General features: G+C 66.2%; 109 protein-coding genes, 3 tRNA genes and 5 pseudogenes (2 of these 117 running past the window's edge). 71 read left to right on the top strand and 46 right to left on the bottom strand.

All coding sequences use genetic code 11. From position 1 onward, the window contains the following. Window positions 1-988: the end of a ribonuclease R gene (gene rnr / locus A0O31_RS01100; RefSeq protein WP_071676314.1), read on the top strand. The gene continues 1,253 nt to the left of window position 1, outside the view; only the last 988 of its 2,241 coding nucleotides appear in the window; its start codon lies off the left edge, out of view; it ends in the stop codon at window positions 986-988. On the opposite strand, the pseudogene amrB reads toward rnr, so the two are convergent. Together amrB and A0O31_RS01090 are read right to left on the bottom strand one after the other, a co-directional pair. Further along, window positions 985-2,098 (bottom strand): annotated as a pseudogene (amrB, locus tag A0O31_RS01095) (AmmeMemoRadiSam system protein B). The gene rnr and the pseudogene amrB overlap by 4 nt on opposite strands. Then, window positions 2,082-3,368: an HDIG domain-containing metalloprotein gene (locus A0O31_RS01090; protein ID WP_071676313.1), complete on the bottom strand. Its 1,287-nt coding sequence runs from the start codon at window positions 3,366-3,368 to the stop codon at window positions 2,082-2,084. Before A0O31_RS01090 ends, amrB begins: the two are co-directional and overlap by 17 nt. Between A0O31_RS01090 and coaE the strand changes: the two genes are divergently transcribed. From coaE to A0O31_RS01070, 4 genes are read left to right on the top strand one after another with little or no spacing between them, the layout of a single operon-like run. After that, the gene (gene coaE / locus A0O31_RS01085; RefSeq protein ID WP_071676312.1) at window positions 3,348-3,953 is read left to right on the top strand and encodes a dephospho-CoA kinase; all 606 of its coding nucleotides are present in this window, start codon (window positions 3,348-3,350) and stop codon (window positions 3,951-3,953) included. The two genes, A0O31_RS01090 and coaE, sit on opposite strands and share 21 nt — an antisense overlap. A 4-nt stretch (window positions 3,954-3,957) precedes the next feature. Then, entirely contained in the window at window positions 3,958-4,650 is a 693-nt protein-coding gene (locus A0O31_RS01080) for an SDR family oxidoreductase (RefSeq protein ID WP_071676311.1), read from the top strand. A 9-nt stretch (window positions 4,651-4,659) separates the two neighbouring features. Then, a complete protein-coding gene (locus A0O31_RS01075; protein ID WP_039456046.1) occupies window positions 4,660-5,064 on the top strand; it encodes a SufE family protein in 405 nt (134 codons plus the stop codon). Then, window positions 5,064-5,606 carry a glycerol-3-phosphate acyltransferase gene (locus tag A0O31_RS01070; RefSeq protein ID WP_071676310.1) on the top strand — a complete coding sequence of 181 codons (543 nt, stop codon included), beginning with the start codon at window positions 5,064-5,066 and terminating at the stop codon, window positions 5,604-5,606. The genes A0O31_RS01075 and A0O31_RS01070 overlap by 1 nt, the downstream gene beginning before the upstream one ends. Here the strand turns inward: A0O31_RS01070 and A0O31_RS01065 are convergent. From A0O31_RS01065 to A0O31_RS01040, 6 genes and pseudogenes are all read right to left on the bottom strand, one after another. Continuing rightward, window positions 5,603-6,670: a branched-chain amino acid ABC transporter permease gene (locus tag A0O31_RS01065; RefSeq protein WP_071676309.1), complete on the bottom strand. Its 1,068-nt coding sequence runs from the start codon at window positions 6,668-6,670 to the stop codon at window positions 5,603-5,605. The two genes, A0O31_RS01070 and A0O31_RS01065, sit on opposite strands and share 4 nt — an antisense overlap. Before the next feature lies 1 nt (window position 6,671). Beyond that, a pseudogene (locus A0O31_RS01060) lies at window positions 6,672-8,524 on the bottom strand (AMP-binding protein). 6 nt (window positions 8,525-8,530) lie between these two features. Next, a complete protein-coding gene (locus A0O31_RS01055; RefSeq protein ID WP_071676308.1) occupies window positions 8,531-9,280 on the bottom strand; it encodes an ABC transporter ATP-binding protein in 750 nt (249 codons plus the stop codon). Further along, entirely contained in the window at window positions 9,280-10,056 is a 777-nt protein-coding gene (locus A0O31_RS01050) for an ABC transporter ATP-binding protein (RefSeq protein WP_071676307.1), read from the bottom strand. The genes A0O31_RS01055 and A0O31_RS01050 overlap by 1 nt, the downstream gene beginning before the upstream one ends. After that, window positions 10,056-10,931, bottom strand: coding sequence for a branched-chain amino acid ABC transporter permease (locus tag A0O31_RS01045; RefSeq protein ID WP_071676306.1), 876 nt, complete (start codon window positions 10,929-10,931; stop codon window positions 10,056-10,058). Before A0O31_RS01045 ends, A0O31_RS01050 begins: the two co-directional genes overlap by 1 nt. Window positions 10,932-10,961: 30 nt before the next feature. Continuing rightward, window positions 10,962-12,146 (bottom strand): ABC transporter substrate-binding protein, encoded by a 1,185-nt coding sequence (locus tag A0O31_RS01040; protein ID WP_071676305.1) that lies wholly within the window; start codon window positions 12,144-12,146, stop codon window positions 10,962-10,964. Window positions 12,147-12,223: 77 nt separating this feature from the next. Between A0O31_RS01040 and A0O31_RS01035 the strand changes: the two genes are divergently transcribed. Continuing rightward, on the top strand, window positions 12,224-13,633 hold the full coding sequence (locus A0O31_RS01035) for a lyase family protein (protein ID WP_071676304.1): 1,410 nt from the start codon (window positions 12,224-12,226) through the stop codon (window positions 13,631-13,633). Between the two features lie 241 nt (window positions 13,634-13,874). On the opposite strand, the gene A0O31_RS01030 is transcribed toward A0O31_RS01035, so the two are convergent. Beyond that, the gene (locus tag A0O31_RS01030; protein ID WP_071676303.1) at window positions 13,875-14,807 is read right to left on the bottom strand and encodes an SDR family oxidoreductase; all 933 of its coding nucleotides are present in this window, start codon (window positions 14,805-14,807) and stop codon (window positions 13,875-13,877) included. A 45-nt stretch (window positions 14,808-14,852) separates the two neighbouring features. Next, on the bottom strand, window positions 14,853-15,419 hold the full coding sequence (locus A0O31_RS01025; protein ID WP_071676302.1) for a thioredoxin family protein: 567 nt from the start codon (window positions 15,417-15,419) through the stop codon (window positions 14,853-14,855). A 68-nt stretch (window positions 15,420-15,487) separates the two neighbouring features. Here A0O31_RS01025 and A0O31_RS01020 point away from each other — a divergent pair, with 68 nt between their 5' ends. From A0O31_RS01020 to A0O31_RS01010, 3 genes are read left to right on the top strand one after another with little or no spacing between them, the layout of a single operon-like run. Continuing rightward, window positions 15,488-17,926: a cation-translocating P-type ATPase gene (locus A0O31_RS01020; protein ID WP_071676301.1), complete on the top strand. Its 2,439-nt coding sequence runs from the start codon at window positions 15,488-15,490 to the stop codon at window positions 17,924-17,926. Further along, window positions 17,923-18,372: a CBS domain-containing protein gene (locus A0O31_RS01015; RefSeq protein WP_038030137.1), complete on the top strand. Its 450-nt coding sequence runs from the start codon at window positions 17,923-17,925 to the stop codon at window positions 18,370-18,372. Before A0O31_RS01020 ends, A0O31_RS01015 begins: the two co-directional genes overlap by 4 nt. Then, window positions 18,369-19,334, top strand: a complete 966-nt coding sequence (locus tag A0O31_RS01010) for a sodium:calcium antiporter (RefSeq protein ID WP_038030139.1) — start codon at window positions 18,369-18,371, stop codon at window positions 19,332-19,334. The genes A0O31_RS01015 and A0O31_RS01010 overlap by 4 nt, the downstream gene beginning before the upstream one ends. Here the strand turns inward: A0O31_RS01010 and A0O31_RS01005 are convergent. From A0O31_RS01005 to mglB, 11 genes and pseudogenes are all read right to left on the bottom strand, one after another. Then, a complete protein-coding gene (locus tag A0O31_RS01005; protein ID WP_071676300.1) occupies window positions 19,298-19,759 on the bottom strand; it encodes a universal stress protein in 462 nt (153 codons plus the stop codon). The two genes, A0O31_RS01010 and A0O31_RS01005, sit on opposite strands and share 37 nt — an antisense overlap. Before the next feature lie 3 nt (window positions 19,760-19,762). Next, window positions 19,763-21,493 carry a ribonuclease J gene (locus A0O31_RS01000; protein WP_071676299.1) on the bottom strand — a complete coding sequence of 577 codons (1,731 nt, stop codon included), beginning with the start codon at window positions 21,491-21,493 and terminating at the stop codon, window positions 19,763-19,765. A gap of 56 nt (window positions 21,494-21,549) precedes the next feature. Continuing rightward, window positions 21,550-23,693, bottom strand: a pseudogene (gene pnp, locus A0O31_RS00995) (polyribonucleotide nucleotidyltransferase). Window positions 23,694-23,751: 58 nt separating this feature from the next. Further along, on the bottom strand, window positions 23,752-24,021 hold the full coding sequence (gene rpsO / locus A0O31_RS00990; RefSeq protein ID WP_071677878.1) for a 30S ribosomal protein S15: 270 nt from the start codon (window positions 24,019-24,021) through the stop codon (window positions 23,752-23,754). A 62-nt stretch (window positions 24,022-24,083) separates the two neighbouring features. Next, a complete protein-coding gene (locus A0O31_RS00985) occupies window positions 24,084-25,238 on the bottom strand; it encodes an MFS transporter (RefSeq protein WP_071676298.1) in 1,155 nt (384 codons plus the stop codon). Next, window positions 25,235-25,720 carry a hypothetical protein gene (locus tag A0O31_RS00980; RefSeq protein ID WP_152024379.1) on the bottom strand — a complete coding sequence of 162 codons (486 nt, stop codon included), beginning with the start codon at window positions 25,718-25,720 and terminating at the stop codon, window positions 25,235-25,237. Before A0O31_RS00980 ends, A0O31_RS00985 begins: the two co-directional genes overlap by 4 nt. A 64-nt stretch (window positions 25,721-25,784) precedes the next feature. Next, window positions 25,785-27,473 (bottom strand): b(o/a)3-type cytochrome-c oxidase subunit 1, encoded by a 1,689-nt coding sequence (locus tag A0O31_RS00975; protein ID WP_071676297.1) that lies wholly within the window; start codon window positions 27,471-27,473, stop codon window positions 25,785-25,787. A 3-nt stretch (window positions 27,474-27,476) separates the two neighbouring features. After that, entirely contained in the window at window positions 27,477-27,983 is a 507-nt protein-coding gene (locus A0O31_RS00970; RefSeq protein WP_071676296.1) for a cupredoxin domain-containing protein, read from the bottom strand. A 3-nt stretch (window positions 27,984-27,986) separates the two neighbouring features. Beyond that, on the bottom strand, window positions 27,987-28,091 hold the full coding sequence (locus tag A0O31_RS00965; protein WP_071677876.1) for a cytochrome c oxidase subunit 2A: 105 nt from the start codon (window positions 28,089-28,091) through the stop codon (window positions 27,987-27,989). A 189-nt stretch (window positions 28,092-28,280) separates the two neighbouring features. Then, window positions 28,281-28,871: a GTPase MglA gene (gene mglA / locus A0O31_RS00960; protein WP_071676295.1), complete on the bottom strand. Its 591-nt coding sequence runs from the start codon at window positions 28,869-28,871 to the stop codon at window positions 28,281-28,283. Between the two features lies 1 nt (window position 28,872). After that, window positions 28,873-29,364 (bottom strand): GTPase-activating protein MglB, encoded by a 492-nt coding sequence (gene mglB, locus A0O31_RS00955; protein WP_071676294.1) that lies wholly within the window; start codon window positions 29,362-29,364, stop codon window positions 28,873-28,875. A 17-nt stretch (window positions 29,365-29,381) separates the two neighbouring features. On the opposite strand from mglB, the gene A0O31_RS00950 reads away from it, so the two are divergent. From A0O31_RS00950 to A0O31_RS00900, 12 genes are all read left to right on the top strand, one after another. Then, on the top strand, window positions 29,382-30,707 hold the full coding sequence (locus tag A0O31_RS00950) for a M20/M25/M40 family metallo-hydrolase (RefSeq protein ID WP_071676293.1): 1,326 nt from the start codon (window positions 29,382-29,384) through the stop codon (window positions 30,705-30,707). A 5-nt stretch (window positions 30,708-30,712) separates the two neighbouring features. Next, a complete protein-coding gene (speB, locus tag A0O31_RS00945; protein ID WP_071676292.1) occupies window positions 30,713-31,594 on the top strand; it encodes an agmatinase in 882 nt (293 codons plus the stop codon). Between the two features lie 28 nt (window positions 31,595-31,622). Beyond that, a complete protein-coding gene (locus A0O31_RS00940) occupies window positions 31,623-32,510 on the top strand; it encodes an alpha/beta hydrolase family protein (protein ID WP_071676291.1) in 888 nt (295 codons plus the stop codon). A gap of 11 nt (window positions 32,511-32,521) precedes the next feature. Further along, on the top strand, window positions 32,522-32,686 hold the full coding sequence (locus A0O31_RS12935) for a hypothetical protein (RefSeq protein ID WP_203226797.1): 165 nt from the start codon (window positions 32,522-32,524) through the stop codon (window positions 32,684-32,686). 6 nt (window positions 32,687-32,692) lie between these two features. Next, a complete protein-coding gene (locus A0O31_RS00935) occupies window positions 32,693-33,595 on the top strand; it encodes a quinate 5-dehydrogenase (protein WP_071676290.1) in 903 nt (300 codons plus the stop codon). Then, on the top strand, window positions 33,592-34,146 hold the full coding sequence (efp, locus tag A0O31_RS00930) for an elongation factor P (RefSeq protein WP_071676289.1): 555 nt from the start codon (window positions 33,592-33,594) through the stop codon (window positions 34,144-34,146). The genes A0O31_RS00935 and efp overlap by 4 nt, the downstream gene beginning before the upstream one ends. Before the next feature lie 109 nt (window positions 34,147-34,255). Beyond that, window positions 34,256-34,747, top strand: coding sequence for an acetyl-CoA carboxylase biotin carboxyl carrier protein (gene accB / locus A0O31_RS00925; RefSeq protein ID WP_071676288.1), 492 nt, complete (start codon window positions 34,256-34,258; stop codon window positions 34,745-34,747). Continuing rightward, window positions 34,744-36,081, top strand: a complete 1,338-nt coding sequence (accC, locus tag A0O31_RS00920) for an acetyl-CoA carboxylase biotin carboxylase subunit (protein ID WP_071676287.1) — start codon at window positions 34,744-34,746, stop codon at window positions 36,079-36,081. Before accB ends, accC begins: the two co-directional genes overlap by 4 nt. Window positions 36,082-36,093: 12 nt before the next feature. Then, window positions 36,094-36,423: an Asp23/Gls24 family envelope stress response protein gene (locus A0O31_RS00915; protein WP_071676286.1), complete on the top strand. Its 330-nt coding sequence runs from the start codon at window positions 36,094-36,096 to the stop codon at window positions 36,421-36,423. Further along, a complete protein-coding gene (gene nusB / locus A0O31_RS00910; RefSeq protein ID WP_071676285.1) occupies window positions 36,416-36,871 on the top strand; it encodes a transcription antitermination factor NusB in 456 nt (151 codons plus the stop codon). The genes A0O31_RS00915 and nusB overlap by 8 nt, the downstream gene beginning before the upstream one ends. Beyond that, complete coding sequence (locus A0O31_RS00905; protein ID WP_071676284.1) at window positions 36,872-37,723, top strand: tetrahydrofolate dehydrogenase/cyclohydrolase catalytic domain-containing protein; 852 nt, start codon at window positions 36,872-36,874, stop codon at window positions 37,721-37,723. After that, window positions 37,707-38,162, top strand: coding sequence for a divergent PAP2 family protein (locus A0O31_RS00900; RefSeq protein ID WP_071676283.1), 456 nt, complete (start codon window positions 37,707-37,709; stop codon window positions 38,160-38,162). The genes A0O31_RS00905 and A0O31_RS00900 overlap by 17 nt, the downstream gene beginning before the upstream one ends. Here A0O31_RS00900 and A0O31_RS00895 read toward each other — a convergent pair. After that, a complete protein-coding gene (locus A0O31_RS00895) occupies window positions 38,141-38,341 on the bottom strand; it encodes a hypothetical protein (protein WP_071676282.1) in 201 nt (66 codons plus the stop codon). The two genes, A0O31_RS00900 and A0O31_RS00895, sit on opposite strands and share 22 nt — an antisense overlap. Before the next feature lie 74 nt (window positions 38,342-38,415). On the opposite strand from A0O31_RS00895, the gene A0O31_RS00890 reads away from it, so the two are divergent. After that, the gene (locus A0O31_RS00890; protein ID WP_071676281.1) at window positions 38,416-40,401 is read left to right on the top strand and encodes a (Fe-S)-binding protein; all 1,986 of its coding nucleotides are present in this window, start codon (window positions 38,416-38,418) and stop codon (window positions 40,399-40,401) included. Here the strand turns inward: A0O31_RS00890 and A0O31_RS00885 are convergent. The 4 genes from A0O31_RS00885 to A0O31_RS00870 are packed head-to-tail and all read right to left on the bottom strand — an operon-like array spanning window position 40,391 to window position 43,370. Further along, window positions 40,391-40,918 carry a class I SAM-dependent methyltransferase gene (locus tag A0O31_RS00885; RefSeq protein WP_071676280.1) on the bottom strand — a complete coding sequence of 176 codons (528 nt, stop codon included), beginning with the start codon at window positions 40,916-40,918 and terminating at the stop codon, window positions 40,391-40,393. The two genes, A0O31_RS00890 and A0O31_RS00885, sit on opposite strands and share 11 nt — an antisense overlap. Next, the gene (locus A0O31_RS00880; RefSeq protein ID WP_071676279.1) at window positions 40,911-41,585 is read right to left on the bottom strand and encodes a TerC family protein; all 675 of its coding nucleotides are present in this window, start codon (window positions 41,583-41,585) and stop codon (window positions 40,911-40,913) included. Before A0O31_RS00880 ends, A0O31_RS00885 begins: the two co-directional genes overlap by 8 nt. Continuing rightward, window positions 41,582-42,520, bottom strand: coding sequence for an alpha/beta hydrolase-fold protein (locus A0O31_RS00875; protein ID WP_071676278.1), 939 nt, complete (start codon window positions 42,518-42,520; stop codon window positions 41,582-41,584). Before A0O31_RS00875 ends, A0O31_RS00880 begins: the two co-directional genes overlap by 4 nt. 25 nt (window positions 42,521-42,545) lie before the next feature. Continuing rightward, window positions 42,546-43,370: a DUF1517 domain-containing protein gene (locus tag A0O31_RS00870; protein ID WP_071676277.1), complete on the bottom strand. Its 825-nt coding sequence runs from the start codon at window positions 43,368-43,370 to the stop codon at window positions 42,546-42,548. Between the two features lie 114 nt (window positions 43,371-43,484). Between A0O31_RS00870 and lon the strand changes: the two genes are divergently transcribed. Further along, window positions 43,485-45,896: an endopeptidase La gene (gene lon, locus A0O31_RS00865; RefSeq protein WP_071677875.1), complete on the top strand. Its 2,412-nt coding sequence runs from the start codon at window positions 43,485-43,487 to the stop codon at window positions 45,894-45,896. A 9-nt stretch (window positions 45,897-45,905) separates the two neighbouring features. On the opposite strand, the gene bshA is transcribed toward lon, so the two are convergent. Genes bshA through A0O31_RS00850 form a run of 3 tightly spaced genes read right to left on the bottom strand, consistent with a single transcriptional unit; the run spans window position 45,906 to window position 48,783 of the window. Continuing rightward, entirely contained in the window at window positions 45,906-47,003 is a 1,098-nt protein-coding gene (gene bshA, locus A0O31_RS00860) for an N-acetyl-alpha-D-glucosaminyl L-malate synthase BshA (protein ID WP_071676276.1), read from the bottom strand. A 56-nt stretch (window positions 47,004-47,059) separates the two neighbouring features. After that, on the bottom strand, window positions 47,060-48,166 hold the full coding sequence (locus A0O31_RS00855) for an LptF/LptG family permease (RefSeq protein ID WP_071676275.1): 1,107 nt from the start codon (window positions 48,164-48,166) through the stop codon (window positions 47,060-47,062). Continuing rightward, a complete protein-coding gene (locus A0O31_RS00850; protein ID WP_071677874.1) occupies window positions 48,163-48,783 on the bottom strand; it encodes a hypothetical protein in 621 nt (206 codons plus the stop codon). Before A0O31_RS00850 ends, A0O31_RS00855 begins: the two co-directional genes overlap by 4 nt. A 64-nt stretch (window positions 48,784-48,847) precedes the next feature. On the opposite strand from A0O31_RS00850, the gene A0O31_RS00845 reads away from it, so the two are divergent. Then, complete coding sequence (locus tag A0O31_RS00845) at window positions 48,848-50,281, top strand: O-antigen ligase family protein (protein ID WP_071676274.1); 1,434 nt, start codon at window positions 48,848-48,850, stop codon at window positions 50,279-50,281. After that, window positions 50,278-50,688: a hypothetical protein gene (locus tag A0O31_RS00840; protein ID WP_071676273.1), complete on the top strand. Its 411-nt coding sequence runs from the start codon at window positions 50,278-50,280 to the stop codon at window positions 50,686-50,688. Before A0O31_RS00845 ends, A0O31_RS00840 begins: the two co-directional genes overlap by 4 nt. Window positions 50,689-50,846: 158 nt before the next feature. On the opposite strand, the gene A0O31_RS00830 is transcribed toward A0O31_RS00840, so the two are convergent. Next, a complete protein-coding gene (locus A0O31_RS00830; RefSeq protein ID WP_071676271.1) occupies window positions 50,847-52,469 on the bottom strand; it encodes a hypothetical protein in 1,623 nt (540 codons plus the stop codon). An 18-nt stretch (window positions 52,470-52,487) separates the two neighbouring features. Further along, window positions 52,488-52,973, bottom strand: a complete 486-nt coding sequence (locus tag A0O31_RS00825) for an FHA domain-containing protein (protein WP_071676270.1) — start codon at window positions 52,971-52,973, stop codon at window positions 52,488-52,490. A gap of 232 nt (window positions 52,974-53,205) precedes the next feature. On the opposite strand from A0O31_RS00825, the gene A0O31_RS00820 reads away from it, so the two are divergent. The 9 genes and pseudogenes from A0O31_RS00820 (at window position 53,206) to A0O31_RS00780 (ending at window position 63,492) form a co-directional block, all read left to right on the top strand. Next, window positions 53,206-53,673 carry an NAD-dependent epimerase/dehydratase family protein gene (locus A0O31_RS00820; protein ID WP_237259012.1) on the top strand — a complete coding sequence of 156 codons (468 nt, stop codon included), beginning with the start codon at window positions 53,206-53,208 and terminating at the stop codon, window positions 53,671-53,673. A 10-nt stretch (window positions 53,674-53,683) separates the two neighbouring features. Continuing rightward, on the top strand, window positions 53,684-54,946 hold the full coding sequence (locus A0O31_RS00815; RefSeq protein ID WP_152024377.1) for a flippase: 1,263 nt from the start codon (window positions 53,684-53,686) through the stop codon (window positions 54,944-54,946). Beyond that, a pseudogene (gene glf / locus A0O31_RS00810) lies at window positions 54,943-55,770 on the top strand (UDP-galactopyranose mutase); the annotation flags it as partial. The gene A0O31_RS00815 and the pseudogene glf, both read left to right, overlap by 4 nt. A gap of 605 nt (window positions 55,771-56,375) precedes the next feature. Continuing rightward, window positions 56,376-57,278 carry a glycosyltransferase family 2 protein gene (locus A0O31_RS00805; RefSeq protein WP_161489860.1) on the top strand — a complete coding sequence of 301 codons (903 nt, stop codon included), beginning with the start codon at window positions 56,376-56,378 and terminating at the stop codon, window positions 57,276-57,278. Next, window positions 57,275-58,111, top strand: a complete 837-nt coding sequence (locus A0O31_RS00800) for a glycosyltransferase family 2 protein (RefSeq protein ID WP_084720291.1) — start codon at window positions 57,275-57,277, stop codon at window positions 58,109-58,111. The genes A0O31_RS00805 and A0O31_RS00800 overlap by 4 nt, the downstream gene beginning before the upstream one ends. A gap of 1,089 nt (window positions 58,112-59,200) precedes the next feature. Further along, window positions 59,201-60,409 (top strand): O-antigen ligase family protein, encoded by a 1,209-nt coding sequence (locus tag A0O31_RS12680; protein WP_152024376.1) that lies wholly within the window; start codon window positions 59,201-59,203, stop codon window positions 60,407-60,409. Beyond that, complete coding sequence (locus A0O31_RS00790; protein ID WP_237259011.1) at window positions 60,366-61,442, top strand: glycosyltransferase family 4 protein; 1,077 nt, start codon at window positions 60,366-60,368, stop codon at window positions 61,440-61,442. The genes A0O31_RS12680 and A0O31_RS00790 overlap by 44 nt, the downstream gene beginning before the upstream one ends. Window positions 61,443-61,596: 154 nt before the next feature. Beyond that, window positions 61,597-62,685 carry a sugar transferase gene (locus tag A0O31_RS00785; RefSeq protein ID WP_237259010.1) on the top strand — a complete coding sequence of 363 codons (1,089 nt, stop codon included), beginning with the start codon at window positions 61,597-61,599 and terminating at the stop codon, window positions 62,683-62,685. A gap of 9 nt (window positions 62,686-62,694) precedes the next feature. Next, window positions 62,695-63,492 (top strand): Wzz/FepE/Etk N-terminal domain-containing protein, encoded by a 798-nt coding sequence (locus A0O31_RS00780; protein ID WP_071676265.1) that lies wholly within the window; start codon window positions 62,695-62,697, stop codon window positions 63,490-63,492. Window positions 63,493-63,609: 117 nt separating this feature from the next. On the opposite strand, the gene A0O31_RS00775 is transcribed toward A0O31_RS00780, so the two are convergent. The 4 genes from A0O31_RS00775 to A0O31_RS00760 all read right to left on the bottom strand — a co-directional run bounded on the left by A0O31_RS00775 (window position 63,610) and on the right by A0O31_RS00760 (window position 67,357). Then, a complete protein-coding gene (locus tag A0O31_RS00775) occupies window positions 63,610-64,095 on the bottom strand; it encodes an FHA domain-containing protein (RefSeq protein ID WP_071676264.1) in 486 nt (161 codons plus the stop codon). Between the two features lie 329 nt (window positions 64,096-64,424). Continuing rightward, the gene (locus tag A0O31_RS00770) at window positions 64,425-64,676 is read right to left on the bottom strand and encodes a hypothetical protein (RefSeq protein WP_162493676.1); all 252 of its coding nucleotides are present in this window, start codon (window positions 64,674-64,676) and stop codon (window positions 64,425-64,427) included. Window positions 64,677-64,699: 23 nt separating this feature from the next. Continuing rightward, on the bottom strand, window positions 64,700-65,923 hold the full coding sequence (locus A0O31_RS00765) for a vWA domain-containing protein (protein ID WP_071676262.1): 1,224 nt from the start codon (window positions 65,921-65,923) through the stop codon (window positions 64,700-64,702). Between the two features lie 39 nt (window positions 65,924-65,962). Continuing rightward, window positions 65,963-67,357 (bottom strand): sigma 54-interacting transcriptional regulator, encoded by a 1,395-nt coding sequence (locus A0O31_RS00760; RefSeq protein WP_071676261.1) that lies wholly within the window; start codon window positions 67,355-67,357, stop codon window positions 65,963-65,965. 66 nt (window positions 67,358-67,423) lie between these two features. On the opposite strand from A0O31_RS00760, the gene A0O31_RS00755 reads away from it, so the two are divergent. The 6 genes from A0O31_RS00755 (at window position 67,424) to A0O31_RS00730 (ending at window position 71,912) form a co-directional block, all read left to right on the top strand. Beyond that, entirely contained in the window at window positions 67,424-67,804 is a 381-nt protein-coding gene (locus A0O31_RS00755; protein ID WP_084720290.1) for a HEPN domain-containing protein, read from the top strand. Continuing rightward, entirely contained in the window at window positions 67,801-68,190 is a 390-nt protein-coding gene (locus A0O31_RS00750) for a nucleotidyltransferase domain-containing protein (RefSeq protein WP_071676259.1), read from the top strand. The genes A0O31_RS00755 and A0O31_RS00750 overlap by 4 nt, the downstream gene beginning before the upstream one ends. Window positions 68,191-68,200: 10 nt before the next feature. Further along, window positions 68,201-68,767 (top strand): ATP-dependent protease subunit HslV, encoded by a 567-nt coding sequence (gene hslV / locus A0O31_RS00745; protein WP_152024375.1) that lies wholly within the window; start codon window positions 68,201-68,203, stop codon window positions 68,765-68,767. Next, window positions 68,764-70,014: an HslU--HslV peptidase ATPase subunit gene (hslU, locus tag A0O31_RS00740; protein WP_071676257.1), complete on the top strand. Its 1,251-nt coding sequence runs from the start codon at window positions 68,764-68,766 to the stop codon at window positions 70,012-70,014. Before hslV ends, hslU begins: the two co-directional genes overlap by 4 nt. A 21-nt stretch (window positions 70,015-70,035) precedes the next feature. Next, window positions 70,036-71,103: a tetratricopeptide repeat protein gene (locus A0O31_RS00735; RefSeq protein ID WP_071676256.1), complete on the top strand. Its 1,068-nt coding sequence runs from the start codon at window positions 70,036-70,038 to the stop codon at window positions 71,101-71,103. A 77-nt stretch (window positions 71,104-71,180) separates the two neighbouring features. After that, on the top strand, window positions 71,181-71,912 hold the full coding sequence (locus A0O31_RS00730; protein ID WP_071676255.1) for a formate dehydrogenase accessory sulfurtransferase FdhD: 732 nt from the start codon (window positions 71,181-71,183) through the stop codon (window positions 71,910-71,912). On the opposite strand, the gene tatA is transcribed toward A0O31_RS00730, so the two are convergent. After that, window positions 71,909-72,073, bottom strand: coding sequence for a twin-arginine translocase TatA/TatE family subunit (gene tatA, locus A0O31_RS00725; protein WP_018112255.1), 165 nt, complete (start codon window positions 72,071-72,073; stop codon window positions 71,909-71,911). The genes A0O31_RS00730 and tatA overlap by 4 nt on opposite strands. A 69-nt stretch (window positions 72,074-72,142) precedes the next feature. On the opposite strand from tatA, the gene A0O31_RS00720 reads away from it, so the two are divergent. The 7 genes from A0O31_RS00720 (at window position 72,143) to A0O31_RS00690 (ending at window position 77,140) form a co-directional block, all read left to right on the top strand. Continuing rightward, a tRNA-Pro gene (locus A0O31_RS00720) sits at window positions 72,143-72,219 on the top strand. 1 nt (window position 72,220) lies between these two features. Then, window positions 72,221-72,296: transfer RNA gene (locus A0O31_RS00715), tRNA-Gly, on the top strand. A gap of 37 nt (window positions 72,297-72,333) precedes the next feature. Then, window positions 72,334-72,409: transfer RNA gene (locus A0O31_RS00710), tRNA-Arg, on the top strand. A 239-nt stretch (window positions 72,410-72,648) separates the two neighbouring features. Continuing rightward, entirely contained in the window at window positions 72,649-74,118 is a 1,470-nt protein-coding gene (locus A0O31_RS00705; RefSeq protein ID WP_071677871.1) for an ABC transporter ATP-binding protein, read from the top strand. After that, entirely contained in the window at window positions 74,115-75,164 is a 1,050-nt protein-coding gene (locus A0O31_RS00700) for an ABC transporter permease (RefSeq protein WP_071676254.1), read from the top strand. Before A0O31_RS00705 ends, A0O31_RS00700 begins: the two co-directional genes overlap by 4 nt. After that, window positions 75,164-75,997: an ABC transporter permease subunit gene (locus tag A0O31_RS00695; protein ID WP_071676253.1), complete on the top strand. Its 834-nt coding sequence runs from the start codon at window positions 75,164-75,166 to the stop codon at window positions 75,995-75,997. The genes A0O31_RS00700 and A0O31_RS00695 overlap by 1 nt, the downstream gene beginning before the upstream one ends. A gap of 3 nt (window positions 75,998-76,000) precedes the next feature. Next, window positions 76,001-77,140, top strand: a complete 1,140-nt coding sequence (locus A0O31_RS00690; RefSeq protein WP_071676252.1) for a BMP family ABC transporter substrate-binding protein — start codon at window positions 76,001-76,003, stop codon at window positions 77,138-77,140. 41 nt (window positions 77,141-77,181) lie between these two features. On the opposite strand, the gene A0O31_RS00685 is transcribed toward A0O31_RS00690, so the two are convergent. From A0O31_RS00685 to A0O31_RS00675, 3 genes are all read right to left on the bottom strand, one after another. Beyond that, entirely contained in the window at window positions 77,182-78,480 is a 1,299-nt protein-coding gene (locus tag A0O31_RS00685; RefSeq protein ID WP_071676251.1) for an acetyl ornithine aminotransferase family protein, read from the bottom strand. 71 nt (window positions 78,481-78,551) lie between these two features. Continuing rightward, a complete protein-coding gene (locus A0O31_RS00680; protein WP_071676250.1) occupies window positions 78,552-79,100 on the bottom strand; it encodes an NUDIX domain-containing protein in 549 nt (182 codons plus the stop codon). Then, entirely contained in the window at window positions 79,097-79,483 is a 387-nt protein-coding gene (locus A0O31_RS00675) for a GatB/YqeY domain-containing protein (protein WP_071676249.1), read from the bottom strand. The genes A0O31_RS00680 and A0O31_RS00675 overlap by 4 nt, the downstream gene beginning before the upstream one ends. 31 nt (window positions 79,484-79,514) lie before the next feature. Here A0O31_RS00675 and purH point away from each other — a divergent pair, with 31 nt between their 5' ends. Then, the gene (gene purH / locus A0O31_RS00670; protein ID WP_071676248.1) at window positions 79,515-81,005 is read left to right on the top strand and encodes a bifunctional phosphoribosylaminoimidazolecarboxamide formyltransferase/IMP cyclohydrolase; all 1,491 of its coding nucleotides are present in this window, start codon (window positions 79,515-79,517) and stop codon (window positions 81,003-81,005) included. Here the strand turns inward: purH and A0O31_RS00665 are convergent. The 4 genes from A0O31_RS00665 to A0O31_RS00650 are packed head-to-tail and all read right to left on the bottom strand — an operon-like array spanning window position 81,002 to window position 84,226. Next, the gene (locus A0O31_RS00665) at window positions 81,002-82,036 is read right to left on the bottom strand and encodes a fatty acid desaturase (RefSeq protein ID WP_071676247.1); all 1,035 of its coding nucleotides are present in this window, start codon (window positions 82,034-82,036) and stop codon (window positions 81,002-81,004) included. The genes purH and A0O31_RS00665 overlap by 4 nt on opposite strands. A 60-nt stretch (window positions 82,037-82,096) precedes the next feature. Beyond that, window positions 82,097-82,555, bottom strand: coding sequence for a D-aminoacyl-tRNA deacylase (gene dtd, locus A0O31_RS00660; protein ID WP_071676246.1), 459 nt, complete (start codon window positions 82,553-82,555; stop codon window positions 82,097-82,099). Window positions 82,556-82,557: 2 nt separating this feature from the next. Then, entirely contained in the window at window positions 82,558-83,409 is an 852-nt protein-coding gene (locus tag A0O31_RS00655; protein ID WP_071676245.1) for a DegV family protein, read from the bottom strand. Then, on the bottom strand, window positions 83,384-84,226 hold the full coding sequence (locus tag A0O31_RS00650) for a DegV family protein (protein WP_071676244.1): 843 nt from the start codon (window positions 84,224-84,226) through the stop codon (window positions 83,384-83,386). The genes A0O31_RS00655 and A0O31_RS00650 overlap by 26 nt, the downstream gene beginning before the upstream one ends. A gap of 98 nt (window positions 84,227-84,324) precedes the next feature. On the opposite strand from A0O31_RS00650, the gene serA reads away from it, so the two are divergent. The 7 genes from serA (at window position 84,325) to A0O31_RS00615 (ending at window position 90,974) form a co-directional block, all read left to right on the top strand. Further along, entirely contained in the window at window positions 84,325-85,893 is a 1,569-nt protein-coding gene (gene serA / locus A0O31_RS00645) for a phosphoglycerate dehydrogenase (protein WP_071676243.1), read from the top strand. 121 nt (window positions 85,894-86,014) lie between these two features. Further along, on the top strand, window positions 86,015-86,458 hold the full coding sequence (locus tag A0O31_RS00640; RefSeq protein ID WP_071676242.1) for a GbsR/MarR family transcriptional regulator: 444 nt from the start codon (window positions 86,015-86,017) through the stop codon (window positions 86,456-86,458). After that, window positions 86,455-87,633 carry an ABC transporter permease gene (locus A0O31_RS00635; RefSeq protein WP_071676241.1) on the top strand — a complete coding sequence of 393 codons (1,179 nt, stop codon included), beginning with the start codon at window positions 86,455-86,457 and terminating at the stop codon, window positions 87,631-87,633. The genes A0O31_RS00640 and A0O31_RS00635 overlap by 4 nt, the downstream gene beginning before the upstream one ends. A gap of 2 nt (window positions 87,634-87,635) precedes the next feature. Then, window positions 87,636-88,328, top strand: coding sequence for an outer membrane lipoprotein-sorting protein (locus A0O31_RS00630; RefSeq protein ID WP_071676240.1), 693 nt, complete (start codon window positions 87,636-87,638; stop codon window positions 88,326-88,328). Next, the gene (locus tag A0O31_RS00625; RefSeq protein ID WP_071676239.1) at window positions 88,329-89,525 is read left to right on the top strand and encodes an ABC transporter permease; all 1,197 of its coding nucleotides are present in this window, start codon (window positions 88,329-88,331) and stop codon (window positions 89,523-89,525) included. Between the two features lie 9 nt (window positions 89,526-89,534). Beyond that, on the top strand, window positions 89,535-90,218 hold the full coding sequence (locus A0O31_RS00620; protein ID WP_071676238.1) for an ABC transporter ATP-binding protein: 684 nt from the start codon (window positions 89,535-89,537) through the stop codon (window positions 90,216-90,218). Beyond that, window positions 90,219-90,974 carry a hypothetical protein gene (locus A0O31_RS00615; RefSeq protein ID WP_071676237.1) on the top strand — a complete coding sequence of 252 codons (756 nt, stop codon included), beginning with the start codon at window positions 90,219-90,221 and terminating at the stop codon, window positions 90,972-90,974. A 27-nt stretch (window positions 90,975-91,001) separates the two neighbouring features. Here the strand turns inward: A0O31_RS00615 and A0O31_RS00610 are convergent, their stop codons facing one another. Next, window positions 91,002-91,427, bottom strand: a complete 426-nt coding sequence (locus A0O31_RS00610; RefSeq protein WP_071676236.1) for a hypothetical protein — start codon at window positions 91,425-91,427, stop codon at window positions 91,002-91,004. A 9-nt stretch (window positions 91,428-91,436) separates the two neighbouring features. Beyond that, window positions 91,437-92,810, bottom strand: a complete 1,374-nt coding sequence (locus A0O31_RS00605; RefSeq protein WP_071676235.1) for a PucR family transcriptional regulator — start codon at window positions 92,808-92,810, stop codon at window positions 91,437-91,439. 148 nt (window positions 92,811-92,958) lie between these two features. Here A0O31_RS00605 and hpaI point away from each other — a divergent pair, with 148 nt between their 5' ends. From hpaI to A0O31_RS00535, 14 genes are all read left to right on the top strand, one after another. Next, window positions 92,959-93,852, top strand: a complete 894-nt coding sequence (gene hpaI, locus A0O31_RS00600) for a 2,4-dihydroxyhept-2-ene-1,7-dioic acid aldolase (RefSeq protein WP_071676234.1) — start codon at window positions 92,959-92,961, stop codon at window positions 93,850-93,852. Continuing rightward, the gene (locus A0O31_RS00595; protein ID WP_071676233.1) at window positions 93,849-94,589 is read left to right on the top strand and encodes a fumarylacetoacetate hydrolase family protein; all 741 of its coding nucleotides are present in this window, start codon (window positions 93,849-93,851) and stop codon (window positions 94,587-94,589) included. The genes hpaI and A0O31_RS00595 overlap by 4 nt, the downstream gene beginning before the upstream one ends. Next, on the top strand, window positions 94,586-96,133 hold the full coding sequence (gene hpaE, locus A0O31_RS00590; protein ID WP_071676232.1) for a 5-carboxymethyl-2-hydroxymuconate semialdehyde dehydrogenase: 1,548 nt from the start codon (window positions 94,586-94,588) through the stop codon (window positions 96,131-96,133). The genes A0O31_RS00595 and hpaE overlap by 4 nt, the downstream gene beginning before the upstream one ends. A gap of 12 nt (window positions 96,134-96,145) precedes the next feature. Further along, the gene (gene hpaB, locus A0O31_RS00585) at window positions 96,146-97,603 is read left to right on the top strand and encodes a 4-hydroxyphenylacetate 3-monooxygenase, oxygenase component (protein WP_071676231.1); all 1,458 of its coding nucleotides are present in this window, start codon (window positions 96,146-96,148) and stop codon (window positions 97,601-97,603) included. A 5-nt stretch (window positions 97,604-97,608) separates the two neighbouring features. Beyond that, complete coding sequence (gene hpaC / locus A0O31_RS00580; protein WP_071677870.1) at window positions 97,609-98,055, top strand: 4-hydroxyphenylacetate 3-monooxygenase reductase subunit; 447 nt, start codon at window positions 97,609-97,611, stop codon at window positions 98,053-98,055. Then, window positions 98,043-99,002, top strand: a complete 960-nt coding sequence (gene hpaD / locus A0O31_RS00575) for a 3,4-dihydroxyphenylacetate 2,3-dioxygenase (RefSeq protein ID WP_071676230.1) — start codon at window positions 98,043-98,045, stop codon at window positions 99,000-99,002. Before hpaC ends, hpaD begins: the two co-directional genes overlap by 13 nt. Window positions 99,003-99,096: 94 nt before the next feature. Continuing rightward, the gene (locus tag A0O31_RS00570; protein ID WP_071676229.1) at window positions 99,097-100,269 is read left to right on the top strand and encodes an ABC transporter substrate-binding protein; all 1,173 of its coding nucleotides are present in this window, start codon (window positions 99,097-99,099) and stop codon (window positions 100,267-100,269) included. A 3-nt stretch (window positions 100,270-100,272) separates the two neighbouring features. Next, complete coding sequence (locus A0O31_RS00565; protein WP_071676228.1) at window positions 100,273-101,250, top strand: branched-chain amino acid ABC transporter permease; 978 nt, start codon at window positions 100,273-100,275, stop codon at window positions 101,248-101,250. Next, on the top strand, window positions 101,250-103,001 hold the full coding sequence (locus A0O31_RS00560; protein ID WP_071676227.1) for a branched-chain amino acid ABC transporter ATP-binding protein/permease: 1,752 nt from the start codon (window positions 101,250-101,252) through the stop codon (window positions 102,999-103,001). Before A0O31_RS00565 ends, A0O31_RS00560 begins: the two co-directional genes overlap by 1 nt. Then, window positions 103,001-103,726 (top strand): ABC transporter ATP-binding protein, encoded by a 726-nt coding sequence (locus tag A0O31_RS00555; protein ID WP_071676226.1) that lies wholly within the window; start codon window positions 103,001-103,003, stop codon window positions 103,724-103,726. The genes A0O31_RS00560 and A0O31_RS00555 overlap by 1 nt, the downstream gene beginning before the upstream one ends. Continuing rightward, window positions 103,723-104,127 carry a hydroxyphenylacetyl-CoA thioesterase PaaI gene (gene paaI / locus A0O31_RS00550; protein WP_071676225.1) on the top strand — a complete coding sequence of 135 codons (405 nt, stop codon included), beginning with the start codon at window positions 103,723-103,725 and terminating at the stop codon, window positions 104,125-104,127. The genes A0O31_RS00555 and paaI overlap by 4 nt, the downstream gene beginning before the upstream one ends. Then, window positions 104,084-105,418: a phenylacetate--CoA ligase family protein gene (locus A0O31_RS00545; RefSeq protein WP_071676224.1), complete on the top strand. Its 1,335-nt coding sequence runs from the start codon at window positions 104,084-104,086 to the stop codon at window positions 105,416-105,418. The genes paaI and A0O31_RS00545 overlap by 44 nt, the downstream gene beginning before the upstream one ends. Before the next feature lie 2 nt (window positions 105,419-105,420). Then, window positions 105,421-105,840, top strand: a complete 420-nt coding sequence (locus A0O31_RS00540; protein ID WP_071676223.1) for a thioesterase family protein — start codon at window positions 105,421-105,423, stop codon at window positions 105,838-105,840. Window positions 105,841-105,875: 35 nt separating this feature from the next. Continuing rightward, window positions 105,876-106,676: an SDR family NAD(P)-dependent oxidoreductase gene (locus A0O31_RS00535; protein ID WP_071676222.1), complete on the top strand. Its 801-nt coding sequence runs from the start codon at window positions 105,876-105,878 to the stop codon at window positions 106,674-106,676. Here A0O31_RS00535 and A0O31_RS00530 read toward each other — a convergent pair. Then, window positions 106,611-107,836: pseudogene (locus tag A0O31_RS00530) on the bottom strand (MFS transporter). The gene A0O31_RS00535 and the pseudogene A0O31_RS00530 overlap by 66 nt on opposite strands. 82 nt (window positions 107,837-107,918) lie before the next feature. On the opposite strand from A0O31_RS00530, the gene A0O31_RS00525 reads away from it, so the two are divergent. Further along, window positions 107,919-108,410, top strand: a complete 492-nt coding sequence (locus A0O31_RS00525) for a thioredoxin family protein (protein ID WP_071676221.1) — start codon at window positions 107,919-107,921, stop codon at window positions 108,408-108,410. Between the two features lie 54 nt (window positions 108,411-108,464). After that, on the top strand, window positions 108,465-108,531 hold the beginning of the coding sequence (ppdK, locus tag A0O31_RS00520) for a pyruvate, phosphate dikinase (RefSeq protein WP_071676220.1). It continues 2,540 nt past the right edge of the window; only the first 67 of its 2,607 coding nucleotides appear in the window; the start codon lies at window positions 108,465-108,467; its stop codon lies off the right edge, out of view.

Raw genomic sequence — 108,531 nt, 5'->3', positions numbered from 1 at the left:
TAGCCTCATTGAAGAGCTCATGCTCCTCGCCAACCAAAAGGTGGCCGAGTACCTGGTGAAGCGAGGCCTCCCTGGCCTCTTCCGGGTGCACGAGGAACCCCTGGAGGAGGCCTACGGCAAGCTCCGGCTGGCCCTGGCCCGGCTCGGCTACACCTTGCCCGAGGAGGTTTCGCCCCGGGCGTTGCAGAAGGTTCTCCTTAAGGCCAAGGGCCGCCCGGAGGAGCCCGTGGTGGCCAATCTGGTCCTCCGCTCCTTGCGCCTCGCCCGCTACGCCGCGGAGAACCTGGGCCACTTTGGCCTCTCCATGGAGCACTACCTCCACTTCACGAGCCCCATCCGCCGCTACCCGGACCTGGTGGTGCACCGGGTGCTCCGGGCTGCCCTGCGCCGCACCCTGACCCCGGCCAAGAAGGCCCGCTGGCTGGAAACCTTCCCGGGCATCGCCGAGCACGCCTCGGAGAGGGAACGCAAGGCGGAGGCGGCGGAAAGGGAACTCACCAAGTACTACATGGCCAAGTGGGCGGAGCTTCACGTGGGGGAGCGCTTCACGGGGAAGGTGACGGGGGTGGCGAGCTTTGGCGCCTTCGTGACCTTGAAAAACGGGGTGGAGGGCCTGGTGCGCCTCGAGGCCCTGGGGCCCTACACCTACAGCGAGGAGGCCCTGGCCCTCTTGGGCCCTAAGGGGAAGCGCATCCGCCTGGGGGACGAGATGGAGGTGGTGATCGCCGGCGCCAACCCCAGGCTGCGGCAGATTGACCTCGTGCCCTACCGGGAAGAGGAAAAGGAAAACAAGGCCTCCCGGAAGGGGGCCTCGAGAAAGGAGGTGGAGATGCGCAAAGTGGTAGGACCACCCAAGGAGAAGGCGCGGGACACGCGGCCCGAGCGGGCCACGGTGGAAACGGTGTACTTCGGGGAGTGGCAGCCCAAGGAACACCGGGAAACCCGTCCCGTGGACACCCGGGCCCGGAGGCGGCGCCGGCGCCGTTAGGCAAAAACAAGCGTTCCCGCCCCCACGGCGCTTAGGGTGGGGGCCTCGAGGTCCAGGCGGTAGGCCAGGACCTCGCCCTTTTGGCCCCGGAGGAGGGGGCTAAGGCTCCACCACCTCCGTGGCATCCACCCGGGTAGGGTTCGCCCCCAGGTGGGCCAAGGCGGCCTCGGGCTCCCCCTGGGCGAGGCGGCCTAGGAAACCTAGGTCCCGCCGCCGCGCCTCCTCCGCCAGGGGGCGGGACAGGGGCTTGTCCCCAAAGCGGGGCCCCACGTGGGAGAGGTCCACCGCCAGGACCAGAAGGCCTGGGTGCTCCGCGAGGACCACCTTCAGGGCTTCGCCGAAGGCCGCCGTCCTTTGCCCCACCAGGAGGGGGAGGAAGCGGGCCTGGGGGAAGACCCCTTTGAGGAAGAAAAGGGGAAGCTCCAGGCTATGCTCTTCCCGGAAGGCCAAGGGGGTGTTGAAAAGCTCAAAAGGAAGAAGGGCGTCCAGGGCCTGCAGGGCGCCGAGGTCCGGCTCCGCCGGGCCAAAGGGGGTGTGGAAGGGTACGGGGAGGGCGGCCACCCTCTCCTTAAGGGGCCTGTGGGCCACCCCCACCACGTAGATGCGCTCGGGGGGCGCTGTCTTCTCTAGACTGGCCAGGGCCGCCCCGTAGACCTCGGGCACGCGGCTTGGCTCCAGGTGGGGGAGGAGGAGCGCCCGGGCGGGCGGGGCTTCCCCGGAGAAACTGGCCCGAAAGGCTTCCAGGAAGGCCTGGGCCTCCTCCTCCCTTTCCGGGTAGGAAAGCCCGGCGAGGCGCATGGGCCTTTCCCGCTTGAGTTTTTCCTCCTCCTCTCTAAGCCTCGCCTCCACCTTTTCCGTAAGGAGGAGCCCGGCCTCCTCCAGGGCCTTGGCGAGTTCCTCCAGCTCCTTGAGCGGGACGATGACCCCGTGGGTCCTAAAGACCTCCTCCCGCACCTCCTCTAGGGTGCGCCCCTCCATGAGGGAGAGGAGGAAAAGCCCCCCCTCCGTGAGGGCCAGGGGCTTCTCGTAGACCCCGTAAGGGTCCCGCAGGAGGAAGCCCCCTTCTATGGGGGTGATCTCGGGCGTGCGTAGCCTAAGCCGGCCTGCCACCCTTCCAATATAGGAGAAAGGCCTCCGCCTCCTCACGGCTTCCCACCCTGCCCTCCGCCTGGGCGAGGAGGAGGGCCTCGAGGGCCCTTCCCACCTCGGGGCCTGGCCTCAGGCCTAAAAGGGCCATGACCTCGTCCCCGGAGAGGAGGGGCCTTTGGGGTAGGGGTTCTTCGGAAGCCTCCTGGAAACGCTCTAGGAGCTCCCAGGCCTCGCCCTCCACCCCCTTGGCCCCCAGGCGGTCCGCCGCCATGAGGTAGGGGAGGTCGGGGTGGAGGTCCTGGCGCTTGAGAAGGAAGCGGCGGAAGGCTCCCCTTTCCTCGGGGGGGCGGTCCATGTGCCGGCGCACCAGGGCGGCCACCTTCTCCTGCACCTCCTTGGGGAAGCGGAGCCAGGAAAGGGCCGCCCTCGCCACCTCGGCCCCCACGTCCGCGTGGCCCAGGAAGCGGTACCGCCCCACCTCGGGGTCAAAGCGGCGGGTGAGGGGCTTCCCCACGTCGTGGTAGAGGGCGGCCAGCCGGGCCTCCAGGGGGGCCTCGGGCCAGAGCCAGAGCAGGTGAAAGAGGACGGAAAGGGTGTGCCGCCAGGCGTCCAGGTGGTGCACCCCGCCCTGGAAGTGGCCCACGAGGGGCAGGAGTTCGGGGAGGTAGACCGCAAGGAGCCCAAGCCGCTCCAGGAGGGCCAGGCCGTGGGCCGCCCGGGGAGAGAGGAGGAGCTTGGCGAGCTCCTCCCGCACCCGTTCCCGCGCCGGGAGGGCCTCGGGGTGGGCCAAGAGGTGGCGGGCGTGGCGGCGGAGGGCCTCCCGGGTAGCCTCGGGGAGGCCCAAGCCCAGAGTGGCGGCAAGCCGCACGCCCCGGAGGCTCCGGAGGGGGTCCTCGTAGAGGTTTTCCTCCCGCACCGGGACCAGGACCCTCTTGGCTAGGTCCCTTTCCGCCCCTTCCAGGCCAAAAATGCCCCCTCCTTTCCAGAAGAGGGCGTTTATCCGGTAGTCCCGCCGGAGGAGGTCGTCCTCTAGGCTTCCCTCCAGGGGCGTGAAGTCCAAGGTGAGGCCCCCCACCACCAGGCGGTAATGGCCCCGCGCCGCATCCAAGGGGAAGAGGCTTCCCCCTAGGCGGCCTTGGGCCTCCTGGGCGGCTTTCTCGGGGTCCAAGGCCACGTAGTCCAGGTCCTTGGGCCTAAGCCCCAGGAGGAGGTCCCGAAGAGCCCCCCCTACGGGGAAAGCCCCCTTGGGGGTATAAAAGGGGAAGTCCCTATGGCGCACCAGGCGAAGCACCCCATCATTATCGGCATCACCGGCAATATCGGGAGCGGCAAGAGCACCGTGGCCCAGCTCCTTCGGGCCTGGGGCTACCCGGTCTTGGACCTGGACCTCCTGGCGGAAAGGGCCAGGGAGAACAAGAAGGAGGAGCTTAGGCGGCTTTTCCCCGAGGCCTTCCGCGGCGGGGTCCTGGACCGGAGGGCCTTGGGGAGGCTCGTCTTCGCCGACCCGGAGAGGCTTAGGGCGCTGGAGGACCTCCTCCACCCCGAGATCCGCCGCCTCCTAGAGGAGGAGCTCGCCCGCCTCGAGGCTCCCCTGGTCTTCCTGGAAATCCCCCTCCTCTTTGAGAAGGGGTGGGAGGGGAGGGTGGATGCCACCCTCCTGGTGGCCGCCCCGTGGGAGGAGCGCCTTCGGCGGGTGGTGGCCCGCTCGGGGCTAAGCCCAGAGGAGGTTTTGGCCCGGGAGCGGGCGCAGATGCCCGAGGCGGAAAAGCGCAGGCGGGCCACCTGGGTGGTGGAGAACGCGGGAAGCCTGGAGGACCTGGAGCGGGCCCTAGGGGAAGTCCTTGCCGACATCCGGGCGCGGTTTGGGGTAAGGTAGGGGCATGCGGGTGGCGCTCATCTCGGGGGCGAGCCGGGGCATCGGCGAGGCCACGGCCCGCCTCCTCCACGCCCAGGGCTACCGGGTGGGGCTTTTCGCCCGGGACGAAGCGAGGCTTTCAGCCTTGGCCCGAGAGCTTGGGGAAGGGGCCTTGCCCCTTCCCGGGGACGTGCGGCGGCTTGGGGACTGGGAAAGGGCGGTGGCCGCTTTGGAGGAGGCCTTCGGCGGGGTTTCTGCCCTCGTCAACAACGCCGGCATCGGCATCCTGAAGCCCCTCGCCGAGCTTTCCGAGGCGGAGGTGCGGGAGGTCTTGGATGTGAACCTCGTGGGGCCCTTTTTGGGCCTCAAGGCCGCCCTTCCCGCCCTCAGGCGCGCGCGGGGCGTGGTGGTGAACGTGGGGAGCCTGGCGGGGAAGAACCCCTTCAAGGGGGGTGCGGCCTATAACGCCAGCAAGTTCGGGCTTCTGGGCCTCATGGGAGCGGCCATGCTGGAGCTCAGGGAAGAGGGGGTGCGGGTGGTGAACGTCCTGCCGGGCTCGGTGGACACGGGCTTCGCCGGGAATACCCCGGGGGCGGCCTGGAAGCTCGCCCCCGAGGACGTGGCAAAGGCCATCCTCTTCGCCCTGGAGATGCCGGAAGGGGCCCTGGTGAGCGAGATAGAGCTTAGGCCCACCCAGCCCCCCGCCAAGGGAGGATAAGCTTAGGGCATGCTGCCTTCCAAGCTTCAAGCGGCCTTGGACCTCATCCGTTCCCTCCCCAAGGAGCTCAAGACCGAGGTCCTCTTGGACTACGCCAAGAAGGTCCCTCCACCCCCCCAGGGGGTGGAGCTGGAGCGGGTGCACGAGTGCCAGACCCCCTTTTTCCTTAAGGCCGAGGTGGAGGGGGGGAAGGTGCGCCTCCACTTCATGGTCCCCGACGAGGCCCCCACGGTGAAGGCCTTCGCCGGGATCCTGAAGGAGGGCCTCGAGGGCGAACCCCCCGAGGCCGTCCTCGCCGTGCCCCCGTCCTTCTACCGGGGGGCGGGGCTTGAGGAGATCCTCACCCCCCTTAGGCTTCGGGGCCTGGAGGCGGCGCTTTTGCGCCTACAGGAGCAGGTGCGCCGGGCGCTCTGATGCTTTGGGCCTTCCTCCTCGGCTACGCCGTTGGCGGGCTTCCCGTGGCTTACTGGTTTGGGGCCCTGCGGGGGAAGAACCTTCTTGTGGAGGGCTCGGGCAACCCGGGGGCCTTAAACGCTTACCGGGTCTTGGGCCCCGTCCCCGGCCTTTTGGTCCTCCTTCTGGACCTCTTCAAGGGAGCCCTTGCCGTGGCCCTCGGTGAGGGGATCACGGGGAACCCGGTGGGGGGGCTTCTGGGGGGCATGGGGGCGGTGTGGGGGCACGCTTTTTCCCCGTGGCTTCTCTTTCGCGGGGGCAAGGCCATAGCCCCAGGGGTAGGGGTACTCTTCGCCGTGGACCCCAGGCTCTTCCTGGGGGCCCTTTTGCTCTTCGCCCTGCTTTGGGCCCTAAGCCGAAGGCCCTACCGGGCCGCCTTGGCCGTGGCCCTGGCCTTGCCCCTTCTGGCCGCCTTCTTTGGCAAGACCCCGGCCCACCTCCTCTTCGGCCTCGGGGTGGGCCTTCCCGTGGCCTTGCGCCACCTCAAGGACTGGGACCGCTAGTAGGGGAGGGGCCAGGTGCGGAAGTAGTTCCGTATCCGGCCCCACAACCCCACCAAGCCCAGGGGCTCCAGGATGAGGAAAAGGAGGATGAGGAGGCCGAAGGCCACGTTGCGCCAGGCGGCCAAGGTGGCCGCGTACTCCGGCCCCAGGGCCCCCACGAAGCTATTTAGAACCTCGGGGATGAGGAGGACGAAGAAGGCCCCCAAGACCGCCCCCAATACCGTCCCCGCCCCGCCCACGATGACCATGGCCAGGTACTGGATGCTCACGCTTAAGGGGAAGTACTCCGGGGTCACCGCCTTGTAAAGCTGGGCCAAAAGCCCCCCGGCCACCCCGGCGTAAAAGGCGGAAAGGGCGAAGGCGAAAAGCTTCACCCGGGTCAGGTCCACCCCCGCTACCCGGGCGGAGAGGTCGTTGTCCCGCACAGCGTTGAAGGCCCGCCCGGCCCGGGTCATGAGGAGGCGCTTGCCGTAGAAGAAAAGGGGAAGGGCGAAGAGGAGGACCAGGTACCATAGCCTTTCCGGGGTGTCCAGGCTTAGGCCGAGGACCTGGGGCGGGGGCAGGGTCCGGCCCCGGATCCCCCCCGTCACCGCCTCCCAGTTCTTGAACACGTAGTCCGCCAGGAACTGGAAGGCCAAGGTGGCGATGGCCAGGTACACCCCCTTGATGCGCAAGGAGGGGAGGGCGAGGACCAGGCCCAAGAGGGCGGCGATAAGGCCGCCCAGGAGGATGCCCAAGGGAGCCAAGGGGCCGAAGAGGTGGCTTGCGGCGTAGGCCCCGACTCCCATGAAGGCGGCGTGGCCCAAGGAGATCTGCCCCGCCCCGCCCACCAAGAGGTGGAGGCCCAAGGCGGAAAGGGCCCCGATGGCCACCAGGGTGGCCACGTACATGGGGTAGGGCCCGAGGAGGAAGGGGAGAAGAAGGAGCAAAAGGAGGAAGGCCCAAAGGGCGAGCCGCCCCAGCGGCGTGCTGGCGTAAGCCTCGTCCTCCCGGTAGGTTTCCCGCACCGCCCGGGCGAAGCGGCGGCTATAGGCGTCGGTGAGGCGTTTGGAAAGGGCGTACACCTTAGACCTCCTGGACCTCGAGGACCGCCTCCAGCCGCCCCTCGCCCTCGAGGTAGCGGATGGGGAGGCTCACCTCCACCCGCCCCCCCTCCCCGTAAAGGGCCTGGATCACAGGGGCGTAGCGGCTTTCCACCACCTGGCGGCGCACCTTGCGGGTGCGGGTGATCTCCTCGTCGTCGGGGTGAAGTTCCTTGGGCAAAATGGCGAAGCGCTGGATGCGGAGCTTTTCCGGCAGGGTCCTGTTCACCATGCGGATCTCCTCGGCGATGAGGGCCCGCACCTCGGGGCGCTCTGTGAGCGAAAGATAGGTGGTGAAGGGAATACCCCGCCTACGGGCCCAGTTCTGCACGTTCTCGGGGTCCAGCTCCACCAAGGCGGTCACGAAGGGCTTCCCGTGGCCCAGGACCACGGCCTCGCGGATATAGGGGGAATACTTCAGGCGGTTTTCCAGGAACTGCGGGGCGAAGCGGGTGCCGTCCGCCAAGGCGCCCACCTCCTTCACCCGGCCGAGGATCACCAGGTGCCCCCGCTCGTCAAAGAAGCCGGCGTCCCCGGTGCGGAAGAAGCCGTCCTCAGTGAAGCTTTCCCGGGTGGCTTCCTCTTGCTTGAAATAGCCCAAAAAGACCTGCGGTCCCCGCACCTGGATTTCGCCCTCCGGACTTAGGCGCACCTCCGTGCCCGGCAAGGGAGGCCCCACGGTCTCCGGGGGGGCGTCCCCGCTTGTGTGGGCGGTGGTGGCGGCGGCGGTTTCCGACTGGCCGTAGACCTGGCGGATGTCCAGGCCCAGGGCGCGGAAGAAGGTGAAGACCTCGTTTCCCAAAGGCGCCCCCCCGGTGACGGCGATGCGGCAGGCGGCGAGGCCCAGCCGCGCCCTTAGGGGCCTTGCCACCAGGGGGTAGAAAAGGGCCCGCTTGAGGTTGAGCCAAAGGCCCACGGGCTCGCCCCTAAACTCCCGGCTCGCCCCTTCCAGCAAGGCGCCCATCCCCACCCGGTAAAGGAAGGCCTTCAGGAAGTCGGCGTCCTGCATGCGGCTTTGGATCAGGCTCGCCATGTCCTCCCAAAGCCTCGGGGGGCCAGGAAGAAGTCGGGCTGGACCTCCTTGAGGTCCTCCCGCAAGGTGGTGGGGTCCTCGGGGAAGTGGACCGTGGAGCCCTCCACCAGGCCCTGGACCACGGTGAGCATCTGCTCGCCGATCCAGGGCAAGGGGAGGTAGCTGAAGACCCAGGCCCCCTTCTGGAAGCCCAGGGCCCGGCCCACGGCCTCGTGGCCCGCCAGGAGGTTGCGGTGGGAGAGCATGGCCAGCTTGCTCCGCCCCGTGGTGCCCGAGGTGGGGGCGAGGAGGGCCACCTCCTCCGGGCGGCGCTTCCTTACCGCCTCCTCCCCCAGACGCTTGTCGCCAAAGGCCTGGCTAAAGCGGCGCACCTTGCCGCGGAAGTGGCGGCTCATGCCCGCCTCCTCCCACACCAGGACGAAGTCCACCAGGTGCAGGTGGGGGTAGACCTTGTCCAGCTGCTCCTCGTCGGACACCGCGATGCCCTTGGCCCCGGTGAACTGCAAAAAGTAGCCCACCTCCTCGGGCATGGCGTCGGCGTAGATGCCCATGGGCAAAGCGCCCAGGGCCTGGGCGGCGAGCTCCGCCTCCACCCACTCTGGAGCGTTGTGCCCTAAGATGGCGAGGACCTCGCCTTCCCGGAGGCCCAGGGCGTGGAGCCCCCCCGCCAGGCGCAAGACCTTTTCCCAAAGTTCCCGCCAGGAGGTCTTCTGCCACACCCCAAGCCGCTTCACTCTTAGGGCCGGGGCCTCGGGGCGCTCCTTGGCGTGGCGGTACAGGTGTGCTAAAAGGGTTCCTTCCATGGCACCTCAGGCATGGCCCAAGTAGGCCTCCACCACCTTGGGGTCTTGGCGCACCCCCTCCGGGGGGCCGTAGTAGAGGACCTCCCCGTAGGAGAGGACCAAGACCCGGTCGGAAAGCTCCAGCACCGCCCTCAGGTCGTGCTCCACCCAAAGCAGGGTGACGCCCCACTCCTCCCGGGCGTCCAGGAGGAAGCGGGCCAGGTCTTGCTTCTCCTCCAGGGCAAGCCCCGCCATGGGCTCGTCCAGGAGGAGGAGCTTGGGCCGGCCCGCCAGGGCCCGGGCCACCTCCACCCGCTTCTGGAGGCCGTAGGGGAGCATCCCCGCCGGGGCGTGGCGGTAGGGGGAGAGGTGGAGGTAGTCCAACACCTCCTCGGCCCAGGCCCTAAGCCGCCACTCCCTCGCCGCTTGGGGGAGGCCCAAGGGGTAGCTGGCCAGGGCCAACTCGGCTCCCAGTTTGACGTTGTCCAGGACGCTCATGCCCCGGAAAATCTCTAGTCCTTGGAAGGTGCGGCCCAGGCCCATGCGGGCCCTTTCCTGGGGGCTTTTCCCCTTGAGGTTTTGCCCGAGGAAGACCACCTCTCCCTTTTCCGGTTCGTACACCCCAGAAAGGACGTTTAGGAGCGTGGTCTTGCCCGCCCCGTTGGGGCCGATGACGGCGAAGAACTCGCCCTCGGTCACGCTGAACGTTACCCCGGCCAGGGCCTTCACCCCCTTAAAGGAAAGGTGCAGGTTCTCGGCCTCGAGGATCACCCCCATCACACCCACCTCTTCCGCCGGCGGTAGCGGCGGGCCTGCCGGAAGCCCACCTCCTCCTTGCCCAGGTAAAACTCCATCACGTCCTGGTCCTCCATGGCCGCCTTCGCATCTCCCTCAAAGACCACCCGGCCCCGCTCCAACACATAGACCCGGTCCACGATAGCCAGGGCGGCCCGGGCGTTTTGCTCCACGAGAAGGAGGCTTAGCCCCTTTTCGTGCCTGAGGGCATTCAGGGTTTGCATCACCTCCTCCACCAGCTTCGGGGCCAGGCCCAAGGAAGGCTCGTCCACCACGAGAAGCCTAGGGCGGGTGAGGAGGGCCATGCCCAAAAGGAGCATCTGCTGCTCCCCTCCCGACAGGTAGCCCGCCTGCTCGTGGCGGCGCTCAAAGAGGCGGGGGAAGCGGGCGAAGACCTCGTCCATGCCCTCCTTAAGCTCTCTAGGGGAAAGGCGGTGGCCCGCCGCCACCAGGTTTTCTAGGGGCGTGAGGTAACGGAAAAGGGGCCTACCCTCCAACACGGCCGTGAGGCCCATCTGGGAAAGGCGCACGGGGTCCAGGTGGGTGGTGTCCTGGCCGAGGAAGCGGATGTGCCCGTCCAAGACCCGCCCCTCAAACTTGGGTAGAAGCCCGGCTAAAGCGCGCACCAAGGAGCTTTTTCCCGCCCCGTTAGGGCCCAGAAGCGCCACCGCCTCTCCTTCCCTTACCTCCAGGGAAACCCCGTCCAGGGCCAGGATCACCCCACGGTAGACCACCTTGAGGTTCTCCACGGAAAGCATCACACCCTCTCAATCTGCCGCTCGCCCAGTAACCCGTAAGGCCTCACCAAGAGCACCAGAAGGACCACCAAGAAGGGCAAGGCCTCGGTGAAGCCGGGGAGGATGGGCTCCAGGTAGCGTTGGGAAACGGCCTCTAGGACGCCTAGCAAGAACCCGGCCAAAAGCGCCCCGCCCACGGAGTCCAGCCCTCCCAGGATGGCCACGGGGAAGACCTTCATACCGAAGAAGACCAGGTTGTGCCCCACCCCGCTCGCCACCGCCAAGAGGGCTCCCGCCAGGGTGGCGAGGAGGGCGGAAACCCCCCAGACCCCGGCCAGGATGCGGGCGGTGGGGATGCCGAGGGCTAGGGCGGCCACCTCCCGCTCGGAGATGGCCCGCACCAGGATGCCGTATTTGCTCCGCCTTAGAAGCCAGAGAAGGCCTAGGCCCAGGGGGAGGGCCAAAAGGAGGTTCCACACCGCCCGGGAGGATACGAACACGCTCCCCGCTTGGAACCCCAGGTCCGGCAGGCTTCCCGTCAAGTACTTGAGGTCCGGCCCCCAAAGGAGTTGGACGCCCCCGTCCAGGGCTGCCGCCAAGCCGATGGTGGCCATGATGACCGCCACCACGTTCCGGCCCAATAGGGGCCGTACGAAACCCCCCTCCACCAAGATCCCGAAGAGGAAGGCGAGGGGCAAGGCGGCCAGGATGGCCAAGGGGAGGGGCAGGAAGAGGGCGAAGGTGTAGGTGAGGTAGGCCCCCACCAGCAGGAACTCCCCTATGGCGAAGTTCACCACGCTGGTGGCCCGGTAAACCAGGACAAAGCCGAGGGCCAAGAGGCCGTAAAGGGCTCCGTTGGCCAGGCCGCCGATGAGGTAGGGCAGGAGGTCGGACACGGGTCCTCCACGGAGGTGGGCCAGAGGCCTTTAGGCCAGCTTGATCCAGTCGGTGATGGCGTTGAAGCGTCCCTCCCGCACGCTCGCCCGGTAGAGCTTGGTGTAGGGCAGGCGGTGGTTGACGAACTGGTAGCTCCGCTGTAGGCCCAGGCCGTTATAGTCCCCGAGCTTTTCCAGGTACTCCACCACCCCGGCCCGGGTGAGCTTCCCCGCCGCCGCTGCCCGGCGCATGGCCTCGGCCACGGCCAGGGCCACGGCGAGGCTGCCCATGTAGTAGGTGGGACGGTAGGAGGTGTCCCGCCCCTTGCGCTGGCGGAACTTGCGCATTTCGTCCACGGCGGGCACCAGGGTGTCGTACCAGTAGGCGTTGTGGTAGGTGACGGTGAAACCCTCCGCCGCTGGGCCTGCCCGCTGGATGAGGGCGAGCTCCGCCGAGTAGTACGTGCCCATAAACCGGGCTTGCAGGCCCTGCTCCCGGGCGGTGCGCAGGATGAGGGGTTCTACGGAGAGGGCGTAGCCCTGCAGGATCACGTAGTCGGGGTTGGCCCGCCGCAGGTTGAGCACCACGGGGGTGGCGTCGGTGAAGGCGGGGGGGGTCACCTCCTCGTGCACCACCTCCATCCCCAAGGCCTTGGCCCGTTCCTTCACGTAGGGAATGGGGTCGCGGCCGAACTCCGTGTTGGAGTAGACGAGGGCGATGCGGGCCCGGGCCTTCTCCAAGCGGATTTGGCGCAGGAGGGCCTCCATCATGTCGTTGTAGGTGGGGCCGAAAACGAAGATGGTGGGGTAGGTCTTGGGGTCGGCGAGCTCGTTGGCGAAGCTGGTGGCGGAGTAGGGGAGGCCCAAACGGGCGATCTCGGGGGCCAGGGCCTTGGAAAGCCCGGTGGAGTCCCCGTAGACGAAAAGGAGCTCGTCGGGCCTTTCCCGGGAAAGGACCCGGTTAAAGGCGGCGGTGCCCTTGGCCACGTCGTAGCCCGTGTCCTCCACGATGAGCTCGAGTTTACGGCCACCGATGCCGCCTAGGACTTCGTTCACGTAGTCCACCCCGTCCACAAATCCTTCCCGTCCGGCGTTCCCGGCGAAGGCAAAGGGCCCCGTGAGGGGCAAGAGGGTGGCGAGCTTCACCGGCCTGGCCTGGGCTAGGGCGATGTAGGGCATGCCCAGGGCCACCATGGAACCCACGCCCACTTTCCGCAAAAATTCCCTGCGCTTCATGTTCGCCTCCTTCCGGCTTTGCTTGCGGTCAACATAACACGGGGCCTTCTCCCCGTCAACGGTCTTAGGATGGGGGCATGCGCTGGCACGGGGTGTACCGCCGCTTCGTCCTGGCCCCCCACTACCGCTTCGCCCGGGAGCGCCTGGTGCCCCACTTCTTTGACGCCCTCACCGCCTATGCCCTGGAGCTCGCCCGCCTGGGAATCCCAAAGGCTAAGGAGGCGGTGTTCGCCTTAAGGGAGCTTCGGACCCTGCCCCTTCCCAGCTTCACGGGGGAGGTGGAGGACGTCTTTTTTTCCATTCAGCTCCAGCTTTCCGAGCACTGGGGGGAGGAGGTGGCGGGGGCGGTGCGCCGCGGCCTCTCCCGAAACGATCTGGACCTCACCGTCTTCCGCGCCTACTTAAAGGACCAGGTCCTTGGGCTTCTTGGGGACTTTCTGCGCTTAAGGCATGCCCTTTTGCGCCTTGCGGAGGCTCATTTTGGCGTGCCCCTCGTCCTTGCCACCCACCACCAGCCGGCCCAGCCCTCTACCCTGGACCACTACCTCCTTGGGGTGGAGGCCCTTTTGGAGCGGGACTACCGGAGGCTTGTCCAGGCCCTTTCCACCCTGGACCGTTCGCCCTTGGGGGCAAGCGCCTTGGCGGGAAGCCCCTACCCCGTGGACCGCGTGCGCCTCGCCCACCTCTTGGGCTTCCAGGGGCCCGTGGAGCACACCCTGGACGCCGTGGCCGCCGGGGATTACGCCTTGGAGCTAGCCTTTGCCCTGGCGGGCTTGGGTACGAGCCTTTCCCGCCTCCTCACCGACCTCTTGGCCTGGGCGGCCCGGGGCGCCTTCGTGGTAGGGGAAAGCCTCGCCCAAGGCTCCAGCTTCATGCCGCAAAAGCGGAACCCGGTGGTGCTGGAGCACGCCCGCATCCGGGCGGGGAGCCTGGTGGGCGGGGCTGGGGTTTTGGCCTACCTCAACCACAATACCCCCTTCACGGACCTCAACGACCACTCCACGGGGGTCCTGGAGCCCCTAGCCAGCCTCTTGGCCGAGGCGGAGGCGGCGCTAGCGCTCACCCGGGTAGCCTTGGAGGAGAGCCGTTTTGAGCCGGCTCTTCTCCTCGAGGCCCTTTCCCCGGAGGTTTTGGCCTCGGAGGCGGTGGACTTCTTGGTGCGCAGGGGTGTGCCCCTCCCCGAGGCCTACCGGCGGGTGCGGGGCGCCCTGCCGGGGGTGCGGCCCGAGCTCTTGGGGGTGGAGCGGGAGGAGCTTGTGGCCTGGATGGGCCTCGAGGCCTTCTTCGCCCGGCGGGAGGTCCTGGGGGGCGTGGGCCCGAAGGCGCGGGAGGAAGCCCTAAAGAGGGCCAAGAAGCGGCTTCGGGAGGACCGGAAGGCCCTAGCCGCCCTGCGGGCCAGGGTGCGCCTGGCCCGCCGGCGCCTCCTCACGGAGGACCCGGAGGGTCTTGGGGAGGAGGGGCCTAAGCCCAAGGACCAAGAGGGGTAGGCGAGAATCCGCTCGGCCAAGGCGCGGGTGGCCGGGAAGAGCCGGGTTCCCCGAGGGCGCGCTTTCCCCTTTTCCCGCCTACCAGAAGGGGGGCAAGAGCGTAAACACCCCGCCCCCAAGCGCCCTTGAGGCCTCCCCAGAAAACCCCCGCTTTCCGGGAAGTGGGTAGGGGAGCGAACCCGCGGCAACCACGGGCCTGGGGCTAAGCGCTCGTGGGCCTTGGATGGGGGCGGGCGGTGGGTTAATCCTTCCGGAAATACGCCACCGTGCGCCGGATGCCCTCCCTAAAGCCCACCTCGGGCCGCCAGCCGTGGGCCATGAGCTTTAGGGGGGAGAGGACGCTCCGCTCCAAATCCCCTGGGCGCGGGGGGGCAGCCTTCACCTCGGGCGTTTTCCCTACGGCCTCGGCCACGGCCTCCAGGACCTCCTTGGTGGTGTGGCCTTCCCCGGTGCCCACGTTGTAGACCCCTTCCAGGCCCCTTAGGGCCAGGTGGTGGGCCCGCACCACGTCCTCCACGTAGATGTAGTCCCGCACGCACCCTTCGTCCCCGGGGGTCTTGCGGGCGTAGAGGGTGACGGGCTCTCCCTTCAAGACCCTTTCGGCGAAGATGGCCACCACCCCGGCCTCCCCGTGGGGGTCTTGGCGGGGCCCGTAGACGTTGGCGTAGCGCAGGGCTACCCACTTGAGGCCGTAGTTTTGGCCGTAGGCGGAAAGGTAGTGTTCAAAGCTGGCCTTGCTGGCGGCGTAGGGGCTTTTGGGCCTAGGGGGCCAGGTTTCCTCGGCGCTTTCCCCTTCCGGAACCTCCCCGTAAATGGCTCCGCCCGTGGAGGCGAAGACCAGCTTCTCCACCCCCCACTTGCGGCAGGCCTCGAGGAGGTTTAGCCCCCCCATGAGGTTCACCTCAAAGTCCAAAAGGGGGTTTTCCACGCTGACCTTCACCGAGGCTTGGGCGGCTTGGTGAGAAACGTGGGTGGGGCGGAACTCGCGGAAGACCCGTTCAAGCCCCTCTTTGTCCCTAAGGTCCACCTTGTAGAAGTAAATCCCCTGGGGCACGTTTTCCCGCTTGCCCGTGGCCAGGTTGTCCAGGACCGCCACCTCCACCCCTTCTTTCCATAGGCTTTCCACGATGTGGCTGCCGATGAAGCCGGCACCGCCTGTGACCAGAACGCGCATATAACCTCCTTGGACGCAGGGCGCCCGCCCCATTTTAAAGAGGTCTTAGCCCACCTTCACCTCGGGCTCGTTGCCCGGCTTCCACTTGATGGTGCACCCAATGGCGGGGGCCTCGGCGAGGGGAGGGTTTTGGCCCTGGAGGAGGGCTTCTATGGCCGCCTCGAGGTCGTGGCTTTGCACCTTGGTGGGGTCCTTGGGGCTGTCGTTCACCCGGCCGTGGTAGCGGAGGAGCCTCCTTTCGTCAAAGAGGAAGACCTCGGGGGTCCTCAGGGCCTTGTAGGCCTTGGCCACCTCCTGGCTTTCGTCCAAGAGGTAGGGGAAGAAGATGCCGTGCTCCTTGGCGAAGGCCACCATGCCCTCGGGGCTGTCCTCGGGATACTTCCCGTAATCGTTGGGGTTGATGCCCACGAAGGCTACCCGGCCCCGGTACTTCTCCGCCAGGCTCACGATCTCCTGGATGGAGCCCTTCACGTAGGGGCAGTGGTTGCACATGAAGATCACGGCCAAGAGGGGTTCCTGGAACTGGGAAAGCCGGTAGCGTCCTCCCCTGGGGTCGGGGAGCTCGGCATCGATAAGGGGGCTTTCCAAGGGAAGCTCGGGATACTGCAACATGCGGTTATCTTAGCGTAAGAGTCCGGGGAGGACAATAAGCCCCTTCGGGCCTTGGTATAATCCGCACCATGCGGGGGCTTACCTCAGAGGAGGCACAAAGGCGCTTGGCGGAGTACGGTCCCAATGCCCTTCCAAAGAAGCCGCCCGAGCCCCTTTGGCGCAAGTTCCTGCGCCAGTTTCAGAGCCCCCTCATCTACATCCTGTTGTTTGCCCTCCTGGTGGACCTGGGGCTTTGGCTTTACGAGGGAACCCATGGCCTTCCCCTAGAGTCTTTGGCCATACTGGCCATCCTGCTTCTCAATGCCGGGCTCGGAACCCTGCAGGAAAAGCGTTCGGAGGAGGCCCTAAGGCGCCTTGAGGCCCTGGCGGAGCCCATGGCCTGGGTCCTCCGAGATGGTCGCTTCCAGCACCTCCCCAGCCGGGAGATCGTGCCCGGGGATGTGGTGCGCCTGGAGGCAGGGGACCGCATACCGGCAGATGGGGTGCTCCTGGAGGCCAGCGGGGTCTTGGTGGATGAAAGCCTCCTTACCGGGGAAAGCGTTCCGGTGGAGAAGAGGGTAGGGGACGAGGTCTTTTCCGGCACCCTGTTGGTGCGGGGAAGGGCCCTAATGGAGGTAAGCCGTACCGGCCTAAGGAGCGCCATGGGCCGCATCGCGGGGCTTCTTTCGGAGATGGAGGAGGAAAAGACCCCGCTGGAGCGGCGCCTCGAGGCCTTTGGCCATCGGGTGGCTCGCTGGGTGCTGGTCCTCGCCGCGGCCCTGGTGGTTCTGGGCTTTCTGGTGGAGGGCCTTTCCGGCAAGGTCCTCCTCTTCGCCGTGGCCCTGGCGGTGGCGGCGGTGCCTGAGGGGCTTCCTGCGGTCCTCAACCTGGCCTTGGCCCTGGGGGTAGAGCGGATGGCCCGCCGCAAGGCGGTGGTGCGGCGCCTTGCTGCGGTGGAGGCCTTGGGGAGCGTCACCGTTATTGCCACCGACAAGACGGGTACCCTCACGGAGAACCGCATGGAGGTGCAAAAGGTGGTCGGGCCGGACCCCCATGGAGCCCTCCTGGCCATGGTCCTTTGCAACGACGCCGACCTGGAAACCGGGGCGGGGGACCCCTTGGAGATAGGCCTTTTGCGTTATGCAGCGGAGCACCTGGACGTGAGGCGGGTCCGCCAAGAAAACCCCAGGCTTTCCGAAAGACCCTTTGACAGCGCTTGGAAGTACATGCGGGTTACCACGCCCCAGGGTAGCTTCCTCAAAGGGGCTCCCGAGGCCCTTATCCCTCGCCTTGCTCTAAGCCAAGAGGACAAGGCTTCCCTTTTGGAACAGGCGGAAGCCTATGCAAAGGAGGGCTTTCGGGTGCTGGCCCTAGCCCATGGTGAGGGTGAGAAGGAAGAGGAGTTAAGTTTTCTTGGCTTTGTCCTCCTCCTGGATCCGCCCCGCCCGGAGGTGCCGGAGGCGGTGGCCCAGGTTTTGAAGGCGGGGGTCAGGGTGGTGATGGTGACGGGGGACCATCCGGCCACTGCCTTGGCCATCGCCCGTAAGGTGGGCATTCCCGCTGAGGTGGTGGCCACCGGGGAGGAGATAGGGGAGCTCTCCGATGAGGAGCTTCTTGAGGTAGACGTCTTTGCCCGGGTCAAGCCGGAAGACAAGCTGAGAATCGTGGAGGCTTTCCAGAAGGCTGGAGAGGTAGTGGCCATGACCGGGGATGGGGTGAACGATGCCCCGGCCCTGAAGCGGGCGGACGTGGGGGTGGCCATGGGCCAGCGGGGCTCAGACGTGAGCCGGGAGGTGGCGGACCTGGTCCTTATGGACGACAACTTCGCCACCATCGTGGCGGCCATTGAGGAGGGGCGAAGCACCTACGAGAACATCCAGAAGTTCATTCGCTTCCTCTTCTCCACTAACCTCTCTGAGGTCTTGGTGGTGGCCTTGGGCATGGTGTTTGCCGCTCTCCTCAACCTCAGGGACGAGGCTGGGTACCTGCTTCTTCCCCTCACCGCGGTGCAGATTCTCTGGATCAACCTGGTGACCGATGGCCTTCCCGCCCTTGCCTTGGCCCTGGACCGTAATCCCGGGGTATTGGAGCGGCCGCCCAGGCCCAAGGACAGCCCCCTTTTGGACGCTCCCTCCTTGCGGTTCATCCTCCTCACGGGAACCATCAAGGCCGCCTTTGCCTTGTCGCTCTTGGCCCTTCTGCCGGGATGGGGGCGGATCCAAGCCCCTTTGGGTGCCGCCGAGGTGGCGCGTACCGCCACTTTCCACTTCATGACCCTGGGCCAGCTCTTCTTCGCTTACGCTGCTCGGCACACCCACCTGATGCCCCTGCCCAACCCGTATTTGCACGGGGCTGTGGCTTTGGGCATCGTCATTCAGCTCCTGCTGGGCACCCTGGCCCCGGGAGTTTTGGAAGCCGTTCCGGTGCCCGCATGGATCTGGGGGCTGGCCTTGGGTATGGCTCTCCTTGCCTGGCTCATGGCTGAAGGAATAGACCGGTTAGTATGGCGGAAGGAGGTTAAGAGATGAAGGCCAAGGACGCCATGACCAGCCCAGTGGTGAGTGTGCTTCCGGATACCTCCCTGGCGGAGGTGGCCCAGCTGATGTTGGGGAAAGGAATCGGGAGCGTGCTGGTGGTGGACAAAGAGGGCCGCTTGGTGGGCATTGTGACGGAAAGCGATTTCCTTAAGGAACGGGGCGTGCCCTTTTCCACCTTTCGGGCCCCCATGCTTCTGGGTCGCTTCCTGGGTTCTGACGGCCTGGAAGCAGTTTTGGCGGAGGCCAAGAGTACCCGGATAGAGGAGATCATGAGCAGCCCGGTGCACGCCGTGGGGCCGGAGGAACCGCTTTCCCGCGTCTTGGAGCTCATGCTGGCCTACGACATCAACCACGTTCCCGTGGTGGATGGGGAGGGTAAGCCTCTGGGGATCATCACCCGGTTTGACCTGCTCCGCCTGCTTCAGTCCCAGCTATGACCTGGCTGGCCTTCTTGGCGGTGGCCTTGGTCATCCTCCTGGCTGGGCGGCAGGTGGCCTTTTACGGGGATGTGCTATCGGAAAAGACCGGCCTCGGCCGCACCTTTATGGGGCTTTTCCTGGTGGGTATCACCACCAGCCTCCCCGAACTCTTCAACGTCACCAGCGCTGCCCTTCAGGGCCTCCCCGATATCGCCGTGGGGAACCTCCTTGGGGCCAGCATGGTCAACTTTCTTCTGCTCACGGTGCTGGATGCCGTCCATCCCCGTCCCCTCACCGTCCGGGCCAGCCAGGGGCACGCCTTGAGCCTGGGACTCGTGGTCCTCCTGTTGGCGGTGGCAGGGCTTGGCCTTTTGGCAGAGCGGGGTCTGGGGCGAGTCGGATGGTTTGCCCTGGGGCTTTTTCCCCTGTACCTTTTGGCCCTGTGGCTTTCCTTTCGCTACGCCAGGCGTTTCCCCCACGATGAGGTCCTCGAGGAGGAGGCCTACGCCCAAATTCCTTTGAGAAGTGCCTTGGGGCGCTACCTCCTGGGGGCTGGGGTTTTGGTGGGGGCGGCGGTCTTGCTTCCGGATTTGGCCGAGGCCCTAGCCCGGGAAACCGGGCTGGGCCAGGCCTGGGTGGGCACCTTCTTGGTGGGGTTGGTCACCACCTTGCCTGAGGCCACGGTGACCCTGGCGGCTGCCCGCCTGGGGGCGGTGGACTTGGCCCTGGGCAACGTGGTGGGGAGCGTGATGTTTAACAGCTTTCTGCTCTCCTACGCGGATGTCCTGGCGCCTGGCCCGCTGCTGATCCAGGTGGGGGGAAGCCATCTGCTGAGCGTCCTGGTGCTTTTGGGTATGGCAGGGACGGTGCTCACCGGGCTCATGTACCAGAGCCTGAGAAAGCTATGGGTCCTGGCCTACGATTCCTGGGCCATCGTGGCCCTTTACCTGCTTGCGGCTTCGCTTCCGCTGGTGCGGTAGGGGACTACCAGGACCGGTTTGGAGCTTCTGCGGACCACCTCCTGGGTCACGCTACCCAAAAGCACGGCATCCAACCCCGTCCGTCCGTGGGTGGCCATCACCAAAAGATCGTGCTTTCCCGCCTCCTTAAGGATGACCTCCGCCGCCCGCCCCTCGAGGAGATGGGCCTCAAATCCCACCCCGAGCTCCTCCGCCATGCGGGTGGCCCGGTCCAAGGCGGCCATGCCCTCTTTCCGCATGTCCTCCACCAGGGCCTGGTAGTAGGGAAGGGTTTCCGGGCCCAGGAAAAGCCTGGGCCCTACGGGCTCCAGCACGTAGAGAAAGGCCACCCGGGCCCCCAGGGCCTTGGCCAGGCGGAGCCCCTCCTTTACCCCAGCTTCGGCGGCCGGGCTTCCATCTGTGGGAAGAAGAAGGCTTCGGTACATGATTCACCCCTCGATGACCACGGGAAGGATCATGGGATCCCGGCCCGTGGCCTTCTTCAGGAACTTTTTCACCGGGAAGTAGATGTCGTCCCGGATGCGTTCCAGGGTCTTCTTCTCCCGCACCCCGTTTTGCAGGGCCTCGAGGGCCATGCGCTTCACCTCGCCCAAGAGCCGCTCCCCGGCCTTGACAAACCCCCGGGACACCACCTCCACCACCGGGTCCTGGCTCGCTAAGGCGGTGATGACCACGATTCCCTCCTCGGCCATGTGCTGGCGGTCGGCCAGGATCTCCTCGGTGATGTCCCCAACCCCCAGGCCGTCCACATAGAGGACCCCGGAGGGCACCTGGCCCACCTTCTCAAAGGTGTCCCGGGTTAAGCGGTAAATGGCCCCGTTCTCCCCGATGAGGGTTTTCTCCGGGGGACGGCTCATGGACTCCGCCAGCCACTTGAAGTTGGTCTGGTGGCGCACCTCCCCGTGCCAAGGGAGGAAGAAACGGGGGGTGGTGAGGTTCAGGATCAGCTTCAGCTCCTCCTGGGAGGCGTGCCCCGAGGCGTGAACCTTGTAGGTAGGGGGGTAGAGGACGTAAGCCCCCAGGGCGTAGAGCCGGTTGATGACCCGGTTCACCGCCTCCTCGTTGCCGGGGATGGGGCTACTGGAGAGGATCACCGTGTCCCCGGGCTTGATGGCCATCTTGGCGTGGCCTTCAAAGGCCAGGCGGTGGAGGACGGACATGGGCTGCCCCTGGCTTCCCGTGGCCAGGATCAGCACCTGGTGGTCGGGGAGGTCCTTGACCTCCTCGAGGGTGTAGAGGCGGTCCTTCACCTTGAGGTAGCCCAGCTCCATGGCGATGCGGCTGAACCGCACCATGCTCCGCCCCTCCATGGCCACCTTGCGCCCGTACTTCTCCGCCGCCCAGATCACCGCCTGGATGCGATGGATGTGGCTGGCGAAGGTGGTGACGAAGACCCTGCCCGGGGCCCGGCCGATGACCCGGTCCAGCTCCTTGGCGATCTCCATCTCGCTCGGGGTGTAACCGGGGCGCTCGGCGTTGGTGGAGTCGGCGATGAGGAGCAAGACCCCTTCCGCCCCCGCCTGGGCCACCTTGGCCAGGTGGGAGAGTTTACCGTCTATGGGGGTGGCGTCCAGCTTGAAGTCCCCGGTGTGCACGATGGTGCCGATGGGGGTGCGGATCACCACCCCGGAGTTGTCGGGGATGGAGTGGGTCATGCGGAAGAGGTCCAGGGTGAAATACCGCCCCACCTGGATGCGGTCATCGGGGGAGACCTCCTTCAGGTTGAAGGCGCCGGGCCTCAGGCCAAACTCTTCCAGTTTGCCCTTTAGTAGCCCCAGGGTGAGCCTGGCCCCGTAGATGGGCACGGGGCTTTCCTTGCCGAAGACCATGGGCAGGATGAAGGGGAGGCCCCCGATGTGGTCCTCGTGGCCGTGGGTGAGGACCCAGGCCTTGATGCGGTGGCGGTTTTCCACCAGGTAGTCCACCCGGGGGATGAGGAGGTCCACCCCGGGCATCCCCTCGTCGGGAAAGGCCAGCCCCCCGTCTAGGACAAAGATCTCGTCGCGGAAGCGAAAGGCGGTGATGTTCTTGCCGATCTCCCCCATCCCCCCTAGGGGGACGATTTCCACGGCGTCCTGGGCGCCCCCCGTTAGGGCCACCGGGGCCTCTTGCGGGCGTTTCTTGCGCCTTCTCCTGGGCTTGCGCTCTTGTGTTTCCATAAACCTCCTATTTTCCCGGCTAGGCCGGGATTACGGCTTGGGGAAACCCCCAGGGGCTAGCCCCGCCGCCTGGGGGGGATTTTGCCTTCCAGCTCGGGCCGGATCAGGTCTATCTTGCCCCGCTCGTCAATGCGGTGGACCTTGACCTTGATCACGTCCCCCACCTTGAGGTGGTCCTCCACCCGCTCCACCCGGCCCGGGGCGATCTGGCTGATGTGCAGGAGGCCTTCCGTGCCAGGGAAGAGGCTGATGAAGGCCCCGAAGGGAGTGATTTTGGTGACGGTGCCCTCGTACACCTCGCCCACCTTGGCCTCGCGGGTGAGGTCTTCTATGCGCTTCTTGGCCTTTTCGGCCGCCTCGAGGTCGGCGGAGTAGATGCGCACCGTCCCGTCCTCCTCAATGTCCACCTCCACCCCAAGCTCTTCCAAGGCCCGCACGTTCTTCCCGCCGGGCCCGATGACCAGGCCGATCTTCTCCACGGGCACCTTGAGGCTGAGGATTCTGGGAGCGAAGGGCTTGAGCTCGGGCCGCGGGGCGGGGAGGACACTTTCCATGATGGAGAGGATCTGAAGCCGGGCTTCCCGGGCCTGCATCAGGGCTTCCTTGAGCACCTCCCGGGGCAGGCCGCCCACCTTGTTGTCCATCTGCAGGGCGGTGACCCCATCCCGGGTGCCCGCCACCTTGAAGTCCATGTCCCCAAGGGCGTCCTCGAGGCCCAGGATGTCCGTGAGGATCACCGCCTTCTCCCCCTCCCAGACCAGGCCCATGGCCACCCCGGCCACGGGCTTCTTGATGGGCACCCCGGCGTCCATGAGGGCGAGGCAGCCGGCGCAGACCGTGGCCATGGAGCTGGAACCGTTGGATTCCAGCACGTCCCCCACCACCCGGATGGTGTAGGGGAAGCTCTCCTGGGGCGGGAGCACCGCCTTAAGGGCCCTTTTGGCCAGGTTGCCGTGGCCCACCTCCCGCCGGGAAACCCCCCTGAGCCGCTTGACCTCCCCCGTGGAATAGGGGGGGAAGTTGTAGTGGACCAGGAAGGGGTCGGTCTCGTCAATGCCCAGGTCGTCAATGATCTGCTCGTCCCGGCCCGTGCCCAGGGTCACGGTGCCCAAAACCTGGGTCTCCCCCGGGTGAAGATGGCCGAGCCGTGGGCCCGGGGCAGGACGTCCACCTCCACCCAAATGGGCCTCAGGTCCTTGGGGCCACGGCCGTCCGCCCGCTTGCCCTCCTCCAGGACAAGGCGCCTTAGCTCCCGCCGCACCACCTCGTCAAAGGCGCTCTCGTAAAGGGGCTTTCGGCTCTCGTCCGGGGTGCCGTCCTCCCTCTTGGGGAGGAGTTCGGCCACGAGGGCCTCGGCGAAGGTGGAGAGGGCCCGGCTCCTTTCCCCTTTGCTCGCCGTCTGCAAGACCTGGGAAAGCCCCCGCTCCAGGGCCAGGCGGTAGAGGGCCTCCTTCTCCTCCTCGGGGAGGGTTTCGGGGGGCGTCCAGGCCATTTTGGGCTTGCCAAGGGCTAGGGCCATCCTTTCCTGGAGGTCCAGGATGGGTTGCATCTCCTTGTGGGCGAACTCCAGGGCCTGGACCAAGGTCTCCTCGTCCACCTCCTGTGCCCCGGCCTCCACCATGAGGATGGCCTCCCGGCTCCCCGCCACCACCAGGTCCAGTTGGCTCTCCTCCATCTCCTGGAGGGTGGGGTTCAGGACGAACTGGCCTCCGATGAGCCCCACCCGCACGGCGGCCACGGGGCCTTCCCAAGGGATGTCGGAAAGCATCAGGGCGGCGCTCGCCCCGATGGGCCCTAGGATGTCCGGGGGGTTCTTCTGGTCCGCCGAGAGCACCGTGAGGATGACCTGCACCTCGTGGCGGAAACCCTTGGGGAAGAGGGGCCGGATGGGCCTATCGGTCATGCGGGCGGAGAGGATGGCCTTCTCCCCCGGGCGCCCCTCCCGGCGCATGAAGCTTCCCGGGATCTTGCCCACGGCGTAGTGGCGCTCCTCAAACTCCACGGTGAGGGGCAGGAAGTCCGCCTGGACAGGCTCTTCGGAAGCTTGGGCCGTGGCTAGGACCACGGTGTCCCCGTAGCGCACCAAAACGGAACCGGAAACCTGCTTGGCGTACTTGCCCGTCTCTAGAACCAGGGGGCGCCCCGCCACCTGGGTTTCGTAACGGAAGGCTTGGGGTGTGTTGGCTGTGGCTTGCGGCATACGTTCCTCTAAGCGAAAGGCGGAGCCCTAAGGCCCCGCCCCCGACCTAAACCCCAGTTTACTTCCTCAAGCCTAGTTTCTCAACCAGCGCCCGATAGCGCTCGGGGTCTTCCCGCTCCAGGTAGCGGAGAAGCCTCCGGCGTTGCCCCACCAGCATGAGGAGGCCCCGGTGGGAGTGGTGGTCGTGCTTGTGCACCTTGAGGTGCTCGGAGAGCTTGTTGATGCGCAGGGTGAGGAGGGCCACCTGCACCTCGGTGCTCCCCGTGTCCCCGGGGAAACGGGCGAACTCCTCAATAACCTTCTGCTTTTCTTCCTTGGTGATGGGCATCTTTACCTCCGTCAGGGGGGAAGGCGCTTTGAGCCCCTTCCTCCTCAAAGCCCCTCAGGGCCTCAACCAGGATAGGCCCCTTTGGCCTTTCCGTCAAGGAGAAAGAGGAAAAGGGCGAGGAGGGCGAGGCCCGCCCCCACCCCGAAGGCCACCTCGGCGCCGAAAGCCTGCCATAAGAGCCCAAAAAGGAGGCTTGCGGGGAGAAGGAGCACCCCCACCACGGTGTGGTAGAGGCCAATGGCGCTGGCCTTGGCCTCCGCTCCGACCAAGGTGGCGAGGTAGGCCCGGCTACTCCCCTCAAAGGCGGCGGAGTAGAGGGCATACAGGAGCAAAAAGGCCACGCCCCAAGGGGCGCTTTCCGCCCAGGCGAAGCCCAGGTAGACCAGGGCGTAGAGGAAAAACCCCAAGGCCACCACCCGCCTGAGGCCCACCCGGTCCGCCAGGCTCCCCAAGGGGTAGGAAAGGAGGGCATAGAGGAGGTTGTAGGCGGTATAGGCCAGGGCCACTGCCTCTTGGGAAAGCCCGAGGTCCTTCAGGCGGAGGAGGAGGAAGGCGTTGGAGGACAGGGCCAAGGCGAAGAGGCCCGAAAGGAGGAGGAAGCGGCGGTAGGCGGGGGGCATGGCCCCAAGGCGGAGGGGGGGGAGGTGGGAGGAGGGGGGCCTCGAGGCGGGTTCCCGCACCAGGAACAAGGCCAAGAAGGCCAGGCCCGCGGGCACGGCAGAGGCCCAGAACACCCCCCGCACCCCCACGTGGGGGAGGAGGAGGTAGGCCAAAAGGGGCCCTAGGGTGGCCCCCAAGGTGTCCAGGCCCCGGTGGAGGCCGTAGGCCCGGCCCAAGGCCCCTTGGGGCACGCCCTCCGCCAAGAGGGCGTCCCGGGGTGCCGTGCGAAGCCCCTTACCTGTGCGGTCCAAAAAGCGGTAGAGGAGGACGTGAAAGGGGCTTTGGGCCAGGGCGAGGAGGGGCCTTAAGAGGGCGGGAAGGCCATAGCCCAAAAGGAGAAGGGGCTTGCGCCGGCCCAAACGGTCGGAGATCCTTCCCCCCACCACCTTGAAAAGGCTCGCCGTGGCCTCGGCTACCCCCTCCACCAGGCCCAAGGTGCTCACCCCCGCACCCAGGCCCGTGAGAAAAAGGGGCAGGAGGGGGTAGACCATCTCGCTCGCCACGTCCATGAGGAAGCTGACGAGCCCCAGGAGGTAGACCAAGGGGGGAAGCCTCATGGCCGGTGTTTCAGGTAAAGCCCCAGGAGGAGGGGTTCGGGAAGGGTCATGAGGAGGGAGAGGGGGTCCAAGGGCGCTGGGGCCAGCCAGGCTGGCCCTAAAGGGGTGCTAAAGGGAAGGGGCAGGGTCCGGGTCCCAAGGAAGAGGAGAAGGAAGACCGAGGAGAGCCCCACCCCCACCCGCCACACCCAAGGGGCAAAGGGCGGGTCTTGGTCGGGGTACATGAAGCGCAGGACCAGAAGGAGGAGGGCATAGGTGGCCTTGAGGGCGAGGAGGGCGAGGAAGAGTTGGCCGTAGAAGTAGTACTCGCTCACGAGACCGTAGCGCACCGCCTCGGCTTCCGTGATGCCCAAGGCGCTCCCGCATAACCCCTGGCCCAGGGCGCCCCCAAGCCCCAGGCCCAGAAACTGCAGAAAAAAGGGGAGAAGGCTTAGGGCCACCGCCCAAGGAAGCCCCGGACCGGAAACGAAGCCCACGGCCATACTTTTTCCCCCGCCTTAAAAAAGGTCAAGGGCCGGGGCTTTTCCGGCCCTTGACCCAGGGCGCTCACCAAAGCCGCACGCCCGGTACCGGGTTCAGGTTGCTGAAAAGCTGCACCAGGGTGGGCCCGTAAGCCAACACCACCAGGATCACCGCCACGGCGAACCAGAAGCCGATGCGGTCCATGGCCTGGACGAGCCGCCGGTCCTCGGGGCCGGAGATCACCTCAGCGAAGGGTACCGGGGTCTCGGCGAGCTCTGGCCGCCTTTCGCGCCCCAAGAGGACGCTGAAAAGGCCGTAGATGAAGAGGATGAGCGCCAAAAGCAGGATGACGCCCGCCAGGATGTTGAAGACCATGGGAAGGGCGGCTTGGGGGTAGGCGTCCGGCACCTGGGCGATGTAGGCCCGCCGGGGCACGTTGAGAAGCCCAGCCCAGTGGAGGCCCAGCGCCATGACCATCATGCCGATGAACCAAAGCCACACCACCGCCAGGCCGAGGCGCTTTTGCCCATCGGAGATGGGCTTGCCGGTGAGGTTGGGGATGAGCCACCACAGGGAGCCCATGGCGGTGAGGGTGACGAGGTTCGCCACCTGGAGGTGGAAGTGGCCGGGAATCCAGGCGGTGTTGTGCACCACGTAGTCCAGGGTGAAGCTGGCGTTCACGATGCCGCCCGCCCCGCCGGGGATGAAGCCGATAAGCCCAAGCACGGGGGCCACGAAGGCCGGGTTGTCCCAGGGAAGGGCCTTGATCCAGCCGAAAAGCCCTTTTCCGCCCCGCATCCTCCCGGCGAACTCCAGGCTTGCGGCGATGGTGAAGGCGGTCATGAGGCTCGGCACCGCCACGAAGAGGGTGAGGATGGAGTGGATCATCTTCCAGGTGGGGTCAATCCCGGGGTCGGCGAACTGGTGGTGGAACCCCACAGGGGTGGAGAGGAGGAGGAAGAGGAGGAAGGCGAGCCGGGCCATGGGGTCGGACACCAGCTTCCCGCCCGCCTGCTTGGGGAGGATGGCGTAGATGATGGCGTAGGCGGGCAGGAGCCAGAAGTAAACGATGGGGTGGCCCGTCCACCAGAAGAGGGTGCGGGCCACCAAGGGGTCAACCCCCTGGATGAGGCCAAAGGACCAGGGTAGGAGGAACAGGACGGCCTCGAGGACCAAGCCGATGGAGGCGATCAACCACATGAGCCAGAAGACCACGGCCATGTAGGTGACCAAGGGGGTCACCTTCCCCGGGTTTTGCGCCTTCCAACGGCGCCAAAGGTCCCAAACGATGTAGATGCTCACCCAGGTGGAAAGGACGAAAACGCTGGCCCCCAGGTAGAAGGCCCAGTGGCCCTTGAGGGGCGGGTAGAAGGTGTAGAGGACCGTGGCCTCGTTGGCGAGAAGGGGAAGGGCGGCCACCACGAGTCCGAGGAAGGCCATCCACCAGGAAAGCCACATGAGGCCCATGTTGGGCCTCATGTTCAGCTCCCGCGCCGGCAGATAGACCATGATGGCCTGGGCGAAGAGCTGGGTGAAGACGATGGCGTTTAGGACCCCGTGCAGGGTGAGGCCCTGGTAGTAGGACTGGACGAAGGGGAGAAGGCGCTTAAGGAGGGGGTAGGCGTCCACGTTCCCGTAGTTCAGGGCCTGGAAGGGGCCAAAGAGGCTTCCCACGATGACGGCGAGGAAGCCCAGGACGAGGAAGTAGAGGGTGGCCTTCTTTTCCGGATAGGCCTCGTAGATGCGGCTAATCTCTCCCGTACGCACCGCCATGGCTCACTCCTTCACCACGATCTTGCCGAACATGTTCTGGTGGCCGATGCCGCAGTACTGGTTGCAGATGATGCGGTACTCCCCAGCCTCCTTGAAGGTGTAGCGCACGGTGGACACCTCGCCGGGAAGCACCTCCACGTTGATGTTGGTGCCCTCCACGTGGAAGCCGTGGATTACCTCGGGGCTCGTGATCTTGAAGATGATTTCGGCCCCCTTGGGCACTTCAATGGGGTTGGGCTGGTAGCCGTAGGCGAAGGCCAGGACGTAGACCGTGTACTGGTTCGGGCCGGTTTGGACCACCGCCTGGGTGGGGTCAGCCCAGGGGCCTTCCGTGCGCACGGTGGCGGGGTTGACCCGCTCCAGCTTGCCCGCAGGAATCGCCCCGGCGGTATGGGTGGCCAAGGTGTAGGCGATGAGGGCGATGAAGACGATGAGCATGGCTAGCGAGAAGGCAAGCCAACCCTTCTCGTAGGCCAGGATGGCCTTGTGCGCCTTGTGTTCGTCCACCATGGCTTACCCCCTAGCGAAGAAAAGAGCGTATACCCCCAGCCAGAAGACCAAGATGGTGAGGGTGAGAACTACAATTACTCCTATGGCGCCAACCGGTTTTTCCTCCATACCCTTCCTCCCTAACGGCCGTTGCCGTATACGGGGGATATGGTAGCGAAAAGCCCCAAGGAGGGTGAAGTACATTTGTCCCTTTGGTAGTGCTAAGGAAAGGACAAAAGTCCCTTCCCCTTTTCGTATACGGGAGGGGGGTAAATGGCGCGGGCCGGGGTAGCCCCCGGCCCTTCTGTTTCGCTTGCCTTACGCCCCGCTTCCCACCCGGGCCAGGACCAGGCGGCTCACTTCCTTGAGGGTTTCAAAAACCCCCTTGCCCTCCGTGGCCACCGCCTCAAACACGGGGAAGCGCCCTTCCGGGTCCACCACCGCCCGGACCATTTCCACGGGGAGGGCGTCGGGGAGGTCGCGCTTGTTGATCTGGAGGACCACGGGAAGGTCCTCCACCTTAAGGCCGTACTCCGCCAGGTTTTCCCGCATGTTGCGCATGCTTTCGGCGTTGGCCCGAAGGCGGTTTGGGGCGGAGTCGGCCACGAAGACGATCCCGTCCACGCCCCGAAGGATGAGCTTGCGGCTGGCGTTGTAGAAGACCTGCCCGGGCACCGTGTAGAGGTGGAAGCGGGTCTTAAAGCCCTTCACCTCCCCTAGGTCCAGGGGGAGGAAGTCAAAGAAAAGGGTCCGCTCGTCCTCAGTGGCTAGGGAAACCATCTCCCCCTTCCGCCCCTCGGGGATTTTGCCGTAGATCCACTTGAGGTTGGTGGTCTTGCCCGAGAGGCCCGGGCCATAGTAGACGATCTTGAAGTTGATCTCGCGGTTGGCGAAGTTGATGGTGCTCATGCTAGTTGCCAAAGAGCTCGTCCAAGAGGGCCTTGGCCTCCTCGCGGTACTGGGTGTCCAGGTTGAGCTTGGGCGGGTTGGCCATGGCCTCCTCGGCCAGGCGGGCCAAGGCCTCCGCCGCCCGCTTCCCGTAGAGCTTCACCTTGCCCAAGGGAGCGTTCTCGTCAAAGACGAGGACCAAAAGGGCGTGCTCCCCGGCCTCGTCCACGTAGAGGCCCATGCGTTCGCCCTGGTGAACGACCTCCTGGAAGCGGGCCTCACCCAAAAGCTTGGCCAGCGCCTGGGTGGCGGCGGCGTTTCCCGCCACCAGGGTGGCGAGGGAGTCCAAGGGCGGGGGCTTGGGAGCCCATAGGGCCTCCTTGTGGGCCAGGACGAAGCCCTTGCGGTCTATGAAGAGGGCGTACCGGGCCCCGGTTTCCCGAAGGGTTTCCTCCAGGACGTCCATGGCCCGCTCGTAGGGGCCTCCGTAGAGGACTAAGGAGGGTTCCACCATAGTATGCTCAGTCTACCATGAGGCCTTTTCTAGAGGAGGCAAGGGCGCTTCTTGCCGAGCTCGTGGCCCTGCCCACGGTGAGCGCCGAGGGCCGGGGTTTGGCGGAAGGGGCAGAGAGGGTGGCGGCGCTTCTGGAAAGCCTGGGCCTAAAGGCGGAGCTTCACCCGGGCTATGGCCCCCCGGTGGTGTACGCCGAGGGGGGAGAAGGGGAGAAGACCCTTTTGTTCTATAACCACTACGATGTGCAACCCCCGGACCCCCTCGCGCTTTGGGAAAGCAACCCCTTCACCCTCACGGAGCGGGACGGGGCTTGGTATGGCCGGGGCACCCACGACGACAAGGGCGAGCTGGTGGCCAGGCTCATGGCCTTAAAGCTTTTCCGGGAAAAGCACGGGTTTTTGCCCCGGGTGAAGTTCGTGGTGGAGGGGGAGGAGGAGGTGGGAAGCCCCCACCTCGAGGCCTACGTGGAGGCCCACGCCCCCCGCCTCCAGGCGGACGCCATCCTGTGGGAAGCGGGGGGCGTGGATGCGGCGGGGCGGCCCTACCTCTACGCCGGGCTTAAGGGGATCGTGGCCTTGGAGCTTAGGGTGCGCACCGCCCGCTTTGACCTGCACTCCTCCTACGGGGCGGTGGTGGAAAACCCCATCTACCGCCTAAGCCGGGCCTTGGCCTCCTTGAGGGACGAGGAGGGGAGGGTCCTCATCCCGGGCTTTTACGCCAAGGTGCGCCCCCTCACGCCCTTGGAGCTTGAGGTGCTCTCGGAAATCCCCGACGAAAGCGAAGCCCTGAAGGAGGCCTTTGGCGTGCGGGACTTCTTGGGCGGGGCGAGGAACCTGGAGTTTAACCAAAGGCTCTACGCCGAGCCCTGCGTCAACCTCAATGGCTTCCACTCGGGCTACGGCGGGCCGGGCTCCAAGACGGTCCTCCCGGCGGAGGCCTACGCCAAGCTGGACTTCCGCCTGGTGCCGGACCAGGACCCCGAGGAGGTGCCCATCCTCCTCCAGCGCCACCTCGAGGCCCAAGGCTTCCACGACGTGGAGGTGGTGGTCCTGGAAAAGGGAGAGCGCCCCGCCCGCTCCGACCTCGCCCACCCCTTCGTGGGCCTGGCCCGAAAGGCCCTGGAGGAGGCTTTTGGGGCGAGGGCGGTCCTCTACCCCAACATGGCGGGGTCTGGCCCCATGTACCCCTTCCTCCACCACCTGAAGGCCCCGGCGGTGGGCCTGGGGGTGGGCTACCCGGGAAGCCGGGTCCATAGCCCCAACGAGCACATCCGCATCCAGGACTTTGAGCGGGGCACCCTGGCCATCCTGCGCCTACTGGAGCGCTTCTTCGGTATCCTCTAGGGGCTATGCGCCTCGTTTTTGGCGAACAGGACACCCCTTACGAGGCGGCGCGGGTGGTGGTTTTGCCCGTGCCCTACGACCTTTCCCTCTCCTTTCTCCCGGGGGCCCGGCGGGGTCCCGAGGCCATCCTCCTGGCGAGCCGGGAGCTGGAGCCTTTTCTCCTGGAGCTCGGCATTGCCCCCGAGGAGGCGGGCATCCACGCCGCCGAGCCCGTGCCCTGGGTGGCGGGAAGCGCCGAGGAAAGCCACCGCCTGATCCGGGAGGCCGCTTTGGCCCACCTCCAGGCGGGGAAGTTCCTGGTGGCCCTTGGGGGGGACCATTCCATCACCCACCCCTTGGTCCTCGCCCACCGGGAGGCCTTGGGGGAGTTCTCCCTCCTCCACATTGACGCCCACGCCGACCTCTACCCGGAGTGGCAGGGCTCCCCGTACTCCCACGCCTCGCCCTTCCACCGCCTCCTCCTCGAGGGCTTCCCCCTGGTCCAGGTGGGCATCCGGGCCATGGACCGGGACTCGCTTCGCCTGGCGCGGGAAAGGGGTGTGGCCCTCTTCCCCGCCCACCGGCTTCACCGGGAAGGGCTTCCCCTAAAGGAGATCCTCGCCGCCTTGGGGAAGCGGGTCTACATCAGCTTTGACTTTGACGCCCTGGACCCTTCCCTCATGCCCAGCGTGGGCACCCCCCTGCCGGGGGGGCTTTCCTACCGCCAGGCGGTGGACCTCCTCGAGGCGGTCTTCGCCGAGAAGGAGGTGGTGGGGATGGACTTCGTGGAGCTTTCCCCAAACGGCCAGTTCCACGCCGAGATGACCGCTGCCCAGCTCGTCTACCACGCCATCGGGCTTAAGGCCCTAAAGGCGGGGTGGCTTGCCCCGGAAGGGGAGCACAGTTAGCCCGGGCCTTTCCCCTTAGCCTGGGGGCATGCGCCAGGTAGCCTTCGCCCTGGGCTTCCTCGCCCTGGCCTGGGCCCAGGTCTCCACCCTTCCCGAGCTCCGGAGCCGGACCTACGGGGAAGGGGGCTTCCGCGTGGAGCGGGTCCTGGAGGAAGGGCCCCGCTTCACCCGGGTCCAGTTCTCCCACCTTTCCGAGGGCCTAAGGGTCCACGGCTTCGCCAACCTCCCTCGGGGCAAAGGGCTCTTCCCGGTGGTGGTGGTCCTCCACGGCTACGTGGAACCGAGCCGCTACCGCCTCCTGGCCTACACCGCCCGCTACGCCGACTGGCTCGCCGGGGAGGGGTTTCTCGTCCTCCACCCCAACTACCGGGGCCACCCCCCCTCGGAGGGCGCCCCCGCCCGGGGGCTCCGCCACGCCTACGCCGTGGACGTCCTCCACCTCCTCGCCGAGGTGCGCAAAGGGGCCTTCCCCCAGGCGGATGCGGGCCGCATCGCCCTCTTGGGCCACTCCATGGGGGGCGGCATCGCCCAGGTGGTGAGCCTGGTGGACCCCGGGCTCAAGGGGGTGGTCCTTTACGGGAGCATGAGCGGGGACGAAAGGCGGAACCTGGAGCGGATCCTCCAGTGGTCCGGGGGTGCCCGGGGGAGGGAGCTTTTTACCCTCCCCCCTGAGGCCCTGCGCCAGGCCTCCCCCTGGACCTACCTGGGGGAGCTCTCTGTGCCCTACAGCGTCCACCACGGCCTCAAGGATGCCCAGGTGCCGCCCGAGTGGTCCTGGGAGCTTTGCCGGAGGCTCAAGGCCCTGGGGAAGCCCGTGGAGTGCTTTAGCTACCCGGCGGGCCACCTCTTCCAGGGGGAGGCGGACAGGCGCTTTCGCCAGCGGGTCCTGGCCTTCTTGGGGCGGGTCTTGCGCTAGGGGGAAGGGGTATGGGGGCGTTTTTGGGTAACCTGGAGGCCCTCTTCCTGGCCCTGGCCTTTGGGAGCCTGGTCTTCGGCCTCCTAGCCCGCCTCCTTGGGGTGCGCCGGGTCTGGCCCTTCTTCCTCCTCGCCGCCCTCTTCCTAGCCCTTGGCCTTCGTTTTGGGCTACAATAGCCCCCCGTGGCCAAGCGCGTGGTTTCGGTTTCCCTGGGCTCTAGCCGCCGCGACTCCGTGGCGGAGGTGGAGCTTCTGGGGGAGAGGGTGGTTTTGGAAAGGCGGGGTACGGACGGGGACCTAGAGCGGGCGGTGGCCCTGATCCGGGAACTGGACGGCCAGGTGGACGCCATCGGCCTAGGGGGGATTGACCTCTACCTGGTGGCGGGGGGGAGGCGCTACGTCATCAAGGACGCTAAGCGCCTCAAGGAGGCAGCGCGGAAGACCCCGGTGGTGGACGGCTCCGGGCTCAAGCACACCCTGGAGAGGCGGGCCGTCGGGGAGCTCGCCCCCCTAATAGACTGGAAGAACACCAAAGTGCTCCTCCCCTCCGCCGTGGACCGCTTTGGCCTGGCGGAGGCCCTCTGGGAGGCGGGGGCCAAGGTGCTCTACGGGGACTTCATCTTCGCCCTGGGCCTGCCCATCCCCCTCTACCGCCTTTCCCTCTTGCAAAAGCTCGCCTACCTCCTCCTTCCCGTCCTCACCCAGCTTCCCTTCCGCCTCCTCTACCCCACGGGCGAGGCGCAGGAAAAGCAGGTCCTGGACTGGCGGACCCGGTACTACGCCTGGGCCGATCTCGTCGCTGGGGACTGGCACTACATCCGCCGCTACATGCCCGAGGACATGCGGGGGAAGACGGTCCTCACGAACACCACCACCGAGGAGGACCTGGCCTTCCTCAGGGCCAGGGGGGTGAGGCGCCTCATCACCACCACGCCCCGCCTAAAGGGCCGAAGCTTCGGCACCAACGTCATGGAGGCCCTCTTGGTGGCCTTGGCCGGGCGGGAACTCGCCGAGGCCGACTACCTCCGGTATATTGACCTCTTAGGGCTTAAGCCCCAGGTCTTGGACCTAGAGGAGGAAGCATGATCAGCGTGACCGACCTGCGACCGGGAACCAAAGTGAAGATGGAGGGTGGCCTCTTTGAGTGCGTGGAGTACCAGCACCAAAAGATCGGCCGCGGTGGGGCGAAGGTGGTGGCCAAGTTCAAGAACCTGGAAACCGGGGCCACCATTGAGCGCACCTTCAACTCGGGGGAAAAGCTCGAGGACATCTACGTGGAAACCCGCGAGCTCCAGTACCTTTACCCCGAAGGGGACGAGCTCGTCTTCATGGACCTGGAAACCTACGAGCAGTTCCACATGCCCAAGGACCGGGTGGAGGCGGCCCGCTTCCTGAAGGAGGGGATGACCGTCCTGGGGGACATGTACGAGGGCCGCCCCCTCAAGATCACCCCGCCCACGGTGGTGGAGCTTAAGGTGGTGGACACGCCGCCTGGGGTGCGGGGGGACACGGTTTCCGGGGGGTCTAAGCCCGCCACCTTGGAAACGGGGGCGGTGGTGCAGGTGCCCCTTTTCGTGGAGCCCGGTGAGGTCATCAAGGTGGACACCCGCACCGGCCAGTACGTGGGCCGGGCCTAGCCCAAGGGGTGCCTGGGGGCCCGGCCATCCGGGCCCCTTTACGTTTTGACCCGGTCCAAGGGAGACAGACCCTCCCCATAAGGTAAGCTTTATGCCACGAGGTGCTTCTATGACGCCCAAGGAGCTAAAGCAGATCCTGCAAGCCTTGGTGGAACACGGGGTAAGCGAGCTCACCCTGGAAACCCCCGACTACAAGCTCACCGTGCGGCGTGGGGGAGAGGTGCAGGTGGTGGCGGTGCCCCAAACGGTGCCCACCCCTGCCCCGGTCCTGGCCCCCCTGCCCCAGGCGGAGGCCCCCGCACCCCCTCCGCCCGCCCCGGTGGAGGCGCCCAAGCCCCCTGCCCAGGACGAGTGCGCCGGGTGCGTGGAGATCCGCGCCCCCATCGTGGGCACCTTCTACCGGGCTCCCGCTCCCGACGCCCCGCCTTACGTGAAGGAGGGGGACCGGGTGGAGAAGGGCCAGGTCCTCTGCATCATTGAGGCCATGAAGCTCATGAACGAGATTGAGTCCGAGGTCTCCGGCATCGTGAGGAAGATCCTGGTGCAGAACGGGGAGCCCGTGGAGTACGGCCAGCCCCTCTTCCTCATCCAACCCGTATGAAGAAGGTCCTCATCGCCAACCGAGGCGAGATCGCCCTAAGGATTATCCGGGCTGCCAAGGAGCTCGGCATCAAGACGGTGGTGGCCCACTCCACCGCCGACGAGAAGAGCCTGCCCGTCCTTTTGGCGGACGAGGCCATCTGCATCGGTCCGCCCCCTTCGGGGCAGAGCTACCTGAACATCCCAAACCTCCTCTCCGCCGCCATCGTCACCGGGGCCGACGCCATCCACCCGGGCTACGGCTTCCTGGCGGAGAACGCCACCTTCGCCGAGATGTGCCGTGAGCACGGCATCACCTTCATCGGCCCTACCCCGGAGAACATGCGCGCCCTCGGGGATAAGGCCACGGCCCGCAAGGTGGCCCGGGAGGCGGGCGTGCCCACGGTGCCCGGCACGGACGAGATCGCCAGCGTGGAGGAGGCCAAGCGGGCGGCCCTGGAGATCGGCTACCCCGTGATCCTCAAGGCCTCCGCGGGCGGGGGTGGGCGGGGGATGCGGGTGGTGCACACGGAGGAGGAGCTGGAGCGGGCGGTGCAACAGGCCCAGGAGGAGGCCCGGGCCGCCTTTGGCAACCCCGCCATCTACCTGGAGAAGTACATTGAGGAGCCGAAGCACATAGAAATCCAGGTCCTGGGGGATGGAGAGAGCGTCATCCACCTCTGGGAAAGGGACTGCTCCATCCAGCGCCGCCACCAGAAGCTCTTGGAAGAGGCCCCAAGCGTCCTCCCCTACGAAACCCGCAAGGCCATCGCCGAGGCGGCGGTGCGCCTGGCGGCCCACGTGGGCTACGTTTCCGCCGGCACGCTGGAGTTTTTGGTGGACAAGGAGGGGAACTTCTACTTCATTGAGATGAACACCCGCATCCAGGTGGAGCACCCCGTGACGGAGATGATCACCGGGGTGGACCTGGTGCAGGCCCAGTTCCGCATCGCCCAAGGGGAGAAGCTTTGGCTGAAGCAGGAGGACATCGCGGTGCGGGGCCACGCCATTGAGGTGCGCATCAACGCCGAGGACCCCGAGAAGGGCTTCAGGCCCTCCATCGGCAAGGTGGAAACCCTTCTCTTCCCGGGCGGGCCCGGGATCCGGGTGGACAGCCACCTCTACGCCGGCTACCAGATCCCGCCCCACTACGATAGCCTCATCGCCAAGATCATCGCCTGGGCCCCCACCCGGGAGGAGGCCATCCGCCGCATGGAGCGGGCCCTTTCCGAAACGGTGATTGAGGGCCCTGGCCTCAAGACCACCATCCCCTTCCACCAAAAGGTCCTGCAGAACGCCTTCTTCCGCCGGGGGGCGGTCTACACCAACTTCGTGGCCCGGCGCATGGAGCTGTAGACTGGGCATGTGATGGTGGACTACGAGATCAGCGACCACGCCCTCGAGGCCCTGGTCCTCCACGCTTTGGAGGGCCTGGAGGGCGTGCGGCCCCTCGAGGCCGCCCCCCGCTCCCTGGGAGAGGTTTTCCGGCGCGCCAAACCCGTGAAGGTGGAGAGGACGCCGGAGGGCTTGAGCGTGGACCTGGTCCTTTCCGTGGACTATGGCCTGGCCATTCCCGAGCTGGCCCCAAGGGTACAAAAGGCGGTGGCCGAGGCGCTCTTCCTGGCCACCGGGGAGGCGGTGAAGGCGGTAAACCTCACCGTGGCCCAGGTGGAGTACCGCAAGGAGGTCCATGCTTAGGCGGGCGAGGGAATTGGCCATGCGCGCCCTGTTCGCCCACACCCAGGGGGGTGTGGACCTGGAGGAGGCCTTCCGGCACGCCTTGGAGGAGATGGGCGGGGAGGACGACCCTTACGGCGACGCCCTGGACGAGGAGGGGATCGCCTTCGCCAGAAGGCTTCTCCAAGGCTACACGGCCCACCAGGAGGAGGTGGACCGGATTCTTAGGGAAACAGTGGAGGGCTGGGACTTCGCCCAGATGTCCAAGACCGACCTCACCGTCCTCCGCCTCGCCACCTACGAGATGCTTTACGAGCCCACCCCCTTCGCCCCCCTCATTGAGGTGGCGGTGAAGATCGCCAACCGCTACGGCGGGGAGCACTCGGGCGCTTTCGTCAACGGGGTGCTGGGCCGCCTTTACCGGCGGATCCAGGAGGGGGAGCTTAAGACCGTAGCCAAGGAGGCCTAGATGACCCTAGCCCGTACCCTTTCCGGCCACGAGGTGGCGGAGGCGGTGTACGCCGAACTCCGCCAGAGGCTAAAGGCCTTGCCCTTTGTCCCCTCCTTGCGGGTCCTCCGCTTAGGGGAAGACCCGGCCTCCGTGTCCTACGTGCGGCTTAAGGACAAGCGGGCCCGGGAGCTTGGGTTCAGGAGCCAGGTGGAGGTCTACCCGGAGGACTTCCCCGAGGAGGCCCTGCTTTCCCGCATCGCCGAGCTCAACGCCCAAGAGGACGTGGACGGCATCCTGGTCCAGCTTCCCCTTCCCCCCCATATCCGGGCCGACAGGGTCTTGGAGGCCATCCACCCCCTAAAGGACGTGGACGGCTTCCACCCCCTCAACGTGGGCCGGCTTTGGAGCGGGGGAGAGGGGCTTTTCCCCTGCACCCCCTTGGGCATCCTCCGGCTTCTCAAGCACTACGGCGTGGCCCTGAAGGGCAAGGAGGTGGTGGTCCTGGGGCGGTCCAACATCGTGGGGAAGCCCTTGGCGGGCCTCCTCCTGCGGGAAGACGCCACGGTGACCGTGGCCCACTCCAAGACGGAAGCCCTCCCCGAGGTGACGCGCCGGGCAGAGGTCCTGGTGGTGGCTGTGGGGAAGGCCCATCTTGTGCGGAAGGACTGGGTCCGGCCCGGGGCCATCGTGGTGGATGTGGGGGTGAACCGGGTGGAGGGGAAGCTTCTTGGGGACGTCCACCCCGAGGTGGCGGAGGTGGCCTCCGCCCTCACCCCTGTGCCTGGGGGCGTGGGACCCATGACCGTGGCCATGCTCATGGCCAACACCCTGAAAGCGGCCCTCCTGAGGCGGCATGGAGCTTCTCTATAACCAGGTCTTCTGGACCGCCCTCCTGGCCAACCTTCTGGCCCAGACCCTAAAGCTTTTCCTCTATTACCTCCTGGAGGGCCGGTTCCAGTGGGAGCGCTTTTTGGAAACCGGGGGGATGCCGAGTTCCCACTCCGCCACGGTGAGCGCCTTGGCGGTGGCGGTGGGGCTCGAGGAGGGGTTTGGCAGCTCCCTTTTCGCCGTGGCCGCCGTTTTGGCCCTCATCGTCATGTACGATGCCACGGGCATCCGCCGGGCGGCTGGGCTTCACGCCCAGCTCCTGAACCAGCTCGTCCAGGAACTCCAGAGGGTCTTGGAAAAGGGCCCTGCCCCTGAGCCCCTAAAGGAGCTTCTGGGCCACACCTACCTCGAGGTCCTGGTGGGGGCTCTCCTCGGGGCTTTGGTGGCCCTCCTCAGCTATCACTTCTTCCCGGCGGCGTAGAAGGCCAAGGTCTGGCCCAGGAGGAAGACGAGGAGGCCGAGCACGGGGGCCAGGAAGAAGACGAACACGCTCACCAAAAGGACCAGGACCAAGGGCAACAGGGGCTTTTGGAAGCGGTGGAAGACGAAAAGGTTTAGAAGCCCAAAGAGGAGAAGGACGAGGAGGGCTACGGTTTCCACAAGGGGCCATTGTACGCTCTTGCCATGGGCGGGGAATGGGGTAAACTTTTACCGAGTATAAGGAGGGTGCTTCCATGTTGACCCTACCGGAAAAAATCCTCTTCCTCCTTTTAGCGGCGGCAAGCCTTTACTACGCCTACACCGGCTTCCGGCGCGTCTACCTGGCCATTAGGCGGGGGCGGCCCGAGGACCGCTTTGACCGCTTACCCGAGCGGGTGGGCCGGGCCCTCTGGGCCGTCCTCACCCAGGAAACCGTCTTCAAGCGAAGGCCCCTCGTGTCCCTCCTCCACGCCTTCGTCTTCTACGGCTTTGTCTACTATCTCCTGGTGAACCTAGTGGACCTTTTGGAGGGCTACTTCCCCCTTCACGCCCAGGGAGGCCTTTGGAACCCCTATAACCTCCTCGCCGACTTCCTCACCGCCTTGATCCTCGTGGGCATCCTCGGCCTCATGCTGAGGCGCTATTGGGTGGCCCCCAAGGACTTCACCTGGAACCCCAAGGTGCCCCTCCACGAGGGCGTGCGCCAGGGCATCCCCAAGGACTCCGCCATCGTGGGGGCCTTCATCACCTTCCACGTGGGTAGCCGCCTCCTCTCTAAGGCGGCGGGCCTGGCCCAGGAGGGCCCCGACCCCTTCCAGCCCGTGGCCAGCGCCCTGGCCCAGGCCCTGGCCGGGCTTTCCCCTTCCGCCCTGGTTTTTATAGAACACCTCTTCTGGTGGGGCGCCTTGGGCTCCATCCTCCTCTTCCTCCCCTACTTCCCCCGCTCCAAGCACATCCACCTCTTCATGGCTCCCCTTAACCTCACCTTCCGCAAGGAGAAGCCTGGGGCCCTTTTGCCCTTGGACTTGGAGAAGGAGGAGGAGAAGTTTGGGGCAGAGAAGCTGGAAGACCTTTCCTGGAAGCGGCTTCTGGACGCCTACGCCTGCATCATGTGCAACCGGTGCCAGGAGGCCTGCCCCGCCTACACCACGGGCAAGGCCTTGAGCCCCGCCGCCATCCTCATCTCCGAGCGTTACGAGCTCAACGGCATCCTAAAGGACTTCGCCGCCGGCAAGGAAAGCCCAAGGCCCCTTATGGACTTCGCCCTGAACGAGGAGGCCCTTTGGGCCTGCACCACTTGCATGGCCTGCGTGGAGGTCTGCCCCGTGGGGAACGAGCCGATGCTCCACATCCTGGACGTGCGCCGGGCCAAGGTCCTCATGGAAGGGGAATTCCCCCAGGAGCTCAACAACGCCTTCCGCGGCATGGAGCGCTCGGGCAACCCCTGGGGCATCGGCCAGGACAAGCGCCTGGACTGGGCCGAGGGGCTTAGCGTGCCCACGGTGGAGGAGAAGCCCAACCCCGAGGTTCTCTACTGGGTGGGGTGCGCCCCGAGCTACGATCCCAGGGCGCAGAAGATCGCCCGGAGCATGGTGGAGATCCTCAACGCCAGCGGGGTGGACTGGGCGGTCTTGGGGCGGCGGGAGAAGTGCACGGGGGACGCCGCCCGGCGGGCGGGGAACGAGTACCTTTTCTTCCAGCTCGCCACGGAGAACGTGGAAACCCTAAACCAGGTGGCCCCCAAGACCATCGTCACCACCTGCCCCCACTGCTTCCACACCCTGGCGAACGAGTACAAGGACTTTGGCGGCCAGTACCGGGTGGTCCACCACTCGGAGTTCATCGCCGAGCTCCTGCGCTCCGGGCGGATCAAGGTGTCCGAGGAAACCCGCAAGGTGGTCTTCCACGACCCCTGCTACCTGGGCCGCCACAACGGGGTCTACGAGGCCCCCCGGGAGGTGCTCAAGGGGGTGGGCTTGGCCCTTGCCGAGCCCCCAAGGAGCCGGGAGCGGAGCTTCTGTTGCGGGGCGGGCGGGGCCCAGTTCTGGAAGGAGGAGGAGCCTGGGGCCATGCGGGTTTCCCAAAACCGCTACCTGGAGCTCAAGGCCACGGGGGCCGAGGTGATCGCCACGGGCTGCCCCTTCTGCATGGCCATGATGAACGTGGAAACCGCCCAGGACGAAAAGGCCCCGGAGGTCTTGGACCTCGCCGAGCTGGTGGCGAAGGGCCTCAAGGCTTGACGTAGACGGCGAAGGCCCTATGGCCTTCCCGCCACCCCTCCCCGTAGGCCCTTAGGGCGAGGCCGGGGGGAGGGGTTAAAAGCTCGTAGCGTTCCCAGTAGAAGGGGCTACCCTCCCTTCCCCGGCGCCTCGCCTCCTCCCGGGTGAAGCCCTCCACCAGGAGAAGCCCCCCGGGGCGGAGGAGGGGGGCGAGGGAGCGCAGGAGGGGGCGGTGCACGTAGTAAGAGAGGAGGATGCCGGCGAAGGGGCCTGGGGGGAGGGTGGGGTCGGCCTCGAGGTCCCGTTCCACCAGGGTGAGGCCGGGGGTGCCCTCGAGGCGCTCTAGGGCCACCCGGCTCCTTTCCAAGAGGACCACGGGGTGGCCCCGCCCGAGGAAGTAGCGGGCGTTCCGCCCGAGGCCCCCCGCCAGGTCCAGGACGGGGCCCTCCGGCACGAAGGGCCCGTAGGCCCGCACCACGAAGGCGGGAGGGCGGTCCAGGGTTTCCCCTTGGTAGAAGGCGTCCCAGTCCCTAGGCATGGCGGCGGAAGGCGAGGAGGCTTCCCAGGAGGAGGATGAGGAGGGTGCCGGTCCAAAAGAGCGCCTTGGGGAGCACGAGGGCGAGCTCGGGGCGGTGGAGGAGGTGGGCGAGGGTGGCTTCCCCCTCCAGGAAAAGCTTCACCCCCGCCCAGCCCACCAGGGCGTAGGCCACCTTCTCCAGCCCAGGAAAGCGCTCCATAAGGAGCACGACGCTGCTGGCCAAGAGGCGGATGAAGAGGATGCCCAAGGCCACCCCCAGGAAGACCAGAAGGAGGTCCTTGGAGAAGGCCACCACCGCCAGGATGGAGTCCACGGCGAAGGCCAGGTCCACCAGGTTGATGAGGAGGACCACCCGCCAAAACGTCCGGGCCGTGGCCTCCGGGAGGGGCTTGGCCTCCGCGGCGTCCTGGAAGTGCCGAACCATGAGGTAGAGGAGGTAAAGCCCCCCCAGGACCTCCACCCACCAGAGCTGGATGAGGTAGATGGCGAAGAGGAGGGCGAGGCCCCGGAGGAGGTAGGCCCCGAGGATCCCGTAGAAGAGGGCCCGCCGCCTTAGGTGGGGCGGGAGGGGCTTCACCATTACCGCCAGGACCAAGGCGTTGTCCCCGGAGAGGAGGGCCTCCAGGGCGGCCACGGAGAGGAGGACAAGGAAGGCCTCGAGGCTCACCCTTCCCCCAGCAAGTACCGAAGCCCAGGGGCCAAGGCCTGCTTCCAGGTGACCCAGTTGTGCCCCGAGGGGCGCTCCTTGTAGGCGTGGGGGGCCTTCCTGTCGGCGAGGAGGGCGGCGAAGCGGCGGTTAGGCCCCAGGAGCCACTCCAGAAGCCCCACCTCCAGGTAGATGCGGGGCAAGGCCTCCGCTTCCCGGTAGCGTTCAAGAAGCCACTCCTCGTCCCGGTAGGCGTCCATCCCCCCGGGGTGGGCCTTGAGGGCGGGGGAGAGGGCGAGGACCTTGGGGAAGCGCCCGGGGTGGCGCCAGGCCTGCCACAAGGAGAAAAGCCCTCCCAGGGAGGCCCCCACCAGGACCACCTCCCCCAGGGGGCCGTAGGCCCTTTCCACCTCGGCCAGTATCCCGTGGAACTCCCCCTCGTACGCCTCGGAGAAGCGGTATTCCCGGTTCCGGTCTATGGGCTCCACGAAGACGAGGCGCACAGGGGGGATCTCCCCTCGCTCCAGGAGGGCTTTGGCCACCTTGTGGAGCCCGGCGGTGCGGTAAAAGGCCACCCCGTCCTGGGCCACCACCGTGGCCTTGGGGGCTTCCCCTGTCTCCGCCACGTAGTAGCGCCTTTCCCCTAGGCGGTGCCGCGCCACCTTGGGCTCCTCTTGGGGCTCGGGAGGGGCCTCGTAGCGGAACCCCGGAAGCCGGATGGCCCGGGGGTAGCTCCACCAGGGGTTATCCGCCCGTTCGGGGTTGTCCGGGTCAGGAAAGGGTTGGCCTTCCCGGTCTAGGAAGGCGTACTCCACGTAGGCCCCTTCCGGGAACTCCAAGGTGAGGGGGCCATCCAAGGGGATGGGGTTCCGCTCCCAGTCGGTGAAGTCCCCGATGAGGGCCCAAGCCCCGCTAGGGGGAAAAAAGGTTGCGGTGCGCCTGCCGATCCGGACCACGCCCTCTACTCTATCCCAGGCGGGATTAGAGCTTTTCCAGGTTGGGGTAGAGGAGGAGGAGTTCCTCCTCCGTAAGCGCCTCCTCTTCCTTTTCGGGCGTCCAGGAGAGGTAAAAGGCGAGGAGGGTGAAGGGGCTTGACCCCGCCAGGTCCAGAAGGGCTTCCTTGGCCGCCTCGAGGGTGAGGGGGCGCCTGGGGGGGAGGGGCCTCCGGTCCGCTAGGATGAGGCTCACCAAGAGGTAGCGCCCCCCGGGCTCGGGCCTGGCCCCATAGCTTGGGTCCACTTGCCTTTTCCCCTCAAAGTGGCGGAAGGTTTCCCGGTACTTGCTCCTTTCCTCCAGCATCCAGGCGTCAAACCGGGCCAAGGCCTCGGCCTCGGAGCCGTGTTCCACCTCGTAGCTGGCGAAGCGCCAGCCGGGTTCTTCCCTTAGGAGGAGCAGGGCGGCCTCGTCCAGAAGGTCCGCAAGCCCTTTGGCCGTGGTGGTGTCGGCTCCCTCGGCGAGGCGCCTCAGGGCCCCTTGCACCCCAGGGCCCTTTAGGAGGGCGAGGCGCAAGCGGGCGGCGCTCGCCCCTGGGCCTTCCCCCGCCCCCTTTAGGCCCCGCACCATGAGGAAGGCCACCAGGGCGAGGCCCAGGAAGACCACCACCGGCACCAGGCCGAAGCCTCCCCCGCCCCCGGGGTAGACCACCACGGGGCCCGGGTAGGTGGGCACGGGCATGGGGTAGGTGGGGACGGGCCCGGGGGCCATGGGTGGGGGACTGGGGCTATAGGGGCGCCCTCCTACCCCGCCCCCGCTTTTCTGGCCCAAGGCCAGACCCAGGAGGAGGACCAGCACCCAAAGCCGCGCCACCGCTATAGCATAAGCCTTTGTGCCCGGGGCCCCTTTGCGCTAAACAAAGGTTCGCAGTAAACTTGATATAGGTAGGCTTAGACTATGGACGAGAAAAGCCAAAGGAGGGAAACCATGCTGCCAGAAACCTTGCCCGTCTGCCCCGTGCGGGGGTCGGTCATCTACCCCACCATGGTCATGCCCATAGATGCCGGCCGCCCCATCTCCATCCGGGCCATTGACGAGGCCCTCACCCGGGAGCGGGTGCTCCTCATCGTGAGCCAGAAGGACAAGGAGGTGGAGGTCCCCAAGCCCTCCGACCTCTACGAGGTGGGCACCGCCTGCAATATCCTCAAGATGCGCAAGAACCCGGACGGCTCCGTGCAGGTCTTGGTGCAGGCCTTCGCCCGGGTCCGGGTGGTGGAATGGCTGGACCTGGGGGACCACCTCGAGGCCAAGGGGGAGGTCCTGGCGGACGAGCCCGGCGACCCCACCTTGGTCAAGGCCCTGGTGCGGGAGGTGAAGGACAAGTTCCAGGCTCTCCTTAAGGAGGGCAAGTACCTGCCGCCGGAGGTGGTCCAGTTCGTCCTGAACCTGGAGGACCCCTCCCAGCTCGCCGACTACATCGCCTTCCACATGGACTTCCGCCTGGAGGACAAGCAAAAGGTCCTGGAAACGGCGGAGGTGGCGGAAAGGCTCAAGCGGGTTCTCGTCCTTTTGCAGGCGGAGCTGGACCTCATTGAAACGCAAAAGCGCATCCAGCAACAGGTCAAGGAGGAGATTGACCGCAACCAGCGGGAGTACTTCCTAAGGGAGCAGATGAAGGCCATCCAGCGGGAGCTCCACGGGGAAGAGGGCGAGCAGGAGGTGGAGGAGTTCCGCAGGAAGGTGGAGGAGCTCAACCTGCCCCCCGTGGTGCGCCAGGAGGTGGAGCGGGAGCTCAACCGCTTTGCCCGCATGCACCCCGACTCCGCCGAGGCCAGCGTCATCCGCACCTACCTGGACTGGATCGTCAACCTCCCCTGGAACAAGCGCACGGAGGACAACCTGGACCTCAAGCGGGCCAAGGAGATCCTGGAAAGGGACCACTACGGCCTGGAGAAGGTGAAGGACCGGGTCCTGGAGTTCTTGGCGGTGCGCAAGCTCAAGGCCGAGCGGGCCAAGCGGGGCGAGATTCCCGAGGAGGAGGTCAACAAGGGGCCCATCCTCCTCTTCGTGGGGCCGCCCGGGGTGGGGAAGACCTCCATCGCCAAGAGCATCGCCGAGGCCTTAGGCCGCAAGTACGTGCGTATCTCCTTGGGCGGGGTGCGGGACGAGTCGGACATAAGGGGCCACCGCCGCACCTACATCGGGGCCATGCCCGGCAGGATCATCCAAGGCCTCCGGCAGGCGGGCACCAAGAACCCCGTCTTCCTCCTGGACGAGGTGGATAAGCTCGGCATCTCCTACCAAGGGGACCCGGCGGCGGCCCTGCTGGAGGTCTTGGACCCCGCCCAGAACAAGGAGTTCGTGGACCACTACCTGGGCGTGCCCTTTGACCTGAGCGAGGTGATGTTCATCTGCACCGCCAACTTCCCCCAGAACATCCCCGCCCCCCTCTGGGACCGCATGGAGGCCATTGAGTTCACCAGCTACATTGAGCAGGAGAAGCTGGAGATCGCCAAGCGCTACCTCCTGCCCCGGCAACTCAAGGAGACGGGCCTCGCGGAGGGACAGGTGGTGGTGACGGAAGCGGCCCTCATGCGCCTCATCACCCACTACACCCGGGAGGCGGGGGTCCGGCAGCTGGAGAGGGAGATCGGGGCCCTTTTGCGCAAGGCGGCCCGGCAGATCCTGGAGGAGGGCAAGAAGCGGGTGCGCATCACGGAAAAGGACCTGGAGAAGTACCTGGGCCCGCCCCGCTTCCTCCCCGAAACCGAGGCCCGGGAGCCCCAGGTGGGCGTGGCCACGGGCATGTACTACACCCCCGTGGGCGGGGACATCATGTTCGTGGAGGTTTCCGTCATGCCCGGCAAGGGGAACCTGATCCTTACCGGGCAACTGGGGGATGTGATGAAGGAGTCGGCGCGGGCGGCCCTTTCCTACGCCAAGAAGAACGCCGTGCGCTTCGGCATCCCCTTGGAGCGCTTTGAGAAGTCGGACATCCACATCCACGTGCCCGCCGGGGCCATCCCCAAGGAGGGGCCCTCCGCTGGGGTGGCCATCGTGAGCGCCTTGGTTTCCGCCCTCACGGAGGTGCCCGTGCGGCACGACATCGCCATGACCGGGGAGATCACCCTCACGGGGCGGGTCCTGCCCATCGGGGGCGTGAAGGAGAAGGTGCTGGGGGCGAGGCGGGCGGGGATCCGCGAGGTGATCCTGCCCAAGCCCAACCAGGCGGACCTCGCGGACATCCCCGCTCCCTTGCGCCAGAACATGACCTTCCACTTCGTGGAGCACCTGGACGAGGTCCTGGACCTGGCCCTGGTGGGGGGGTTGAAGGCCCTCGAGGCCCGGGGGAAGGCCAAGCCCAAGCGGGCCAAGAAGGAGCTCGTGGCCCACGCCTAAGGGGCCCCTCTAGCCCCCCAGGGCCTTCGCGTACACCTCCAGGTACTGCCGGGTGATGCGCTCCGGGTGGAAGTGCTCTTGGGCGTAGGCCCGGGCCCGCTGCCGCATCTTGGGGAGCTCGGGGTGGGCGAGGAGTTCCAAGACCGCCTCGGCGAAGCCCTCCAGGTCCCCGAGCTCCACGAGCCGCCCCACCTCCGGGCGGACCAGCTCCGGCACCCCCCCCACCGCCGTGGCCACCACGGGCACGCCACAGGCCAGGGCCTCGAGGGCCGCCTGGCCGAAGGACTCCTCCTCCGAGGCCAGGAGGAAGAGGTCCGCCGCCCCCAGAACCTCCTCCGGGTGGGGCGTGGGGGGGTGGAAGGTGACCCAGGCCTCCACCCCAAGCTCCCGCGCCACCCGCCGGGCCTCCGCTTCCTCGGGGCCTTTTCCCAGGAGGAGGAGGCGGGCCCGCACCTTTTGGCGCACCTTGGCAAAGGCCCGCACGATATCCGGCACCCGCTTGATGGGCCGGAAGTTGGAGGCGTGCACCAAAAGCCACTCCCCTTCCTCGGCGTAAAGGCTTTTCCGCTCCGGCCTTGGGTGGAAGCGCTCCGGGTCCACGGCGTTGGGGATCACCGTGGGCCTAACCCCAAAAGCCCTCTCCGCCTCCAGCGCCAAAGCCTGGCTCACCGCCGTGGTGGCCCGGGCATTCTTCAGGGCCCTTCGGGTGGGCCCGTGGAAGGCGGGGTCCATGCCCAGGACGGAAACGTCCGTGCCGTGGAGGGTGTGGACCAGGGGGAAGCCCTCGCCGAAGGCCAGGTAGCTGGCGGCGGCGTGGGGGATGGCGTAGTGGGTGTGGATGAGTTCTAGGCCCAGGCGCCCCGCTTCCCGCTCCAGGGTCCCGGCCAGGGACAGGGTGTACAGGGGCCCAGGGAAGACGGGGTAGAAGGGGAGGTCCACGGGGACGAAGCGGACGGGGCTTTCCTTGGGCAGGCGGAAAGGGCGTTCCGTGGCGAAGAGGAAGACCTCGTGTCCCATCTGGGCCAGGCGGTGGGCGAGCTCCGTGGCCACGATGCCGCTTCCCCCTAGGCCCGGGTAGGCCACGAGGCCAAGCCTTAGGGGCCTCACCCCTGGCGCCCTCCTCCTTTTTCCCCTACGGGTCTAGCGAAGGCCATGCCCCCAGTCTAGCGCAGGGCCCTGGCTCCCAGGCCGAGGAAGAGGAGGTTGGCCCCCCAGGCCCCAAGCTCCGGGGGCAAGGCCCCGATGCCGGCCAGGGAGCGCCCCAGGAAGAAGGCCCCGTAGTAGGCCAGGGCCAGGACCACGCTCATCCCCAAGGCGAGCCCCGTGCTCCGGCCATAGCGGAGGGCCATGGCCGCCGCCAGGAGGACCAGGACCAGGTTGGCGAGGGGCAGGGCCAACTTGGAGTGGAACTCCAGCCGGGCCCGGAAGCGTTCCAGGGGGGCCAGGAAGGGGTCTTTGGCCTTCCGCCAGGCCTCGGAGAGGCTATCCTGGCCGAAGCTAAAGGTGTCGGCGTAGTCGGCGATGGCCCGGGCGCGGGACAGGTCCGACTCCACCTCCACGAGGGGGCCTTGGCTCACCACCTTGAAGACCCGGCGCACCTGGCCGAGGAGGTCCTTCGCCCCCTCGAGGCCCGGCACCTCCTTGAAGTCCACCCGGTAGTAGCGGTAGTTCTCCAGGGTGATGACCTTATCCTCCCACCGGCCCCGCTCGGCAAAGAGGAAGGTACCCTCATCCCCCTGGAAGGCGGAGATCCTTACCCCCAGCATCTCCTTCCTCTCCCAGTCAAATCCGGAAAAATAGAGGCTTTTCCCTTGGCCGATGGGGATTTGGAGCCCCACGAGCCGGTGAAGACCAGCCCCTTGGGTATGGATCTCGTCCCACCAGGCCACCCGCACCCGTTCGTTGTAGTGGGGTACCACGTACTCCTGGAGGTACAGGGCCACCCCCGAGAGCACCCCGCCCACGGCGAGAAGGGGTAAGGCGGCCCGGTAAAGGGGTATCCCCCCGGAAAGGAGGGCAAACTGGGCCCCTTCCGCCGAAAGCCGCCCGAAGACGAGCACCGTGGTCACCACCGTGGCGATGGGGAAGACCTGTACCAAGACCCCGGGCACGTGGTAGGAAAGCCAGCGGAGCACCTTAACAAGGGGTACCCCCTCCAACCACCGGGCCCCGGCGTAGAAGAACCCAAAAAGGTAGACGGTGGTGAGGAAGGCCAGGGCCAGGAGGAGGACGGGGAGGCTTTCCCGAAGGACGTAGCGGTAGAGGGTCATGGGAGGCGGCTAGCGTAGGCGGCGAGGGGCAAGGCCCCCTGGGGCACCTTGGTGGAAGCCACGACCTTCCCGCCCTGGAAGCGAAGGTGGAGCCGGGCGGAAGCCCCTTGCCCTTTCAGGGTGGCTTTGCCCTCTTGGTAGGTGAAGCTTCCCAGGGCCAAGGCCTCCCTTCCCTGAAGGTCTACCACCAGGGTCTCCGCCTGAAGCCTGGGGCTTTCCGCCTGCACCTTGCCCTTGAGCACCACCACGTCCTCGCCGAAAAGGGCCAAAGCCCTTTCCGCCTTTAGCCCCTTGAAATCGGCGTTGCTGAAGGTAAGCCCTTGGAAGCGGGCTTCCTGTTTGGGAATATCGTGCTCCAGGCTCTGGGCGACGAAGGTTTCCTTTCCGGAGAGGAGCTCTACCCCTTTCGCCCGCACGAAGCTTCCCTCCTTGTACTCAATGTAGCTCCCCTTCAAGCGGAGCCCGTTTTCGTTGTCCACCAGGACGCCCCCTTGGGGAAGGGTGGTGACCCCCGTGTCCAGGTTCACCCGTTGGGGGCCAAAGGGTTCCACGCTGAAGGTGGCGAAGCGGGCAGCCAGGGCTACCCCTAGGAAGAGAAGGGGCAATAGCCTCTTCATGGAAGGCACTTTACCCCATTTCCCTTAGCCCCGCGTTAACGCGCCTTTTGGTAAAGTTTAGCCCGTGCGCCTTCTCGCCTTGGGCCTGGCTCTTGCGCCCCTTTTCCCCTTCCTGGGGTGGCTTGCCCCCCTCTTCCTGCCCGGGCTTCGGGGGCTTCCCCGCCCGGTTCTGGGCCTCTTGGGGTTCTACGCCTTCTCCCTCCTCGTGCCTGCCCTGTTCGCCCCCGAGTCCCTGGCCTTGCCCTTGGCCCTCTTCCGGGTGCTTTACGTCCTCGGCCTCGTGGGGGCGGGGGTGGTCTTGGCTAGGCGCCTTTCCCCGGAGGCGTTAGCGCCCCTGGGGTATGGCCTAGCCTTCCTTTACCTGTCCGCCTTTTTCGCCACCTACCTGGTCTATGGGGACAGGGCGGTGGGGGAGCGCCTGGCCCACCCCTTTCACAACCCCGTGGGGCTTGGCCTCATGGGGGCGGTGGGCGTCTTCCTGGCCCTTTACCTCCGCTACCCATGGCCCTTTCGCCTTCTCCTTGGGCTCCTTGGGGGAGCGGTCCTCCTCCTTTCCGGGAGCCGGGGGGGGATGCTAGGGTTTCTCCTGGGCGGGGCGGGGGGGCTTCTCTTCCGCCGGCGGGGGTTTTGGGCCCTAGGGCTTTCGGGGCTTCTCCTGGGGGTTGCGGGCTTCCTGGACACCCCGGTTACCGAACGCTTTTTCCAGACCCAGCTTTCCGGGCGGGAAGGGCTTTGGCTTAGGGCGTACGAGGTCTACGCTGCCCACCCCTGGACCGGGGTGGGGCCCTACCTTCTTGGGGACCACCTGAAGGGAACGCTCTTTGGGGACTGCTTTCTCTTTTCCCTTGTGGAAGCGCGCGGCCTGACCTGCCCCGCTTGGCTTGGGCCTCTTGGGGGATTTTGGCAGTTCGCCCACAACCATCTTCTCCAAGCCCTAGGGGAAAGCGGGCTTTGGGGCGCTTTGGGACTTGCCTTGTTGGTAGGTGGTTTTTTGGCGGCGGCCTGGGGGGATGGGCTTCTCTTTTCCCTCCTCCTGGCCTACGCCGCCATGGGCATGGTGGACAACCCCTTCAGCGTCCCGAGCCCCTTCCGCGGGGAGATTTTCTTTTTGGCTGGGGGGATGGCCCTGGCCCGGGGTTGGATTCCGTTAAACCGCCTCATGGCCTTGGCCACGGGGGTCATTCTCCTTTGGGCCCTTCCCTTTTGGCAGCTTGCCCTAAGCCCTGCCCCTCCACCCCCCGGATTGGCCTACGCCGCCTTGGGGCAAGAGGGCGGGGTGGTGCGCCTTCAGGGGGGCGAGGGGTACCGGGTCCAGGTGTGGCTCTGCGCCAAGGCCTGCCGCCGTGTGGGTTGGGAGTGGGATGGGTCTAAACCCATCGCCTTTAGCCTTCCTGGGGATCTTCCTCCCGGGCGCTACCGCCTACGGGTCTTGCTCTTTGCCCCTTCGCGTTCCGTGCAGAAGCCCCTTTATGTCCTGGAAAGGGAGGTGGAGCGGTGAGGGGGGCTTGGTTTCTTGGCCTCCTCTTGGGTGCCCTGGGGCTAGGGGTGGCGGGCCTAAAGGAAGCTTTTACCTTACGGCCGCTAGGGGGTAAGGCTGTTTCTTGCCAGCCGGGCTCCGTGCCCGAGCGGGCGGAGCTTTGGACGAACGGGGTGGTGGAGATCCCCCTTTGCCGCAGGGCCACCTTGGTCCTCCTCCTGGAGGGTACCCCCGCCCGGGGCAAGGGCCCGCACGTTTTGGTGGCGGAGGGAAGCCGCCTCCTCTTTGAGGGGGAGGTGCTGGGCCTTCGGGAGCTCAGGTTCCGCACCTCGGGCGAGGGGATGGTGGTTGTGGCCTTCACCGACGACCTGTACCTCCCCCCTGAGGACCGGAACCTTTTCTTGCGGAGGCTACGGGTAGAGCCCTAGGGCCTAGCGCAGGAGGCTAATAAGGGCCAAGACCACCCCTATGGCGGGAAAGACCAGCATGGCCTTGTGGAAGGCCCCTTCCTGCCCTGGAATGCGCCCCTCCAGCTTCTTTGGGCGCCCGGCCAGGTGTCTGGGTCTCCTCCCGGTATAGGGCCATCCTAGCGCAGGGAAAGGCCGAAGGTGAGGCTCCACCCTGTGGTTTCGCTGTACTGCCCCTTAAGGACGTTTTGCGCCCGAAGCTCGTAGGCCATGCAGCCATCGTAGAGGCGGAGGGTGAGGCCATAGCGGGTGAGTTCCCCGCCGCCCAAGCCTACCTCTGGGGCAAGCCACAGGGCCTGGCAGCAGGTCCGGTCGGGGAGGGGCATGGCGTAGGCGAGGCGGACCTCCTCCAGGCTCCCCCGCACGTAGGCTACCCGGAAGCCTCCTAGGTTTGGGTCTTGGAAGCGCCCTTCCAGGCGCTCCAGCCGGTCCCCCAGGGGGTTTTCCAGGGTGTAGCCGAGGCCCAAGGGGCCATAGGTTCCCTCCAGGAAAAACCGCTGGAATTCGTCCCGGTTCTCGTAGGTGAAGGGTGGGGTCTGGCCCAAGGGTTCTAGCCTCCCGGCGTACCCTGCCCTTAGGGAAAGCTCCCCTTCCCGGAAGCTTCCTTCCACGCTTCCGCCTAGGGCCAGGTAGGGCGCGTAGGCGCTCCCAGGGTAGAGGGTAGCGAGGAGGGAGGGCGTAAAGGTTAAGCGGAAGGGACCTTCCTCCAGGGTGGCCCGGTAGGCGGCCTCGAGCCCCAAGGTCCAGCCTTGGCTCCTACCCGTTTCCGCGTAGCGGAGAAGGGGGTTCAGGGTCAGGCCTTCCAGGCGGAAGGTGGGGCGGTAGCGGACCTCGAGGCGGGGGGTGTCGGCATCGGGGGGCTTGGGGCTTGCGGCGAAGAAGAGGTCGTCAAAGAAGGCCCTCACCCCGGGGGCGTAGCCCAGCTGGGCCTCCATGCCCCGGTTTCCCTCCCGGTAGCCCACGAGAAGGGCCGCCTTTTCGGTCCCAAGGCCCGTGGCCAGGAGGGTGAAGCGCCGCTCCCAGCGGCCGATTTCCTCCCCAGGCCTGGGGAGGGGGAAGCCCTTAACCCCTACGCTCCACCCCCCGTCTGCGGTGCTCCCCAGGACCAGGGGGCTTTCCAAGGGGGGTCTGCGGTTGGCGTTTGCCCGGGCCTCGCCCAGGGGGATGTCCAGCGCCCAGAGGCCCAGGCTCGCTTCCCCCACGAGCTCCCCGGTGGCCACGTCAAACCGCGCCTCCTCCATGGAAAGGCGCACGTCCTCCCCGCAGGGGCAGGGCGTGGCCAAGAACCCTCTGAGGAGGGCTTCCTTTTGGCCGAAGCGGGCCTCTTCCGCCTTTACCCGGTAGGCGGGGGACTCTAGGAGGATCCCTTGGCCCAAGGGGGGGGTTTCCAGGAGGACGCTTTCCGCTTCCGCCCGAAGCTTCCCCCGCGCAAGCCTAACGCCCTTTAGGGCCTTGCCCTCGAGGCGCTCCGCCTGGAGGCGCCACCCCTCGGCCTCCCCGGTGAGCCCCTCGGCGAAAAAGGCCCTGGCCTCCTCGCGGTAGCGGATGAGGGGGGCCTCGAGGAGAAGGCCTTCCCGTTCTAGACAAGCGCGTCCCTCAAAAACGAGCTCTTCCCCATCGTAGGTGAGTTCTTCTCCGCCCAGTAGTCCCTCTTCCGTTTCCAAGGTGTAGGGCCTTTGGGCGCAAGGGCCCGCCAAGGCCAAGCTTCCCCAAAGGGCTAAGAGGGGGAGTAGGCGCCTCATGGCTAAGACGATACCAGACTAGGGGGCCCAGCCCGAGGGCCTTGCCGGGTAGGGTGGGGTCTGGCCTCGCTTGACCTCTACCCGGAAAAGCTGGGAGAGGGTGAGGGTGCCCCTCGTGGCCCGGGCCTGGGCCAGGGCCTGGTCCAGGAGGCCGCTTAGCTCTAGGAGGAAGCGGTCTTGTACCGTCTTCTCCACGGGCAAGGCGCCGAAGGTGAGGCAGGCGGGGTTTACCTTTGGGCAGTGGGGCTCTAGTCTGAGCCTCCCCCCAAGGAAGTAGAGCCGCCAGCTTCCCAGGTCTACTCGGTACCCGGCCCGCAGGTGGTCCTGGTACTGGAGGGCGAGCCTTTGCCAGAGTTCCCTGGCTTCTTTGCCCACGGGGCTTAGGGTGTACCGCCAGGCTGTGGCGCCCTCCTGGGTGAGGCTTTGGCTCCGGGTGAGCCGCCACTCTTGGGCGCGGGCCAAGGGGAGGAGGAGTATGAAGAAGCTTAGCCAAACTCTTCGCATACCCTCTTATTCTCCCTGACCATTGGCCCAGGTTTTGGTTATGTGCTTCCCGAGGGTTTTTAGGGGGTCCTGCAAGGTGTTATAGTTTGGTGGGGATGGTGCCCGTGTGGGCGGGGTGTAGTGTGAGCGCAGATTCTTTTTAAGAACTGCAAGGCTAGGAGAGGATATCGTTTGGAGTCGGGTAGAGGAGGTGCAGCCTTATTTGGCAATGGCCACAGTCTGTGATTTCTCTGTGCCGGGGGGCGAGAACTTTGTGGCGGGCAACGGGGTTTTCTGCCAGAACACCTACGGCCTCTGCATGGACCCGAAGGACGGGCGGGTGGTGTCCGCCTTCATCGTTCAAGCCCTCAGAGGGGAGCCCCTCACGGTGTTTGGCGACGGGAGCCAGACCCGGTCCTTCTGCTACGTGGACGACCTAATAGAGGGAATCCGGCGCCTTATGGAGGTGGACTACCCCTACCCGGTGAACCTGGGGAACCCGGAGGAGTACCGGGTTCTGGAGCTCGCCCAGTTGGTAAAGGAGCTTACGGGAAGCCCTTCTCCCATTGTCTTCCGCCCCCTGCCGGAGGACGACCCCAAGCAACGCCGGCCGGACATCTCCTTGGCGAGGCGCCTCCTGGGGTGGGAGCCGCGGGTTCCGGTGCGAGAGGGCTTGATGCGGACCATTGCGTACTTTAGGGAGGTGATGGGCGATCGTTAGCTTGCGCCATGTGCGCCGCCTTGTTGCGTTGCTAGGTTCCCGCACGGGACGGAACCTCCTTTACCTTTACCTGGCTCAAGGAGCCAACTATTTGTTTCCCCTGGTTACTCTCCCTTACCTAGCCCGAGTCCTTGGGCCGGAGGGGTTTGGCGTTTTAGCGCTGGGGCAGTCCTTGGCGGTTTACCTGCAGCTCGTGGTGGAGTATGGGTTTACCCTTTCCGGGACGCGTGAGGTAGCCCGCCATCGAGAGGACAGGGAAGCCCTCGCCCACATCTTCGCCGGGGTTTTAGGTGCGAAGGCCCTCTTAGCGGTCCCCGCATTGTCTTTGGCCCTACTGGTCCAAGGGCTTCCAAGCCTGAAGGGTAAGGAGGAGGTGGTTTTAGCCGCTTTCTTTTGGGCGGTGGCTTGGGGATTTAGCCCGGTGTGGTTTTTCCAGGGGTTGGAGAGGATGCGGGAGGTGGCTCTCTTAGAGGTGCTTACCCGGGCCTTGGCTACGGCAGGTGTGCTTGTGTGGGTGCGTTCGCCGGAGCAGGTCCACTGGCCCCTTTTTCTGAACGGGGCGGGGGCCTTAGTGGCGACGATTATGGGTACCTTTTGGTTGAAGAGAGATTTCCCCATCCGTTTACCAAACTTAGGGGATGGTTGGCGTTTCCTCCGTTTGGGTTTTGGCCTCTTCTTTTTTCGCTTGGCTGTTAGCCTGTATACAGCGGCGAATCCTTTAATCCTGAGCTTTTTTGCTCCTCCGGCCCAGGTGGGTCTTTACGGGGGAGCGGAGCGAATTACTAAGGCCTTTTTAGCCATGGTGGATCCTTTTAGCCGGGTTTTTTTCCCCCGCTTTGCCCATGGGGTTAGGGAGGATCCCAAGGAAGCGGGGCGTTTGGCCAGCCGGGTTTTCCTTCTTATGGGGGGAATAGGAATGGGGGGCGCCTTGCTGCTTGGCCTTCTTGCCCCATGGGTGGTCCGCCTCCTTTTGGGCCCAGGTTATGAGGGGGCGGTCCCGCTTATGCGCACCTTGGTCTTCTTGCTTCCTCTTATTGCCCTATCCAACCTTCTGGGAATCCAGTGGATGTTGGCTTGGGGGATGGACCGGGCCTTCCACGCTATTATTGTAGGGGCTGGGTTGGTGAACCTGGCCTCGGCGAGTGTATTTAGCTATCTCTGGGGCCCCCAGGGGCTTGCGTGGGCGGTGGTCTTGGTGGAGGCTTTGGTCACAGGAAGCATGTTGTGGTACTTACACGTGCGGCGACGTCTTCCATGGGAGGTAGCTCGGTGAAAGCGGACTACCTCATCGTGGGCGCGGGTTTCACCGGGGCCACCTTGGCGGAGCGGATCGCCTCGGAGCTGGGGAAGCGGGTCCTGGTGGTGGAGAGGCGGGACCACATCGGGGGGAACGCCTACGATGAGATGGACGAGCGGGGGGTTTTGGTCCACCGCTACGGTCCCCATATCTTCCACACGGAGAGCCGGAAGGTGTTTGAATACCTCTCCCGCTTCACCGAGTGGCGCCCCTACTTCCACCGGGTGCGGGCGGTGGTGGAGGGGAAGGAGATTCCCCTGCCCTTTAGCCTGGCCTCCCTGCGAGCCCTCTTCTCCAATCGGGTAGCGGACCGCCTGGAGGAGAAACTCATAGGGCGCTTTGGCTACGGGGCCCGGGTGCCCATCCTTCGGCTCAAACAGGAGGACGACCCTGACCTTCGCTTCCTGGCGGACTACGTGTACAAAAACGTCTTTGAGGGGTACACCCTGAAGCAGTGGGGAATGCGCCCCGAGGAGCTTTCCCCTTCCGTGACGGCGCGGGTGCCTGTTCTTGTGAGCTACGATACCCGCTACTTCCAGGACGCCTACCAAGCTATGCCCAAGGAGGGGTACACGGCCCTTTTCCGGCGGATGCTCCGGCACCCCAACATCAAGGTGCTCCTGGGGGCGGACTGGCGGGAGGTGGAGGGGGAGGTGCGGTACCGGTACCTCATCTACACGGGGCCTATAGACGAGTTCTTCGGGTACGCGCATGGCCCCTTGCCCTACCGCTCCCTGCGCTTCCGGTTGGAAGGGAGGCCGGTGCCTTGGGCCCAGGAGGTGGGGACAGTGAACTACCCCGTGATACGCCGCTGGGATTCGAGGGGTCTTGTCCTCTGGGCTAGGGCCGCCTAGTTCGGACTTAGGGGGAACTGGTTCCGCGTGAAAGGGCTATCGAAAGTGGTACGTGAACGAGAAGGATTCTCTTAACTAATGTGCCCCTTGCTTTATTTCTAGGCGTAAATGCGCAAAGTAGGGGGTCAAGTGAAGCTTGACCGTTAGCACTTCCTTTACCCTCTAGACTCTGCAGCCCTTTTGGTATCGATTTACGCCTGGGTAGGCGATACCCTCGAAGCCCTCCGAGTCCAAGGCTGCATCAATCCCACGCGCGTCGCAGCTAGGTAACCGTAGGGCTTAATCCCCCTTTGCCAAAAGGGGGATACAACAGAACGCTTCAGAACGCTTCCTTCTGGGGTGGCGTGTGCTTTTGCGTGAGGATGGGACCAGGTGCGGCGCGTAAGAGCATGAGAGGGTGGTATGGGGGACATGGTGTTGCCTTTTACCCTAGGTTCCTGGAGTGTATCCGGAAGAATCGGCAAGTCTGGCATAGGCATCAGGGGCGTCTATACCACGTCGCGTTATAATGCGCTGGGTATAACTTGGCTGGCAAGGGTGGAGGTGTGAGTGTGAGTAGGCGTGGGGCTGATGTGGTGTCGGATAGCAAACTCGCCTTGGAGGGTAGAAAGATCAGGTTTTCGCTGGTTTTAGCCACAGTAGACCGAACGGTGGAATTGGAAAAATTTCTACTGTCTTTAGAAGCCCAAACATATCGAAACTTTGAAGTGATTTTGATAGATCAGAATCCAGATGAAAGGATTAAGGAAGTTTTGAGCCGGTTTAGTTTTTCTTTCCCAGTTCGACACCTCAAGGTTCGCTGGAAGGGGCTTTCTAGAGCTCGTAATTTTGGACTTCGTTATGCAAAAGGAGAGATCGTTGCCTTTCCAGATGATGATTGTGTGTATAACGATCCATATTTTCTGAGTAAGATAAGTGACTTTTTGGAAAAGAGATCGGACATAGACCTTTTGATTGTGAGGGCAACAGATTTAGGAGGCCGGGATTTCCCCTTGCAGCGGAAAACGCCGGGAAAGGTTTCTCCATGGCAGATGTGGCATCTTTCCATAAGTTGGGTTTTGTTTGCCTTGCGCCGCGTTACTGAGAAGGTGTTCTTTGACGAGCATTTGGGGGTTGGTTCTGAGACGCCTTGGGGCGCTGGGGAGGATACGGACTTTGGACTGAGGGTTTTAAAGGCCGGGTTTTCGGTGTGGTATGAGCCGACTTTGAGTGTGGCACATCCGAACAAATTACCAGGGGCTGAAAAAGCTAGGAGGTATGGAAGGGGTAACGGGTATGTTCTTAGAAAGCACGGAGCATGGATGAAGTTTGTGTGGATTATGGCTCGTCGGGGTGTGGCTTTGTTGTTCTATATGTTGATGGGGAAGTGGGAGGAAACAACCTGGCGCTGGGAAGCTCTTAAGGGTACTATCGAGGGCTTTACAGGGTTGGTGAGAGGGAAAAGGCGTATATGAGGCGGAGTGGAAGAGCACCTGTAAGTGTGATTATTCCTTGCTACAGATGTGAGGGGACATTGGAGAGGGCTTTGGAGTCAGTGGCTTTACAAACGTGGCTTCCAGCAGAAGTTATCATTGTGAGTGACGGCAATCCTGCAGAAGCAGTTGCTCTGCTCGAAGATGCCGTACGGCGAGTCGTACAAAGCAGTTCTCTAAATATTCGCTTTGTGATTCTTTCTGAAAACCGGGGGCCGGGGGCTGCAAGGAACAGGGGTTGGGAGCAAGCTAGTGAAGAGTATGTGGCTTTTCTAGATGCGGACGACATGTGGCATCCTGAAAAGGTGGAGCGACAGGTTGGTTGGATGACAACTCACCCTTCAGTTGCTTTTACGGCACATGCCTATGTGCCCTGTCTGAAAGGAGGGACTTTTCTCCCCAGAAGCTTTTCTGAACCTAAAGCTCTTTCGCCGTATTCTCTATTGTGGCGCAATTTCATTGCAACCCCAACTGTTGTTTTGCGAAGATGCTTATCCTTCCGTTTTCCAGAGAAGAGGTATGCAGAGGATTACGCACTCTGGCTCCGAATAGCGCTAAGCGGATTTACGCCATATTATTTCAAAGAAGGCCTAGCGTTCGGGCTAAAACCTCCTTGGGGATGGGCAGGTCTTTCAGCTAACCTTTGGAAGATGGAACTGGGGGAGTTAGACACGTATATGTTGTTAGCTCGTGAGAAGATGATACCTTGGGCGGCGTTCCCTATCCTTGCGGCGTGGTCATTGGCGAAGTTTTCCCGGAGGTACCTGCTCAGTTGGGTGCAACGCAAATGGCGAAGCGGATCCTGCTTTTACTAGCCTATTCGTCTAGACTGGTGTGTTAGGGACCAGCAGTTTATGCTATTCCTTAGCGATTGCCCAGATTTCTAGGCGCAGATGCGCAAGAAGAGGGGGTGCCATGAAGCTTGACCGTGGGTACCGTCCTTACCCTCTTGACTCTGCAATCTTTTTGGTGTCCATTTACGCCTGGGGAAGTGACACCCTCAAAGCGCTCCAAGCCCAAGGTTGCAAACGTCCAAGACCCCAATAGCTACTTTCGCCGAATGCCTCGCCCTCTTCTTCTCCCACTGAATTTGGCCTTTGGGCCCGATCCAAGGGCAAGGCATGTCGCTATCAGGGTAGGTCCTCTTGGGGCTTGCAAGCTACGCTGCTGCCTGACCGCGGGTCATGTCCCGGTGGCGGTGAGGAACGAGCGGGGACTTCCCTTACGCTTCGCCCTTGTACCAGGGAACATTTGGCGAATAGGAGCGAGGAACCCTTGGAAGGCTTGCCTGCTGTGCTGCGGAACCGAGGGTTTCGGTGGGTGTAGGGGGTCAAGACGCTGCATTACCGGTTTGCGTAGGAGGAGTGGGGAGGAGAGGGGGTGAGAGGGATGTGTGGGGTGGGCGAGGAAGGGATGGAGGTGCAGCTTAGTGGGTTTAGGCCTTCGCTTGGGTTTCACTGGATAGAGGTGCGGGCGTGGGTGAGGGTTGGTGGCGCGGGTGAACCTCATTTACCTGGTGCACAACTTCGTATGAAGTTGGATGCTTCTCAGGAGGGTGGGGGTGGAGATTTGAGGAGGAAGTGGCACTTTTTATACGACCGTGCACACTCCCAGGGGTGAGTGCTCCGCGTGCTCTGAGGAACCGTCGTCCACCAAAAGGTGCAGCTTGTAGCCGTGGAGGTTGATGCGCCCCCTGGGACTGTAGCCCTGGTGGGCCTGTTCCGCGAGTGGCGTGGTGGTTGGGTTGCTGAGGGAGGTGGCGGGGGCGAGAATGGCGCTGGAGGGAGTTTGGGGCTCGTTCTTTATGGCTCAGGGGGAAGTCACTTATAATGAACCTGCTGGGGTGCTCCAGAGCTTGTTTTTCTTGGTTGCTTTATCTTTGGGGGAGTAGGTTGGAGGAATAGATGTGGCAATCTTTGGAACAAAAAGTGGATTTCAAAATGAAGCTCCTTGCGTCTCTTATTTTGGGGCTTTCCTTATCTGTTGTTCGTTGGGAGCCATCGTTTTTTGATTTGGTTCTGCCCATAGCGATATTGTTGGGATATAGATACTTTTCTTGGAGTCCGGGACATGTTTTAGCCCTTGTTTTAATTGGCCTTTTCATGTTAAGTCAATTGCTTTCTTTGTTTTTGGCCTTAGGTAGGGATTTTGATGAAGTGGTGCCATGGGATAGGATGGTGTTTTATATGCTTGTCACCTTTTATGTGAGTTTGATTTCGGTTGTATTCATGGGGTTAAAGGAAAAGGTTTCTATTTATTATTTTCTTGCAGGTTATTTTGTGGGTGCCTTATTGTTTTCTCTTTTAGGTATCTTCGCCTTTCTCGGCATGCCGGGCCTCGAGTCATTACTTTGGGGTGGGTCAAGGTTGGTGGGTTTGTTTAAGGACCCTAACGTTTTTGGAGCTTTTTTAGTACCAGCATTGCTCTTTTCGCTTGCCGAAAGCTCCAGGCGCAAGCCACTTTGGTTGCTTGGCTTTTTGCTACTCCTAGCCGCTTTGCTGTTATCTCTCTCAAGGGGGGCTTGGGTTAACTTCCTCGTTGCGCTGGTGGCATGGACATTTTTGCGTCCAAAGGCCAGATGCCCTTTGACACTGCTGATGTTTTCGTTGTTTATAGCAACTTTTCTTTATGCAACACTCCTGCTAGGCGACACTTTCTCCTCGCGCTTGGGTTTCCAGCCCTATGACCGCGATAGGTTCAGCAAGCAGGTGGAGGCCCTAGTTGCGTCCTGGGAGGACCCCATAGGGAAGGGGCCGGGATCGGCCGAGTACTTTTTGGAGTATGCCACCCACAACTCCTATGTGCGCTTAGCCTTTGAAACCGGTTGGGTCAGCCTTTGCTTCTGGCTTGCTTTTGTAGGCCTTAGCATGGCTTATGCACTGAGGTGTGGACTCAAGCAGGGCAGTTTATTGCACGAGATCATATTCGCGAGCCTCGCCGGTATTCTCGCAGAAAGCTTCGTCATCGATACGCTCCATTGGCGGCATATGTGGATCATGCTTGGCTTAGCATGGTCGGGGTATGCGTGTGCTTTATCTGATCACCCGAGCCGAGCCAGGGGGGGCCCAGATGCATCTTCTGGAGCTCCTGAGGGCCTTCCGGGACAGGGCTGAGCTACACCTGGCCGTGGGGCAGGACGAAGAGGATTTCCTGGTGAAAGCTGCCCGGGAGCTTGGGGTGGAAACCCACTTGTTCGCTCACATGGTGCAACCCATCAGGCCTGCGTCGGATCTGCGGGGACTCAGGGAGGTAAGGGACCTCATCAGGAGATTGCGCCCCGATCTGGTCCACGCCCACTCTTCCAAGGCGGGCTTCCTAGGCCGGCTTGCGGCGAGGAGCCTGGGGGTGAGGAGCGTTTTTACAGCCCACGGGTGGGCGTTCACGGATGGGGTAAGCCCTGCACGGAGGGCTTTGGCGCTTACCCTAGAACGTTTGGCTGGCCGGGTAGGTGACCTCGTCCTTGCCGTTTCCGAAAGGGACCGGGAGCTTGCCCTACGCTACCGGGTGGTTCCCCCGGAAAGGATACGGGTAGTGTGGAACGGGGTTCCGGATACCCCATTGCGGGCCAGTCCCGGGCGGTATCCGCCCCGGATCGTCATGGTGGGGCGGTTTGCGCCTCCAAAAGATCACGCCCTTTTGCTGAGAGCCCTTGCAGGACTGCGAGCGCTACCTTGGCGCTTAGACCTGGTGGGCCAGGGGTCTCTTTTGCCCGAGGTCCGGGCCCTGGCGGAGCGCTTGGGCCTGGGGGAGCGGGTGCGTTTCCTCGGGAAGCGGCTGGATGTGGACCGGATCTTGGCTGACGCGCAGGTTTTTGTCCTGGCCTCCAACTGGGAGGGCCTGCCCCTTTCGGTGCTGGAAGCCATGCGGGCGGGGCTTCCCGTGGTGGCGAGCGACGTAGGGGGGGTAAGGGAAGCAGTGTTAGAGGGCAGGACGGGTTACCTGGTACCCCGGGGCGACGAGGGCCTTTTAAGGGAACGCCTCGCCCTATTGCTCCAGGACCCCCATTTGAGGGTGGCCCTAGGCAGCGAGGGACGGAGGAGGTATGAAACCCACTTTACGCTAGAGAGGATGCTTAGCCAGGTTTGGGCTACCTATGAGGAGCTTTTGGCGGGGGGTTCATCCCTTGTTCAGACGTCGCTGGAGTAGCATAGAGGCCATGGGTGCGTTGGAGCTAAGGTTGCCTTACAGGCTTATCAGACCGAGGAGCTGGCCCAGTCCCTGGCTGGCCTTAGGGGTGCTCCCTGCATTCCTGGGGGCTCTCCTTTTCTTTGGGCCGCCTCCTTGGGGTTGGGAGGAGGGTGTGCTGGTGCTCCTTACGGCCCTCGCCCACCTTCTCGCCTTTCTCTCCACCGACCGAATGGCCCGCTATCCTGGGAAGGAGTCCTGGGGGATTGCGGCCTTCAACCTTTTGCTCTTTAGCCTTCTTTTGGTGGCGGTGTTGGCCCTGGGGCGGCTTTACTACTCCAGGGGCTATCTCCTATCGGCCACTTTCCTTTGCTTTCCCCTCTTGGTGTTTTACCTCACCCGCGTGCCCCCTGTGCGGCTTGCGCTCGTTCCTGGTGGGGTAGCAGATTGGCTGCGGGCGCATGTTGGGGAAAAACTTCCCATCGCCCGCCTGGATGAGGTGGAGGGGGTGGTGGCGGACTTGCATCACCTGGATCCCAAGGCCTTACCCCTCTTGGCGGAGGCTTCCCTGAGGGGGATCCCCATCCTCCATGCGGCGAGCGTGTATGAGGGGTATACGGGTAGAGTCCCTTTGGGGCCACACTTTAACGAAGGGCTTATGGCCTTGGCGGAGATGGACCGGGGGCTTTACCCTTGGTTCAAGCGTTTGTGGGAAGTAGGGCTGGTCCTTTTCCTATCTCCCCTAATCCTTGTCCTGGGCGTTTTGGTGGCCCTTCTTGTGTATTGGGACCTTGGCCGGCCTGTGATTTTCGCGCAGGAGCGCGTGGGTTTGGGGGGGCGTCCTTTTAAGGCGTACAAGTTTCGTACCATGCGGGGCGCGCCCCGGGAGGGTGTATATGTGGGGGAGGAGGAGGCTAGGTTAACCCCCTTGGGCCGGTTTCTCCGGCGCTACCGGTTGGACGAGTTGCCTCAGTTTTGGAATATTTTGAAGGGGGATATGAGCCTGGTGGGACCGCGGCCGGAACAGCGTGTTTTGGCAGAGGTGTACGCCAAGGAAATCCCCCTTTACCCCTTGCGCCATAGCGTGCGCCCTGGGCTCACAGGGTGGGCGCAGGTGCAGCAAGGTTACACGGAAGGTGTGGAGGGAACCCGGTTGAAGCTTAGCTATGACCTTTACTACATCAAGCACCTTTCCTTTTGGCTTGACCTTCGGATACTGGTGAAGACCCTTTGGGTTATAGGGACTGGGTTTGGTGCCCGTTAGGCTTACCTTATGGCTCCTGAGACCGACGTGACCCTCTTGGATCTCCTTGGCGCCTTGCGGCGCAGCTGGCGTTGGCTTTTGATAGGTACCTTGGCTGTCGGGATATTGGCGGGGGTAGTTGGAAGCCTTTTGCCGCCTCGCTATAGTAGCGAGATAGTGCTTCAAATAAACGGTGAGGTTGAGAGAGAAATCCCCCCTGTTTTGGAATACCGTTTTTCTGGGCTAGGCGTTGACCTTTTCCTCCTCCCCCATCCGGCGCAGTTACCTTGGGTCAGTTGGGTCAAGTCGTATGCAGTACAGCAAGGTGGGGGATTCCGTTTTGTGCTGGAGGAGGAGGGAGGAATCTTGAAAATAAGAGGCTATGGGGCTACCCCCGAGGAAGCCCAGGGGAAGGTGCTCGAGGGCTACGCACGCCTGAAGGAGCGACTGAGGGGGAAGCTCCAAGTTTTCTGGGACAGTTATTTTAAGGGTGAGGAGATGGTACTCCGCCAGGGGTTGCGGGACATAAGGGAAGCCCTAAGGGTGTTGGCCCAGGACGATTATGACCCCACGATCCGCCAGCGCCTTCGCACGACGGCTTCCCTCATGGAGCTTAGGCTCCAGCAACTTAAGGCGTACCAGGAGGAACAGTCCTTAGAGGCGTTGACGGAAGAGACCTTAGCCTCGGGCCTGTTCCTCCTCCAGCCTGCCCAGAAGCCTGAAAGGCCCGAGGAGAGGCACTCCCTGCGGTATGGCCTCGTGGCCGCCCTAACCTTTGGGCTCTTTGGAAGCCTTTGGGTATTTTCAAGGGAGCTTTTCCGGGGCTAAAACCCCGGTGTTTGGTTCCTTGGCGCAAACCGAAGCCTTAGGGGGTTAGGCGTTGTGCTGTTCTATAGCCCTGGACCGGGCGAAGAGGGGCTGCTTCAAGGCCCAGGGTATGCCGGGCTAAGGTTGCCAGCCCGAGGGCCTTGCCGGGTAGGGTGGGGTCTGGCCTCGCTTGACCTCTACCCGGAAAAGCCCGGAGAGGGTGAGGGTGCCCCCCGTGGCCCGGGCTTGGGCGAGGGCCTGGTCCAGGAGGTCGCTTAGCTCTAGGAGGAAGCGGTCTTGAACCGTTTTTTCCACAGGCAAAGCGCCGAAGGTGAGGCAGGCGGGGTTTACCTTTGGGCAGTGGGGCTCTAGCCTGAGCCTCCCCCCAAGGAAGTAGAGCCGCCAGCTTCCCAGGTCCACCCGGTACCCGGCCCGCAGGTGGTCCTGGTACTGGAGGGCGAGCCTTTGCCAGAGTTCCCTGGCTTCTTTGCCCACGGGGCTTAGGGTGTACCGCCAGGCTGTGGCGCCCTCCTGGGTGAGGCTTTGGCTCCGGGTAAGCCGCCATCCCTCCGCTTGGGCCAGGGGAAGGAGGAGCGCAAGCAGAGCTAGCCAGGTCCTTGCCATGTTCTCTCTGATTCTAGTGGAGGAGGGTTGTTTGCACCGCTAAGGTGCTGAGGAGCTCGTGGGTGTGGCGGTGACTTAGGGGGAAGCGCATCGGTTCCGCAGCCTTGCGCTCGCTTGACGCCGGCGGGGTGGAGGGCCTTGGAGGAAGCTGGATTAGCCACGGCCATTGTTTCCTTCACCGCTTTCTTCAGCGTCGCCTGGGGGTGCTCCCGTCTATGGGGTGACTCCTCCGTGTCCTTGGCACCCACCTTTCATACGCCTTTACTAGGAGTAGCGAGCCATTTCCAGACGCAACCTTGTTTCAGACGCAGCCTTGGATTTCAAGCGGCTTAGGGGCTCCTTGTCGCTTCGACCAGGGCCTCCTCGGCTTCCTGCATGTAGCGGTCCCAGGGGATGAGGGCGTAGCCCTCCACCTGGCGGGCCGGGTAGTAGGAACCCTCGAGGCCCACCGGGACCCGCACCTCGGCGTACGCCCGCACCAGGGCGGTGGGGGGTCTAGGAAGAAGCCTTGGCCCCCTGAGGCGTTCCAAGAGGAGGCTTAGCCGGAAGGCGAGGCCAAGGCGCCGGGCATGCTTGGGCATCGCTTGCCGATTCCCCATGACGGTCAGTTGGCCCGCACCTTCTTGTTGAGGAAGTCCAGGAGGAGGTACTTGCCGATGTTCCTGGGGCTTGTCAGGTAGGCCTTCCCCCGGGTGATTTGGGAGAGCTTCTTCACGAAGGCCAAAAGCTCGGGCTCCCGGGCCAGCATGAAGGTGTGGATGGGGATGCCCTCCCGCCGGGCCAGGGTGGCCTCTTTGAGGGTTTCCGCCAGGATCAGGGGGTCCAGGCCCCAGGCGTTCTTGTAGATTTCCCCGCTCGGGAGGGTGAGGGCCGAGGGCTTGCCATCCGTGATGAGGATGATCTGCTTCATCTCCCCGCCCATCTTCCGCAGGAGGGTGCGGGCAAGCTCCAACCCCGCCTTGGTGTTGGTGTGGTAGGGGCCCACCTGGGCCAGGGGGAGCTTGGCCAAGGGGATTTCCTCGGCGGTGTCGTGGAAGAGGACGAAGCGCACCCGGTCCCCGGGGTACTGGGTGCGGATGAGGTGGGCCAGGGCCAGGGCCACCTTTTTGGCCGGGGTGAAGCGGTCTTCCCCGTAGAGGATCATGGAGTGGGAGCAGTCCAGGAGGACCACGGTGCTCATGCTGGCGGTGTACTCCGCCAGGTCTATCACCAGGTCCTCGTGGCTAAGGCCCGTTAGCCCCTTGGCCGCCACCTTCTTCAGGGTTTCCGGGACGTTGAGCTCCAGGGGGTCGCCCCAGGCCCAGGGCTTGGTCTCCCCGGTCTTTTCCACCCCGGGGGCGTGGTGGGGGGTGGGGTGGAGGCCCGGGGGGTTGCGGCCCAGGGCCCCGAGGAGCTCCCGGAGGCTTTTGAGCCCCAGGAAATCCGAGGCCTTCTCCGTGAGCTCCAGGCGGGTTTCCCCCGCTTCCCCCCGATACCCCCCTGGACTGGGGCTGGTGGGGTCCTCGCCGGGGAGGCGGAGGTAGCCCGCCTCTTGGAGGCGCTGGATCATGCGCTGGATGGCCTGGTAAAGCCGGGTTTCCTCCTTGCGGTTGGCGAAACGGGCCTCCCGTAGCCAGTCCTCGGGGACGAGCTCGTTTTTGAGGAGGGCCTCGAGGAGGGCGTCGTAAAGGTCCTCCAGGGTGGGGGTCCGGTTCGGGTCGGGGTCGTAGCGCTGGAAGGGGTCGGAGAAGCCCGAGTCCAGGAGGAAGTCTTCCAGAAGGCTCAGGATCTCCTCGGGGGAGAGCTCGTCTAGGCTTCCCTCGTAGCGGCTATACCGGATGGCCTTCATCGGGCCTCCTCCAGGTGCGCCCCCTTCTTCCGGGCGGGCTCAGTTGCCATAGCCCCGCGCCCTTTCCGCCGCCTGGTAGCTCGCCTCGCCCCGGGCGAGCTTCCTGCGGCCCACGAGGCCTTCCAGCACGAACTCCCCAGCGGAGAGGAGAAGCTCGGGGGCATCCCCTCCCGCCAGGGTCCGCGCCGCCTCCAGAAGCCCCGGCACCCCGGCCAGGGCGCTTAGGGCCCCTTCCAGGTCCCCCTCGGGCAGGGTGAGGAGGTTGCCCTCCTCAAAATAGGCCACGATGGCCTCGGTCTTCAGGCGGTAGCGGGGGAGGACGAGGCCGAAGGCCCTTTGGACGATCTCCTTGGCCACCCGTTCCGCCCCCTGAAGCTCCCCCTCGTACTCCAATTCCAGCTTTCCCGTGATGGCGGAAAGCCCTTGGTAGAGGTCCAGGGGCCGGGCCACGGGCCGGATGCCCTGGAGGAGGGCCCGGCGTTCGGCGCTCGCCGCCACTACCTCCAGGAGGCTGATGGGAAGCCTTTGGGAAACCCCCGCCGTCTGGTCCACCCGGCGGTCCTCCCGGGCGGCGAAGGCCACCGCCTCCACGGAAAGCCGCACCCACTCCGGGACCTCCACCCCTTCAGGGACGTAGGCCTCCTGGGCGCTGATCCTGGCCCCTTCCTCCAGGCTTTTGGGATAGTGGGTGCGGATCTCGCTCCCGATGCGGTCCTTGAGGGGCGTGACGATGCGGCCCCGGGCGGTGTAGTCCTGGGGGTTGGCGGTGAAGACGAGCCAGACGTCCAAGGGGAGGCGGATGGGGTAGCCCCGGATCTGCACGTCGCCCTCCTCGAGGATGTTGAAAAGCGCCACCTGCACCTTGGGCGCCAGGTCGGCCAGCTCGTTCACGGCGAAGATGCCCCGGTTGGCCCGGGGGAGGAGGCCATAGTGGATGCTCTCCAGGTCGGCCATCCCCGTGCCCCGCCGGGCCGCCTTAATGGGGTCCATGTCCCCTAGGAGGTCGGCCACGGTGGTGTCGGGGGTGGCGAGCTTTTCCACGTACCTTTCCTCCCGGCTCACCCAAAGGATGGGGGCGTCCTCCCCCGCCTCCTCCAAAAGCCGTTTCCCCTCGGGGGAGATGGGGTGGAGGGGGTTGTCCCTTAGCTCGGTGGGCAAGGCGGGGATCTCCTCGTCTAAAAGCGAAACCAGGCTCCGCAGGATGCGGCTTTTCGCCTGGCCCCGGGTGCCCAGGAGGATGAAGTTCTGCTTGGCCAGGATAGCCTGGACCAGGGCGGGGATGACCGTGTCCTCGTAGCCGTGGATGCCGGGGAAGAGCCTTTCCCCCCGCCTTAGCTTTTCCCGGAGGTTCTCCCGCGCCTCGTCCTTCACGGTGCGCCTGAGCTTTTCCAGGGGGTAGGTGCGCTTGAGCTCGCCTAGGGTCTTGGCCTTCACCCTTTCCAGTTTAGGCGGAAAGGGGGGCGGAATATGTGCCCTTCCTTGCCATGCCATAATGGGGGCGTGAACCGGGCTAGGGATTGGCTGGAGCAGGCCCGCTACAACCTGCGCCACGCCCGGGGGAGCCTGGACCTGGGGGATTATGCCTGGGCCTCTTGCCCGCAACAGGCAGCGGAAGCGGCCCTCAAAGGGCTCCATCTCTCCCGGGGCCAGGTGGCCTGGGGACATTCCATTCTAGACCTCTTGGCGGACCTCCCCTCCGGCATCAGCGTGCCCGAGGGTTTGGTGGAGGCTGCCAAGATCCTGGACAAGTACTACATCCCCACGCGCTATCCCGACGCCCACCCGGCGGGGCCGGCGGCCAGGCACTACACCCGGTCGGAGGCGGTGGAGGCGGTTCGGCTTGCGGAGGATTTTTTGGCCTTTGTAGAGGCGCACCTGTGACGCGGATCTTTTCCTTTGACCAAGAGGCCCGCGTGCAAGTCCTGAAGGGGGCCGCCCAAGCCCTGGGGGAGCGGCCCGAGGTCCTGGCGGTGGTCCTTTTCGGTTCCCTGGCCCGCGGCGAGGCCACCGCCATGAGCGACGCCGACCTTTTCCTCCTCCTGTCCCAAAGCCCTTTTCCTTTCCCGGAGCGCCTGGTGCGCTACCGCCCCGAAGGGGTGAGGGGGGTGGAGGTCTTCCCCTACACCTGGGAGGAGGCCCTGCGGGGCGCCATAGAGGGGCACGGGCCGGTGTTGGCCGCCCTTCGGGAGGGAAGGCCCCTTTGGGAGCGGGAGGGAGCTTGGAGGCGTTTTGGGGAGATGGCCAAGGTCCTTTCCCCCTTCGCCTAACGCCCTTCTCATGCCAGAGGGGTATCTTGGCGGCGTGGAGATTCACGGCACCACCATCCTGGCCGTCCGGAAGGACGGGGTCACCGCCCTGGCCGGGGACGGCCAGGTGACCTTCGGCCAAACCGTTTTGAAGCGCGGCGCGGTGAAGGTGCGGAGGCTCGAGGTGGGGGAGGGCGTCTTGGTGGGCTTCGCCGGGGGCGTGGCCGACGCCTTGGCCCTTCTGGAGCGCTTTGAGGAGAAGCTTAGGGAGGCCAAGGGGTCCCTCCTGAAGGGGGCGGTGGAAACCGCCAAGCTATGGCGCACGGACCGGGTCCTCCGCCACCTCCAGGCCATGATCGTGGCCGCCGACCGGGAGAGCATGGTCCTCCTTTCGGGAAGCGGCGAGGTCATCACCCCGGAAGAGCCCCTTTTGGCGGTGGGCTCAGGGGGGCCCTACGCCCTGGCCGCTGCCAAGGCCCTTTACCGCCACTCGGGCCTTGCCGCCCGGGAGATCGCCGAGGAGGCGCTCAGGATCGCCGCCGAGGTGGACCTTTACACCTCGGGCCAGGTGACGGTGCTAACCTTGGGGGAAGCATGAACCTCACGCCGGCGGAAATCGTCCGGGAGCTTTCCAAGCACATCGTGGGCCAGGAGGCGGCCAAGCGGGCGGTGGCCGTGGCCCTGAGGAACCGCTACCGCAGGAAGAAACTCCCCCCGGAGATCGCCCGGGAGGTGACGCCCAAAAACATCCTCATGATCGGGCCCACGGGGGTGGGGAAGACGGAGATCGCCCGCCGCCTTGCCCGCCTGGCCGGGGCCCCCTTCGTCAAGGTGGAGGCCACCAAGTTCACGGAGGTGGGCTATGTGGGCCGGGACGTGGACTCCATCGTACGGGACCTGGCGGAGGCCAGCTACCAACTGGTCCTGGAGGAGATGAAGAAGAAGGTGGAGGAAAGGGCCCTGGCCTTCGCCGAGGAGGAGCTCGCCACCCTCCTCCGCGCCTCCGTGGCCGAGGTGCGCTCGGGCCGCCTGGACCACCACCTGGTGGAGGTGCAGGTGGAGGAGGAGGTGGGCCTGCCCTTTATGGGGGTCCTGGGGGGCGAGGGGTTTGGCGGCATGGGGGAGATGCTCAAAGGGCTTCTCCCGAAGCGGCCTGTGCGCAAGCGCATGGCGGTGCGGGAGGCCCGGGAGGTGCTCAAGAACCAGCACGCCGAGCGCCTCATTGACAAGGAAGAGCTCAAGGAGGAGGCCAGGCGCCGCGCCCAGGAGGAGGGAATCGTCTTCATTGACGAGATAGACAAGGTGGCGAGGCGGGAAGGGACCGTGGGGCCCGACGTGTCCGGGGAAGGGGTGCAGCGGGACCTCCTGCCCATCGTGGAGGGTACGGTGGTCTCCACCCGCATCGGCCCCATCTCCACGGAGCACGTGCTCTTCATTGCCGCCGGGGCTTTCCACGTGGCCAAGCCCTCGGACCTGATCCCGGAGCTCCAGGGGCGGTTTCCCATCCGCGTGGAGCTTTCCCCCTTGGGCCCGGAGGAGTTTTTCCGCATCCTGAAGGAGCCGGAAAACTCCCTCATCCGCCAGTACACCGAGCTCCTTCGGGCGGACGGCACGGAGCTTGTCTTCCACGAGGACGCCCTTTGGGCCATTGCGGAGGCGGCCCACCGGGCCAACCAGGAACTGGAGGACATCGGGGCCCGGAGGCTTGCCACCGTGTTGGAGAGGGTGCTGGAGGAGGTGAGCTTCCAGACGGACCTGGGCCGGGTGGAGATCACCCGGGCCTATGTGGAAAAACGGTTGGGGGAGGTCTTCGCTTCCCCTGACTTGACGCGTTTTGTGCTTTAGAATCGCCCCGAGGAGGATGGCATGCGCTGGTTTCTCTTGACCTTAGGCTTGTTGGCGGTTCCGGCCTTGGCCCAGACCCCCCCGCCCCCGGCGGGGCAGACGGCCACGCAGGATGCCCTGAAGCTGGGGGTGCAGCTTTACGCCCTGGGGCGGTACGAGGCGGCCCTCGAGGCCTTGGAGCGGGCGGCCAAGGAAAAGCCCCAGGACCCCGATGTCCTCTACTGGCTGGCCCGGGCCCAGCTCAAGGTGGGCCTCCTGAACCCGGCCCTGGAGAACGCCAAGGGCCTGGTGGCGAGAAACCCCCGGTACATCGGGGGGTACATGGTGCTCGCCGAGGCCTACATCGCCCTTTACCGGGCGAGCGAGGACCGGGAGAAGGCAAGGGCCTACCTGGACCAGGCCTTAAGCGTCCTGCGGGACGGGGAGCGGGTGAACCCCCGTTACGCTCCCCTCTTTGCCCAACGGGGCCTCGTCTATGCCCTGTTGGGCCAGATGGATAGGGCCGAGGAGGCCTTTAGGAGAGCCCTTTCCCTGGAAGATACCCCCGAGGTGCGGGTGGCCATGGCGGAGCTGTACCTGGCGGCGGGGCGGTTGGACGAGGCCTTGGGGCAGTACGCCCGCGCCCTCCAGCTCGCCCCCAAGGACAGCGGCGTGCGCCTACGCTACGCCTCCGCCCTCCTCCTCAAGGGCCGGGCGGAGGAAGCGGCCAGAGTCTTGGAGGAGGGGCACAAGCTAAAGCCCCTGGACGCCGAGGGTTGGTACACCCTGGGCCAAGCCTACGTGCTCTTGGGCAGGATGAGGGAGGCGGGGGTGGCCTTGGAAAACGCCATCGCCCTGGCCCCCTTGCGCTTCCCCGCCGCCTATTACTACCTGGGCCAGGTCTACCTGGCCCTAGGGGATGCGCAGAAGGCCAAAAGCCGCCTCACGGTGGCGGTGCGCCTCGAGCCCAAGCGGCCCGAGTACCGCTACCAGCTCTGCCTGGCCAACGAGAGGCTCGGGGACAAGGAAGGGGCGCGTTACCAGTGCCAGGAGGCCGTTAAGCTCAAACCAGGCTACAAGGAGGCGGAGGAGGTCCTGCGCCGGCTTTAGCGAGGCCCTAGGCCCTGGGGGCTTTGTGCTCCCAGGGCTTTTCCATTGGCCAAGGGAGGGCTATGGTGAGGGGGTCTATGTGGCGGTACGAAAGGGGGTGCTTCACCGAGGAAGCTTTCCCCCTGCCCGAAGAGGCCCGCCTCCTCCTCGTGGTGAACGGCGAGCCCTGGACCTCTCTGAGCTACACACCGGGGGACGAAGCCTACCTGGCCTTGGGCCACCTCTACCTAAGCGGAGTTCTCCCGGGCTTGGAAGGGGTCAAGGTCCGTGTGGCCGAAGGGATGGTTTTGGTGGACCTTCCCCAGGCCCCCAAGCGGGGCCTGGGGGTGCGGGATAGCGGGTGCGCCGCCGGGCTTCGCTACGGGGAGCCCAGGCTAGCCCCCTTGCCCAGGGTGCCCTTGGACCCCAAGCTTCCCATCACCCTCCTTGCCGAGCTTCGGGCCCGAACCCAAGGGTATGCTCGTACCCGGGGCATCCACGGAGCCGCCCTCTTTGACCGGGAAGGGCGGCTCCTGTACCTTAACGAGGACATCGGCCGCCACAACGCCGTGGACCGCCTGGCGGGGTTCATGCTGGCGGAGGGTGTTGCCCCGCCCGTGCTCGTGGCCTCCACGGGGCGGGTGAGCCTGGAGATGGCGGCCAAGGTGGTGGGCATGGGAGCGGTGCTCCTGGCCAGCCGTACCGGGGCCACGGCTCCTGCCGTGGCCTTGGCGAACGAGTACGGTTTAGCCCTGGCAACCTACGTGCGTCCCACGGGCTACCGGCTCTACGCCCCCGGGGGGATGCTCCTGGAGGAGAAGGCCCCCTAGGCCTTGGGCTCTTCCTTCTTTTCCTCGCCCTCCTGCAGGCCTTTCTTGAACTCCCGGGCCGACTGGCCGATGCCCCGGGCGAGCTCGGGAAGCTTCTTGGCGCCAAAGAGGAGGAGGATGACCAGGAGGATGAGGAGAATTTCCACCGGACCTAAGCGCATGGGGCCATCTTAGCACACCTTGACCCTCCTTAGGGCAGATGCTATCGTGGCCTCTGGGGTGGCGCGCCCCGGGGCGTAGCGCAGGCCGGTAGCGCACCTGCTTTGGGAGCAGGGGGTCGCCCGTTCAAATCGGGCCGCCCCGACCATGCGGGAGTAGCTCAGTTGGTAGAGCATCGGCCTTCCAAGCCGAGGGTCGCGGGTTCGAGTCCCGTCTCCCGCTCCAGACGGCCGGGGTGAAGGTAACCCCGGCTTTCTCCTATGGGCCCGTAGCTCAGGGGACAGAGCAGCCGCCTTCTAAGCGGTAGGTCGGGGGTTCGAATCCCTCCGGGCCCGCCAGCTCCAGAACGCAAAGCTTCCGCCCTCGGAATTGGGGGCGGAAGCTTTTTATCCTCCTGCCTCCCGGGTCGGGGCTGGGAAGGGCCCGCTTGGGGGCGGGTTACGGCCCCTTACGTAGGGGGTGCGGCCTTCCCTTCCTTGGGCCTTGGGGATGGCGTCCTCCCCGGAGGGCGATTCCTTCGCTGCCCCCTGGGATGCCCTTTCCGTGGTATTCTTGCCCCGGGGCCTGGACCCCTCCCATGCTGCGACTGGAGAACATCACGAAGCGCTTTGGACCCGTGGTGGCCAACCGGGGCATCACCCTCGAGGTGGGCCGGGGCGAGATCCTCGCCCTCCTTGGGGAGAACGGGGCGGGGAAGACCACCTTGGTGAGCCTCCTCTATGGGCTCTACGCCCCCGACGAGGGCCGGATCCTCCTGGACGGGAAAGAGGTGCGCATCCCCTCGCCCAAGGCCGCCCAGCGGCTTGGCATCGCCCTCGTGCCCCAGCACCCCGAACTCATTGAGGCCCACACCGTGGCGGAGAACCTGGCCCTTGGGCTGGACCTCCCTCCCTTTTTCACCCGGCGGGCCTTGGTGGCGCAGCTCAAAGCCCTGCTTCAGGACCACCCTTTGGCGGTGGACCTCGAGGCCAAGGTGGAGCGGCTTTCCGCCGGGGAAAAGCAACGGGTGGAGCTCCTCAGGGCCCTCCTCAACCGCCCCCGGGTCCTCATCCTGGACGAGCCCACCAGCGTCCTCACCCCCAAGGAGGCGGACGAGCTTTTTCAGGAGATCGCCCGTTTAAAGGCGTCGGGCCTCGCCGTCATCTTCATTAGCCACAAGCTGGACGAGGTCCTGGCCATCGCCGACCGCATCGCCGTGCTCCGGGCGGGGGAGAAGGTGGGGGAACTCCTCCGGCAAGAGGCGGACAAGGAGCGCCTGGTGCGCCTCATGGTGGGCCGAAGTCCTAGCCCCCCGCCCAAGGCCCCGCCACCCCGGGAGGAGGTGGTCTTGGAGGTGGAAGACCTTTTGGTCCCCCGGCACGGCTTCCCCGTCCAAGGGGTTTCCTTCGCCCTCCGGGCGGGGGAGGTCTTGGGGGTTGCCGGGGTGGCGGGAAGCGGCCAGAAAGAGCTCGTGGAGGCCCTGGCGGGGCTAAGGCCTTACCGGGGGAAGGTTCGCTTTTTGGGCAGGCCCCTGCCCAAGGACCCCGCCCAGGTTTTCCCCCTGGGCGTGGCCCACATCCCCGAGGAGCGGGCCATGGGGGTGGTGGGGGGGATGAGCGTGGCGGAGAACCTGGCCCTTAGGACCTATCCCGCCTATGCCCGGTTTGGGCTACTGGACTATCGGACCCTGGAGGAGGAGGCCAAGGCCCTCATGGCCACCTACGCCATCAAGGCCCCTTCCCCTAGGACCCCGGTGCGGTTCCTCTCCGGGGGCAACGTGCAAAAGGTGATCCTCGCCCGGGAACTCAAGGGGGGCCCCCGCCTCATCCTGGCCATGCACCCCACCTACGGGGTGGACGTGGGGGCGGCGGAGGAGGTGCACGGGAGGCTTTTGGACCTGGCCCGGCAAGGGGCCGCCATCCTCCTGGTGAGTGAGGACCTGGACGAGATCCTGGCCCTATCCCACCGGGTGGCCGCCTTGTACCACGGAAGGCTGGTGGGGCCCGTTCCCCGGGAGGAGGCGGACCGGGTACGGCTGGGCCGGATGATGGCGGAGGGGCGGGCATGAGGCTGGAGCTGGATCCCGCCCCCACCCTCAGGAAGGTGGCCTTGGCCTACGGGGCCTTCCTCCTCTTGGCGCTGGCCCTTTTGGGCCTCCTCTTCCTGGCCTATGGGGTTTCCCCCCTTAGGGCCTATGGCCTCCTCCTCTCCCCCCTCTTGGACCCCGTGGGCCTGGCCGAGGTGGCCCGCAGGACCATCCCTCTCCTCCTTATCGGGGCCGGGCTCAGCCTCGCCTTCCGGGTGGGCTTCTTCAACATCGGGGCCGAGGGGCAGCTCCTCATGGGGGCGGTGGGGGCGGCATACGTGGCCCTTTTCCTCCCCCCTGGGCCCCATACCCTCCTCCTCATGTTCTTCCTCGGGGGGGCGCTTGGGGCCTTGTGGGCGGGGTTGGCCGCCTGGCTTCGGGTGCGCTTTGGGGCGAACGAGATCCTCACCACCCTGATGCAGAACTACCTGGCCTACTACCTGGTGGTCTTCTTGGTGGCGGGGCCCTGGAAGGGCCAGTTCGTCTTCGGCTTCCTCTACACGGACCGCTTCCCCGAGGCCGCCCGGCTTCCCCGGCTTGGGGATACCCTCGTCCACTGGCCCACCCTGCTCCTGGGGGTGGGGGTAGCGCTTGGCCTCCACCTCCTCCTCTTCCGCACCCCCTTAGGCTTCTCCTGGCGCATCCTGGGGGAGAACCGGGAGGCGGCGCGGTACCTGGGGCTTAAGGAGGGGCGGCTTCTCCTCCTGGTGGCCTTGGCCTCGGGGCTCCTTTCGGGGTTTGCCGGGGTGGGGGAGGTGGCGGGAATCCACGGGAGGCTTTTGGAGCCCGCCCAAATCTCCTTGGGTTACGGCTTCACCGCCATCCTGGTGGCCTGGCTGGCCCGGGGTAGGCCGGGGCTTACCCTCCTCACCGCCCCCCTCCTCGGGCTCGTCCTGGCGGGGGGGGATGCCTTGAAGCTCGCCTTCTCCATGCCCTTTCGGGTGGTGGACGTGGTGGCGGGGCTTTTGCTCCTGGCCTGGATTGGGGCGGAGGCGGCAAGCCGCCACCGGATCCTTTGGAGGCGCTGATGGAAGAGGCCTTGGTGCGCGCGGTGCTTTTCGGTACGCCCATCCTCCTCGCCGCCTTGGGGGCCCTTATGGCCGAGCGGAGCGGGGTGGTGAACCTAGGGGTGGAGGGCATGATGGCCCTTTCGGCCCTCGCCGCCTTCGCCGCCGCCTTGGGGGCGGGGCCTTGGGTGGGGGTGGTGGCCGGGCTGGGGGCGGGGGTACTCCTTGCCCTTTTCCTGGGGCTTTTCGCCATCACCCTAAGGGCCAACCCCTTCGTGGCCGGCCTGGCGGTGGCCGCCTTGGGGCTTGGGGCTTCGGGGATTTTGGGCAAGCGCTACGAGGGGGTGCCCTTGGAAAACCCCTTGCCCGAGGTGCCTTTGGCCCTCCTTGCCCTCCTCTTGGCCTTTTTTCTGCACCTCCTCCTCTACCGGAGCCGGTTTGGCCTTTACCTGCGGAGCGTGGGGGAGAACCCCAAGGCGGCGGACCTCTTCGGGGTGGGGGTGGAGGGGGTACGCTACCTGGCCTTGGGGCTTGGGGGTGGGCTGATCGGCCTGGGCGGGGCGTACCTCTCCTTGGCCTACCGCCCTTCGTGGACGGACGGGATGACCTCGGGGCTTGGCTGGGTGGCCATCGCCTTGGTCATCCTGGCCGCCTGGGAGCCCCTGCGGGCGGTCTTTGGGGCTTACCTCTTCGGCCTCCTCTTCTTCCTGCAGTTTAGGCTCCAGGGCAGTGTACCTATACCGTCCGAGGCCTTCGCCGCCATGCCCTACCTTCTGGTTATCCTGGTCCTGGCCCTCTCGGGCCGGTCCCGGGCCCCCAAGGCCCTAGGCCAGCCCTTTGAGCGGGGGAGGTGAAGGATGCGGAGACTGGTTTGGCTTTTGGCCCTCCTTTTGGGGATGGGCCTGGCGCAAGGGGAGAAGCTCAAGGCCTGTTTCATCTACGTGGGCCCCGTGGGGGACGCCGGCTGGACCTACGCCCACGATATCGGGCGGAAGAAGGCGGAGGCGGCGCTCCCCTGGCTGGAGACCCGCTATGTGGAAAGCGTTCCGGAGGCTCAGGCGTTGCCCGTCATTGACCGCTTCGTGAAAGAGGGGTGCCAGGTCATCTTCGCCACCAGCTTCGGCTATATGGAGGCGGTCCTCGAGGGCGCCCGGAAGTACCCGAACGTCCTCTTCGCCCACGCCACCGGGGTTAAGCGGGCCCCCAACGTGGCCACCTACATGGCGGACTTCTACCAGGTCTACTACCTCAATGGCCTCGCCGCCGGGGCCCTCACCAAGACGGGCAAGGTGGGGTACGTGGCCGCCTTCCCTATCCCTGAGGTGAAGCGGCACATCAACGCCTTCGCCCTGGGGGTGCGGGCGGTGAACCCCAAGGCCCAGGTCCTGGTGCGTTGGATCAACGCCTGGTACGACCCGGCCAAGGCCCGGGAAGCCACGGAGGCGCTCCTTTCCCAAGGGGCGGACGTATTCGCCTTCACCGAGGACACCCCCACGGTGATCCAAACCGCCGCCAAGAAAGGGGCCTACTCCTTCGGCCACTACACCCCCATGCTCAAGTTCGCCCCCGACCACGTGGTTTCCGGGCAGATCGTCCACTGGGACGTGATCTACATTGACTTCCTCAAGAAGGTGAAGGAGGGTACCTACACCGCCAAGAACCTGCAGAACGTGGACTACTTCTGGCTCCTGCAGCACAAGGCCGTGGAGATGGGGGCGGATTACGGGGTCCCCATCAACCCCAAGCACGTGCCCCTGTTGCAGAAGGCCAAGATGCAGGTGGCGGGGAAGGAGGTCGCGGTCTACGACCGCATCATGGCCCTCCTCAAGGACATGTCTAGCCCCAAGCCCACCTTTGACCCCTTCACCGGGCCCATCCGGGACCGGAAAGGGGTGGTGCGCATCCCCGCCGGGCGCAAGGCCACCTTGGAGGAGCTCCTCACCATGGAGTGGGCCGCCCCGGGGGTGGTGGGGGACTGGCCGGGGGAGCCCAAGTAGGGAAAGACTTTTGGGGGCCGGGCATGGGCCCGGCCCCTTTTCTACAAGCTCTGGAAGACGGCTTCCAGGATCTCCAGGCCCATGGCCGCTTCCTCTTGGCTCAGGATGAGGGGCGGGGCGATGCGGAGGGCGGAGGGGCCTGCCGGGAGGAGGAGAAGGCCCTTGTGGAAAGCCCGTTCCACGGCCTTGTCCCGGAGGTCCGGCCGCTCCTCCTCGGGCGTGCCGAAGTCCAGGCCGATCATGAGCCCCCGGCCCCGCACGTCCCCCAGGAAGGGGAAGCGCTTTTGCATGCCCTTAAGCTCCTCCAGGAGGTAGGCCCCCACCCGGGCGGCGTTTTCCATGAGGCCCCCTTCCAAAAGGTCCAGGGTGGCGTGGGCGGCGGCCGCCGCCACCGCCTGGCCGCCGAAGGTGGTGCCGTGGGCCCCGGGGCGCCAGCTCCCGAGCTCCTCCCGGAAGAGGAGGGCGCTTAAGGGGTAGCCCGAGGCCAGGCCCTTGGCCAGGACGTAGACGTCCGCCTCTATCCCCTCGTGTTCCAGGGCGAAGAAGAGGCCCGTCCGCCCGGCCCCGGACTGCACCTCGTCCGCCACCAGGAGGATGCCGTGCCGCTCCAGGAGGGCTTTGAGCCTGGGGAGGAAGCCTTTGGGCGGCACCACGTACCCCCCCTCCCCCTGGATGGGCTCCAGGAAGAAGGCGGCCACCTCCTCCGGGGGCAAAACGGTGCGGAAGAGGTGCTCCAGGTAGTCCAAGACCGCCTCCCCCACCGCCTCGGGCCTCGCCCCTAGGGGTGGGCGGAAGGGGTTGGGGAAGGGGAGGTGCACCACCCCGGGCAGAAGGGGAGAGAACCCCTTGCGGTAGGCGCTCTTGCTGGCGGTGAGGGAAAGCGCCCCTAGGCTTCGCCCGTGGAAGGCCCCGGTGAAGGCGAGGAGGTAGGGCCTGCCCGTGTGGTGGCGCACCAGCTTGATGGCGGCCTCAATCCCCTCGGTGCCGGAGTTGCCAAAGTAGACCCGGTACCTTCCGCCAAGCCTCGCCACCAGGCGCTCGGCCAGGGAGAGGGTGGGCTCGTGGGTGAAGTCGGAGAAGCAGACGTGGGCGAAGCGCTCCGCCTGGGCCCGCACCGCCTCGAGGACCTTGGGGTGGGCGTAGCCGGTGGTGTTCACGGCGATGCCCGCCATGAAGTCCAGGAAGACGTTTCCGTCCACGTCCTCCAGGAAGACCCCTCGCCCCCGGGCGGGGACGAAGGGGTAGGGGCGGATGTAGGAGGGGGAGAGCACCCGCTCGGCCCGCTCGGAGAGCGCCCGGGCCATGGGTCCAGGGAGGGGTGTCTTTACCTCGGGTTTCATACGGCGCCAGTCTACCAATCCAGAAAAGGACTTCCCACCCGCTCTTTATGCGGGCGGGTGCAAGGCTATGCCTAAAGGAGGCCCAGGGAGTGCAGGTGGGGCTTGGCGTAGAAGAGGGTGAGGGCGGTGGCGGCGTCCTGGACCTCGCCCCTCTCCAGGAGGGCATAGAGCTCGCCCAGGGAGAGCTCTAGGGGTTCTAGGAGCTCGCCGTCCTCGAGGCGCGGGGCCGCCACCACCTCCGCCCCCAGGGCCAGGAAGGGGTGGAAGACCACGGCGGTGAAGGAGGGTTGGGGGTGGAAGGGGGGCAGGGGGATGACCTCCTTGGCCCGCGCGCCCACCTCCTCCAAAAGCTCCCGCCGCGCCGCCTCCTCGGGGGTTTCCCCGGCGTCCACCTTGCCCGCCGGCACCTCCAGGAGGAACTTTCCCGTGGGGTGCCGGTACTGGCGGATGAGGAGGGCGGTGGCCCTTTCCGTCACCGGCAGGACGAAGCTTGCCGCCACCGGCCCCGGGCGGTAGATGTAGGTGAGCTCCTTGCCCGTGTGGGTCCTCACCCGTTCCCGCACCAGGCGCACGGGCTCGGAAAGGATTTCCTCCAGGGAAAGCCGCTTCCAAGGGCTCATGAGGCCAGGCGCTCAATGACCCGCCGCACCTTTTCCCCGGGGGCCCTGGGGCCCAAGGCCTTGGTCACGGCCCCGATGGCCGCCAGGGGGTTTTTGAACTGGGAGAGGTCCAGGTTTTCCCTAATCCAGGCCTCTATCTCCTCCTCGGTCATCTCCTGGGGCAGGAAGCGGTCCAGAAACGCCACCTCAAAGGCGTTCCCTTGCTCCAGGGCGATTTCCCGAAGCGCCCTTAAGACCTTCACCGCCTCGGCGTCGGGGAGGGGCTTGCCGTCCCCCTTGCGGTCCATCTCCGCCTTCACCACCCGGGCGAAGTCCAGGGTCCTCTGGTCCCGGGCCTTCATGGCCTCCTTGATGGTCTCCTTGATGGCCTCGTAGATGGTCATCCCCTCCAGTCTAGCGGGTACAATCCCTCTCATGTGGGCGCTCCTTTCCGTTTCCGATAAGCGGGGGATCGTGGACTTCGCCCGGGGGCTTTTGGGCTTAGGGTTCCGCCTCCTCGCCACCGGGGGAACCCATAGGGCCTTGGCCGAGGCGGGGCTTCCCGTCACCTACATCTCCGAGTTCACGGGCTTCCCCGAGATCCTGGAGGGCCGGGTGAAGACCCTGCACCCCAAGGTGCACGCGGGGCTTCTCGCCCGGCCGGACCAGGAGGCGGAGCTTCGGGCCTTGGGCCTGGAGCGGATTGGGGTCTTGGCGGTGAACCTCTACCCCTTCCGGGAGACCGTGGCCCGGGGGGCCTCCTACGAGGAGGCCCTGGAGCAGGTTGACATCGGGGGGCCCGCCATGCTCCGGGCGGCCGCCAAGAACCACATGGCGGTCCTTCCCGTCTGCGACCCCGCGGACTACCCCGCCGTCTTGGAAGCTCTCCGGGAAGGGCCAAGCCCCGAGTTCCGCCGGGCCCTTGCCCGCAAGGCCTTCGCCCACACCGCCCGTTACGACGCCGCCATCGCCGAGTGGCTTTCCGGGGAGAAGTTCCCCGAGGAGAAGTTCTTGGTCCTGGAACGGGTTTCGCCCTTGCGCTACGGGGAAAACCCCCACCAGGAGGCGGCGCTTTACCGGGTGGCGGGGGAGGAGGGGCCCCTCCTCGAGGCCCGGGTCCTCCAGGGTAAGGCCATGAGCTTCAACAACTACCTGGACGCCGAGGCCGCCTGGAACCTGGTTTCCGAGTTCGCCGAGCCCGCCTGCGTGGCGGTGAAGCACCAAAACCCCTGCGGGGTGGCCTTGGGGGAAACCCCCCTGGAGGCCTACCAAAAGGCCTACCGGGCGGACCCGGTTTCCATCTTCGGGGGCATTGTGGCCTTCAACCGGGAGGTGGATGGCCCCACGGCCGAGGCCATGGCGGAGGTCTTCCTGGAGGTGGTCCTGGCCCCGGGCTTTAGCGAGGAGGCCCTGAGGGTCTTCGCCAGGAAGAAGAACCTGCGCCTCCTCGAGGTCCCCACCTTGGCCCAGGGCCCCTACCTGGACCTAAGGCGCATCCGGGGCGGGGTCCTCCTCCAGGACGCCGATACCCAAGACCCCATGGCGCCCCAGGTGGTGACGCAAAGGGCCCCGGGGGAGGCGGAGTGGCGCGACCTCCTCTTCGCTTGGAAGGTGGTGAAGCACGTGCGCTCCAATGCCATCGTGGTGGCCAAGGAAGGGATGACCTTGGGCATCGGGGTGGGCCAGACCAACCGCTACGCCGCCGCCAAGCACGCCCTCAAGACCGCAAAGGAAGGGGCGAAGGGAGCGGTTTTGGCCTCGGACGCCTTCTTCCCCTTTGACGACGTGGTGCGCCTGGCGGCGGAGTTCGGCATCGCCGCCATCATCCAGCCTGGAGGGAGCGTGCGGGACAAGGACTCCATCCAGGCGGCGGACGAGGCGGGGATGGCCATGGTCTTCACGGGGGTGCGCCACTTCCGCCATTAGGCGGAAAGCTTACCCCGGGCGGCGTTAAGCCGCCGGTGCGCCTCCCTAAACCCCACCAGCTTGCGGCTTTCCTCGTCGTGAAGGTGCAGGTCGGCGAAGGCGATCTGGAAGGCGTCCTTTAGGGTCACGGTGGGGGCCACCTTCACCAGGTCCACCTCCTCCTGCACCTTGGGCAGGTGGTAGTTGGGGATCTTGGGGGCCAGGTGGTGGATGTGGTGGAAGCCGATGTTCCCCGTGAGCCACTGGAGGACCTTGGGGAGCTTGAGGTAGGTGCTGCCCTCCATGGCCGCCTTCAGGTGCTCCCAGCGGGGGTCGTGCTCCCAGTAGGCGTCTTCAAACTGGTGTTGCACGTAGAAGAGGAAGATGCCCACCATCCCCGCCAGGTACTGGATGGGGAGGTAGACGAAAAGGAGGGTTTTCCAGCCCAAGAGGGTCCCGATGCCGAGAAGGAGAAGGACCAAGGCCAGGTTGGTGAGGGCCACGCTGTTGCGCACGGAGGGGCGTTCCGATCCGTAACCCAAGGGCAGGCGGTAGGAGAGCATAAAGACGTAGATGGGTCCCAAGAAGAACATGACGAAGGGGTTGCGGTAGAGGCGGTAGGCGAGGCGCTCCCTGGGGGTGGCCCGCAGGTACTCCTCCAGGGTCATGGTGTAGATGTCCCCCACACCCCGTTTGTCCAGGTTGCCGCTCGTGGCGTGGTGCCGGGCGTGGGAAAGCTGCCAGTGGTGGTAGGGCACCAGGGTGAGGACCCCGGCGAAGAAGCCCAAGAGGTCGTTCATCCACTTCTTGGGGAAGAAGGAGCCGTGTCCGGCGTCGTGCTGCAGGATAAAAAGCCGCACCAGGAAAAGCGCCGCCACGAAGTCCAGGGCCAGGGTGAGGAGGAGGGAAACAGAAAGCGCCTTGTGGGCGAGGAGGAAGAGGGCGAGGAGGGGGAGGAGGGTGTCCGCCACCTGGCGGAGGCTTCGCAGGGTGTTGGGCTTGGCGTAGGGCTTGATGAGGGGGATCCAGTCTTTGGGTTCTACCTTATGCATAGGCGCTCCTCTTTCGGGGAGTGCCTTACCCTACACGGGAAAAGGATGAGAGGGATGAGGCTACCGGGGTTTTAGGCGGTCTTCCGAGTCCAGGAGGAGGGTCACGGGGCCATCGTTCACCAGGTGGACGCGCATATGGGCCCCATAGACCCCCGTTTCCACGTGGACCCCTTGGGCCAGGAAGGCCTCAATGGCCTCCTCGTAAAGCCTTTTCCCAAGGTCGGGCGGGGCGGCCTGGAGGAAGGAGGGGCGGTGGCCCTTCCGGGTATCGGCGTAGAGGGTGAACTGGCTCACCAAAAGCACCTCCCCGCCCACGTCCTTAAGGGAGAGGTTCATCTTGCCCTCGGCGTCGGGGAATACCCGGAGGTGGACGATCTTGCGGGCCAGGTAGTGGGCGTCCTCCCGGGTATCCCTTTGCCCCACCCCCAGCAGGACCAGTAGGCCTAGGCCAATCCTTCCCACCACCTCCCCTTCCACCTCCACGAAGGCCTCCGTAACCCGTTGCACCACCGCCCGCACCCTTACCTCCTTTCCCCGGCGAAAAGGGCCACGGTGCCGGGGCCGGCGTGAACGCTCACCGCCGCCCCGGCGAAGAGGGTGCCTTGGAGTTCTACGCCTTCCGCCCTTACCGCCTCCGCTAAGGCCCTCGCCCCTTCGGGGTTCCCCACGTGGGCCACGTAGGCCAGCGCTCCTTTAGGGAACTGGCGGCGGAAGAGCTCGGCCACCTTCTTGAGCCCCTCGGCGAAGCCCCGGACCCGGGGGCCTGGCACCACCTCTCCCCCCCGGACCTCGAGGACCGGCAGGATCCGAAGCAGGCTTCCCACCAGGTGCTTCATCCCGGAAATCCGCCCCGAGCGGTGCAGGTAGGTGAGGGTCCTGGGGAGGACGAAGCCCAAAACCCGCTCCCGGTAGGGGGCCAAGGCCTCCTCCAAACGTTCCCAAGGGGTCCCGGTGGCGAGAAGCCGCCTCGCCTCCTCCAACACCAAAAGCAGGCCGCCGTTTAGGGACCAGGAATCCACCACCTTCACCCGCCCGCCAAAATCCTGGGCCACGCTCAAGGCGGTGGCCACGGTGCCGGAGAGTTTCCCGGAGACGTGGACGGAAACCACCCGCTCGTGGGTCTTGAGGAGCGCCTCGTAGGCCTTTCTCAGGTCCTCGGGGGCCACCTGGCTCGTGGTGAGGTGTTCGCCCCTTTCCAAAAGCCGGACCACCTCCTCCGGGGTGATTTCCAGGAGGTCCCGGAAGGTGCGCTCCTTCCACACCACCTGCTGGGGCACCAGGTGGATGCCCCGGGCCTTGGCCGCCTCCGGGGAAAGGCCCACGGTGGAGTCGGCCACGAAGGCGACGCTAGAGGCTATAGGCGTAAAAGCCATAGGTTCCCGGCCCCGTGTGGCTGGCGATGACCGCTCCCAGTTCGCTCACCAAGGCCTCTTCCACGGGAAGGCCCGAGGCGAGGACCATCTCCTTGAGTTCCCGCACGGCGTCCTCCTCGGCGCTATAGAGGAAGAAGGCCCGGATGCGCCCTCGGCCTTGGCCCCAGGTGCGGAAGTCCTTGATGATTTCTTCCCTGGCCTTCCTTTCCCCCCGGGCCCGGCCCGCCGCCTCCACCCGGCCCTCCTTCAGGGTGAGGATGGGCTTGATGCCGAGGAGGGTACCCAAAAGGGCTTGCGCTCCGCCGATCCGCCCGCCCCGCCGCAAGAACTCCAGGGTGGCCACGCTAAAGCGCACGAAGTGGTCCTGGCGGATGCGCTTGAGCTCGTCCAAAACGGAGGGGAGCGGCTGGCCTTCCTCTAGGAGCTCGTGGGCCCTCAAGACCATCATGCCGATGCCCAAGGAGGCGGCCAGGGAGTCAAAGACCGTCACCCGGCCGGGGAACTCGCTGGCGGCAAGCTCCGCCGACTGCACGGTGCCGGAAAGCCGGCTGGAGATGTGGATGGAAAGCACGTGGTCCGCCCCCTCCAGGGCCTCCTGGTAGGCCTTCATGAAGTCCTCGGGGGAGGGCTGGCTGGTGGTGGGGAAGGCGGTGCCCTCCCGCACCTTCTGGAAGATCTCCTCGGGGGTAATCTCCTCCCAGTCGCGGTAGACCCGTCCCCCCAGGTGCACGTAAAGGGGCACCACCCGGACGCCCAGGCTTTGCCGTAGGGGCCTGGGCAGGTCGGCGGTGGAATCCGTTACCAAGGCTACCTTCATCAACGCCTCCTTGTTGTCCGGCCCAGGATACCACAGGAGCGGTGTAGTGTAGCGGGGAAGTTGTCCTTGGGCGGGGTTTTTGCTAGGGTCAAGGGTATATGTGGCGGGTCCTGGTTTCCGATGACATGCGGCTTGGGGACGTGAAATACCCCGGGGTTCTCCTGGACTACCGGCCGGGGATCTCCCGGGAGGAGCTTTTGGAGGTGATTCCCGCCTACGACGCCCTCATCACCCGGAGCCGTACCCAGGTGGACGCCGAGCTCTTGAAGCGGGGCAAGCGGCTTAAGGTGGTGGGCCGGGGCGGGGTGGGGGTGGACAACGTGGACCTCGAGGCGGCAAGCCGCCTGGGCATCCTGGTGGTGAACGTGCCCGAGGCCAACACCCGCTCGGCCGCCGAGCTCGCCTTCGGCCTCCTTTTGGCCGCCGCCCGGGGCATCGCCCTTTCCGACCGCAAGATCCGCCAGGGGGAGTGGGACCGGAAGTTTTTGGGGATTGAGCTCAAGGGGAAAACCCTGGGCATCGTGGGCCTGGGCCGGATTGGAGGCCAGGTGGCCCGCTTCGCCAAGGGGTTTGAGATGCGCGTCCTGGCCTACGACCCCTATATCCCCAGGACCCGGGCGGAAAGCCTCGGGGTGGAGCTACTGGAGCACCTGGAGGACCTCCTCCGCCAAAGCCACTTCCTCACGGTGCACACCCCCCTCACCGAGGAAACCCGGGGGATGATTGGGCGGCGGGAGCTTTACCTTTTGCCCCGAGGGGCCGTGGTGGTGAACGCCGCCCGGGGCGGGATCGTGGACGAGAAGGCCCTGTTGGAGGTCCTGGAGGAAGGCCACCTCTTCGCCGCCGGTCTGGACGTCTATAGCGAGGAGCCGCCCCCCAAGGACCACCCCCTCCTTTCCCACCCCAAGGTGGTCCTCACCGCCCACCTGGGGGCCAACACCCTGGAGGCCCAGGAGCGGGTGGGGGAGGCCATTTTGGAACGGGTGGTGCGCACCCTCGAGGGGGACCTCTCCTACGCCCTGAACACGGGCTTTGACCCGGAGGCCCTGGCCGCCCTGCGGGGCTTTTTGCCGCTGGGCGAGGCTTTGGGCAAGCTCCTCGCCCAGATCACCAAAGGCCGCCCCGAGGCCTTGGAGGTGAGCTTCCTCGGCCAGTTTGAGAAGGACCCCGACCCCATCGCCAACGCCGTGGCCAAGGGTTTCCTCTCCCGGGTCCTCGGGGGCGAAGCGGTGAACCTGGTTTCCGCCAGGCCCCTCCTCAAGGACCGGGGGATCCGCCTCGTGACCCGCCGCTCGGAGGAGGCGGGGGAGTACGCCCGCCTGGTGGAGGTGCGCCTCACCACCGACCAGGAGGAGCGCCGGGCCCGGGGGGTGGTGATGGGGGGGAAGCCGAGGCTCGTGGGGATAGACGACTACGCCCTGGAGGTGGTGCCCGAGGGGTACATGCTGGTCTGCGTGAACTACGACCGCCCGGGCGTGGTGGGCCAGGTGGGGACGCTTTTGGGCGAGGCGGGAGTGAACATCGCCGGGATGCAGCTCGGGCGGGATGTGCCCGGGGGGAGGGCGCTTTTCGTGCTCTCCGTGGACCAGAAGCCCTCGGCGGAGGTCCTGGAGGCGCTTCGTTCCTTGCCGGTGTTGGAGCGGGTGGACCTGGCGGAGATGGGGTAGCCGGGAGGGCCATCTAGGCGAGAGAGATATCACGAGCGGGTGATATCGTGAATAGACTCACTTATACCCACCCCCTCAGTTCAGACTTGACTGAACCTTCAGAACCCCATAGCTTAAACCTGTGGACCCTGAGCTCAAGGGTTGGCTGGAGGAAACCGCCCTCCTCTTTGAGGAAGCGGGCCTGCCCCGCATGGCGGGCCGGGTTCTGGCCTGGCTCCTGGTGGCGGAACCCCCGGAGCAGACGGCCAGAGAGATGGCCGAGGCCCTGGGGGCGAGCAAGGGCGCCTTAAGCCCCGCCCTACACCTCCTCACCCGCCTGCACCTGGTAGAGCGCCAGCGCCGCCCCGGGGAGCGCTCCCACCGCTATAGCGTCCGTCCGGGGACCTGGCGCCGCCTCCTGGGCGAACAGATCCGGGTCTTGGGGCGCTACCGGGAGCAGGCGGAGCGGGGGCTACGCTTGGTGGGGCAGGAGCAGGGAGGGCGGCTAAGGGAGATGGGGGCTTTCTACGCCTTTCTGGAGCGGGAGCTTCCCCAGCTCCTCGCCCGCTTTGAGGAGGAGGCATGACCCTCTTGCGCCTGGCCTGGCGGAACGTGTGGCGGCAAAGGCGGCGCACCGCCCTCCTTTCCTTGGTGGTGGTCTATGTCACCGTGGCCACCCTTTTTCTTTTCGGTTTCCTGGACGGCTACGGGGAGAGCCTGGTGGACGCCTACGCCGGCTATGTGGAGGCCCCGGTGGTGGTGGCCAAGGAGGCGTGGTGGGAGGACCCTGATCCGGAAAACGGCCTCGTGGCGCTTCCCTCCCTGCCCCACCCCTACACCCCCAGGCTTTCCCTCTACGCCCTCCTGCGCTCCCCCTACCGTTCCGAAGGGGGTGTGGCGCTGGGGGTGGACCCGGCGGGGGAAACGAGGCTTTCCCGGGTTCCCGCCAAGGTGAAGGAGGGAAGGTGGCTTTCGGGCCCGGGAGAGGTGGTCCTGGGGTACCGCTTGGCGGAGCGGCTGGACGTGCGGCTTGGGGAAAGGCTTGTGCTGGAAACGGGAAAGGCGGCCTTGGGCCTAAGCGTGGTGGGGGTCGTGCGTTCCGGGGTTTCCAACGTGGACTTCGCTGGGGTGTACGTGCACCTGGAGGACGCCCGGCGCCTGGCGGGGCTTGGCATCCTCGCCACCCACCTGGCGGTGTGGGCCCCCCGGGGGCGGGACGAGGCCACCGCCGAGGCGCTCAACGCCCGGTTGCCCCAGGGTCTAAGGGCCAAAGGGGTGTGGGACCTCATGGGGCCCATCCGGGCCGATTACGAGGGAAGCCGCCTCTTCTACTTTCCCCTTATGGGCCTTTTCATGCTCCTCGCCGCGGTGGCCGTGGTGAGCACCACGTACGTGAGCGTGCGGGAAAGGCTTAGGGAGTTCGCCGTGAGCGAAAGCCTGGGCCTCACACCGGTCCGCCTTGCCGTGGGGGTGGCCCTCGAGGCCGCCTTGGCCAGCGGGGTGGGCCTGGCGCTGGGACTCCTTTTGGGCTATGCCCTCCTCACCTACACCGCCACCCACGATGTCTTCGGACCGCTCATGCGGCTTAGCGTGGAGCTCTTGCCGGAGTCCGGGCTTTCCGAGCACCTGTACACCGCCGTGCGCCCGGTGTACGCCCTTTACGCCTTCTTGGTGGTGGCCTTTTCGGGCCTCCTCGCTTGGCTTTTCCCGGGGCGGCTGGTGTTGCGGTTGGACCTTCCGCGCTACCTAAAGGGGGAGTGAGGATGAAACGTGTCCTAGCCCTGGCGGTCTTCCTGGTTTTGGCCCTGGCGCAAAGCCCTTTGGCCAAGCTCAAGGCGGCTTTGGACCTCCTGCGGGGTCCCGCCCACCAGGGGGTCTACCTGGTCCAGGTGGAGCGCCCCGGGAGCACCAAGACCTACCGGCTTCGGGTGTACACGGATGGGGAGCGGGCCCACATCCGGGTTTTAGAACCCAAGGCCGAGGCGGGGCAGGCCTACCTCTCCTTGGGGCAGGACCTCTACCTCTTTGACCCCCGCTTGGGGCGGACCCTGCGCCTGCCTTCCACGGGCCGCACGGAGCGCTTCCTGGGTTCCGACCTCACCTACCAAGACCTCATGGGCCGGGACCTGGAGGATCTCTTTGCGGTCTCGGAAGCGGATGGGGTCTTGGTCCTCACCCCTAAACCGCAGGCGGCCACCCCTTACGGGCGGGTGGAGGTCCACTTGAACCAGGGCCTGATAGAGCGGGTGCGCTACTACGACCAACGGGGCCAGGCGGTTCGGGAGCTCGTCCTCATGGGTTACCAGCGCCTGGATGGGGCCTTTTTGCCCAAGGCCATGGAGGTGCGGGACCTTCTCAAGGAGGGGTACCGCACGCGGATGGAGATCGGGGAGGTGAAGGTGGGGCCGGTGCCGGAGCGGTGCTTTAACCCGCTTTACCTGGAAAGGGGGTGCTAGGTGCTGCGCCTCGCCTGGCGCAACCTCCTAAGAACCCCGGGGCGGAACCTCGTCACGGGCGGGGTGGTGGCCCTCGTGGTCTTCCTCTCCTTGGTCTTCCTCTCGGTGTACGCGGGAGCCTTTGACGCCTTCTTCCAGGCCACCCTGGACCGCACGGGGCACCTGGTGGTGCGGGTAGAGGGCTACCAGGCGAAGGAGGACCTGGAAAGCCTCACCTTCGTGCCCCCCGCCCTTTCCCTGCCGGAAGGGGCCAAGGCGGAGGGGGTTTTGGAAGGGGGTGGGCTTCTCCTCGCCGGGGAAAGGAGCCGGGCGGTGGTCCTCACGGGGCTTACCCGGGAAGGTTTTGCAAGGCAGAAAAACCTCCTAAAGGAAGGCCGCCTTCCCGAGGCCTCGGGGGAGGCCCTTGTGGGCGAGGCCTTGGCCCGGGCCTTGAAGGTGGGTGTGGGGGGCGAGGTGGTGGCCTACGCTCCCGGGGGCCTGGGGCTTGGGGTGTACGCCTTCCGGGTGGTGGGGCTACTGGACCTGCCGGAAACGCACCTGGAGGCCCGCACCCTCATGGTCCTCTTGGAGGACGCCCAAGCCCTTTTGGCCCCGGGGCGGGTGAGCCGGCTGGAGATCCGGCTTCCGGGGGTGGGCCTTTACGACCTGAAGCCCCTGGAAGACCTGAAGGCGTGCCTGGCGTCCGGGCTTCCCGGGCTTCAGGTGGAAACCTGGCTCGAGGCCAACCCCCTTTATGCCGCCCTCCTGCCCCTTTACGACACGGTGATGGGCGTCTATGTGGGGATTTTCTTCGCCCTAGGGGGGCTTATCCTCCTCAACGCCCTCTACCTTTCCCTGGTGGAGCGGGTAAGGGAGTTTGGGCTCCTTGCAGCCCTGGGGCTCACGGGGAGGCGGCTCATGGCCTTGGTCTTTTGGGAAAGCTTCCTCCTCGTGGGGGTGGCGGCCCTGGTGGGGACGGCGGCGGGGCTACTTCTCCACCTGGAGCTTGCCGATGGCTTCCGCTTGCCGCTACCCGCCTGGATCTTGGAGCAGTATAGGGAGTTCGGCCTGCCGGAGGTCCTCTACGGGCGGCTTGGGGTGAAGGAGGTCCTCCTCACCCTGGGCTACGCCGTGGGGGTGGCGCTTTTGGCCGCCTTGTGGCCGGGGTGGCTGGCCTCGAGGCTGGAGCCCGTGGACGCCATGCGCTACGTGCCGTAGGAGGGTGGTATGGCCATCGTGGAAGCCAAGGGAGTGCGGAAGGTGTACCGGGGGGATGGGGTGGAAACCGAGGCCCTGCGGGGGGTGAGCCTGGCGGTGGAAAAGGGGGAGTTCACCGCCTTGGTGGGGCCCTCGGGGAGCGGCAAGAGCACCCTCCTCCACATCCTGGCGGGCCTGGACCTGCCCACGGAAGGGGAGGTCTATGTGGGCGGGGTGCGCCTGGACCGCTTGGGCCGCTCCGCCCGGGCCCGTTTCCGCCTGGAACGCATCGGCCTCGTCTTTCAAGCCTACAACTTGCTGCCCGTCCTCACCGCCTTGGAGAACGCCGCCTTTGTCTTGGAGCTCCGTGGAGTCCCCAAGGGCGAGCGGGAGAAGAGGGCTTTGGAAGCCCTGGCGGCCCTCGGCCTAAAGGACAAGGCCCACCGCTTCCCCCGGCAGCTTTCCGGCGGGGAGCAGCAACGGGTGGCGGTGGCGCGGGCCTTGGCGGCCGAGCCCGTCATCGTCTTGGCGGACGAGCCCACCGCCAACCTGGACTCCCGGACGGGCCTCGCCCTCATTGAGCGGATGAAGGCCCTGAACGAGGTCCAGGGGGTCACCTTTCTCTTTTCCACCCACGACCCCAGGCTGCTAGAGCACGTGCGCCGGGTGGTGCGCCTGGAGGACGGGCGCATCGTGGGGGAGGAGGTGCGCTAGGTGCGTTGGCTTTGGCCCTTTTTGCTCCTTTCCGCCCTGGGCCAAGGGTGGGAGGTGGGGGTGCATGGCCTGGGGCCTGCGCCCACCCTTTTCCTGCGCCTTTCGGGGGAAGTCGGGGAGGGCCCTCGGGTTTCCTACGCCCTCGCTCCCTACCTGCGGGAGGGAGAGGGTGGGGTTTCCCTGGAAAGGCTTTACTTGGCGGTGGGGGAGGGGGAGTGGGGGCTCCTGCTGGGGCGTTTTCCCTTGACGCTGGGGGAGGGGCGGCTTCTTCCCTACACCTGGAACACCCTGGGCCCTGCGGGGGGCGAGGAGGGGGTATGGGGCGGGGCGCTCACCTGGTACGGCCCCTTGCGCCTGCGCCTGGGCTACGCCTGGGAGCGGGGAGGTTTTGTGGAGGCGGCGTGGCCCGAGGTGCGGGTTTGGTGGGAGAAGGAGGGCGGGGGCATGGCGGGGAGCGTGCGGCTGGGCGAGGTGGTGGCCTACGGGGAGGGCCGGTTCCGGGGGACGAGTCCCTCGGCGCTCGTGGGGGCGAGCCTGGCTCTGGGAGAGGGGATGGTGACCCTCGAGGGCACCTACCCCTGGGGCGGGGCCTTGGGGGTGGTCTGGCCCCTGGAGGGCCTGAGGCTTGCGGGCACCTTGGGATATGGGGCGGGATGGGGGGCTTCGCTGGCCTTGGAGGGGGAGAGGTTTTGGGTGAGGGTGGGCCGGGTAGCGGGAATGTGGGCGTGGGGCTTGGCGATTAGGGGAGAGTTTTAGCACAAGCGGGTTTCATCGTGAACATGTTCACTTACGCTTCCCAAACCCATACACCAGTTCATCCCCCTTCCGCACCACCAAAAGGAGGGCCGGCCGGCCTAGGCTGTCCTTGAGCACGTACTTGGTACGCACCTCCCCGTCCACCACCCGTTCCTCCTGGCTCTCCAGGAGGTACCCGGCGGCGGCGAAGGCGGTGAGGACCTGCTGGACGAAGGCGGCGTGGAGCCTGGCGGCGACGCCCTTGGCGGCGAAGGCCTCGAGGGCATACCCTTTGGCCTCGGGAAAGCGGGCGAGGAGGGGTTCGGGGCTTCGGGCCTTGTAGGAGCCTGCGGGGAGCCGCACGGCGGGGTCCAGGCCCGCGCTTAGGGCGGCCACCGCCGTCACCTCCACCAGGGTTTGGGCCAAGCCTACCCCCAACGCCAGGAAGAGGAGCAAAACCTTAAGCTTTCCCATAAGGGCATCTTAGCCCAAAAGGAGGTCGCGGGCCCGGAGGGCCAGGTGGACCCGGGCCAGGGTTTCCGGCTGGCCCAAGGGGCCCACCACCGCCTCAATGCGCCTTAGGCGGTAGCGCAGGGTGTTGGGGTGGACGTGGAGCCTGTTCGCCGCCTCCTCCACGCCGCCCGAGGCCATGTAGGCCTCGAGGGTCTTAAGGAGCTTGGGGGGAAGGGGAAGGTAACGCTCCACCAGGGCCTTTAGGTCCTCCGGGGACTGTTGCAGGAGGACAAAGGCCACGGGGTCCAGGCCCGTGAAGGAGAGGGCCTCCCCCGCCCGCGCCGCCTTGAGGGCGATGAGGGCCTCGCGGTAGGCCTCCTGCACCGCCCGGTCGGCGTGGACGGCGGAGTAGCCCAGGCGGCTTCCCGGGATGAGGGCCTTGAGGAGGCCTTCCGCCTCCTTCTTGGGGCTATGCACCTGCCACATGGCCGCCACCCGGTTCCCCCGGGTGGCGAGGAGGTAGGGGACCCCAAGCCGGTCCAGGTAGGCCCCCGCCTGACGCCTCAGTTCCAGGGTGGCCTCCCGCCGCCTTTCCTCCGCCAGGCGGTGGCGGCCCGGGACCTCGGGGGGCTCGGCCAGGGCCAGGACCCACTCCACCCCCTCGGCGAAGCCGAAGGCGAAAAGCCTCTCCGCCTCCGCCTCCCCTAGGATGAGGCCCTCTAGAAGCGCCGCCCCCAAGGACTCTTCCCGCATCCTCTCCAGGCTCCGCTCCAAGGCCCGCACCTTGAGGAGCCGGGCCGCCACCTCCAGAAGCCCCCTGGCCCGCCTCAGGGCCCCCTCCTCCCCGTAGGCCACGAGCACCCCCTCCCCGGCCTCGAGGGCAAGCCAGCCCCGCCCCTCCCCTGGGGCCTCGGGATGCCTAGGGGGCACGGGCCCGGCGAAGCCCAGGACCTCCCCCCAGGGGGCCACCCGGGCCAGGGGCAGGCCCGTGGCCTGGTGCAAGACCCCCAGGAAGGGGCGGTCCGGAAGCTTCAGGAGGAGGTCCACGAGGCTCGCCAAGGCCAGGCCCGGCCCCAGGGCAAAGAGGCGGAGGGCGAGGGCCTTTTCCACCTCCTCCCGCTTGAGCCAAGGGGGGTAGAGGGCGAGGCCTAAGCCCTCCCTCCGGGCAAAGGCCTCCACCTCGGCGTCGGGCTCGGGGAGGAGGAAGCCCGTGGCCGCCCGGTAACGGAAGAGGTTCCCCTCGGGGCGGAAGAGGAGGAGGGCCCCCTCCAGGGGAAGGAGCGGGCGGGGTTCGGGGAGGAGGAAGAGGGCGGGCCGGGAGGTGGGGACCTGGAGGGTGAGGCCCAGGTCCTCCACCAGGGCGGTGAAGGAGATGGGGTCTTGACCAAATAGGGCTTCTGACATTGTGTAGTTCACCAATACCATCTCTCCCCATCCGGGGCAAGCAGGGTAGGAGTGTATATCTAAACAAAGATTTGGGAAAGGTTGTTTATCCGCACGATTGCCCAAGCGCCCTTCCCCCGGGCATCCTGGGGGGCGAAAGGAGAAGCCCATGTTCCAGGGTTCCATACCGCCCTTACCCACACCCTTTCGCAGGGGCAAGCTGGACGAGGAGGCCCTGCGCCGCCTGGTGGAGCGGGTGGTGCAGGGAGGGTCCCACGGGGTGAGCGTGGGGGGGACCACGGGAGAGCCCGGCACCCAGACCCTCGAGGAGCGAAAACGGGCCATAGAGGTGGTCCTGGACCAGGTGGCGGGGAGGGTGCCCGTCATCCCCGGAACCGGGGCCCTGCGCCTGGAGGAGACCCTGGAGCTCACCCGCTTCGCCCAGGAAGCGGGGGCGCAAGGGGCCATGGTCATCGTCCCCTACTACGTGAAGCCTAACCAGGAGGGGCTTTACCGCTACTTCGCCGAGGTGGCCAAGGCGGTGCCCGACTTCCCCCTCCTCATCTACAACATCCCCGGGCGGGCGGGGGTGGAGATCGCCCCGAAGACCGTGGCCCGCCTCCGGCGGGACTTCCCCAACATCGTGGGCCTCAAGCACTCCTCCAAGGACCTGGAGTATCTCTCCCAGCTCTTCGCCGAGGCGGGGCGGGACTTCCTCGTCTTCTGCGGCCTGGAAAGCCTCACCCTGCCCATGATGAGCCTGGGGGCGGTGGGCACCATCGCCGCCACCGCCAACTGGCTCCCCAAGGAGGTGGCCCTCCTCTGCGAGAAGGCCCTGGCGGGGGACTACGAGGGGGCACGGGAGCTGCACTACTATCTCCTCGAGGCCAACGAGGCCATCTTCTGGGACACGAACCCCATCCCCCTCAAGACCGTGCTGGCCTGGATGGGGCTTTTGGAGAAGGAGTGGCGGCCCCCCTTGGGCCCCACCACCCCCGAGATAGAGGCGCGGCTTCGCCGGATGGCGGAGCGCTACGGCCTCGTCCCCGTGGAGGCGGCATGAAGCTCGCCCGCTTCCTCGCCAAGGGGAGGGTGCACCAGGGGGTCTTTCGGGACGGCCTCCTCCTGGACGAGGCGGGGGAGGCCCACGACCCCGAGGGGGTCACCTGGCTCCTCCCCTTCACCCCGGGGAAGGTTCTGGGGGTGGCCCTGAACTACGCCGACCACGCCGAGGAGCTGGGCCTCGCCCGCCCCGAGGAGCCCGCCCTTTTCTGGAAGCCCAACACGAGCCTCCTCCCCCACAAGGGGGTGGTGCTCTACCCCAAGGGGGCGCGGTTCGTCCACTACGAGGTGGAGCTCGCCGTGGTGGTGGGGAGGCCCATGAAGCGGGTGAAGGCCAAGGACGCCCTGGGCTACGTCCTCGGCTACACCATCGCCAACGACCTGGTGGCCCGGGACTACGTGACGAACACCTTCCGCCCCCCCATCCGGGCCAAGGGGCGGGACACCTTTTTGCCCCTCGGGCCCTTCCTGGTGGTGGGGGAGGTGGAGGACCCCCAGAACCTCTGGCTCCGGGCCTACGTGAACGGGGAACTCCGGCAGGAGGGGCACACCTCGAGGATGCTCTACCCCGTGGCCGAGCTTTTGGCCTTCATCTCCGAGTTCATGACCCTGGAACCCTACGATGTCCTCCTCACCGGCACCCCCAAGGGGATCAGCCAGGTCCACCCGGGGGACGTGATGCGCCTGGAGATTGAGGGCCTGGGGGCCCTGGAAAACCCCATAGAGGAGGAAGCATGAGGTACGCCGACGCCGTGGCGGGAATCCCTTGGGAAACCATTGAGGCGGTGCGGCAACGCCTTAAGGAGAAGCCCGCCCTCCACTTCATCGGGGGGGCGTTCCTCCCCTCGGAAAGCGGGGAGACCTTCCCCAGCCTGGACCCCGCCAGCAACGAGGTCCTGGGCCATGCGGCGAGGGGCGGGGCAAGGGAGGTGGACCGCGCCGCCCGGGCGGCCCACGAGGCCTTCGCCCGCTGGAGCCGGACCAAGGCCAAGGAGAGGAAGCGCTACCTCCTCAAGGTGGCGGAGCTCATAGAGAAGCACGCCGACGAGCTCGCCGTGATGGAGTGCCTGGATGCGGGGCAGGTCCTGCGCATCGTGCGGGCCCAGGTGGCCCGCGCCGCCGAGAACTTCGCCTTCTACGCCGAGTACGCCGAGCACGCCATGGAGGACCGCACCTACCCCGTGGACCGGGACTGGCTCTACTACGCCCTCCGGGTCCCCGTGGGCCCCGTGGGCATCATCACCCCCTGGAACGCCCCCCTGATGCTCTCCACCTGGCGCATCGCCCCCGCCTTGGCCTTCGGGGATACCGTGGTCCTGAAGCCGGCGGAGTGGAGCCCCTTCACCGCCAGCAAGTTGGCGGAGATCTTCCAGGAGGCGGACCTACCCCCTGGGGTCTTCAACCTGGTCCAGGGCTTTGGGGAGGAGGCGGGGGCGGCCCTGGTGGCCCATCCCCTGGTGCCCCTCATCACCCTCACCGGGGAGACGGAGACGGGGAAGGTGGTGATGCAAAACGCCGCCCGCCACCTCAAGCGGCTTTCCCTGGAGCTCGGGGGGAAGAGCCCGGCCTTGGTCTTCGCCGACGCCGACCTGGAAAGGGCCCTGGACGCCGTGGTCTTCCAGATCTACTCCTTCAACGGGGAAAGGTGCACGGCAAGCTCCCGCCTCCTGGTGGAGGAGGGCATCTTTGAGGACTTCGTGGCCCGGGTGGCGGAAAGGGCCAGGGCCATCCGCGTGGGCCACCCCTTGGACCCCGAGACGGAGGTGGGGCCCCTCATCCATCCCGAGCACCTGGAACGCGTCCTGGGGTACATCCGCTCGGGCCTCGAGGAGGGGGCGAGGCTCCTCGTGGGGGGGAAGCGGGCCACCCGCTCCTTCCGGGGGGAGGACCTCTCCCGGGGCAACTACCTGGAGCCCACCCTCTTCGTGGGGGAGAACCACATGAAAATCGCCCAGGAGGAGATCTTCGGGCCGGTGCTCCTGGCCATCCCTTTCAAGGACGAGGAGGACGCCCTCAGGAAGGCCAACGATACCAGGTACGGCCTCGCCGCCTATGTCTTTACCCGGGACCTGGAGCGGGCCCACCGCCTGGCCCTGGAGTTGGAGGCGGGGATGGTCTACCTGAATAGCCACAACGTGCGCCACCTGCCCACCCCCTTCGGGGGGGTGAAGGAAAGCGGCGACCGGCGGGAAGGGGGCTTCTACGCCCTGGAGTTCTACACCGACCTGAAGGGCGTGGCCCTCCCCCTAAGGCCGCCCCACATTCCCAGGTTCGGCAAGTGAGGAGGTGAAGGTATGGCGAGGACGGGAGCGGAGTACATGGAGGCCCTACGGGAGAGGCCCCCGAACCTCTGGTACAAGGGGGAGAAGGTGGAGGACCCCACCACCCACCCGGTCTTCCGGGGCATCGTGCGCGCCATGGCGGCCCTATATGACCTGCAGCACGACCCCCGCTACCGGGAGGTCCTCACCTACGAGGCGGAGGGGAAGCGCCACGGCACGAGCTTCCTCATCCCCAAGACCAAGGAGGACCTAAAGCGGCGGGGCCAGGCCTACAAGCTCTGGGCGGACCAGAACCTGGGCATGATGGGCCGAAGCCCCGATTACCTGAACGCCGTGGTCATGGCCTATGCGGCGAGCGCCGAGTACTTCGGGGAGTTCGCCGAGAACGTCCGGAACTACTACCGGTACCTCCGGGACCACGACCTGGCCACCACCCACGCCCTCACCAACCCCCAGGTGAACCGGGCCAAGCCCCCTTCCGCCCAGCCCGACCCCTACATCCCCGTGGGGGTGGTGCGGCAGACGGAGAAGGGGATCGTGGTGCGGGGGGCCCGGATGACCGCCACCTTCCCCTTGGCGGACGAGGTCTTAATCTTCCCCTCCACCCTCCTCAAAGAGGGGCCGGGAAGCGAGAAGTACGCCATCGCCTTTGCCCTTCCCACCTCCACCCCCGGGCTCCACTTCGTCTGCCGGGAGGCCCTGGTGGGGGGGGATAGCCCCTTTGACCACCCCCTCAGCAGCCGCCTCGAGGAGATGGACTGCCTGGTCATCTTTGACGATGTCCTGGTGCCCTGGGAGCGGGTCTTCATCCTGGGGAACGTGGAGCTCTGCAACAACGCCTACGCCCAGACCGGGGCGTTGAACCACATGGCCCACCAGGTGGTGGCCCTGAAAACGGCCAAGACGGAGGCCTTCTTAGGGGTGGCGGCCCTCATGGCCGAGGGCATCGGGGCCGACGCCTACGGCCACGTGCAGGAAAAGATCGCCGAGATCATCGTCTACCTCGAGGCCATGAAGGCCTTCTGGACCCGGGCGGAGGAGGAGGCCCAGGAAAACGCCTTTGGCCTCCTGGTGCCGGACCGCAAGGCGCTGGATGGGGCTAGGAACCTCTACCCGAGGCTTTACCCAAGGCTTCGGGAAATCCTAGAGCAGATCGGGGCGAGCGGCCTCATCACCCTCCCCTCCGAGAAGGACTTCAAGGGCCCCTTGGCGCCCCTCCTGGACAAGTACCTCCAAGGGGCCACCTTGGACGCCCGGGAGCGGGTGGCCCTCTTCCGCCTGGCCTGGGACATGACCCTCTCGGGGTTCGGGGCCCGGCAGGAGCTTTACGAGCGCTTCTTCTTCGGCGACCCCGTGCGCATGTACCAGACCCTTTACCAGGTGTACGATAAGGAGCCCTACAAGGAGCGGATCCGGGCCTACCTCAGGGCCGCCCTCGGCGTCTTCGCCCAGGAGGAGGTGGAGGCGTGACCTCCCTGGAGGAGGCCTTCAAGGAGGCCCTAAGCCGCTTCGCCAGCGGCGTCACCGTGGTGGCGGCGCGGGCGGGGGAGGAGCGGGGCATGACCGCCACCGCCTTTATGTCCCTAAGCCTCAGGCCCCCCTTGGTGGCCCTGGCGGTGAGCGAGGGGGCGAGGCTCTTGCCCCTTTTGGAGGAAGCGGGGGCCTTCACGGTGAGCTTCCTGCGGGAGGGACAGGAGGGGGTTTCGGAGCACTTCGCCGGCAGGCCAAGGGAAGGGGTGGGCCTGGTGGAAGGCCGGGTGGAAGGGGCCTTGGCGGTCCTGAGGTGCCGCCTCGAGGCCCTCTACCCGGGTGGGGACCACCGCCTCGTGGTGGGGCGGGTGGAGGCGGTGGACCTTGGGGAGATGGGCCCGCCCCTCGTCTACTTCGCCCGCGGCTACAGGAGGCTTTTATGGCCATCGTAAGGGTGGGTTTCCTGGAAGTTTGGGTGCGGGACCTGGAAAGGAGCCTGGAGTTCTACCGGGGGCTTTTGGGGATGCTCCTGGAGAGGCGGGAGGGTAAGGCGGCCTACCTTCGGGGCTACGAGGAAAGGGAGTGGAGCCTGAAGCTCAAGGAGGCCCCCTTTCCGGCTGTGGCCGCCCTCGGTTTCAAGGTGGACTCGGAGGAGGGCGTTTCCGCCCTTAAGGCCTGGGCGGAGAGGGAAGGGCTTCCCCACCGGGAGGAGGCGGACTGGGCCCGCCCCCGGATCCTCCGGGTGCAGGACCCCTTCGGCTACCCCTTGGCCTTCTACTTCCAGGCGGAAAAGCTTCCCCGGATGCTCCAGGAGTACCACCTCCACCGGGGGCCCGGCCTCCTCCGCCTAGACCACATCAACCTCTTCTCCCCGGAGGTGGACCAGGCCACCCGCTACTACCAGGAGGCCCTGGGCTTCCGCCTCACCGAGTACACGGAGGACGAGGAGGGGAGGCTTTGGGCGAGCTGGCTCCACCGCAAGGGGAACGTGCACGACGTGGCCTTCACCAATGGGGAAGGCCCTAGGCTCCACCACTTCGCCTACTGGCTTCCCGACCCCATGGCCATCATCCGGGCGGCGGACATCCTGGCGGGGGCGAGGCGCACGGAGGAGATTGAAAGGGGCCCCGGGCGGCACGGCATCTCCAACGCCATGTTCCTCTACCTGCGCGACCCCGATGGGCACCGGGTGGAGCTTTACACCTCGGACTACCTCACCGTGGACCCCGACCTGCCCCCGGTGCGCTGGAGCCTCAACGACCCCAGGCGCCAGACCCTCTGGGGCCACCGCACGCCCAAGAGCTGGTTCCTGGAGGGGAGCACCCTTCTGGACCTTTCGGGGAACCCGGTGCCCAGGCGGGCCTCGAGGCTAGAGGGTATCCCCGAGCACGTGATCTAGCTTGACGGGACACTTGTCCCTAAGTAGACTGGAAGCCAAACGATCGTTAGTTAGACCCTATCCGGGGTACCCCGGTGGGAAAAGGAGGTAGGAGATGAAGCGTTGGTTGGCGGTAGCGTTGGCCCTGGCCCTTTCCGCTTGGGCGCAGGGCACCTTGAAGGTGGGGGTGGTGGTCTCGGCCACGGGGCCCGCCGCCTCCTTGGGCATCCCCGAGCGCAACACCTTCCTCCTCTTGCAGGACCTCCTGGACCGCCAGGGGGGTGTGGCGGGGCGGAAGGTGCAGTTCGTCATCCTGGACGACGCCTCGGACACCACCCAGGCGGTGCGGAACACGAGGCGCCTGGTGGAGGAGGGCGCCGTGGCCATCGTGGGCACCACCACCACCCCCGCCTCCTTGGGCATGATCCCCGTGGTGGCGGAGGCCAAGGTGCCCAAGATCTCCCTGGCCGCCAGCAAGGACATCATCTACCCCGTGGACGCCCAGCGTTTCTGGGTCTTCAAGACCCCCCAGACGGAGGAGCTCATGGCCCGGGCCATCGTGGCGGACATGGTGGCCCGGGGCGTGAAGACGGTGGGCTACATCGGCTTTAACGACGCCTACGGGGAGGGTTGGGCCCGCTTCTTTGAGGCGGAGGCCAAGGCCAAAGGCCTCCAGGTGGTGGCCAGCGAGCGCTACAACCGCACGGACACCAGCGTCACCGGCCAGGCCCTTCGCCTCATCGCCCGCCGGCCCGACGCCATTCTCATCGGGGCGAGCGGCACCCCGGCGGTCCTTCCCCAGCGCACCCTGAAGGAGCGGGGCTACCCGGGCCTCATCTACCAGACCCACGGGGTGGCGAACCCCGATTTCCTGCGGGTGGGCGGCCAGGACGTGGAGGGCACCCTCCTCCCCGCCGGGCCCATCCTGGTGGCGGAGCAGCTTCCCGGCACCTTCCCCTCCAAGCGGGTGGCCCTGGACTACATCCAGCGCTACGAGGCCAGGTACGGCATCGGGAGCTACTCCACCTTCGGGGCCCACGCCTGGGACGCCTGGCTCATCCTGCGCCCCGCCCTGGAGAGGGCCCTGAAGAGGGCAGACCCCGACAAGGACCTGGCCGCCTTCCGCGCCGCCCTGAGGGACGAGATTGAGGCCACCCGCAACCTGGTGGCCACCCACGGGGTCTTCACCTTCACCAAGGAGGACCACCTGGGCCTGCGCTTTGAGGACGCCGCCGTCATGGTCCGGGTGGAGAGGGGCCGCTGGAAGCTGGAGCGCACTTTCCGCTAAGCCATGGACGCCAGCATCCTCGGCTTCCTCCTCCTGGATGGGCTCCAGAACGGGGTTATCTACGGGCTCTTGGCCATCGCCATGGTGCTGGTCTTCGCCGTGACCCGGGTGATCCTGGTGCCCATTGGGGAGCTCCTCATGTTCGCCCCCCTGTCCTTGGTCTGGCTCCTGGAGGGGAAGATCCCGGGGACGCTCTGGCTGGCCTTGGTCCTGGGGCTCCTCTGGGCGGGGCTTGCGCGGGGGCGGGGGGCCTTGGGGCCCGTTCTCGGGGCCCTGGGGCTTTCCGCCCTCTTTTTCCTCGCCCTCTTTCTGAAGCCCCTGGCCTACCCGGCGGCGGTCCTCCTGGTGGTCTACCTGGGGGTGGCCACGTACCGGGTCTTCTTCCTGCCCATGCGGGAGGCCACGGTGCTTTCCCTCCTCATCATGGCGGTGGGCCTGCACGTGGCCTACCAGGGCTTGGGCCTCGTCTTCTTTGGCCCGGAGCAGTTCCGCCCCGAGCCCCTCCTTAGGGGAGAGGTGGTGGTGGGCCTTTCCTGGCAAGGGGTTCTGGTCCTCCTCTTTGCCCTCCTGAGTGTCCTCGGCCTTTACGCCTTCTTCCGCTTTTCCCTTTATGGGAAGGCCCTTTTGGCGGCGGCGGAGAGCCGGCTTGGGGCGAGGCTTGCGGGCATCTCCCCGGAGGAGGCGGGGACGGTGGCCTTCGGCATCGCCAGCCTGCTTGCGGGGCTATCCGGCCTCCTCCTCGCCCCCCTCATCAACGCCGCCTACTTCATGGGGTTCATGTTGGGCCTCAAGGGGTTTGTGGCCGCCATCCTAGGGGGGCTTGCCAGCTATCCCGTGGCCTTTTTGGGGGCGCTATTGGTGGGGTTTTTTGAGAGCTTTACCAGTTTCTTCGCCAGCGCCTACAAGGAGGCCCTGGTCTTTCTCCTTTTGGTGCCCGCCCTCTTCTACCAAAGCCTCAAGGCGCGGGCGGTGGAGGAGTGATGCGCTACCTTTGGTTTCTCCTGGTCCTTTTGCCCCTTTTCCTCCTGCCCTTTCCCTTTTACCTCACCCTCCTCAACTTCTTCGCCCTCTCGGCCCTGGTGGCCCTTTCCCTCTACGTGCTCACGGGCCTGGCGGGGATGACCAGCTTCGCCCAGGCGGCCTTCATGGGGATGGGGGCCTACGCCACCGCCCTCCTCACGGTGAAGGCGGGGCTATCCCCGTGGCTCGGCCTCCTTGCGGGCCTTCTCCTCTCCCTCCTCCTGGCCTTGGTCCTGGGGGGGCTCACGGTGCGGCTCAAGGGGCACTTCCTCCCCCTTTCCACCATCGCCTGGCAGGTGGCCCTGTACATCCTGGCGGGGAACCTGGTGGGCCTCACCGGGGGGCACACGGGGATCACCGACCTGCCCCCCTTGACCCTCTTCGGCTATGCCCTGGACACGGGCTTCCGCTACGCCCTCTTTAGCCTTTTCCTCCTGGTCCTCTTCCTCCTCGCCCTGGATAACCTGCGGGGAAGCCGCCTGGGCCGGGCCCTTCTCGCCCTCCGGGGGGACGCCTTGGCGGCGGCGAGCTTCGGGGTGGACCCGGCCCGCCTCCGCCTCCAGGCCTTCCTCCTGGCGGGGGGTATGGCGGGGGTTGCCGGCTTCCTTTACGCCCACTTCCTGCGCTTCGTGAACCCCACGCCCTTCTCCCTGGAGGCCTCCATCAAGTACCTGGTCATGGCCGTGGCGGGCGGGGTGGGGACGATCCCCGGGGTGGTGCTGGGGGCGGCCTTCTTCACGGGGCTGGAGGACTGGCTCAAGGACCTCCTGCCCCTCCTCCTGGGCCGGCAGGGGAACTACGAGGTCATCGGCTACGGCCTCATCCTGGCCCTCATCCTCCTTTTGGCCCCCAAGGGGCTATGGCCCCTCCTTGCGGCGAGGCTTCCCCGGAAGGAGGGGCGCCTCCCCGAGGCCGAGCCCCTCCCCCTCGCCCCGCCCCAAGGGGCTAAGGGGGAGGAGGTGCTCCGGGTGGAGGGCCTGAAGAAGGCCTTCGGCGGCCTCCTCGCCGTGAACGGGGTTTCCTTCGCCTTGCGGCGGGGGGAGATCCTGGCCCTCATCGGCCCCAACGGGGCGGGGAAGAGCACCACCTTCAACCTGGTCACGGGAACCCTCATCCCGGATGGGGGCAAGGTCTTCCTCTTCGGCCGGGAGGTGACGGGCCTCGCCCCCTTCCGCATCCACCGCCTGGGCCTCGGGCGCACCTTCCAACACCCCCACCTTTTCCCCGAGCTCTCCGTCCTGGAAAACGCCGCCTTGGGCACCTACGCCCGCACCCGGGCGGGCTTCTTTAGGGTCCTCCTGGGCCTTCACCGGAAGGAGGAGGACCAGGCCCTGGCCACCGCCTACCGGGCCCTCAAGCGGGTGGGCCTCGAGTCCTTGGCCTGGGAGCGGGCGGAGCGGCTTACCGTGGGGCAACAGCGGCTTTTGGAGATCGCCCGCCTCCTCGCCTCGGGGGCGGCGGTGCTCCTTTTGGACGAGCCGGGGGCGGGGCTTAGGGCGGGGGAGAAGCGGGAGCTTGCCCACCTCCTCCGGTCCTTGGCCAAGGAAGGGTACACGGTGCTCCTCGTGGACCACGACATGGACCTCATCATGGGCCTCGCGGACCGGGTGGTGGTGATGAACTACGGGGAGAAGATTGCCGAGGGTACCCCGGCGGAGGTGCAGAGGAACCCCCTGGTGCGGGCCGCCTACCTGGGGGAGGAGGTGGCCTGATGCTCCGGGTGGAAGGCCTCACGGTGCGCTACGGTCCCCTGGAGGCGGCGCGGGGGGTTTCCTTCGCCCTTAAGGAGGGGGAGGCCCTGGCGGTGATCGGCCCCAACGGGGCGGGGAAGACGAGCGTTCTGAGGGGGCTTTTGGGCCTGGCCAAGGCGGAAGGCCGCGTGGTCCTGGACGGGGAGGTCCTAGCGGAGCGGAGCCCCGAGGGCCTCCTAAAGCGGGGCCTCGTCCTGGTGCCGGAGGGGCGCGCCCTCTTCCCCGGGCTTTCCGTGGAGGACAACCTCCGCCTCGGGGGGTTCCACCGGTTCCGGAAGAGGGAGGACCTTCGGCCCGATCTGGAGCGGGTCTACGGCCTCTTCCCTAGGCTTAGGGAAAGGCGGGGGCAGCTGGCGGGGACGCTCTCTGGGGGGGAGCAGCAGATGCTGGCCATCGGCCGCGCCCTCATGGCAAGGCCCCGCCTCCTCCTTTTGGACGAGCCCTCCTTGGGGCTTGCCCCCTTGATGGTGCGGGAGATCTACCGCATCCTGGCCGGCCTGAAGGGGGAGGGGGTTACCCTCCTCGTGGTGGAGCAAAACGCCAAGGTGGCCCTGGAGCTCGCCGACCGGGGGCTTGTGCTGGAGGCGGGGGAGGTGGCCCTGGAGGGGAGCGCCCAGGAACTCCGGCAAAACCCCAAGGTGGTGGAGGCTTACCTGGGCCTTCGGCGGGAGGTGGAGGAGGGATGAGGGACCCCTTCATGGAGGCCTTGGGCCTAAAGGTGCTCCACCTGGCCCCGGGAGAGGCCAGGGTGGGGGGGCGGGTGGAAAGGGCCCACCTCAACCTCCACGGCACGGTCCACGGGGGCTTCCTCTACGCCTTGGCCGATAGCGCCTTCGCCCTCGCCTCCAACTCCCGGGGGCCTGCCGTGGCCCTCTCCTGCCGCATGGACTACTTCCGGCCCCTCCCCCCCGGGGCCTGGGTGGAGGCGGAGGCGGTGGAGGTGAACCTCTCCCGGCGCACCGCCACCTACCGGGTGGAGGTGGTGTCGGAGGGTAAGCTCGTGGCCCTCTTCACGGGCACGGTGTTTCGCTTAGGAGGTGAGGATGTACCAGCCGGAGTTGGAAACCCTTCCCAGGGAGAAGCTTAGGGCCTTGCAGGAGGAAAGGCTACGCCACGTGGTGGCCTACGTTTACGAGAGGGTCCCCTTTTACCGGAGGCTTCTGGACGAGGCGGGGGTGAGGCCAGGGGAGATCCGGGGCCTCATGGACCTCCCCAAGCTCCCCTTCACCAAGAAGGACCACCTGCGGCAGAACTACCCCTTCGGCCTCTTCGCCGTGCCCCGGGAGGAGGTGGCCCGCATCCACGCCTCCAGCGGCACCACGGGCAAGCCCACGGTGGTGGGCTACACCAAGAAGGACCTGGGCATCTTCGCCGAGGTGGTGGCCCGCTCCCTAAGGGCGGCGGGGGCGAGGCCCGGGATGATGCTCCACAACGCCTACGGTTACGGCCTCTTCACGGGGGGGCTCGGCCTCCACGGGGGGGCGGAGGCCTTGGGGATGACCGTGGTGCCGGTTTCCGGGGGCATGACGGAGCGCCAGGTCATGCTCATCCAGGACTTCCGGCCCGAGGTCATCTCCTGCACCCCCTCCTACGCCCAGACCCTGGCGGAGGAGTTCCGCAGGCGGGGGGTTTCCCCGGAAACCCTTTCCCTGGAGTACGCCGTCCTGGGGGCCGAGCCCTGGACCGAGGCCATCCGCAAACAGGTGGACGAGGGGCTTGGGGTTCGGAGCACCAACATCTACGGCCTTTCCGAGATCATCGGCCCCGGCGTGGCCAACGAGTGCGTGGAGGAGCGCCAAGGGAGCCACATCTGGGAGGACCACTTCCTGCCCGAGGTGGTGGACCCGGACACCGGGGAACCCTTGCCCGAGGGGAAGGTGGGGGTTTTGGTCTTGACCACTCTCACCAAGGAGGCCATGCCCCTCCTCCGCTACTGGACGGGGGACCTTACCTTCCTCACCTACGCCCCTTGCTCCTGCGGCCGCACCCATGTGCGCATGGGCCCCATCCTGGGGCGCACGGACGACATGCTCATCATCCGCGGGGTAAACGTCTACCCCACCCAGGTGGAGGCGGTCCTCCTGGATATCCCCGAGGTGGAGCCCTACTACCAGATCGTGGTGCGGCGGGAGGGGACTTTGGACGAGGCCGAGCTCAAGGTGGAGGTTTCCGAGGCCTTCTTCCAGGAAATTGGCAAAAAGGCCCTTTCCGACGAGGTCATTGAGGCGGACCACCGCCTCCACGCCCTGAGGGAGAAGGTGGCCCGCAGGATCAAGGACACCATCGGCGTCACCATGCGGGTGACCCTCCTCGCCCCCGGGGAGGCCCCGAGGAGCGAAGGGGGGAAGCTCAGGCGGGTTCTGGACCTGCGCAAGTAGCCATGCGCCCTATACCCGAAGGCTACGAGGCCACCTTTGAAACGGTGGTCACGGAAGCGATGACCGTGGACTTTGAGGAGCTCGGGCCCGTCCACCCCGTGTACGCCACCTACTGGATGGCCAAGCACATGGAGCTCGCCGGGCGGAAGATCATCCTTCCCTTTCTGGAGGAGGGGGAGGAGGGGATTGGGAGCTACGTGGAGGTGCGGCACCTGGCCTCGGCCCTCCCGGGGATGCGGGTGAGGATCGTGGCCCGGCACGAGCGCACGGAGGGCAACCGGGTCCACGCCACCATGGAGGCTTACAACGAGCTGGGGGACCTCATCGGCGTGGGGCGCACGGAGCAGGTGATCCTGCCCAAGGCCAAGGTGGAGGCCCTCTTCCAGAGGCTTAGGGAGCGCTGGGCGGCCAAAAAGGCGTAGGCGTCCCTTGGGGGTATCCTCGAGGGGGAGGTCCTATGAGGCTCAGGGGCAAGGTCGTGGTGGTTACCGGAGCGGGGAGCGGCCTAGGCCAGGCCCTGGCGTTGGAGCTCCTCCGGCGGGGGGCAAAGGTGGCGGCGGTGGACCTGAGGGAGGAGGGCCTAAGGGAAACCCAGGCCCAGGCGGGGAATATGGCCCCTGGGCTTAGCCTCCACCCCTTGGACATCACCGACAAAGCGAGGGTAGCGGCCTTGCCCGAGGAGGTGGAAAGGGCGCACGGGCAGGTGGACGGCCTTATCAACAACGCCGGCATCATCCAGCCCTTTAAGCGCCTCCTGGACCTGGACGAGGCGGCCATAGAGCGGGTGATGCGGGTGAACTTCTACGGCACCCTCCACATGACCCGCGCTTTCCTGCCACGGCTTCTCCAGCGGCCGGAGGCCCACCTGGTAAACGTGTCCAGCATGGGAGCCTTCGTGCCGGTGCCGGGGCAGGCGGTCTACGGGGCCTCCAAGGCGGCGGTCAAGCTCCTCACCGAGGCCCTTTGGGCGGAACTCCAGGGCACGCCGGTGCGGGTCACCCTGGTCCTTCCGGGGGCCATGCGCACGGGGATCGCCCAGCACTCCGGGGTGGAGGCCCCCAGGGCCGAGGGAGCGAGGGTACCCGTTTTGGAGCCCCAGGTGGCCGCCCGCATCCTCCTGGACGCCGTGGAGCGGGACGCCTTCCGGGTCCTTTTGGGCCAGGACGCCCGCACCATGGACCTCCTCTACCGCCTAAGCCCCCTTGGGGCCACCCGGCTCATCCAGCGCCGCATGGCCCACCTCCTCCCCCCCAGGTAGGGAGGCCTACGCCTCCGCCGACTCCCTCGGGGCCCGCACCCCTAGGGCGGAAAGCCCCATGAGCCCCGTGAGGAGGAGGCAGGTGGCGGCGAAGGCCAGGCCGTGGTGGGGAAAGAGCCGGTAGAAAAGCCCCAGGCTCCCCCCAGCCAGGGCGCTTCCCGCCGCCTGCCCCAAGGAGCGGGCCACGGAAAGGGCCCCCGAGGCGAGCCCCTCCGTCCCCGGGGGGCCAGGGAGAGGACCAGGGCGTTGTTGGCCGCCTGGAACAGGGCGCGCCCTACCCCGAGGAGGACCAGGCCCAGGGCCGCCCCCCAAAGGGGGTGGAGGAGGGGCAGGAGGGCGAAGGCCACTCCCCCTCCCACCAGGAGGTGGGCCCCAAGGAGGGCCACCCGGCGGTACCCGAGCCGGTCCGCCAGCCTCCCCGCCCACGCTCCCAAGAGGAGAAGCTGCAAAGGGCCCAGGAGGAGAAGGCCCCCGATGCCTCTAGGGGATAGGCCCTCGGTCCCCAGGTGGAAGGCCAGGGCCACCGTGGTCCCCAGGGTGTGGAGGAAGTAAAGGCTCGTGGCCAGGAGGGCCCTGAGGAAACCTGGGGCGAAAAGGAGTTTCCCCAAGGAGCCCTCCTGCTGGGGAAGGCTTGGGAGGTTTCCCGAAAGGAGGAGGGCCAGGAGGCCGGCGGGGAGGGGCAGGAGGAAGACCCAAGGGAGGCCAATCCCGGCGGCAAGCCCCCCTAAGGCGGGGCCCAGGAGGGTGCCCGTGGCCACCGTGCTGGCCACGAGCCCTAGGGCGTAGCCCCGGGCCTGGGGGAAGGCGCTGGCGGCTAGGCCCGGGACAAGCCCCACCACCATGGCCGTGGCCACCCCCTGGAGGAAGCGGAAGAGGTAAAGGGCCCAAAGCCCCGGGGCCAGGGCGAGGAGGAGGGCGAAGAGGGCGTGGAGGAAAAGCCCCAGGCGGAAGAGCCTTGCCGCCCCCACCCGCCCCGCCAGGCCCGCCACGGGCAGATAGGCCAGGGCCGCTCCCAAAAGCCCCATGGACACCACCCCTTGGGCCGCTTCGGGCCCCACGGCGAAGGCTTGTTGCAGGAGGGGAAGGGCCGGGGCCAGGCTGCTTTCGCTTAGGGTACCCAGGAGCACGCCGGAGAGGAGGGCGAGGAGCCGCCGGTCCATGAGCTAAGCCTATTCCTTTGACCAGGGAGGGGTGTGAACGCCCTCCTTGCGGCGGAAAGGGGTTTGGGCGCACCATGGGGCCATGCTGGCCGAACGCTGGGCCCAAGGACTCGCCTTTGGCGCCCTCCTGCCCCGTCTTGGCCCCCATCGGGAACGGGTGGAGGCCTTTTACGGGGCCCTGAAGCCCCTGGCCCCCTTGCCGGGGGCGGCCCGGGCCTTGGCCCTGGTGGAGGCCTGGTGCCCGGACTGCCTCCAGGCCATCCCCGTGCTGGCGAGGCTTCCCCTCGAGGTCCGCTTCCTCTTCCGCGACGAGAACCCGGATTTGGCCGAGGCTTACGCCAAGGAGGGCAAGCGCATCGTCCCCACCGTGGTCTTCTTAGACGGGGCTTTCCGCGAACTGGCCCGCTGGCATGGCCCCCCGGAGGAGGCCCGGGGTTTCCTGCGGGCGGCCAAGGAGGCGGGCTTTGGAAAGGCCGAAACCCTGCGCCGCTACCACGAAGCCTTTCCCCGGTTCGCCCAGGCCATGCTCCAGGAGTGGCGGGCCCTCCTCGTTCCCCAAGGGCGAACGGTGTAGCCCTCTTGGGAGTACACGTTTCCACGTTTCCACTGCGCGCCGGATACTCTAGGCGTGGAAAGCCGCGTGTACCTGCTATCGGAGGCCCAAGGCCTCACCAAGGATCTCCTAGGGGGTAAGG

This window comes from Thermus brockianus (assembly GCF_001880325.1).
GTDB lineage: Bacteria > Deinococcota > Deinococci > Deinococcales > Thermaceae > Thermus > Thermus brockianus.
This window is presented reverse-complemented; position numbering and strand designations above follow the sequence as displayed.

Excerpts from the sequence above, each read along its gene's own strand:
- A0O31_RS00890 (WP_071676281.1), top strand. The coding sequence starts at position 38,416 with ATGTTGACCCTACCGGAAAAAATCCTCTTCCTCCTTTTAGCGGCGGCA.
- efp (WP_071676289.1), top strand. The coding sequence starts at position 33,592 with ATGATCAGCGTGACCGACCTGCGACCGGGAACCAAAGTGAAGATGGAG.
- A0O31_RS00985 (WP_071676298.1), bottom strand. The coding sequence starts at position 25,238 with ATGAGGCTTCCCCCCTTGGTCTACCTCCTGGGGCTCGTCAGCTTCCTC.
- speB (WP_071676292.1), top strand. The coding sequence starts at position 30,713 with ATGCGCCTCGTTTTTGGCGAACAGGACACCCCTTACGAGGCGGCGCGG.
- A0O31_RS01030 (WP_071676303.1), bottom strand. The coding sequence starts at position 14,807 with ATGCGCGTTCTGGTCACAGGCGGTGCCGGCTTCATCGGCAGCCACATC.
- A0O31_RS00825 (WP_071676270.1), bottom strand. The coding sequence starts at position 52,973 with ATGCGAAGAGTTTGGCTAAGCTTCTTCATACTCCTCCTCCCCTTGGCC.
- A0O31_RS01015 (WP_038030137.1), top strand. The coding sequence starts at position 17,923 with ATGAAGGCCAAGGACGCCATGACCAGCCCAGTGGTGAGTGTGCTTCCG.
- hpaD (WP_071676230.1), top strand. The coding sequence starts at position 98,043 with ATGGCCATCGTAAGGGTGGGTTTCCTGGAAGTTTGGGTGCGGGACCTG.
- mglA (WP_071676295.1), bottom strand. The coding sequence starts at position 28,871 with ATGAGCACCATCAACTTCGCCAACCGCGAGATCAACTTCAAGATCGTC.
- purH (WP_071676248.1), top strand. The coding sequence starts at position 79,515 with ATGTGGGCGCTCCTTTCCGTTTCCGATAAGCGGGGGATCGTGGACTTC.
- A0O31_RS00800 (WP_084720291.1), top strand. The coding sequence starts at position 57,275 with ATGAGGCGGAGTGGAAGAGCACCTGTAAGTGTGATTATTCCTTGCTAC.
- A0O31_RS00915 (WP_071676286.1), top strand. The coding sequence starts at position 36,094 with ATGGTGGACTACGAGATCAGCGACCACGCCCTCGAGGCCCTGGTCCTC.
- A0O31_RS00790 (WP_237259011.1), top strand. The coding sequence starts at position 60,366 with ATGCATCTTCTGGAGCTCCTGAGGGCCTTCCGGGACAGGGCTGAGCTA.
- A0O31_RS00970 (WP_071676296.1), bottom strand. The coding sequence starts at position 27,983 with ATGGTGGACGAACACAAGGCGCACAAGGCCATCCTGGCCTACGAGAAG.
- A0O31_RS00885 (WP_071676280.1), bottom strand. The coding sequence starts at position 40,918 with ATGCCTAGGGACTGGGACGCCTTCTACCAAGGGGAAACCCTGGACCGC.
- A0O31_RS00570 (WP_071676229.1), top strand. The coding sequence starts at position 99,097 with ATGAAGCGTTGGTTGGCGGTAGCGTTGGCCCTGGCCCTTTCCGCTTGG.
- A0O31_RS00620 (WP_071676238.1), top strand. The coding sequence starts at position 89,535 with ATGGCCATCGTGGAAGCCAAGGGAGTGCGGAAGGTGTACCGGGGGGAT.
- A0O31_RS01080 (WP_071676311.1), top strand. The coding sequence starts at position 3,958 with ATGCGGGTGGCGCTCATCTCGGGGGCGAGCCGGGGCATCGGCGAGGCC.
- A0O31_RS01050 (WP_071676307.1), bottom strand. The coding sequence starts at position 10,056 with ATGCTTTCCGTGGAGAACCTCAAGGTGGTCTACCGTGGGGTGATCCTG.
- A0O31_RS00765 (WP_071676262.1), bottom strand. The coding sequence starts at position 65,923 with ATGAAGGCCATCCGGTATAGCCGCTACGAGGGAAGCCTAGACGAGCTC.
- A0O31_RS00705 (WP_071677871.1), top strand. The coding sequence starts at position 72,649 with ATGCTGCGACTGGAGAACATCACGAAGCGCTTTGGACCCGTGGTGGCC.
- A0O31_RS00525 (WP_071676221.1), top strand. The coding sequence starts at position 107,919 with ATGCTGGCCGAACGCTGGGCCCAAGGACTCGCCTTTGGCGCCCTCCTG.
- A0O31_RS00780 (WP_071676265.1), top strand. The coding sequence starts at position 62,695 with ATGGCTCCTGAGACCGACGTGACCCTCTTGGATCTCCTTGGCGCCTTG.
- hslV (WP_152024375.1), top strand. The coding sequence starts at position 68,201 with ATGCCAGAGGGGTATCTTGGCGGCGTGGAGATTCACGGCACCACCATC.
- A0O31_RS01005 (WP_071676300.1), bottom strand. The coding sequence starts at position 19,759 with ATGTACCGAAGCCTTCTTCTTCCCACAGATGGAAGCCCGGCCGCCGAA.
- A0O31_RS00665 (WP_071676247.1), bottom strand. The coding sequence starts at position 82,036 with ATGCATAAGGTAGAACCCAAAGACTGGATCCCCCTCATCAAGCCCTAC.
- accC (WP_071676287.1), top strand. The coding sequence starts at position 34,744 with ATGAAGAAGGTCCTCATCGCCAACCGAGGCGAGATCGCCCTAAGGATT.
- hpaE (WP_071676232.1), top strand. The coding sequence starts at position 94,586 with ATGAGGTACGCCGACGCCGTGGCGGGAATCCCTTGGGAAACCATTGAG.
- A0O31_RS01075 (WP_039456046.1), top strand. The coding sequence starts at position 4,660 with ATGCTGCCTTCCAAGCTTCAAGCGGCCTTGGACCTCATCCGTTCCCTC.
- A0O31_RS00595 (WP_071676233.1), top strand. The coding sequence starts at position 93,849 with ATGAAGCTCGCCCGCTTCCTCGCCAAGGGGAGGGTGCACCAGGGGGTC.
- A0O31_RS00775 (WP_071676264.1), bottom strand. The coding sequence starts at position 64,095 with ATGGCAAGGACCTGGCTAGCTCTGCTTGCGCTCCTCCTTCCCCTGGCC.
- A0O31_RS00535 (WP_071676222.1), top strand. The coding sequence starts at position 105,876 with ATGAGGCTCAGGGGCAAGGTCGTGGTGGTTACCGGAGCGGGGAGCGGC.
- coaE (WP_071676312.1), top strand. The coding sequence starts at position 3,348 with ATGGCGCACCAGGCGAAGCACCCCATCATTATCGGCATCACCGGCAAT.
- A0O31_RS00605 (WP_071676235.1), bottom strand. The coding sequence starts at position 92,810 with ATGTCAGAAGCCCTATTTGGTCAAGACCCCATCTCCTTCACCGCCCTG.
- A0O31_RS00635 (WP_071676241.1), top strand. The coding sequence starts at position 86,455 with ATGACCCTCTTGCGCCTGGCCTGGCGGAACGTGTGGCGGCAAAGGCGG.
- paaI (WP_071676225.1), top strand. The coding sequence starts at position 103,723 with ATGAGGGACCCCTTCATGGAGGCCTTGGGCCTAAAGGTGCTCCACCTG.
- A0O31_RS00855 (WP_071676275.1), bottom strand. The coding sequence starts at position 48,166 with ATGACCCTCTACCGCTACGTCCTTCGGGAAAGCCTCCCCGTCCTCCTC.
- A0O31_RS00545 (WP_071676224.1), top strand. The coding sequence starts at position 104,084 with ATGTACCAGCCGGAGTTGGAAACCCTTCCCAGGGAGAAGCTTAGGGCC.
- A0O31_RS01070 (WP_071676310.1), top strand. The coding sequence starts at position 5,064 with ATGCTTTGGGCCTTCCTCCTCGGCTACGCCGTTGGCGGGCTTCCCGTG.
- A0O31_RS01040 (WP_071676305.1), bottom strand. The coding sequence starts at position 12,146 with ATGAAGCGCAGGGAATTTTTGCGGAAAGTGGGCGTGGGTTCCATGGTG.
- A0O31_RS00655 (WP_071676245.1), bottom strand. The coding sequence starts at position 83,409 with ATGGCTTTTACGCCTATAGCCTCTAGCGTCGCCTTCGTGGCCGACTCC.
- A0O31_RS00700 (WP_071676254.1), top strand. The coding sequence starts at position 74,115 with ATGAGGCTGGAGCTGGATCCCGCCCCCACCCTCAGGAAGGTGGCCTTG.
- A0O31_RS00975 (WP_071676297.1), bottom strand. The coding sequence starts at position 27,473 with ATGGCGGTGCGTACGGGAGAGATTAGCCGCATCTACGAGGCCTATCCG.
- A0O31_RS00555 (WP_071676226.1), top strand. The coding sequence starts at position 103,001 with ATGCTCCGGGTGGAAGGCCTCACGGTGCGCTACGGTCCCCTGGAGGCG.
- A0O31_RS01055 (WP_071676308.1), bottom strand. The coding sequence starts at position 9,280 with ATGGGGGTGATCCTCGAGGCCGAGAACCTGCACCTTTCCTTTAAGGGG.
- tatA (WP_018112255.1), bottom strand. The coding sequence starts at position 72,073 with ATGCGCTTAGGTCCGGTGGAAATTCTCCTCATCCTCCTGGTCATCCTC.
- A0O31_RS00690 (WP_071676252.1), top strand. The coding sequence starts at position 76,001 with ATGCGGAGACTGGTTTGGCTTTTGGCCCTCCTTTTGGGGATGGGCCTG.
- A0O31_RS00980 (WP_152024379.1), bottom strand. The coding sequence starts at position 25,720 with ATGGCCGTGGGCTTCGTTTCCGGTCCGGGGCTTCCTTGGGCGGTGGCC.
- A0O31_RS01035 (WP_071676304.1), top strand. The coding sequence starts at position 12,224 with ATGCGCTGGCACGGGGTGTACCGCCGCTTCGTCCTGGCCCCCCACTAC.
- A0O31_RS00630 (WP_071676240.1), top strand. The coding sequence starts at position 87,636 with ATGAAACGTGTCCTAGCCCTGGCGGTCTTCCTGGTTTTGGCCCTGGCG.
- A0O31_RS12680 (WP_152024376.1), top strand. The coding sequence starts at position 59,201 with ATGTGGCAATCTTTGGAACAAAAAGTGGATTTCAAAATGAAGCTCCTT.
- hslU (WP_071676257.1), top strand. The coding sequence starts at position 68,764 with ATGAACCTCACGCCGGCGGAAATCGTCCGGGAGCTTTCCAAGCACATC.
- A0O31_RS00565 (WP_071676228.1), top strand. The coding sequence starts at position 100,273 with ATGGACGCCAGCATCCTCGGCTTCCTCCTCCTGGATGGGCTCCAGAAC.
- A0O31_RS00735 (WP_071676256.1), top strand. The coding sequence starts at position 70,036 with ATGCGCTGGTTTCTCTTGACCTTAGGCTTGTTGGCGGTTCCGGCCTTG.
- hpaI (WP_071676234.1), top strand. The coding sequence starts at position 92,959 with ATGTTCCAGGGTTCCATACCGCCCTTACCCACACCCTTTCGCAGGGGC.
- nusB (WP_071676285.1), top strand. The coding sequence starts at position 36,416 with ATGCTTAGGCGGGCGAGGGAATTGGCCATGCGCGCCCTGTTCGCCCAC.
- A0O31_RS00850 (WP_071677874.1), bottom strand. The coding sequence starts at position 48,783 with ATGAAGAGGCTATTGCCCCTTCTCTTCCTAGGGGTAGCCCTGGCTGCC.
- accB (WP_071676288.1), top strand. The coding sequence starts at position 34,256 with ATGACGCCCAAGGAGCTAAAGCAGATCCTGCAAGCCTTGGTGGAACAC.
- A0O31_RS00730 (WP_071676255.1), top strand. The coding sequence starts at position 71,181 with ATGTGGCGGTACGAAAGGGGGTGCTTCACCGAGGAAGCTTTCCCCCTG.
- A0O31_RS00675 (WP_071676249.1), bottom strand. The coding sequence starts at position 79,483 with ATGACCATCTACGAGGCCATCAAGGAGACCATCAAGGAGGCCATGAAG.
- A0O31_RS00685 (WP_071676251.1), bottom strand. The coding sequence starts at position 78,480 with ATGAAACCCGAGGTAAAGACACCCCTCCCTGGACCCATGGCCCGGGCG.
- serA (WP_071676243.1), top strand. The coding sequence starts at position 84,325 with ATGTGGCGGGTCCTGGTTTCCGATGACATGCGGCTTGGGGACGTGAAA.
- A0O31_RS00900 (WP_071676283.1), top strand. The coding sequence starts at position 37,707 with ATGGAGCTTCTCTATAACCAGGTCTTCTGGACCGCCCTCCTGGCCAAC.
- A0O31_RS00950 (WP_071676293.1), top strand. The coding sequence starts at position 29,382 with ATGAGGCCTTTTCTAGAGGAGGCAAGGGCGCTTCTTGCCGAGCTCGTG.
- lon (WP_071677875.1), top strand. The coding sequence starts at position 43,485 with ATGCTGCCAGAAACCTTGCCCGTCTGCCCCGTGCGGGGGTCGGTCATC.
- rpsO (WP_071677878.1), bottom strand. The coding sequence starts at position 24,021 with ATGCCCATCACCAAGGAAGAAAAGCAGAAGGTTATTGAGGAGTTCGCC.
- mglB (WP_071676294.1), bottom strand. The coding sequence starts at position 29,364 with ATGGTGGAACCCTCCTTAGTCCTCTACGGAGGCCCCTACGAGCGGGCC.
- A0O31_RS00770 (WP_162493676.1), bottom strand. The coding sequence starts at position 64,676 with ATGCCCAAGCATGCCCGGCGCCTTGGCCTCGCCTTCCGGCTAAGCCTC.
- A0O31_RS01025 (WP_071676302.1), bottom strand. The coding sequence starts at position 15,419 with ATGTTGCAGTATCCCGAGCTTCCCTTGGAAAGCCCCCTTATCGATGCC.
- A0O31_RS00540 (WP_071676223.1), top strand. The coding sequence starts at position 105,421 with ATGCGCCCTATACCCGAAGGCTACGAGGCCACCTTTGAAACGGTGGTC.
- A0O31_RS00695 (WP_071676253.1), top strand. The coding sequence starts at position 75,164 with ATGGAAGAGGCCTTGGTGCGCGCGGTGCTTTTCGGTACGCCCATCCTC.
- A0O31_RS00610 (WP_071676236.1), bottom strand. The coding sequence starts at position 91,427 with ATGGGAAAGCTTAAGGTTTTGCTCCTCTTCCTGGCGTTGGGGGTAGGC.
- hpaB (WP_071676231.1), top strand. The coding sequence starts at position 96,146 with ATGGCGAGGACGGGAGCGGAGTACATGGAGGCCCTACGGGAGAGGCCC.
- A0O31_RS01020 (WP_071676301.1), top strand. The coding sequence starts at position 15,488 with ATGCGGGGGCTTACCTCAGAGGAGGCACAAAGGCGCTTGGCGGAGTAC.
- A0O31_RS01000 (WP_071676299.1), bottom strand. The coding sequence starts at position 21,493 with ATGGAAACACAAGAGCGCAAGCCCAGGAGAAGGCGCAAGAAACGCCCG.
- A0O31_RS12935 (WP_203226797.1), top strand. The coding sequence starts at position 32,522 with ATGGGGGCGTTTTTGGGTAACCTGGAGGCCCTCTTCCTGGCCCTGGCC.
- A0O31_RS00940 (WP_071676291.1), top strand. The coding sequence starts at position 31,623 with ATGCGCCAGGTAGCCTTCGCCCTGGGCTTCCTCGCCCTGGCCTGGGCC.
- A0O31_RS00965 (WP_071677876.1), bottom strand. The coding sequence starts at position 28,091 with ATGGAGGAAAAACCGGTTGGCGCCATAGGAGTAATTGTAGTTCTCACC.
- A0O31_RS00680 (WP_071676250.1), bottom strand. The coding sequence starts at position 79,100 with ATGAGCCCTTGGAAGCGGCTTTCCCTGGAGGAAATCCTTTCCGAGCCC.
- A0O31_RS01010 (WP_038030139.1), top strand. The coding sequence starts at position 18,369 with ATGACCTGGCTGGCCTTCTTGGCGGTGGCCTTGGTCATCCTCCTGGCT.
- A0O31_RS00650 (WP_071676244.1), bottom strand. The coding sequence starts at position 84,226 with ATGAAGGTAGCCTTGGTAACGGATTCCACCGCCGACCTGCCCAGGCCC.
- A0O31_RS00560 (WP_071676227.1), top strand. The coding sequence starts at position 101,250 with ATGCGCTACCTTTGGTTTCTCCTGGTCCTTTTGCCCCTTTTCCTCCTG.
- A0O31_RS00905 (WP_071676284.1), top strand. The coding sequence starts at position 36,872 with ATGACCCTAGCCCGTACCCTTTCCGGCCACGAGGTGGCGGAGGCGGTG.
- A0O31_RS00830 (WP_071676271.1), bottom strand. The coding sequence starts at position 52,469 with ATGAGGCGCCTACTCCCCCTCTTAGCCCTTTGGGGAAGCTTGGCCTTG.